108 protein-coding genes, 2 tRNA genes and 3 pseudogenes (1 of these 113 only partly in view) are annotated in these 115,343 nt (G+C 65.3%); 59 read left to right on the forward strand and 54 right to left on the reverse strand.

Annotated elements, in window-relative coordinates:
- Positions 1-14 precede the first annotated feature (14 nt).
- Positions 15-686, forward strand: a complete 672-nt coding sequence (locus BST47_RS16720; protein ID WP_083126653.1) for a response regulator transcription factor — start codon at positions 15-17, stop codon at positions 684-686.
- Between the two features lie 4 nt (positions 687-690).
- Here the strand turns inward: BST47_RS16720 and BST47_RS16725 are convergent, their stop codons facing one another.
- From BST47_RS16725 to BST47_RS16740, 4 genes are all read right to left on the reverse strand, one after another.
- Positions 691-885: a ferredoxin gene (locus tag BST47_RS16725; protein ID WP_083126654.1), complete on the reverse strand. Its 195-nt coding sequence runs from the start codon at positions 883-885 to the stop codon at positions 691-693.
- A gap of 106 nt (positions 886-991) precedes the next feature.
- Positions 992-1,570 carry an aminoacyl-tRNA hydrolase gene (gene pth / locus BST47_RS16730; protein WP_083126655.1) on the reverse strand — a complete coding sequence of 193 codons (579 nt, stop codon included), beginning with the start codon at positions 1,568-1,570 and terminating at the stop codon, positions 992-994.
- Positions 1,571-1,576: 6 nt separating this feature from the next.
- The gene (locus tag BST47_RS16735; protein WP_083126656.1) at positions 1,577-2,263 is read right to left on the reverse strand and encodes a 50S ribosomal protein L25/general stress protein Ctc; all 687 of its coding nucleotides are present in this window, start codon (positions 2,261-2,263) and stop codon (positions 1,577-1,579) included.
- A gap of 132 nt (positions 2,264-2,395) precedes the next feature.
- Positions 2,396-3,265, reverse strand: a complete 870-nt coding sequence (locus BST47_RS16740) for an oxidoreductase (protein ID WP_083126657.1) — start codon at positions 3,263-3,265, stop codon at positions 2,396-2,398.
- 117 nt (positions 3,266-3,382) lie between these two features.
- Here BST47_RS16740 and BST47_RS16745 point away from each other — a divergent pair, with 117 nt between their 5' ends.
- Positions 3,383-4,231: a type IV toxin-antitoxin system AbiEi family antitoxin gene (locus BST47_RS16745; RefSeq protein ID WP_083126658.1), complete on the forward strand. Its 849-nt coding sequence runs from the start codon at positions 3,383-3,385 to the stop codon at positions 4,229-4,231.
- A gap of 89 nt (positions 4,232-4,320) precedes the next feature.
- On the opposite strand, the gene BST47_RS16750 is transcribed toward BST47_RS16745, so the two are convergent.
- The 5 genes from BST47_RS16750 to BST47_RS16770 form a co-directional block, all read right to left on the reverse strand.
- Complete coding sequence (locus BST47_RS16750) at positions 4,321-4,989, reverse strand: LpqN/LpqT family lipoprotein (protein WP_083126659.1); 669 nt, start codon at positions 4,987-4,989, stop codon at positions 4,321-4,323.
- A complete protein-coding gene (gene arsC / locus BST47_RS16755) occupies positions 4,986-5,330 on the reverse strand; it encodes an arsenate reductase (glutaredoxin) (protein WP_083126660.1) in 345 nt (114 codons plus the stop codon). Before arsC ends, BST47_RS16750 begins: the two co-directional genes overlap by 4 nt.
- Positions 5,330-6,310 (reverse strand): ribose-phosphate diphosphokinase, encoded by a 981-nt coding sequence (locus BST47_RS16760; protein WP_083126661.1) that lies wholly within the window; start codon positions 6,308-6,310, stop codon positions 5,330-5,332. The genes arsC and BST47_RS16760 overlap by 1 nt, the downstream gene beginning before the upstream one ends.
- A gap of 74 nt (positions 6,311-6,384) precedes the next feature.
- Positions 6,385-7,890 carry a bifunctional UDP-N-acetylglucosamine diphosphorylase/glucosamine-1-phosphate N-acetyltransferase GlmU gene (gene glmU, locus BST47_RS16765; protein WP_083126662.1) on the reverse strand — a complete coding sequence of 502 codons (1,506 nt, stop codon included), beginning with the start codon at positions 7,888-7,890 and terminating at the stop codon, positions 6,385-6,387.
- Positions 7,891-7,997: 107 nt separating this feature from the next.
- Positions 7,998-8,069: transfer RNA gene (locus tag BST47_RS16770), tRNA-Gln, on the reverse strand.
- A gap of 104 nt (positions 8,070-8,173) precedes the next feature.
- Between BST47_RS16770 and BST47_RS16775 the strand changes: the two genes are divergently transcribed.
- The 9 genes from BST47_RS16775 to BST47_RS16815 all read left to right on the forward strand — a co-directional run bounded on the left by BST47_RS16775 (position 8,174) and on the right by BST47_RS16815 (position 18,724).
- Positions 8,174-8,779 (forward strand): TetR/AcrR family transcriptional regulator, encoded by a 606-nt coding sequence (locus BST47_RS16775; protein WP_083126663.1) that lies wholly within the window; start codon positions 8,174-8,176, stop codon positions 8,777-8,779.
- An 82-nt stretch (positions 8,780-8,861) separates the two neighbouring features.
- Entirely contained in the window at positions 8,862-12,497 is a 3,636-nt protein-coding gene (gene mfd, locus BST47_RS16780; RefSeq protein ID WP_083126664.1) for a transcription-repair coupling factor, read from the forward strand.
- Between the two features lie 242 nt (positions 12,498-12,739).
- Complete coding sequence (locus BST47_RS16785; RefSeq protein ID WP_083126665.1) at positions 12,740-13,225, forward strand: hypothetical protein; 486 nt, start codon at positions 12,740-12,742, stop codon at positions 13,223-13,225.
- A 167-nt stretch (positions 13,226-13,392) separates the two neighbouring features.
- Positions 13,393-14,421, forward strand: coding sequence for a nucleoside triphosphate pyrophosphohydrolase (locus tag BST47_RS16790; protein WP_083126666.1), 1,029 nt, complete (start codon positions 13,393-13,395; stop codon positions 14,419-14,421).
- Positions 14,422-14,500: 79 nt separating this feature from the next.
- Complete coding sequence (locus BST47_RS16795; RefSeq protein ID WP_083126667.1) at positions 14,501-15,244, forward strand: lytic transglycosylase domain-containing protein; 744 nt, start codon at positions 14,501-14,503, stop codon at positions 15,242-15,244.
- Between the two features lie 73 nt (positions 15,245-15,317).
- Positions 15,318-16,607 carry a phosphopyruvate hydratase gene (eno, locus tag BST47_RS16800; RefSeq protein WP_083126668.1) on the forward strand — a complete coding sequence of 430 codons (1,290 nt, stop codon included), beginning with the start codon at positions 15,318-15,320 and terminating at the stop codon, positions 16,605-16,607.
- A gap of 3 nt (positions 16,608-16,610) precedes the next feature.
- The gene (locus BST47_RS16805; RefSeq protein WP_083126669.1) at positions 16,611-17,294 is read left to right on the forward strand and encodes an FtsB family cell division protein; all 684 of its coding nucleotides are present in this window, start codon (positions 16,611-16,613) and stop codon (positions 17,292-17,294) included.
- Positions 17,287-17,781 carry a DUF501 domain-containing protein gene (locus BST47_RS16810; protein WP_083126803.1) on the forward strand — a complete coding sequence of 165 codons (495 nt, stop codon included), beginning with the start codon at positions 17,287-17,289 and terminating at the stop codon, positions 17,779-17,781. Before BST47_RS16805 ends, BST47_RS16810 begins: the two co-directional genes overlap by 8 nt.
- A gap of 4 nt (positions 17,782-17,785) precedes the next feature.
- Entirely contained in the window at positions 17,786-18,724 is a 939-nt protein-coding gene (locus BST47_RS16815; protein WP_083126670.1) for a Ppx/GppA phosphatase family protein, read from the forward strand.
- A gap of 23 nt (positions 18,725-18,747) precedes the next feature.
- Here the strand turns inward: BST47_RS16815 and BST47_RS16820 are convergent, their stop codons facing one another.
- The 4 genes from BST47_RS16820 to BST47_RS16835 all read right to left on the reverse strand — a co-directional run bounded on the left by BST47_RS16820 (position 18,748) and on the right by BST47_RS16835 (position 23,003).
- The gene (locus BST47_RS16820) at positions 18,748-20,610 is read right to left on the reverse strand and encodes a pyruvate kinase (protein ID WP_083126671.1); all 1,863 of its coding nucleotides are present in this window, start codon (positions 20,608-20,610) and stop codon (positions 18,748-18,750) included.
- 78 nt (positions 20,611-20,688) lie between these two features.
- Positions 20,689-20,970, reverse strand: a complete 282-nt coding sequence (locus tag BST47_RS16825; protein ID WP_083126672.1) for a hypothetical protein — start codon at positions 20,968-20,970, stop codon at positions 20,689-20,691.
- A gap of 87 nt (positions 20,971-21,057) precedes the next feature.
- Positions 21,058-21,843 carry an enoyl-CoA hydratase-related protein gene (locus BST47_RS16830; protein ID WP_083126673.1) on the reverse strand — a complete coding sequence of 262 codons (786 nt, stop codon included), beginning with the start codon at positions 21,841-21,843 and terminating at the stop codon, positions 21,058-21,060.
- Positions 21,840-23,003 carry an aromatic ring-hydroxylating oxygenase subunit alpha gene (locus BST47_RS16835; protein WP_083126674.1) on the reverse strand — a complete coding sequence of 388 codons (1,164 nt, stop codon included), beginning with the start codon at positions 23,001-23,003 and terminating at the stop codon, positions 21,840-21,842. Before BST47_RS16835 ends, BST47_RS16830 begins: the two co-directional genes overlap by 4 nt.
- A 109-nt stretch (positions 23,004-23,112) precedes the next feature.
- Here BST47_RS16835 and gnd point away from each other — a divergent pair, with 109 nt between their 5' ends.
- The 3 genes from gnd to BST47_RS16850 are packed head-to-tail and all read left to right on the forward strand — an operon-like array spanning position 23,113 to position 26,318.
- Positions 23,113-24,126: a phosphogluconate dehydrogenase (NAD(+)-dependent, decarboxylating) gene (gnd, locus tag BST47_RS16840; RefSeq protein WP_207568632.1), complete on the forward strand. Its 1,014-nt coding sequence runs from the start codon at positions 23,113-23,115 to the stop codon at positions 24,124-24,126.
- 5 nt (positions 24,127-24,131) lie between these two features.
- The gene (gene zwf, locus BST47_RS16845; RefSeq protein ID WP_083126676.1) at positions 24,132-25,523 is read left to right on the forward strand and encodes a glucose-6-phosphate dehydrogenase; all 1,392 of its coding nucleotides are present in this window, start codon (positions 24,132-24,134) and stop codon (positions 25,521-25,523) included.
- On the forward strand, positions 25,524-26,318 hold the full coding sequence (locus tag BST47_RS16850) for a PaaX family transcriptional regulator C-terminal domain-containing protein (protein ID WP_083126677.1): 795 nt from the start codon (positions 25,524-25,526) through the stop codon (positions 26,316-26,318).
- Between the two features lie 99 nt (positions 26,319-26,417).
- Here the strand turns inward: BST47_RS16850 and BST47_RS16855 are convergent, their stop codons facing one another.
- A complete protein-coding gene (locus BST47_RS16855; RefSeq protein WP_083126678.1) occupies positions 26,418-28,331 on the reverse strand; it encodes a propionyl-CoA synthetase in 1,914 nt (637 codons plus the stop codon).
- Between BST47_RS16855 and BST47_RS16860 the strand changes: the two genes are divergently transcribed.
- The 3 genes from BST47_RS16860 to BST47_RS16870 are packed head-to-tail and all read left to right on the forward strand — an operon-like array spanning position 28,330 to position 30,199.
- Positions 28,330-29,196, forward strand: coding sequence for an alpha/beta fold hydrolase (locus BST47_RS16860; protein WP_083126679.1), 867 nt, complete (start codon positions 28,330-28,332; stop codon positions 29,194-29,196). The two genes, BST47_RS16855 and BST47_RS16860, sit on opposite strands and share 2 nt — an antisense overlap.
- Positions 29,197-29,224: 28 nt before the next feature.
- Positions 29,225-29,695 (forward strand): SRPBCC family protein, encoded by a 471-nt coding sequence (locus BST47_RS16865; RefSeq protein WP_083126680.1) that lies wholly within the window; start codon positions 29,225-29,227, stop codon positions 29,693-29,695.
- A gap of 24 nt (positions 29,696-29,719) precedes the next feature.
- Positions 29,720-30,199 (forward strand): DUF309 domain-containing protein, encoded by a 480-nt coding sequence (locus BST47_RS16870; protein ID WP_083126681.1) that lies wholly within the window; start codon positions 29,720-29,722, stop codon positions 30,197-30,199.
- Between the two features lie 49 nt (positions 30,200-30,248).
- Here BST47_RS16870 and BST47_RS16875 read toward each other — a convergent pair.
- The 11 genes and pseudogenes from BST47_RS16875 to BST47_RS16915 all read right to left on the reverse strand — a co-directional run.
- A pseudogene (locus BST47_RS16875) lies at positions 30,249-32,051 on the reverse strand (sensor histidine kinase); the annotation flags it as partial.
- 18 nt (positions 32,052-32,069) lie between these two features.
- Positions 32,070-32,279, reverse strand: a pseudogene (locus BST47_RS31190) (potassium-transporting ATPase subunit C); the annotation flags it as partial.
- A 206-nt stretch (positions 32,280-32,485) separates the two neighbouring features.
- Entirely contained in the window at positions 32,486-32,647 is a 162-nt protein-coding gene (locus BST47_RS30735; RefSeq protein ID WP_165799807.1) for a hypothetical protein, read from the reverse strand.
- A 158-nt stretch (positions 32,648-32,805) separates the two neighbouring features.
- A complete protein-coding gene (locus BST47_RS16880; protein ID WP_083126682.1) occupies positions 32,806-33,495 on the reverse strand; it encodes a response regulator in 690 nt (229 codons plus the stop codon).
- Positions 33,492-36,014 (reverse strand): DUF4118 domain-containing protein, encoded by a 2,523-nt coding sequence (locus BST47_RS16885; RefSeq protein ID WP_420094041.1) that lies wholly within the window; start codon positions 36,012-36,014, stop codon positions 33,492-33,494. The genes BST47_RS16880 and BST47_RS16885 overlap by 4 nt, the downstream gene beginning before the upstream one ends.
- Before the next feature lie 23 nt (positions 36,015-36,037).
- Complete coding sequence (locus BST47_RS16890; protein ID WP_083126684.1) at positions 36,038-36,922, reverse strand: potassium-transporting ATPase subunit C; 885 nt, start codon at positions 36,920-36,922, stop codon at positions 36,038-36,040.
- A 1-nt stretch (position 36,923) separates the two neighbouring features.
- On the reverse strand, positions 36,924-39,068 hold the full coding sequence (gene kdpB / locus BST47_RS16895) for a potassium-transporting ATPase subunit KdpB (RefSeq protein ID WP_083126685.1): 2,145 nt from the start codon (positions 39,066-39,068) through the stop codon (positions 36,924-36,926).
- On the reverse strand, positions 39,068-40,738 hold the full coding sequence (gene kdpA, locus BST47_RS16900; protein ID WP_083126686.1) for a potassium-transporting ATPase subunit KdpA: 1,671 nt from the start codon (positions 40,736-40,738) through the stop codon (positions 39,068-39,070). The genes kdpB and kdpA overlap by 1 nt, the downstream gene beginning before the upstream one ends.
- Positions 40,739-40,840 carry a K(+)-transporting ATPase subunit F gene (kdpF, locus tag BST47_RS31195; protein WP_234809744.1) on the reverse strand — a complete coding sequence of 34 codons (102 nt, stop codon included), beginning with the start codon at positions 40,838-40,840 and terminating at the stop codon, positions 40,739-40,741.
- A 268-nt stretch (positions 40,841-41,108) separates the two neighbouring features.
- Positions 41,109-41,726 (reverse strand): hypothetical protein, encoded by a 618-nt coding sequence (locus tag BST47_RS16910; RefSeq protein WP_083126688.1) that lies wholly within the window; start codon positions 41,724-41,726, stop codon positions 41,109-41,111.
- 125 nt (positions 41,727-41,851) lie between these two features.
- Positions 41,852-42,088: a hypothetical protein gene (locus BST47_RS16915; protein ID WP_083126689.1), complete on the reverse strand. Its 237-nt coding sequence runs from the start codon at positions 42,086-42,088 to the stop codon at positions 41,852-41,854.
- 160 nt (positions 42,089-42,248) lie between these two features.
- Between BST47_RS16915 and BST47_RS16920 the strand changes: the two genes are divergently transcribed.
- A tRNA-Leu gene (locus tag BST47_RS16920) sits at positions 42,249-42,322 on the forward strand.
- A 741-nt stretch (positions 42,323-43,063) separates the two neighbouring features.
- On the forward strand, positions 43,064-44,923 hold the full coding sequence (locus BST47_RS16925) for a hypothetical protein (RefSeq protein ID WP_083126690.1): 1,860 nt from the start codon (positions 43,064-43,066) through the stop codon (positions 44,921-44,923).
- Between the two features lie 359 nt (positions 44,924-45,282).
- On the opposite strand, the gene BST47_RS16930 is transcribed toward BST47_RS16925, so the two are convergent.
- Entirely contained in the window at positions 45,283-49,395 is a 4,113-nt protein-coding gene (locus BST47_RS16930) for an NACHT domain-containing protein (protein ID WP_133056221.1), read from the reverse strand.
- An 863-nt stretch (positions 49,396-50,258) separates the two neighbouring features.
- On the opposite strand from BST47_RS16930, the gene BST47_RS16935 reads away from it, so the two are divergent.
- The 3 genes from BST47_RS16935 (at position 50,259) to BST47_RS16945 (ending at position 52,714) form a co-directional block, all read left to right on the forward strand.
- Entirely contained in the window at positions 50,259-50,651 is a 393-nt protein-coding gene (locus tag BST47_RS16935; RefSeq protein ID WP_083126692.1) for a hypothetical protein, read from the forward strand.
- A 169-nt stretch (positions 50,652-50,820) separates the two neighbouring features.
- Entirely contained in the window at positions 50,821-52,074 is a 1,254-nt protein-coding gene (locus BST47_RS16940) for a cytochrome P450 (protein WP_083126693.1), read from the forward strand.
- Complete coding sequence (locus BST47_RS16945; protein WP_083126694.1) at positions 52,067-52,714, forward strand: TetR/AcrR family transcriptional regulator; 648 nt, start codon at positions 52,067-52,069, stop codon at positions 52,712-52,714. Before BST47_RS16940 ends, BST47_RS16945 begins: the two co-directional genes overlap by 8 nt.
- Positions 52,715-52,727: 13 nt before the next feature.
- Here the strand turns inward: BST47_RS16945 and BST47_RS16950 are convergent, their stop codons facing one another.
- Positions 52,728-55,103: a putative bifunctional diguanylate cyclase/phosphodiesterase gene (locus tag BST47_RS16950; protein WP_165799808.1), complete on the reverse strand. Its 2,376-nt coding sequence runs from the start codon at positions 55,101-55,103 to the stop codon at positions 52,728-52,730.
- A gap of 249 nt (positions 55,104-55,352) precedes the next feature.
- Here BST47_RS16950 and BST47_RS16955 point away from each other — a divergent pair, with 249 nt between their 5' ends.
- The 5 genes from BST47_RS16955 (at position 55,353) to BST47_RS16975 (ending at position 59,950) form a co-directional block, all read left to right on the forward strand.
- Positions 55,353-55,583 carry a hypothetical protein gene (locus BST47_RS16955; RefSeq protein WP_083126696.1) on the forward strand — a complete coding sequence of 77 codons (231 nt, stop codon included), beginning with the start codon at positions 55,353-55,355 and terminating at the stop codon, positions 55,581-55,583.
- 90 nt (positions 55,584-55,673) lie between these two features.
- A complete protein-coding gene (locus BST47_RS16960; protein ID WP_083126697.1) occupies positions 55,674-57,326 on the forward strand; it encodes an acyl-CoA synthetase in 1,653 nt (550 codons plus the stop codon).
- 108 nt (positions 57,327-57,434) lie between these two features.
- On the forward strand, positions 57,435-58,118 hold the full coding sequence (locus BST47_RS16965) for a hypothetical protein (RefSeq protein ID WP_083126698.1): 684 nt from the start codon (positions 57,435-57,437) through the stop codon (positions 58,116-58,118).
- A 54-nt stretch (positions 58,119-58,172) separates the two neighbouring features.
- Positions 58,173-59,672, forward strand: a complete 1,500-nt coding sequence (locus BST47_RS16970; protein ID WP_083126699.1) for a M28 family peptidase — start codon at positions 58,173-58,175, stop codon at positions 59,670-59,672.
- An 86-nt stretch (positions 59,673-59,758) separates the two neighbouring features.
- Positions 59,759-59,950, forward strand: a complete 192-nt coding sequence (locus tag BST47_RS16975) for a hypothetical protein (RefSeq protein WP_083126700.1) — start codon at positions 59,759-59,761, stop codon at positions 59,948-59,950.
- Here the strand turns inward: BST47_RS16975 and BST47_RS16980 are convergent.
- Entirely contained in the window at positions 59,935-60,765 is an 831-nt protein-coding gene (locus BST47_RS16980) for a lysophospholipid acyltransferase family protein (RefSeq protein ID WP_083126701.1), read from the reverse strand. The genes BST47_RS16975 and BST47_RS16980 overlap by 16 nt on opposite strands.
- A 116-nt stretch (positions 60,766-60,881) precedes the next feature.
- On the reverse strand, positions 60,882-62,903 hold the full coding sequence (locus tag BST47_RS16985) for a hypothetical protein (protein WP_133056223.1): 2,022 nt from the start codon (positions 62,901-62,903) through the stop codon (positions 60,882-60,884).
- A 486-nt stretch (positions 62,904-63,389) separates the two neighbouring features.
- On the opposite strand from BST47_RS16985, the gene BST47_RS16990 reads away from it, so the two are divergent.
- On the forward strand, positions 63,390-64,268 hold the full coding sequence (locus BST47_RS16990; RefSeq protein WP_083126703.1) for a cutinase family protein: 879 nt from the start codon (positions 63,390-63,392) through the stop codon (positions 64,266-64,268).
- A gap of 84 nt (positions 64,269-64,352) precedes the next feature.
- Here the strand turns inward: BST47_RS16990 and BST47_RS16995 are convergent, their stop codons facing one another.
- Positions 64,353-64,727 carry a hypothetical protein gene (locus BST47_RS16995; protein WP_083126704.1) on the reverse strand — a complete coding sequence of 125 codons (375 nt, stop codon included), beginning with the start codon at positions 64,725-64,727 and terminating at the stop codon, positions 64,353-64,355.
- Positions 64,728-64,868: 141 nt separating this feature from the next.
- Between BST47_RS16995 and BST47_RS17000 the strand changes: the two genes are divergently transcribed.
- Positions 64,869-65,291 carry a nitroreductase family deazaflavin-dependent oxidoreductase gene (locus BST47_RS17000; protein WP_083126705.1) on the forward strand — a complete coding sequence of 141 codons (423 nt, stop codon included), beginning with the start codon at positions 64,869-64,871 and terminating at the stop codon, positions 65,289-65,291.
- On the opposite strand, the gene BST47_RS17005 is transcribed toward BST47_RS17000, so the two are convergent.
- On the reverse strand, positions 65,292-66,425 hold the full coding sequence (locus tag BST47_RS17005; protein ID WP_083126706.1) for a 3-ketosteroid-9-alpha-monooxygenase, oxygenase component: 1,134 nt from the start codon (positions 66,423-66,425) through the stop codon (positions 65,292-65,294).
- An 82-nt stretch (positions 66,426-66,507) separates the two neighbouring features.
- Here BST47_RS17005 and BST47_RS17010 point away from each other — a divergent pair, with 82 nt between their 5' ends.
- Positions 66,508-67,119, forward strand: a complete 612-nt coding sequence (locus BST47_RS17010) for a TetR/AcrR family transcriptional regulator (RefSeq protein ID WP_083126707.1) — start codon at positions 66,508-66,510, stop codon at positions 67,117-67,119.
- 64 nt (positions 67,120-67,183) lie between these two features.
- Here BST47_RS17010 and BST47_RS17015 read toward each other — a convergent pair whose 3' ends face one another.
- Positions 67,184-68,446, reverse strand: coding sequence for a serine hydrolase domain-containing protein (locus tag BST47_RS17015; protein ID WP_083126708.1), 1,263 nt, complete (start codon positions 68,444-68,446; stop codon positions 67,184-67,186).
- A gap of 148 nt (positions 68,447-68,594) precedes the next feature.
- Here BST47_RS17015 and BST47_RS17020 point away from each other — a divergent pair, with 148 nt between their 5' ends.
- From BST47_RS17020 to BST47_RS17040, 5 genes are all read left to right on the forward strand, one after another.
- Positions 68,595-69,878 carry a H(+)/Cl(-) exchange transporter ClcA gene (locus tag BST47_RS17020; RefSeq protein WP_107528996.1) on the forward strand — a complete coding sequence of 428 codons (1,284 nt, stop codon included), beginning with the start codon at positions 68,595-68,597 and terminating at the stop codon, positions 69,876-69,878.
- A 32-nt stretch (positions 69,879-69,910) separates the two neighbouring features.
- On the forward strand, positions 69,911-70,417 hold the full coding sequence (locus BST47_RS17025; protein ID WP_083126710.1) for a nucleoside deaminase: 507 nt from the start codon (positions 69,911-69,913) through the stop codon (positions 70,415-70,417).
- 252 nt (positions 70,418-70,669) lie between these two features.
- Positions 70,670-71,017, forward strand: coding sequence for an STAS domain-containing protein (locus BST47_RS17030; RefSeq protein WP_083126711.1), 348 nt, complete (start codon positions 70,670-70,672; stop codon positions 71,015-71,017).
- Entirely contained in the window at positions 71,014-71,511 is a 498-nt protein-coding gene (locus tag BST47_RS17035; RefSeq protein WP_234809745.1) for an ATP-binding protein, read from the forward strand. The genes BST47_RS17030 and BST47_RS17035 overlap by 4 nt, the downstream gene beginning before the upstream one ends.
- 441 nt (positions 71,512-71,952) lie before the next feature.
- On the forward strand, positions 71,953-73,011 hold the full coding sequence (locus BST47_RS17040; RefSeq protein WP_083126805.1) for an MmpL3/TtfA transport complex stabilizer: 1,059 nt from the start codon (positions 71,953-71,955) through the stop codon (positions 73,009-73,011).
- Between the two features lie 29 nt (positions 73,012-73,040).
- Here BST47_RS17040 and BST47_RS17045 read toward each other — a convergent pair whose 3' ends face one another.
- The 3 genes from BST47_RS17045 to BST47_RS17055 are packed head-to-tail and all read right to left on the reverse strand — an operon-like array spanning position 73,041 to position 76,152.
- Positions 73,041-73,727 (reverse strand): response regulator, encoded by a 687-nt coding sequence (locus BST47_RS17045; RefSeq protein ID WP_083126713.1) that lies wholly within the window; start codon positions 73,725-73,727, stop codon positions 73,041-73,043.
- Positions 73,724-75,265, reverse strand: a complete 1,542-nt coding sequence (locus BST47_RS17050) for a sensor histidine kinase (RefSeq protein WP_083126714.1) — start codon at positions 75,263-75,265, stop codon at positions 73,724-73,726. Before BST47_RS17050 ends, BST47_RS17045 begins: the two co-directional genes overlap by 4 nt.
- A complete protein-coding gene (locus tag BST47_RS17055; RefSeq protein WP_234809747.1) occupies positions 75,262-76,152 on the reverse strand; it encodes an alpha/beta fold hydrolase in 891 nt (296 codons plus the stop codon). The genes BST47_RS17050 and BST47_RS17055 overlap by 4 nt, the downstream gene beginning before the upstream one ends.
- 98 nt (positions 76,153-76,250) lie before the next feature.
- Here BST47_RS17055 and BST47_RS17060 point away from each other — a divergent pair, with 98 nt between their 5' ends.
- Complete coding sequence (locus tag BST47_RS17060; protein WP_207568624.1) at positions 76,251-77,624, forward strand: cation:dicarboxylate symporter family transporter; 1,374 nt, start codon at positions 76,251-76,253, stop codon at positions 77,622-77,624.
- A gap of 152 nt (positions 77,625-77,776) precedes the next feature.
- Positions 77,777-78,073 carry a hypothetical protein gene (locus BST47_RS17065; protein ID WP_083126716.1) on the forward strand — a complete coding sequence of 99 codons (297 nt, stop codon included), beginning with the start codon at positions 77,777-77,779 and terminating at the stop codon, positions 78,071-78,073.
- Positions 78,074-78,140: 67 nt separating this feature from the next.
- Here BST47_RS17065 and BST47_RS17070 read toward each other — a convergent pair whose 3' ends face one another.
- The 5 genes from BST47_RS17070 to BST47_RS17090 form a co-directional block, all read right to left on the reverse strand.
- Positions 78,141-78,446, reverse strand: coding sequence for a hypothetical protein (locus BST47_RS17070; protein WP_107529006.1), 306 nt, complete (start codon positions 78,444-78,446; stop codon positions 78,141-78,143).
- A 19-nt stretch (positions 78,447-78,465) separates the two neighbouring features.
- A complete protein-coding gene (locus tag BST47_RS17075; protein ID WP_083126718.1) occupies positions 78,466-79,656 on the reverse strand; it encodes a lipid-transfer protein in 1,191 nt (396 codons plus the stop codon).
- Between the two features lie 58 nt (positions 79,657-79,714).
- Complete coding sequence (locus tag BST47_RS17080) at positions 79,715-80,056, reverse strand: DUF732 domain-containing protein (RefSeq protein WP_083126719.1); 342 nt, start codon at positions 80,054-80,056, stop codon at positions 79,715-79,717.
- A gap of 120 nt (positions 80,057-80,176) precedes the next feature.
- Positions 80,177-81,931, reverse strand: coding sequence for a serine/threonine-protein kinase (locus BST47_RS17085; protein ID WP_083126720.1), 1,755 nt, complete (start codon positions 81,929-81,931; stop codon positions 80,177-80,179).
- A 49-nt stretch (positions 81,932-81,980) separates the two neighbouring features.
- Positions 81,981-83,120 (reverse strand): BTAD domain-containing putative transcriptional regulator, encoded by a 1,140-nt coding sequence (locus BST47_RS17090; RefSeq protein ID WP_083126721.1) that lies wholly within the window; start codon positions 83,118-83,120, stop codon positions 81,981-81,983.
- A gap of 155 nt (positions 83,121-83,275) precedes the next feature.
- Between BST47_RS17090 and BST47_RS17095 the strand changes: the two genes are divergently transcribed.
- Positions 83,276-84,325 (forward strand): NAD(P)H-dependent amine dehydrogenase family protein, encoded by a 1,050-nt coding sequence (locus BST47_RS17095; RefSeq protein WP_083126722.1) that lies wholly within the window; start codon positions 83,276-83,278, stop codon positions 84,323-84,325.
- On the opposite strand, the gene BST47_RS17100 is transcribed toward BST47_RS17095, so the two are convergent.
- Together BST47_RS17100 and BST47_RS17105 are read right to left on the reverse strand one after the other, a co-directional pair.
- Positions 84,322-85,068, reverse strand: a complete 747-nt coding sequence (locus tag BST47_RS17100; RefSeq protein WP_083126723.1) for an SDR family NAD(P)-dependent oxidoreductase — start codon at positions 85,066-85,068, stop codon at positions 84,322-84,324. The two genes, BST47_RS17095 and BST47_RS17100, sit on opposite strands and share 4 nt — an antisense overlap.
- Complete coding sequence (locus tag BST47_RS17105) at positions 85,065-86,108, reverse strand: zinc-binding dehydrogenase (RefSeq protein WP_083126724.1); 1,044 nt, start codon at positions 86,106-86,108, stop codon at positions 85,065-85,067. Before BST47_RS17105 ends, BST47_RS17100 begins: the two co-directional genes overlap by 4 nt.
- 82 nt (positions 86,109-86,190) lie before the next feature.
- On the opposite strand from BST47_RS17105, the gene BST47_RS17110 reads away from it, so the two are divergent.
- Positions 86,191-87,042, forward strand: a complete 852-nt coding sequence (locus BST47_RS17110) for a patatin-like phospholipase family protein (RefSeq protein ID WP_234809748.1) — start codon at positions 86,191-86,193, stop codon at positions 87,040-87,042.
- A 1-nt stretch (position 87,043) separates the two neighbouring features.
- On the opposite strand, the gene BST47_RS17115 is transcribed toward BST47_RS17110, so the two are convergent.
- A complete protein-coding gene (locus BST47_RS17115) occupies positions 87,044-87,994 on the reverse strand; it encodes a patatin-like phospholipase family protein (RefSeq protein WP_207568625.1) in 951 nt (316 codons plus the stop codon).
- Between the two features lie 15 nt (positions 87,995-88,009).
- The gene (gene lpqV, locus BST47_RS17120) at positions 88,010-88,456 is read right to left on the reverse strand and encodes a lipoprotein LpqV (RefSeq protein WP_107528997.1); all 447 of its coding nucleotides are present in this window, start codon (positions 88,454-88,456) and stop codon (positions 88,010-88,012) included.
- Between the two features lie 270 nt (positions 88,457-88,726).
- Between lpqV and BST47_RS17125 the strand changes: the two genes are divergently transcribed.
- Entirely contained in the window at positions 88,727-89,263 is a 537-nt protein-coding gene (locus BST47_RS17125; protein WP_083126725.1) for a cysteine dioxygenase, read from the forward strand.
- The gene (locus tag BST47_RS17130) at positions 89,260-89,646 is read left to right on the forward strand and encodes a rhodanese-like domain-containing protein (protein WP_207568626.1); all 387 of its coding nucleotides are present in this window, start codon (positions 89,260-89,262) and stop codon (positions 89,644-89,646) included. Before BST47_RS17125 ends, BST47_RS17130 begins: the two co-directional genes overlap by 4 nt.
- Here the strand turns inward: BST47_RS17130 and BST47_RS17135 are convergent.
- Genes BST47_RS17135 through BST47_RS17145 form a run of 3 tightly spaced genes read right to left on the reverse strand, consistent with a single transcriptional unit; the run spans position 89,643 to position 93,163 of the window.
- Positions 89,643-91,343, reverse strand: a complete 1,701-nt coding sequence (locus BST47_RS17135; RefSeq protein WP_083126726.1) for an alpha/beta hydrolase — start codon at positions 91,341-91,343, stop codon at positions 89,643-89,645. The genes BST47_RS17130 and BST47_RS17135 overlap by 4 nt on opposite strands.
- Positions 91,344-91,352: 9 nt before the next feature.
- Positions 91,353-92,129 (reverse strand): enoyl-CoA hydratase, encoded by a 777-nt coding sequence (locus BST47_RS17140; RefSeq protein ID WP_083126727.1) that lies wholly within the window; start codon positions 92,127-92,129, stop codon positions 91,353-91,355.
- Positions 92,126-93,163, reverse strand: coding sequence for an enoyl-CoA hydratase/isomerase family protein (locus BST47_RS17145; RefSeq protein ID WP_083126728.1), 1,038 nt, complete (start codon positions 93,161-93,163; stop codon positions 92,126-92,128). The genes BST47_RS17140 and BST47_RS17145 overlap by 4 nt, the downstream gene beginning before the upstream one ends.
- Before the next feature lie 165 nt (positions 93,164-93,328).
- Between BST47_RS17145 and BST47_RS17150 the strand changes: the two genes are divergently transcribed.
- On the forward strand, positions 93,329-94,177 hold the full coding sequence (locus BST47_RS17150; protein WP_083126729.1) for a Bax inhibitor-1/YccA family protein: 849 nt from the start codon (positions 93,329-93,331) through the stop codon (positions 94,175-94,177).
- 155 nt (positions 94,178-94,332) lie between these two features.
- Positions 94,333-95,174: pseudogene (locus BST47_RS17155) on the forward strand (endonuclease domain-containing protein).
- A gap of 65 nt (positions 95,175-95,239) precedes the next feature.
- On the opposite strand, the gene BST47_RS17160 reads toward BST47_RS17155, so the two are convergent.
- Positions 95,240-96,457 (reverse strand): acetyl-CoA C-acetyltransferase, encoded by a 1,218-nt coding sequence (locus BST47_RS17160; protein ID WP_083126730.1) that lies wholly within the window; start codon positions 96,455-96,457, stop codon positions 95,240-95,242.
- Between the two features lie 33 nt (positions 96,458-96,490).
- Entirely contained in the window at positions 96,491-97,459 is a 969-nt protein-coding gene (locus tag BST47_RS17165; protein ID WP_083126731.1) for an SGNH/GDSL hydrolase family protein, read from the reverse strand.
- Between the two features lie 195 nt (positions 97,460-97,654).
- Here BST47_RS17165 and BST47_RS17170 point away from each other — a divergent pair, with 195 nt between their 5' ends.
- From BST47_RS17170 to BST47_RS17200, 7 genes are all read left to right on the forward strand, one after another.
- Positions 97,655-98,716 carry an alpha/beta hydrolase gene (locus BST47_RS17170; protein ID WP_083126811.1) on the forward strand — a complete coding sequence of 354 codons (1,062 nt, stop codon included), beginning with the start codon at positions 97,655-97,657 and terminating at the stop codon, positions 98,714-98,716.
- A gap of 44 nt (positions 98,717-98,760) precedes the next feature.
- A complete protein-coding gene (locus BST47_RS17175) occupies positions 98,761-100,173 on the forward strand; it encodes a cystathionine beta-synthase (RefSeq protein WP_083126732.1) in 1,413 nt (470 codons plus the stop codon).
- A gap of 177 nt (positions 100,174-100,350) precedes the next feature.
- Positions 100,351-100,692: a CD225/dispanin family protein gene (locus BST47_RS17180; protein ID WP_083126733.1), complete on the forward strand. Its 342-nt coding sequence runs from the start codon at positions 100,351-100,353 to the stop codon at positions 100,690-100,692.
- A gap of 143 nt (positions 100,693-100,835) precedes the next feature.
- On the forward strand, positions 100,836-101,816 hold the full coding sequence (locus BST47_RS17185; RefSeq protein ID WP_083126734.1) for a DUF2189 domain-containing protein: 981 nt from the start codon (positions 100,836-100,838) through the stop codon (positions 101,814-101,816).
- Positions 101,817-101,934: 118 nt separating this feature from the next.
- Complete coding sequence (locus tag BST47_RS17190) at positions 101,935-102,474, forward strand: Rv1078 family RDD domain-containing protein (RefSeq protein WP_083126735.1); 540 nt, start codon at positions 101,935-101,937, stop codon at positions 102,472-102,474.
- A gap of 10 nt (positions 102,475-102,484) precedes the next feature.
- Positions 102,485-103,069, forward strand: a complete 585-nt coding sequence (locus BST47_RS17195) for an Rv1078 family RDD domain-containing protein (protein ID WP_234809749.1) — start codon at positions 102,485-102,487, stop codon at positions 103,067-103,069.
- A gap of 6 nt (positions 103,070-103,075) precedes the next feature.
- Positions 103,076-104,230: a cystathionine gamma-synthase gene (locus BST47_RS17200; RefSeq protein WP_083126737.1), complete on the forward strand. Its 1,155-nt coding sequence runs from the start codon at positions 103,076-103,078 to the stop codon at positions 104,228-104,230.
- On the opposite strand, the gene BST47_RS17205 is transcribed toward BST47_RS17200, so the two are convergent.
- The 3 genes from BST47_RS17205 to BST47_RS17215 all read right to left on the reverse strand — a co-directional run bounded on the left by BST47_RS17205 (position 104,222) and on the right by BST47_RS17215 (position 106,072).
- Positions 104,222-104,884 carry a GOLPH3/VPS74 family protein gene (locus tag BST47_RS17205; protein ID WP_083126738.1) on the reverse strand — a complete coding sequence of 221 codons (663 nt, stop codon included), beginning with the start codon at positions 104,882-104,884 and terminating at the stop codon, positions 104,222-104,224. The two genes, BST47_RS17200 and BST47_RS17205, sit on opposite strands and share 9 nt — an antisense overlap.
- 37 nt (positions 104,885-104,921) lie before the next feature.
- Positions 104,922-105,416, reverse strand: a complete 495-nt coding sequence (gene greA, locus BST47_RS17210; protein ID WP_083126812.1) for a transcription elongation factor GreA — start codon at positions 105,414-105,416, stop codon at positions 104,922-104,924.
- A gap of 236 nt (positions 105,417-105,652) precedes the next feature.
- On the reverse strand, positions 105,653-106,072 hold the full coding sequence (locus BST47_RS17215) for a DUF4307 domain-containing protein (RefSeq protein WP_083126739.1): 420 nt from the start codon (positions 106,070-106,072) through the stop codon (positions 105,653-105,655).
- Between the two features lie 136 nt (positions 106,073-106,208).
- On the opposite strand from BST47_RS17215, the gene mca reads away from it, so the two are divergent.
- Genes mca through BST47_RS17235 form a run of 4 tightly spaced genes read left to right on the forward strand, consistent with a single transcriptional unit; the run spans position 106,209 to position 109,728 of the window.
- Complete coding sequence (gene mca / locus BST47_RS17220) at positions 106,209-107,081, forward strand: mycothiol conjugate amidase Mca (RefSeq protein WP_083126813.1); 873 nt, start codon at positions 106,209-106,211, stop codon at positions 107,079-107,081.
- A complete protein-coding gene (locus tag BST47_RS17225; protein WP_083126740.1) occupies positions 107,078-107,335 on the forward strand; it encodes a hypothetical protein in 258 nt (85 codons plus the stop codon). The genes mca and BST47_RS17225 overlap by 4 nt, the downstream gene beginning before the upstream one ends.
- The gene (locus tag BST47_RS17230; protein ID WP_083126741.1) at positions 107,322-109,346 is read left to right on the forward strand and encodes a thioredoxin domain-containing protein; all 2,025 of its coding nucleotides are present in this window, start codon (positions 107,322-107,324) and stop codon (positions 109,344-109,346) included. Before BST47_RS17225 ends, BST47_RS17230 begins: the two co-directional genes overlap by 14 nt.
- Before the next feature lie 10 nt (positions 109,347-109,356).
- On the forward strand, positions 109,357-109,728 hold the full coding sequence (locus tag BST47_RS17235) for a nuclear transport factor 2 family protein (protein WP_083126742.1): 372 nt from the start codon (positions 109,357-109,359) through the stop codon (positions 109,726-109,728).
- A 7-nt stretch (positions 109,729-109,735) separates the two neighbouring features.
- Here BST47_RS17235 and trhA read toward each other — a convergent pair whose 3' ends face one another.
- Positions 109,736-110,470: a PAQR family membrane homeostasis protein TrhA gene (gene trhA, locus BST47_RS17240; RefSeq protein WP_083126814.1), complete on the reverse strand. Its 735-nt coding sequence runs from the start codon at positions 110,468-110,470 to the stop codon at positions 109,736-109,738.
- A gap of 53 nt (positions 110,471-110,523) precedes the next feature.
- Between trhA and BST47_RS17245 the strand changes: the two genes are divergently transcribed.
- From BST47_RS17245 to BST47_RS17260, 4 genes are all read left to right on the forward strand, one after another.
- A complete protein-coding gene (locus BST47_RS17245) occupies positions 110,524-111,321 on the forward strand; it encodes a (2Z,6E)-farnesyl diphosphate synthase (protein ID WP_083126743.1) in 798 nt (265 codons plus the stop codon).
- Positions 111,322-111,369: 48 nt separating this feature from the next.
- On the forward strand, positions 111,370-112,725 hold the full coding sequence (locus tag BST47_RS17250) for a hypothetical protein (protein ID WP_083126744.1): 1,356 nt from the start codon (positions 111,370-111,372) through the stop codon (positions 112,723-112,725).
- Between the two features lie 69 nt (positions 112,726-112,794).
- Positions 112,795-113,208, forward strand: a complete 414-nt coding sequence (locus BST47_RS17255; RefSeq protein ID WP_083126745.1) for a hypothetical protein — start codon at positions 112,795-112,797, stop codon at positions 113,206-113,208.
- Between the two features lie 91 nt (positions 113,209-113,299).
- Positions 113,300-113,710 (forward strand): hypothetical protein, encoded by a 411-nt coding sequence (locus tag BST47_RS17260; RefSeq protein ID WP_083126746.1) that lies wholly within the window; start codon positions 113,300-113,302, stop codon positions 113,708-113,710.
- An 82-nt stretch (positions 113,711-113,792) separates the two neighbouring features.
- Here the strand turns inward: BST47_RS17260 and coaA are convergent, their stop codons facing one another.
- Entirely contained in the window at positions 113,793-114,731 is a 939-nt protein-coding gene (coaA, locus tag BST47_RS17265) for a type I pantothenate kinase (RefSeq protein WP_083126747.1), read from the reverse strand.
- Positions 114,732-114,762: 31 nt separating this feature from the next.
- On the opposite strand from coaA, the gene BST47_RS17270 reads away from it, so the two are divergent.
- A protein-coding gene (locus BST47_RS17270) for a DUF885 domain-containing protein (RefSeq protein WP_207568627.1) crosses the window boundary here: on the forward strand, positions 114,763-115,343 show its 5' end (the start). It continues 634 nt past the right edge of the window; 581 of the gene's 1,215 nt are visible here — the first part of the coding sequence; it begins with the start codon at positions 114,763-114,765; its stop codon lies off the right edge, out of view.

A 115,343-nucleotide genomic window follows, 5' to 3' on the forward strand; every position in this document is an offset into this window, starting at 1 on the left:
CTAGCATCCGGCCCATGAGCCAGCGGCCTTACGTGGTGGTCATCGTCGACGACCACGAACTCTTCGCCGAGGGGCTCGAGCTGTTGCTGACCCGCGACTGGGGCGATCAGTTCGTCATCGGCGGGCGGACGACCTTCGTCGAAGAGGCCGCCGACCTGGTCGCATCGTGCGATGCAGACGTCGCGATCGTCGACCTGACGATGCCACCCCTTGGCGGCGTCGCCGCCATCCGGCACATCAAGAAACGCCATCCGCGGACCCGCGTCCTGGCCTTATCGGGCACCGACGACCCGCAGCTGGCCGAGGAGGCACTGCGGTCGGGGGCCGACGGATTCCTCTCCAAAGCGGTTCGGCCAGAAGCGCTGGCCGGACCGCTGTACACGATCGCGGCGGGCATGCGCGTCGTCGACACCAAGGTGCTCGAAGGCCTGCTCAGCAACATCCGCAAGCCGCCAGAGGCTCTGCTCGCCGCGTTGAGCCCGGCCGACCTCAAGCTGTGGGTGCTGTTGTCGACGGGCATGGAGACCGTCGACATCGCCAACCGGATGCTGGTGTCGGAGCGCACCGCCAAGCGCATGGTGGCCTCCTTGCTCAACAAGCTCGGAGTGACCAGCCGGATCGCCGCGGCGGGGCTGGCCGGGCGGTGCGGACTGCTCGACGACACGGCCGACGGCCAGCCGCCCTGAGGCGTCAGTCCTCGATGCGGAGCGCCTGGGCGGGGCACATCGCCGCGGCCTGAATGACGGCGGCATGTGCGACCGGCGATGGATCGGGGTCGAGGAGCACCACCTGCTCGCTGTCGTCGGGTAGGTCGAAAACCTCGGGCGCGGCCAGGATGCATTGACCGTGGCCTTCGCACAGTTCGTAATCGACGGTGATGTGCATCGCTCCTCCGCAAGTCGGTTGTGCGCCAGTGTCGTCGCCGATTCGGAGCCGAGACGCGGGCCGCGCGCGCCAAACCTGGCCTGCCGGTGCCACGTTCGCGTCAGCGCTAGCCCCAGGCGTGCACGGTGTTCTGAGCCGGCTCCAACCCCTGGGAGATCAGCAGTTCGGTGGCGTCGGCGGCCTGCTCGCAGATCGTCGGCACCTCTTTCCACTCCGCCGAGGTGAACGTGCCGAGCACGAACGCCGCGCCCTCCATCCGGCCGGGCGGGCGACCGATTCCGATGCGAACCCGCTGAAAGTCGTTGGAGCCCAGGGACGATCCCACCGATCGCAGGCCATTGTGCCCGGCGACCCCGCCACCGAACTTCAGCCGGATGCGGCCGAAGTCGATGTCGAGCTCGTCGTGGATGACGATGATGTCGGCGGGCGCCACCGAGTAGAACTTGGCCAGCGGCGCCACCTGACGCCCGGACTCGTTCATGTAGCAGCGCGGTTTGGCGAGCACCACCGGACGGCCGGCAAGCTGACCGGTGACCACCTCGGCCCCCGACTTCTTATGCACCTTGAAACCCGAGCCGATGCGATCGGCCAGGATGTCGGCGACGAGGAAGCCGACGTTATGCCGCGTGGTGGCGTACTGCGGACCGGGGTTGCCGAGGCCGACCACGAGTTGGGGTTCGGCCATCGCGTACTACTCGGAGTCCGCGGCGGGTGTCTCGCCGGCTTCGCCCTCGCCCTCGCCCTCGGCTGCTTCGCCCTCGGTGGCTTCGCCTTCGGCCTCTTCGCCGCCGGCCTCGCCGGCACCCTCGGCCTCGAGGTCTTGTTCGGTCGGGGCGGCGACGACGTTGACGACGAGCAGCTCGGGATCGGAGATCAGCGAAACACCGTCGGGCAACGGAATCGCGCTCGCGGTGAACTGGGTGCCGATCTCGGCGCCCTCGACCGAGACGGTGAGGTTTTCCGGGATCGACTGCACGTCGGCCTCGATCTCGATGCTGTTGCTGTCCTGGGTGACCAGCGTGCCGGGAGTCGCTTCGCCCTCGACAATGACGTTGACCTCGACGGTGACCTTCTCGCCGCGACGCACGACCAGCAGGTCGGCGTGGGTGATGTTGCGGCGGATCGGATGGATGACGAGTGACTTGGTGAGCGCCAGCTGCTCCTTACCCTCGATGTCGAGGGTAAGCACCGCGTTGGTGCCGGCGTGACGCAGCACGGCCGAGAAGTCATGAGCATCCAGCTCGAGGTGCTGCGGATCGCTGCCGTGGCCGTAGAGGACGGTGGGTACCTTGCCGTTGCGGCGGGCGCGCCGCGAGGCGCCTTTGCCGGTCTCGGTGCGGACCGCTGCTGCGATGTTGTTCGGCGCGTTCTTGGCCATTCGGGTTCAACTCCTGTGTCGTGTCGAGCACGGCCAGGGAACCTCTGAAGATGGTTCGCGTCGATAACGGTGGCTGCCCACCCTCGCCGTGATTAGCAGCCAGGGTAGCCGCAGCCGCAGCTCAACCCCAAATCAGAGCCCGAACTTGGTGTCCGTGAGTTGCTCGGACAGCTCCCACAAGCCGGCGGCCTTCTCGGCGTCGCGGGCCAGCGGGCTGCGCAGCGGGGTGGGACCGGTCGGACCCCACATCGCGAACTGCGGCCCGACGAACGTATTGCCCGGCAGGTCTTCGGCCACCGCGTACAGCGTCTGACGGGCGCCGAAGTCGGCGTCGGTGGCCAACTTGTTGCCTAACGTCATCAACGCGTCGCCCAACTTGCGGCCGGTGTGGCCCTGCAGGTTGGTCGCCGAATAGCCGGGGTGGGCGGCGTGCGCTTTCAGCGTCGCCCCCGCGGTGTCGAGTCGCTTTTGCAACTCGCTGGTGAACAGGAGGTTGGCCAGCTTGGACTGCCCGTAGGCCCGCCACGGCGAGTAGGGCCGCGCCTTCCAGTTCAGATCCTTGAGGTTGATCTGGCCGATCAGATGCATGCCGGAGGACACGGTCACCACGCGGTCGGTGATCTTGGGCAGCAACAGGTTCGTCAGGGCGAAGTGGCCGAGGTGGTTGGTGCCGATCTGGCTCTCGAACCCGTCGACGGTCAGCGCGTAGGGGACCGCCATGATGCCCGCGTTGTTCACGAGAACGTCGACCTTGTCGACCCCTTCGGCGAAGGCGCGCACCGACGCGAGATCCTGCAGGTCGAGCTTGCGCACCTCGACGTCGCCGGTGATGGATTTCGCGGCATCGTCGCCCTTGGCCGTATTGCGCACGGCGAGGATCGTCTTGGCCCCGACGCGGGCCAGTTCACGCGCGGTGATCAGGCCCAGGCCACTGTTGGCTCCGGTCACGATGACGGTCCGTCCGGCGAAGGACGGCAGGTCGGCGGCGGTCCATTGACTCATGGCGCCCACCCTAGTGACGATTCGCCGAAATGGAATTCCAGCAGGGAAAGTTCGAGTAGACGCCTGCTGGAACGCAATTTCGCGGGTGATGTCGGTGCGGGTCTGCAATATCTCGTCATGGGGGACGTATTGATCGGCACCGAAGCGGTTGCGCGCGGCACGGTGACGCGACATGAGCTCGCGCGGTGGTATCGGCGGTTGTATCCGAACGTGCACGCGCCCAGGTGGCACGACGTATCGCTCGCCGATCGCGCGAAGGGCGCGTGGCTGTGGTCGAAGCGCAATGGCATCGTCACCGGTGTCGCGGCATCGGCGTTGCACGGTGCTGATTGGGTCGACGCCGATGTTCCGATCGAACTGGTGCACAACTCCGCCCGCCCGCCGAAGGGCATCGTCACGCGCAACGAGCGGATCCTGCACGATGAAATCACCTGCGTCGGCGGATTGCCCGTCGCTACTCCGGCCCGCACCGCGTTCGATTTGGGGCGCTATCACGAACGCCGAAAGGCCATGGCGCGCATGGATTCACTTATGCATGCGCGGCCGTTTTCGACGGAGGACGTGCTATTCCTGGCCAAGCGGTACCGCGGCGCGCGCGGCGTCCAACTCCTCAAGGACGCACTCCCATTTGTCGACGGCGGCGCCGCCTCGCCGAGAGAAACCTGGCTGCGACTCGTCTATATCGATGCGGGCCTTCCGCTTCCGACCACGCAGATACCAATTTTCGATGAGAGCGGGAAACTGCTCCGCACCGTCGACATGGGGTGGGAGGAGTTCAAGGTCCTATCCGAATACGACGGGGATCAGCACCGAACCGACCGGCAGCAGTATGTGAAGGACATGCGCGTGATCCCGAAGATCGAAAGTCTCGGCTGGATCGTCCTGCGCGTCATCAAAGAAGATCGTCGCCGCGACGTGGTTCGCGCGGCGCGGGCAGCGCTGGTATCGCGCGGTTGGCGACCGTGATCAGTCGAAATGGAATTCCAGCAGGCGTCTACTCGAACTTCCGCTGCTGGAATGTCCCCTACTTCGTGTGGGCCCAATTTCGCGCACAGTCACCTGGGCGGGGGCGCCTTCGGCACTGCGACGTTGAAACCCCGGATGATCGCCTCGATATCGGGTGCCTCTTCGACGGCCTTGTCCGCGTAGCCCGTCACCGTGAACTGGATGAGGTACCGATTGTTGGCCGGCGGTGCCCCGGTCGCGATGACGATCCGGTTGTAGGTGTGCATCCGCGCGCCGTTGAGGTCGTAGCTGCCCTCGATCATGGCCGACGGGAAACCCTTGAAGTTGTCCATGGACGCGTTGAGGCGCTTGAAGTTCTCCGACATCTCGGCGTCGACGTAGCCGTGCCCGATGGCCTCGTTGACATCGAAGTCACCGTTGAGTTTGAACACGATCACCATCGCCGTCGGATAGGTGGTGCCTTTGGCGATCACCCGCGTGCCCGGCGACAGGTTCGAGTTGAAGAACGGCTTCCACCCCGGCGGCGTCGGATACGTCACCGTGAGGTCGGTGAGTTTGTCCGCCGGAATGGGCTCGCCGACGACGCCCTTCTGCTCCAGGTAGGTCGCGATGGGCACCTGCGCTTCGTCGCCCGACGACGTGGTCGCGGTCGTCGGCGTCGTCGACAAAAGCGACTGGTAGTCAGGCGGTTTGGGGGCGCAACCCGACGCGGCGAGCACCGCCAGCGCGGCGGCGACCACGCGGTGGCGAACCCTCACAGAATCTCGCGCACCGCGTCGATCGGCCGGGCGAGCCGAGTGCCCTTCGTGGTGACGACGAACGGCCGCTCGATGAGGATCGGGTGCTCGGCCATGGCGTCGAGCAGTTCGTCGTCGCTGGCGTCGGCGAGATTCAGCTCGCCGTAGAGTGATTCACGCTTACGCACCGCGGTGCGCACGTCGATGCCGGCATCCTTGATCATCTTCGCGAGCTCGGCGCGCGTCGGCGGGGTCTTGAGGTACTGCACCACCGTCGGCTCGATGCCGTTGTCCCGCAACAACTCCAGCGTCTTACGCGACGTGCTGCACTTCGGGTTGTGATAGATGGTTCCCTCTGGCACTACGCGGACCCGTCGAAAAGGCTGGTGACGGAACCGTTGTCGAACACCGCGCGAATGGTGTTGGCCAGCAGCGGTGCGATCGACAGCACGGTCAGCTGCGGGAAGCGCTTCTGCTCCTCGATCGGCAGCGTGTTGGTGACGATGACCTCGCGTGCACCGCAGTCCGCGAGCCGTTGCGCGGCGGGATCGCTCAGCACACCGTGCGTCGCGGCGATGATGACGTCGCTGGCACCGTCGGCACGCAGCAGGTTCACCGCGCCGGCGATGGTGCCACCGGTGTCGATCATGTCGTCGGTGAGGATGCAGGTCTTGCCCTTCACATCGCCGACGACGCGGTTGGACTTCACCTGGTTGGGCACCAGCGGGTCGCGGGTCTTGTGAATAAAGGCGAGGGGAACGCCGCCCAGTGAGTCGGCCCACTTCTCGGCGACGCGCACGCGGCCTGAGTCGGGGGAGACCACGACCATGTCGTGATCGGAGTAGTTCTCGGCGATGTAGCCGGTCAGCAGCTTCTGCGCCCGCATGTGGTCGACCGGGCCGTCGAAGAAGCCCTGGATCTGATCGGTGTGCAGGTCGACCGTGAGGATCCGGTTCGCACCCGCGGTCTTGAGCAGGTCGGCGACCAACCTTGCGGAGATCGGCTCGCGGCCGCGATGCTTCTTGTCCTGGCGGGCGTAGGGGTAGAACGGCAGGATCGCGGTGATGCGCTTGGCGCTGCCCCGCTTGAGCGCGTCGATCATCAGCAGCTGTTCCATCAGCCATTGGTTCAGCGGCGCTGGGTGCGACTGCAGTACGAAGGCGTCGCAGCCGCGAACCGACTCGTCGAAGCGGACGAAGATCTCGCCGTTCGCGAAATCGCGGGCGGTCTGCGCCGTCACGTGGACGTCGAGCTCTTTAGCGACCTGTTCAGCCAGTTCGGGGTGCGCGCGACCCGAGAACAGCATCAGATTTTTGCGGTTGTCGGTCCACTCGGTGCCCACAGTGCCCTCATTGCTCGGGGACGATATCGGCTCAATCGTACGGGTTGCCAAATCTCGAACACCTGGCAACCGGCTCACGGCTTTGTGGCGTCGTCCTGGCTGGGCTGTTCGCCAGATGGACTGGACGCGGCCTTGTCTGAGCCCAATGCCGCCGCCGCTGCGGCGGCCGAAGCCGATCCGGGTCGCTTACGTGCCACCCAGCCCTCCACGTTTCGCTGCGGCCCCGCCGACACCGCAAGTGCGCCCGGCGGCACGTCCTCGCGCACCACGGTGCCCGCGCCGGTGTAGGCGCCGTCGCCGATGGTGACCGGCGCGACGAACATCGTGTCGGATCCGGTGCGCACGTAGGAGCCGATCGTCGTGCGGCTCTTGGTCTCGCCGTCGTAGTTGACAAACACACTCGATGCGCCGATATTGCTGTGCTCGCCGATGTCGGCGTCTCCGACGTAGGTCAGGTGCGGCACCTTGGTACCCGCCCCGATGGTGGAGTTCTTCGTCTCGACGAACGCGCCGAGCTTGCCGTCGGCGCCCAACACGGTGCCGGGCCGCAGGTACGCGAACGGGCCGACGGCTGCCCCGCCGCCGATCGCCGATTGACTGCCGTGGGTGCGGACCACCATCGCCTCGTCGCCGACGGTGACGTCGGTCAGCGTGGTGTCCGGGCCGATCTGGCAGTTCGCGCCGATGTGGGTTGACCCGAGCAGTTGACTGCCGGGGTAGACGACGGTGTCGGGCCCGATGGTCACGTCGACGTCGATCCAGGTGGTGGCCGGATCGGTGATCGTCACCCCGGCGCGCTGGTGCGCGGTCACGATGCGCCGGTTCAGTTCGGCGCCCAGTGTGGCCAGCTGCACCCGGTCGTTTACACCGGCGACCAGCATTGCGTCCTCGACGTGCTTGGCCCGCACCACGTGGCCGTCGGACCGCAGGATCGAGATGACGTCGGTCAGGTACTGCTCATGCTGCGCGTTGTCCGACCGCAGACGCCCGAGCGCCGACCTCAACGCGGTGGTGTCGAAGGCGTAGACGCCGGCGTTGACCTCGGTGATGGCCAGCTGCGACGGGGTGGCATCGGCCTGTTCGACGATGCCGATGACCTCTCCGTCCTGGGTGCGCAGGATGCGGCCGTAACCCTTCGGGTCGGGCAGCGTCGTCGTCACCACCGTCGCGGCGGCGGATTCGGCACTGTGCACGTCGATCAGGTCGGCGAGCGTGCCGGCGTCCAGCAGCGGTACGTCGCTCAAGGTGACGACGACAGTGCCGGTGAAGCCGGCGGGCAGCGCGGTCAGGCCGCACGCGACGGCGTGCCCGGTGCCCAGCTGCTCCTCCTGCACCGCGATGTCGATGCCGCGGCCGAGTTCGGCTGCGAGCTCGTCGACCGCGGGCACCACCTGGTCGCGGTCCTTGCCGACGACGACGACGAGGTGCTGCGGCGTCGCGTCGGCCACGGCGTGCAGAGCGTGCGACAGCATGCTGCGGCCGGCGATCTCATGCAGCATCTTCGGGGTTGCGGAGCGCATCCGGGTGCCTGCGCCTGCCGCCAAGACGACGACGGCCGAATTAGTGGGCCCCTGGGTCATAGGGTTTCCCTTCCCCGCGAACGTGCGTGTCTGCGGGTGACACGCCGTCTTCCTTGGCCAGTTTGCGCATTTCCCCTACTTCGTGTGGGCCCACGCCGCGCAAAGTGCTCCGTCGCCAGGACTCGAACCTGAACTATCTGAACCAAAATCAGAGGTGCTGCCGATTACACCACGACGGATCGATCAACCCGTGATGTTAGTCGAAGGGCATACCCTGAAAGCCGTGGCAGTGCCAGCTAAACCCGACGGCCCCGATAGCAACATGCGCACGCCCCGCGCCAGGATGACCGGTGCGGAGCGGCGGCATCAGCTCATCGACATCGCGAGATCGTTGTTCGCCGAGCGCGGGTACGAGGGCACCTCGATCGAAGAGATCGCGCAGCGCGCCAACGTCTCCAAACCGGTCGTCTACGAGCACTTCGGCGGCAAGGAGGGGCTGTACGCGGTGGTGGTCGACCGCGAGATGTCCGCGCTGCTGGACCGCATCACGTCGTCGCTCACGAAGATGACCAATAACCGGTCCCGGCTGCGCATCGAGCGGGTGGCGCTGGCACTGCTGACCTACGTGGACGAGCGCACCGACGGCTTCCGCATCCTCATTCGCGACTCCCCGGCGTCGATCACGTCGGGCAGCACCTACTCGACGCTGCTGAACGAGGCCGTCAACCAGGTGTCCTCCATCCTGGCGGGTGACTTCTCCCGCCGCGGCCTGGACGCCGAGATGGCGCCGCTGTACGCGCAGGCCCTGGTCGGCTCCGTTTCGATGACGGCGCAGTGGTGGCTGGATGTAAGGGAGCCCAAGAAAGAGGTCGTGGCCGCACATCTGGTCAACCTCTGCTGGAACGGGTTGATGCATCTCGAGAAGGACCCGCCACTGCTCGACGAGTAGCGATTTCGGTGTATCGAGTCGCGGCGAGCGTGACCAGCGACACCGAAATCAGACGCCTTCGTCGACCTACGATGGAGGCATCATGACCGCATCGGGGATCAACCATGTCCAGACCCCGATCGCCGGAGTTGTCTACCTGGCGCTACGGGATCCTTCGCTTCAGAAGGTCGCCGACCGCGCCGCCGACAAACCCGCCGATCTCACCATGGTCGGACCCGCCAGCGCGCGGGTGTATGTCGCGAGCGCACTTGCCTCGGCGGGCCCGCTGCTGGTCGTCACCGCGACCGGGCGCGAAGCCGACGACCTGACCGCCGAACTGCAGGGCGTATTCGGCGACGCCGTCGCACTCTTCCCGTCCTGGGAAACGCTGCCGCACGAGCGGCTGTCCCCGGGCGTCGACACCATCGGTGCGCGCCTGATGCTGCTGCGCCGGCTGGCCCACCCGGACGACGAACGCCTCGGCCCACCGCTGCGCGTCGTCGTCACGACCACCCGGTCGCTGCTGCAGCCGATGGCCCCGGACCTGGCCGAGATCGAGCCGGTGACGCTGACGGTCGGCGCCGAGGCGACATTCGACCAAGTGATCGCCCGGCTGGTCGATCTGGCGTACACCCGCGTCGACATGGTCGGCAAGCGCGGTGAGTTCGCGGTGCGCGGCGGCATCCTCGACGTGTTCCCGCCGACCGCCGAGCACCCGGTGCGCATCGAGTTCTGGGGCGACGAGGTCTCGGAGATGCGGATGTTCGCCGTCGCCGACCAGCGGTCCATCCCCGAAATCGACGTCGACGTGCTCATCGCCGTGCCCTGCCGTGAAGTGCTGTTGACCGACGACGTCCGCGACCGTGCCGCCAAGCTGGCCGCCGAGCACCCGCCACTGGAGAACAGCGTCACCGGCAGCATCCCCGACATGCTCGCCAAGCTGGCCGAGGGCATCCCCGTCGACGGGATGGAGGCGCTGCTGCCGCTGCTGCGGCCCGCCGACCTCACGACACTGACCGCGCACCTACCGGACAACACCCCTGTGCTGATCTGCGACCCGGAGAAGGTCCGCACCCGCGCGGCCGACTTGATCAAGACGGGCCGCGAATTCCTGGAGGCCTCGTGGTCGACGGCGGCGGTCGGCGGTGATGCACCGATCGACCTCGAGGCGATGGGCGCGTCGGGCTTCATCGAGTTGGATGACGCGCGCTCCGCGGCCCGCGACAGCGGCCACCCGTGGTGGACGCTGAGCCAGCTGTCCGACGAGTCCGCACTCGAGATCGACATCCGCCCGGCGCCGTCGGCGCGAGGACAGCAGAGCAATGTCATCGAGATCTTCGCGATGCTGCGCGCCCACGTCCTCACCGGCGGGCATGCCGCCGTCGTCGCGCCCGGCACCGGCACCGCGCACCGCATCGTCGAGCAATTGCGCGAATCCGACACGGCGGCAGTCTGTTTGGAGCCGGGCGAGGACCTGAAGGACGGGATCGTCAACGTGCTCAAGGGGCCGTTGCACGACGGTGTCGTGATCCCGGGCGCCAATCTGGTGGTGATCACCGAGACCGATCTGACGGGCAACCGGGTCGCTGCCACCGAGGGCAAGCGGTTGGCCGCCAAGCGACGCAACGTCGTCGATCCGCTGGCGCTGACCGCGGGCGATCTGGTGGTGCACGACCAGCACGGCATCGGCCGGTTCGTCGAGATGACCGAGCGGGTGGTCGGCGGCGCCCGACGCGAGTATCTGGTGCTCGAATACGCGTCGTCGAAGCGGGGCGGTGGGTCGGATCGGCTGTACGTGCCGATGGACTCGCTGGATCAGCTGTCGCGCTACGTCGGCGGTGAATCACCGACCCTGAGCAAGCTCGGCGGCAGCGACTGGACGAACACCAAGACGAAAGCCCGCCGCGCGGTCCGCGAGATCGCGGCCGAGCTGGTCTCGCTGTACGCCAAGCGCCAAGCGTCGGCCGGACACGCGTTCGGACCCGACACCCCGTGGCAGGCCGAGATGGAGGACGCGTTCGGGTTCACCGAGACCGTCGACCAGCTCACGGCCATCACCGAGGTCAAGGGCGATATGGAGAAGCCCGTTCCGATGGACCGGGTGATCTGCGGTGACGTCGGCTACGGCAAGACCGAGATCGCGGTGCGGGCGGCGTTCAAGGCGGTCCAGGACGGCAAGCAGGTCGCGGTGCTGGTGCCGACGACGCTGCTGGCCGACCAGCATCTGCAGACGTTCACCCAGCGCATGGCCGGCTTCCCGGTCACCGTGAAGGGTCTGTCCCGGTTCACCCACCCCGCCGAGTCCCGTGCGGTGCTCGACGGCATGAAGGACGGCTCGGTCGACATCGTGATCGGCACCCACCGACTGTTACAGACGGGCGTGATGTGGAAGGACCTGGGCCTGGTCGTGGTCGACGAGGAGCAGCGGTTCGGCGTCGAGCACAAGGAGCACATCAAGTCGATGCGCACTCATGTCGACGTGCTGACCATGAGCGCCACCCCGATTCCGCGCACGCTGGAGATGAGCCTGGCCGGCATCAGGGAGATGTCGACGATCCTCACCCCGCCCGAGGAGCGCTATCCGGTGCTGACATACGTCGGCCCGCAGGACGACAAGCAGGTCGCCGCGGCGCTGCGCCGCGAGATGCTGCGCGACGGGCAGGCTTTTTACATCCACAACCGGGTGCGCTCGATCGACCAGGCCGCCGCGAAGGTGAGCGCGCTGGTGCCCGAGGCCCGGGTCGCCGTCGCGCACGGGCAGATGCCCGAGGAGCAGCTGGAGAGGACCGTCGAGGGCTTCTGGAACCGCGAGTTCGACATCCTCGTGTGCACCACGATCGTCGAGACCGGCCTGGACATCTCCAACGCCAACACACTGATCGTCGAGCGGGCCGACACATTCGGCCTGTCGCAATTGCATCAGCTGCGAGGACGGGTGGGCCGCAGCCGCGAACGCGGTTACGCGTATTTCCTTTATCCGCCGGAGGTTCCGCTCACCGAAACCGCGTATGACCGGCTGGCCACGATCGCGCAGAACAATGAACTGGGCGCCGGGATGGCGGTGGCGCTGAAGGACCTCGAAATCCGCGGTGCCGGAAACGTTCTCGGTGCCGAGCAGTCCGGTCACGTCGCCGGCGTCGGTTTCGACCTGTACGTGCGGCTGGTCGGTGAGGCCGTCGAGGCCTACCGCGCCGCGGCGGACGGGAAAACGGTTCTGGCGCCTGAAGAACCGAAGGATGTGCGCATCGATCTGCCGGTCGACGCGCATCTGCCGCCGGACTACATCGGCAGCGACCGATTGCGGTTGGAGGCCTACCGCAGGCTGGCGGCGGCGGCGGATGAGGGCGCGGTGAGCTCCGTCATTGAAGAGCTCGTCGACCGGTACGGCCCGCTGCCCGAACCCGCGCGTCGGTTGGTCGCGGTGGCGCGCCTGCGATTGCTGTGTAAGCACTATGGCGTGACCGAGATGAGCACAGTGTCGGAAGCCACACTGAAGCTGTCGCCGTTGCAGTTGGTGGATTCGCAGCAGCTGCGGCTCAAGCGGCTCTACCCGAGTGCGGCGTACCGCGCGACGACGTCGACGGTGCAGGTACCCATACCCCGTGCGGGTGGCGGTGTCGCCGCGCCGCGGATCCGCGACCTCGAACTGCTACAGATGGCCGCCGACCTGCTCCTGGCCTTGGACGGAAAGCCCCAGGGGAGCGTCGACATTATTTCTGGCTTGGTTTCGACGGTCTAAACCCCTGGTCGCCGCGGCGTTTCGTTGCTGCACAGCGGCTTTGGATCGGCAGTCCCTGTTAACGCACGGGGGTGCCGATCCGACATACGAGTCGGGGGGTCAAGGTGTTGCATTGTCGTCTATACCGAGGGCGGCGAGATCGCTGGACAGAGGCGGTCGCGCAATTTCCTAAACCGATACATCACGCGATTACCACCGAGCTGGTTGGTGCGGTCGTGTGATCGCAAGGCGAAGGAGTCGATATGAACTTCAAGAAGATGGCAATAACCACCACGATGACCGGTGCACTCGGACTCGGCGCGCTCGGCCTTGGCGCAGGGCTCGCGCAGGCTGTGCCGCAGCCGCCGATTCCCGTCCCGGGTATTCCGCACATTCCTGATGTGAACGTGCCTGCGGTCAACGTTCCTGATGTGAACGTGCCTGCGGTCAACGTTCCCGATGTGAACGTGCCTGCGGTCAACGTGCCCGCGGTCAACGTTCCCGATGTGAATGTGCCGAGCGTGCAGTTCCCTGAGGTGGACAACTACTTCCGGCTGCCGGTCGGACACATTCCGCCAGGACAGCTGAAGAACTCGCCGTTCATCAACGGGGTGGCGAATCCCTTCTTCAACATCCCGCCGGGGCAGCTGAAGAAGATGTCGACGGTGAACGGGATCGTCAACCCGTTCTTCGATGAGGCCCCGGGCCACTGGACGCTGCCGGATGACGTGTTCCCGCCGGAGTCCTGAGTCGCCCGACGTGACTCGATGGCCGCTCCGCCTCCGGGCGGGGCGGCCATCCCCGCATCAGGACCGCGGAGTGCAGCGCTACCGGTTCTCACCAGGCGGGTCCAGTCTGGCAGTGTTGGTATAACCGAGATCAACGGTCTCACAGAACGCGTGAGGGGGTCGAGCCGATGACCGTCGTTTTGGTCGATCCGCGCCGCCCCTCATTGGTGCCGGTCGAGGCGATCGATCTGCTTGCCGGAGACGTCCAGTACACCGAAGAGATGCCGGTTCGGGTGCCGTGGTCGCTGCCCGCGGCCAGGCCCGCGTACGGCGGCGAGGATGCGCCGGTGCTGCTGTCGTCAGACCCGGAGCACCCCGCGGTCAAGGCGCGACTGGCGGCCGGTGACCGACTCATCGAGGCGCCCGGCGCCTCGGCTGGTGAGCGGTTGGTGGATGCCGTGGCAATGATGGACAAGTTGCGCACGTCGGGACCCTGGGAATCGCAGCAGACCCACGATTCGCTGCGCCGCTATCTACTCGAGGAGACCTACGAGGTCTTCGACGCGGTGCGCAGCGGCAATGCCGACGAGTTGCGCGACGAACTCGGAGATGTGTTGCTGCAGGTGCTTTTTCACGCCCGCATTGCGGAGGACGCGCCTGAGCGCCCGTTCTCGATCGACGACGTGGCGGACTCGCTGATCCGCAAGCTCGTCAATCGCGTGCCCGCGGTGCTCGCCGGTGAAGAGATCTCACTGGAAGATCAGCTCGCGCAGTGGGAAGAGCGCAAAGCCTTGGAGCGGTCGAAAAAGGGCGTCCGCTCCGCGATGGACAACGTGCCGACCGGCCAACCCGCACTGGCCTTGGCGCAGAAGGTGCTCGAGCGGGCGACCGCGGCCGGTGTACCCGCCGACCTGATTCCGAAATCCATGACATCGGTCAGCGTGGCCCCACACGTCGACACCGAGAGCGCATTGCGTTCGTCGGTGCTGGAGTTCATGGACACCGTCCGCACGACCGAATTCGCGGTCGCCGCGGACCGGCGCGGGGCGGACGTGCCCGAAGAACTCGACGTCGCGTCGCTCGGCGACGTCACCGAGCAGGAGTGGCGAGCACACTGGCCCGGTCCCGCCCACGCCCCGGCCGAGGTCCCTAGTAACGAGAATGACGGTGAACTGGAAGATCAAGTAATGATCCCGCTGAACCGGGATTCGGCGTAGGAGGCGTCGGCCGCGCCTTCCCACCATGCCTTGAGCGCGTGGGACGATGGCATGACCGAGGTTGGTTTGAGGGAGTTTGGTGTCGCGCGTGCGTTGGCTGCGAGCGGTCGCGGTATTGGGAGCGACAGCGCTGATCATGGCTTCGAGCTGTTCATGGCAGGTGGGCACCCCGATTCCGGAGGGGGTGCCACCGCCAGCGGGCGACGCTGTGCCAAAAATCGACACCCACGCCGACGGGCGTCCCGCCGATCAGCTGCGCCAGTGGGCGGCCGAACGTGCCCCTGCGCTGGGGATGCCCATTGCGGCGCTGGAGGCCTACGCCTATGCGGCCCGGGTTGCCGAGGTGGAGAACCCCGACTGCCACCTGGAGTGGACAACGCTGGCAGGTATCGGGGAGGTGGAAAGCCACCACGGCACGTTCCGCGGCGCGACGATCGCCGAGAACGGTGACGTCACCCCGCCGATCCGTGGTGTCCGCCTGGACGGCACCAACGGCAACCTCGAGATCTTCGACAGCGAGGGCGTCAGCCACGACGAGCAACAGGACGCGGAGTCCGTCCACGCCCGCGCGATGGGCCCGATGCAGTTCATTCCTGACACCTGGAAGCTCTACGGCGTCGACGCCAACAACGACGGGGTCATCAGCCCGGACAACTTCGACGATGCCGCGCTGTCGGCGGCCGGTTACCTGTGCTGGCGGGGCAAGGACTTGGCCACACCCCGGGGCTGGATGGATGCCCTGCGGGCCTACAACCATTCCGACCAGTACGCGCGCACCGTGCGCGACTGGGCGACGGCCTACGCCGACGGACACCCCCTCTAAACACGCCGGTTCTCGGCGCAACCTCTAGGCTCATCCACGTCAGGAACCCATTCTCAAGACCACGGAGGCGCAAGTGCCCATCATCGAGCAGGTCGGAGCCCGCGAGATCCTCGACTCCCGCGGCAACCCGACGGTCGAGGTCGAGGTGGCCCTGCTGGACGGCACCTTCGCGAGGGCGGCGGTGCCGTCGGGTGCCTCCACCGGTGAACACGAGGCGGTCGAGCTGCGCGACGGCGGCTCCCGCTACGGCGGCAAGGGCGTCGAAAAGGCCGTCGAGGCGGTGCTGGACGAGATCGCTCCCGCCGTCATCGGGCTCAGCGCCGACGATCAGCGGCTCGTCGACCAGGCCCTGCTGGATCTGGACGGCACCCCCGACAAGTCCCGTCTCGGTGCCAACGCGATCCTCGGCGTGTCGCTGGCCGTGTCGAAGGCCGCGGCAGACAGTGCCGCTCTACCCCTTTTTCGGTACCTGGGGGGGCCGAACGCCCACATCCTGCCGGTGCCGATGATGAACATCCTCAACGGCGGCGCGCATGCCGACACCGGCGTCGACGTCCAGGAGTTCATGGTGGCCCCGATCGGCGCAGCCAGCTTCAAGGAAGCGCTGCGGTGGGGCACCGAGGTGTACCACTCGCTCAAGTCGGTGCTCAAGAAGCAGGGTCTGTCCACCGGACTCGGCGACGAGGGCGGATTCGCTCCCGACGTCGCGGGGACCAAGGCCGCGCTGGACCTGATCTTGACGGCCATCGAGGGTGCCGGCTACAAGGCCGGATCCGACGTGGCGCTGGCGCTCGACGTCGCCGCAACCGAATTCTTCACCGAGGGAACGGGTTACCAGTTCGAGAAAGAAACCCGGACCGACATGCAGATGATCGAGTTCTATGCGGGGCTGCTCGATTCGTATCCGCTGGTGTCGATCGAGGACCCGCTGTCGGAGGACGACTGGGACGGCTGGGTGGCGCTGACCGCCGCGATCGGTGACCGCATCCAGCTCGTCGGCGACGATCTGTTCGTCACCAACCCCGAGCGTCTGGAGGACGGCATCGAACGGGGTGCGGCCAACGCACTTCTGGTGAAGGTCAACCAGATCGGCACGCTCACCGAGACGCTGGACGCCGTCGCGCTCGCACACAACAGCGGCTACCGCACGATGATGAGCCACCGCAGCGGCGAAACCGAGGACACCACGATCGCCGACCTCGCGGTCGCGGTGGGCAGTGGTCAGATCAAGACCGGCGCACCGGCGCGCAGCGAGCGCGTCGCCAAGTACAACCAGCTGCTGCGCATCGAGGAGACCCTCGGCGACGCCGCCCGGTATGCGGGCGATCTGGCGTTCCCGCGCTATTCGGTGGAGACCAAATAGCCCGTGCCAGAAGCGAAGCGGCCCGACCCCAAGCGGCGATCCCCGACTTCTCGACCTGGGAAGTCGGGTAAGTCCGAGGCAACGCGGGGCCGTCCGCGGAGCACGTCGCCCGTACGTCGCGAGCAGCGAATCACCGAGCCGCGGCCGGCGCCGGAGGCGCAAGCCGCCGAACCGAAAGACGCCGCCGACTCGATCCGTAAATCCATCGTGGTGGCCGCCGAGCAGCAGTCCGAGCAACGGTTCGGGTCCGCGGCGCGGCGTGCCGCCATCCTGGCGGCGGTGATCTGCGTGCTGACGCTGACCATCGCGGGGCCGGTGCGCACCTATTTCGGGCAGCGCACCGAGATGAAACAACTGAAAGCGACCGAGGAACAACTGCGCGCACAGATCGCCGACCTGGAACAGCAGAAGGTCAAGCTGGCCGACCCGGTGTTCGTCGCCGCGCAGGCGCGTGAACGCCTCGGATTCGTGATGCCCGGCGAGATTCCGTACCAGGTGCAGCTTCCGCCAGGCAGCGCGGTGCCGACGATGCCCGGCGTGGAACCGGCCACCGTCGACCCCGACCAGCCCTGGTACACCGCGCTGTGGAGCACCATCGCCGAGAAGCCCTACGGTGTCGCGCCGGCACCGACGCCCGCGCCTCCTGCGCCCGCACCGCCGAACAATGCGCCCCCTCCCGGTGGTTGACCCGGCGGATCTGGAGGCGGTCGCGGCGCAGCTGGGTCGGGAACCCCGCGGTGTCCTCGAGATCGTCTACCGGTGTCCCAATGGCGAGCCCGGCGTCGTCAAGACGGCGCCGAAGCTGCCCGACGGCACACCTTTTCCGACGCTCTACTACCTGACCCACCCGGCGCTGACCGCCGCGGCCAGCCGGCTCGAATCGTCGGGTCTGATGCGGGAGATGACGGAGCGTATGCAGGAGGACCCGGAACTCGCCGCCGCGTATCGCAGGGCGCACGAGTCGTACCTCGCCGAGCGGGATGCGATAGAACCTTTGGGCACAACGTTTTCCGGCGGCGGCATGCCCGATCGGGTGAAGTGCCTACACGTGGTGATCGCCCACGCGCTGGCCAAGGGGCCGGGTGTCAACCCGTTCGGTGACGAGGCGTTGGCGGTGCTGGCCGGCGAACCGGCGATGGCGGGAATTCTGGAACGGGAGACGTGGAGCGTATGAGCGCATGAGCAGGGTCGGCGCCATCGACTGCGGCACGAATTCGATTCGGCTACTGATCGCCGACACCGACGGGGGCAAGCTGGTAGATGTGCATCGAGAGATGCGGATCGTCAGGCTGGGTCAAGGCGTCGACGCCACAGGGCAATTCGCTTCCGAGGCACTGGACCGCACCAGGGTAGCGCTCACGGACTACGCCGAGCTGCTGCGTACGTATGACGTGCCGACGGTGCGGATGGTCGCCACCTCCGCGACGCGCGATGCGTCGAACCGCGACGTGTTCTTCGCGATGACCGCGGAGGTTCTCGGCGCTGTGGTGCCGGGTGCTGTCGCCGAGGTGATCACCGGGACCGAGGAGGCCGAGCTGTCGTTCCGCGGTGCGGTCAACGAATTGGACACGGCCGACGGACCTTTCGTCGTCGTCGACCTCGGCGGCGGATCCACCGAAGTGGTGCTCGGAGTGCGCGATGTGGAGGCCGGCTTCTCCGCCGACATCGGCTGTGTGCGGCTCACCGAGCGGTGCCTGCATTCCGACCCGCCGGCCCCTGCGGAGGTCGCCGCGGCACGGGAGGTCGTCCGTGATGGGTTGGGGCAGGCGTTCGGCGTGGTGCCCGTCGAACGCGCGCGCACATGGGTCGGGGTGGCCGGCACCATGACGACCGTGTCGGCGCTGGCGCACAAGATGGCGACCTACGATTCCGAGGCGATTCACTTGTCCCGCGTCGGTTTCAACGATTTGTTGCCTGTGTGCGATGAGCTGATCGCGATGACGCGGGCCCAACGCGCCGCGTTGGGTCCGATGCACGAGGGCAGGGTGGATGTCATCGGCGGTGGCGCGATCATCGTCGAGGAGCTGGCGTATGCGCTGGGTCAGCGGGCCGGCATCGACGAACTGGTGGTCAGCGAGCACGACATTCTCGACGGCATCGCGCTGTCGATCGCCTAGCTTCGTGCGACGTTTTGCGTCGGTTACGGCGCCCGTTGGGGGCGCCAGGAGTGCAGCTGCGGCAGCAACGCGTTTTTCTTGTAATGGTGCTCGGCCATCCTGCGCAGGATGTCGTCGAGCACAACAACCGCGTCATCGATGTGTGTGCCCTTGTTGAGCATCACGCACTCGGCGCGCTCACCCATCGCGGCATCGCTGATTTCGGCGCGGGATGGCAGTCCGTTCTTCGCGAGTTGTTCAAGCACCTGGGTGGCCCAGATCACCGGCAGGTGCGCCGCTTCGCATAGCCACAGAATCTCTTCCTGCAATTCGGCCAGCCGTTCGTAGCCCACCTCGACCGCGAGGTCACCGCGCGCGATCATCACCCCGATGCGCGGCCGGCGCATCGCGGTCAGCAGCAATCGCGGTAGGCGCTCGAACGCTTGCCGTGTCTCGATCTTCAGCACGATGCCGAGGTGGTCGCCGCCAAGCCGGCGCAGCGCGTCGTTCAGCTGAACAACATCGGACGTATCTCGCAGGAACGACACGTCGACGACATCGGCGATATCCACCACCGTGGCCAGGTCAGCGATGTCCTTCTCGGTCAACGCCGGTACCGGCAGCCGGGTGTCCGGCAAATTTATGCCCTTGGCCGCGCGGAGCCGGGAACCGTCCGGCGCGGCGTGATCGATGCGTACCCCGAGCACGTCGCGGTTGACCGACACGATCTCACCGCCGATGCGGCCGTCGTCGAAATGGATCTTCTCGCCGACTAGAGCGTTGTCGAATACCTCGGGAAGCGTGCAGCCGATTCTCGGTACGCCCTCGGTGTCGACGGCCGTCGGCGAGCAGTCACGGGTCAGTTGCAGAATGTCGCCCCGGCGCAGCTGCAGATATTGCTCCCGGGCAGGCAAGAGCCCCAGCTCGACCGCATCGTCAGAGTGCTCGACGTGCAGGAGGGTGTGGGCGGCCAGATACGTGGTCTTGCGCGTGGTCGCGATGAGTCCCGCAGCATTGTCATCGGATCTCGTCAGCACAAGGTGCCGCTTCGCGCCTCGGGTGTCGTAAAGGGCGACGACGTCACCGTCTCCTCTGCGGCTAAGCCACTGTGCAGGTACAGGCAGTATCTGCATGCCGGGCTCGGGTGGGTCGGTCGGGCCGTCGGCGGCGGTCAGCCAGGCTCGCGCCGGTGCGATGACGTGGCCGAGGGCGTCGCGGTGAGGCCGGAGCTTGACGACGCGGGGCCCGGACTGGATCGGTCCGGTGCGCAGCTTCGGGCCGGCGAGGTCCATCGCGACGAGGCAGCATCGGCCGGTCATTGTGCTGGCGTGTCGCACATGGCGGGCCATGGCCCGCCACGCGTCGGCGTCGTCATGCGCGCAGTTGATGCGGGCGACGTTCATGCCGCACTCGACCAGTCCGCGGACGAGGTCAGGGTCCGTCGCTGCCTCCGACGGCAGCGTGACCATGATGCGGGTCTCACGACCGGGTGGGGCCGGCCCGAGAAGCTTGACAACTCGTTGCCGCAATAGTTCGCGACCCTCTTCTGCGCTGACCGCGGCAGGTTCGGGGGGACGCCAGGTGTCTCCCATCATGGCGATGACCGCAGATCGGACAAGCCGCAGCGTGGCCTCGACATGTGGTTCGCTGCGGCCTAACGACGACAAGCCGAAGGCGCCCAGCCGCGCCTGCAAGTCGCGCAGGTCGTGTTGCCGAATCGCCCAGTAGTGCACGATGTTTCGCGCACTGGCGCGAAACTCTGGTGCCACGGCGGGCAGCCAGTCCGACCACTCTTGTTCCGCCGTCTCGAGTCTCGCTAGCAGGTCGTCAAGCCGTGCAAGCAAACGGACCAGTTCGCGGTCGGTCGGGTCGTCACGGGCCAGCAGACCGGGCTCATGTAACGACATGAACGCACGCTATCGGCCACGGGTTACCGGCCGATGAACACCGACGCGGACCTTAGGCACTCGTCAATCGGATCGGCGCTACCGGGCAGACCAGATCGCGGCGAAGCGGTGGTCGAGCGCGGCGATCATGCGGTCCAGGTCGCGGAGTTCGGTCTCGTTGGCGCGGATGTCTCGACGCAGCTGGCTGATGGCCAACGCATCTGACCGGATGGACATGCCATTCAGTTTCCGGGTCTGTCGCACGAGTTCGGCGGCGATCAGCGCCCGCTGATCGACCAGCGCGCCGCGGAAGTACCTCGCCTGTAGCGAATCGGACGCCTGCTTCGCGGCGTAGTCGAAAGGCACAGTCGGAGTTGCCACGTCAAAACCGTAACCGAGCTTAGGTTCGCTGGCCTACTTCCCGGGCAAATAAGTGACCGACGTCGCCGCGGTCGGCTGCAAATATCGTCACCGGGACGGCGCGAGGTCGGGATGGTCGCGCTCGTTGAACCGTCGCAACCCTTCGAGGGTTTCGGCGGCGTAGATGGACCGGCCGAAGCACTCTGCTTCGATCCGCAAGCCCTCATCCAGCGGCCGGCCCTGTCCGGTGCGCGCGGCCTCGAGGTCGGTACGCAGCGCGGGTTGGGGGAGCGCCGCGATCGTGTCGGCGAGTTCGAGAGCGTGCTGCACGCAGGTGCCGCTCGGCACGACCCGGTTGACGAGGCCGATGCGTTCGGCCTCGATGGCGTCGACGACGCGGCCGGTGATGATGAGGTCGATCGCGCGTCGGTAGCCCAGGATGCGGGTAAGGCGCTGGGTGCCGCCGTCGGCCAGCCCGATGTTCCAGCGGCGGCAGGTGACTCCGAAGGTGGCGTGTTCGTCGGCGATCGCGAGGTCCGTCCAGCACGCCCATTCCAGACCGCCGGCATAGGCGACGCCGTTGACCGCGGCGATCGTGGGTTTGTAGATGTGGGTCCAGCGCGACGGGCCGAGGACCCCGTCGTCGGGGCTCGCGTCGACCGGCAGCTCACCGGCCTGCGCGGCCTTGAGGTCACCGCCCGCGCAGAACGCGGTGTCGCCCGCGCCGGTGAGGACGCCGACGAGGGCGTCGTCGTCTGTGCGAAAGCGCTCCCACGCGTCGACGAGCTCGCGATGAGTCTGGGGACCAATGGCATTCATGCGCTCGGGCCGGTTGATGGTGATGACGGTGACCGGTCCGCGTTGTTCGTAGAGCAGGTGCTCGTAGGTGGTCATCGCATTCTCGCCAACCGGTCGTCGAGCGTGGCGTGGAAGAGGCCGATCGCGCTTTCGTGGGTGCCGAACTCGACGAAGGTGTTGGCCCCGGCGTGCAGGCCCCGTTGTACGCCTTCCGACATGTCGTTGTCCTCGATGCCGCCGTCGTTCAGCAGGTTTCGCGCGTCCTGGGAGGCCACGGGGTCTTTCGAGGCCCGCTGCATCACTTCCGGGGTGACCATGGCGTAGATCGTGACCGTGGTGTGGTCGATGTCGATCGGGTCGACCGTGATCACCAGCACCTGGTTCGGGAACGTCGCCACCATGACGTTGGGGAACAGGTGGTATACGTACGTCACACGATGCCCGACTTCCCACGCCGACTCGGGACGGTCACGCAGGCGTTCGATGTTCTTGTAGGGGAACGTGACTCGGGTGTTCGGCCCGAACGATTCGACGACGTTGAGGTCGTCGTACTGGATCGGGTAGAAGGTGTTCTTGTGGGTGGTGCGAATGTGGTAGCCCTCGAGGAACTGCTCGACGAGGACCTTCCAGTTCATCGCGCGCAACGCCGGCCGCACCGCGACGAGCCGCGTCGAGTGCACCAACTTGTCCCGCCACGGGCTGCCGTCGGCCAAGGCCGCCATCGCGGCGTCCGCCTGCGGGTGCGGGGTCCCCAGCGGGCCGATCACGATCAATCCGTCGACCTCTCGGCTCTCGACCTCGACCAGCCCCCGGGCGGACATGTCCAGGCCGGGAAAGGCATCGGCGTGGGGCACGTGCGACAGCGCGCCGTCGAGACGGTAGGTCCAGCCGTGATAGCGGCACATCAGTGCCTGCGCACAGCCAGGCCCTTCGACGAGCGCCATGCCCCGGTGCCGGCACGAGTTGCGGAACACCCGCGCCGTGCCGTCACGGCCGCGCACCGCGAACAGCGGTACGCCGAAGCTGACCCGCTCGACGTGGTCGCCCGGTTTGGGTAGCGCTGCCGACGGCAGATAGACGCTCGGGTAGGAGCGCAGCATCTCGAGCTCTTCGGCGAATCGGGTTGGGTTCACATAATTTTCGACGGGCTCGCGCCACGCGTCACCCTCGTCGGTCGTGCCTGCGTCGATGTGCGCCAGGATGCGGCGGACGACGGTGACATCGTCGGCGACCGACGCCCGTGTCGGGGTGGCCATACCACGGGAGTATCACACTCATACTGCTACGTGTCAATCAGATCGTGAGATAGCGTTAACATCGTCGGAGACCACGATCACTAGGAGAAACATGGCCACGGATTCGCCAATGCAGCTGGGAATGATCGGGCTCGGCCGGATGGGTGCCAATTTGGTACGACGGCTCATGCGCGACGGGCACCGGTGCGTGGTCTACGACATGAACGCCGATGCGGTGTCCCAGCTTGCCGGTGAGGGCGCCACGGGGACGGACTCGCTGAGCGATTTCGTACAGAAGCTCCAGACCCCGCGCGCGGTGTGGCTGATGTTGCCCGCCGCGGTGGTGGACTCCACCCTGGAGCAGCTGGTGGATCTCCTGGAAGCCGGCGACGCGGTGATCGACGGCGGCAACTCCTACTACCGAGACGACATCACCCGCGCCAAGAGCCTGCTGACCAAGAACATCCACTACGTCGACTGCGGAACCAGCGGGGGGGTGTGGGGTCTCGAGCGTGGCTACAGCCTGATGATCGGCGGCGAAAAGGAAGTGGTGTCGCGGCTCGATCCGATCTTCAAGACCATCGCGCCGGGGGAGGGCTGTGCCGAGCCGACTCCCAGCCGTACCCGCACCGACGGCACCGCTCAAGACGGCTATCTGCATTGCGGGCCAAGCGGCGCAGGGCATTTCGTGAAGATGGTGCACAACGGGGTGGAGTACGGGATGATGGCCGCCATCGCCGAGGGCCTGAGCATCATCAAGCACGCCGATGCGGGCAAGGTCGACCGCACGGTCGACGCGGAAACCACCCCACTGCGCGATCCGTGGGCCTACCAGTACTCGATCGACGTCGGTGAGGTCGCCGAAGTCTGGCGCCGCGGGTCGGTGGTCGGATCGTGGCTGGTCGATCTCACCGCCGATGCGCTCGCTCGTTCACCCGAACTCGACGACTTCACCGGCCGCGTCTCGGATTCCGGCGAGGGCCGCTGGACGGTGCTGGCCGCGGTGGACGAGGGGGTCCCCGCCCCCGTGATCACCACGTCGTTGTTCGAACGGTTCTCCTCGCGTGACCTCGGCGAGTTCACCGACAAGCTTTTGTCGGCCATGCGCAGTGAATTCGGCGGCCACGCCGAGAAGAAGAACTAGACATCATGACGTCACCGGCGACCACCCCCGCGGACGTACTGGTGATCTTCGGCATCACCGGAGACCTCGCCAGAAAGATGACCTTCCGGTCGCTGTACCGGCTCGAACGGCGCAAGTTGTTGAACTGCCCGATCGTCGGTGTCGCGCTTGACGAATGGTCCGAGGCGACGCTGCGTGATCATGCGCGAAGTTCGATCGAGACCGCGGGCGAGACCATCGACGAGGAGGTGTTCGCCCGTTTCGCACAACGCCTTTCGATGGTGTCGGGTGACTTCGCCGACGCGAACACCTATGAAAAGGTGGCTCGGGCCATCAAGGGCAAGCACACGCCGGTGTTCTATCTCGAGATCCCGCCGTCGCTGTTCGGCATGGTCGTCGAAGGCCTGGCACACGCCAACCTCACCGATCGGGCCCGGGTGGTGGTGGAGAAGCCGTTCGGCCACGACCTGGAGTCGGCCCGTGCCCTGAACGCCCAACTGCGCAGCGTGCTCGAGGAGTGGCAGATCTTTCGCATCGATCACTTCCTCGGCAAGGAACCGGCGATGGACATCATGTTCCTGCGGTTCGCCAATTCGGTGTTCGAGCCGCTGTGGAATCGCGACCGCATCCAATGCGTGCAGATCACCATGGCCGAGAACTTCGGCGTGGAGGATCGTGGCAGCTTCTACGATCCGGTCGGCGCCCTGCGTGACGTGGTGCAGAACCACCTGCTTCAGCTGATCGGCCTGTTCGCCTCCGAGCCGCCGAGTTGCGCGGGTGCCGACGGTCTTCGCGACAAGCGGGCGGAGGTGTTTCGTGCGATCCCGTCGATCGATCCGGCGCACTACATCCGGGGCCAGTACGACGGATACCGGTCCATCAAAGGGGTGCGGCCGGACTCCCAAACCGAGACGTTCGCCGCGCTGAAGCTCGAGATCGACAACTGGCGATGGGCCGGAGTGCCGTTCTTCATCCGCGCCGGCAAGGCACTTCCGGTGCGGGCCACCGAGATTCGGGTGTTCTTCAAGCGTCCGCCCAAGCTCGCAGTCATGCCGGAGCGGCCCGACCCCAACCAGCTGGTGCTGCGGATCGATCCGAACCCGGGTACCGACCTGATCATCCAGGCCAAGGAGCCCGGTGCGAACACCACCCGATGCGTCGATCTGTCGTTGACGTTCGCCAAGGAACTGGGCGAGGCGCCCGAACCCTACGAGCGGCTGCTGTCCGATGCCATGCGCGGGGACTCCGCCCAATTCGCCCGTGAAGACGGCGTCGAGGAGACCTGGCGCATCGTTCAGCCGCTGATCGAGTCGCCCCCCGAACTGCAGACCTATGTAGTCGGATCGTGGGGTCCGCCGTCGGTGTCCAAACTCGTTGCGGGATACCCCAGTTGGCGCGAGCCCTGGCTGGAGTCCTAGGTGCCGTCAGCCTCTCGCGCTCAAGTCGCCGACCTGATCGGTGACCGCAGCCTGAGCGCCCGGTCCGTCCTGGCGACGGCGCTCCTCGGCGCCGACGAACCGCACCTGACGGTGGGCGAGCTGGTCGGGATCGCTTCGCTGTTCGGTATCAGCGACGGCGCCACCCGCACCTGTCTGTGGCGCATGGTGTCCAACGGTGAGCTCACCGGTGACGACGGGATCTACGCGCTGGCCGGGCCGTTGCTCGAGCGTCGGCAACGGGTCGACGAAGCCGCCCGCTACGACAACACCGCGTTGCTGTGGGACGGCACCTGGGAATTGGCGGTGGTATCGCTGGACCGCCGTTCGGCGGCTGACCGTCTCGCGCTGCGCAAATCCGCGACCGGGCTGCACCTCGCCGAGTTGCGCGAAGGTGTCTGGATCCGCCCGGACAACCTGGATCCAAAGCGGTTGCCGACGTTGCGTGATGTGCTGGACCGCCAGTGTGTGCACTTTCACGGTGCTGCCACCGATATCCCGGCTGAGACCGTGAGATCCCTCTTCAACCTTGATGATTGGGCAGCCGACGCGCGACGGCTGACGGTGGCCTTGCACGACGAGCTCGACGTCGACGCGGTCCAAACCGAGGACTTCATCCATCAGTTCGCGCTGTCCATCACCGTCGTCCGGCATCTGCAACTCGACCCGCTGCTGCCCGCCGAGCTGGAAGCCGAGGACTGGCCGGGCCACGAATTGCGCAGCACGTACCGCCAGTTCGACGAGATGTTCAAGCGTCACCTCGCGGGCCGGCGCTAGGCGCACCATCCGCTCGGCGGTGAGATTGTTGCCGAGCAGACGTCCAAACCCCCCAAATTGTTGCAAAAGAGGGGGTTTGACGTCTTCTCGCGAGAAGTGTCAGTCCTTCAGAACGGGTTTCAACGCCTCGAGCACCGCCGGATCCTCGATGGTCGACGGCACCGGCTCGTCGCGGCCGTCGGCGATGCCGCGCATCGTCTTGCGAAGAATCTTGCCGGAGCGGGTCTTGGGCAGCGCCGTGACGACATCGACGAGCTTGAAACAGGCTACCGCGCCGATGTTTTCACGCACCGCATCGATGAGCTCCTCGGCCAGCCGGTCGGCCGACGCACCGGCCTTGAGAACGACGAATCCGCGAGGCACCTGCCCCTTGATCTCGTCGGCAACGCCGATCACCGCGCACTCCGCGACCGCAGGGTGCGTGGCCAGCACGGCTTCGATCGAACCCGTCGACAAACGGTGTCCGGCAACGTTGATCACATCGTCGATTCGCCCCATGACAAACAGGTAGCCATCCTCGTCGAGATAGCCGCCGTCGCCGGTGAGGTAGTAGCCGGGGTGCTCACAGAGATAGGACGCTTCGTAGCGGTCGTCATCGCCCCACAGTGTCGGCAGGGTGCCCGGCGGCAGCGGCAATCCGATGCAGATCGCACCCTCCTCGCCGGGGTCGCAAGGGGAGCCGTCGACGTGAAGGATGCGCACGTTGTAGCCCGGCATCGGAACCGTCGGCGAGCCTGGCTTGATCGGCATGGATTCCAGGCCCATCGGGTTGGCGGCGATCGCCCACCCGGTCTCGGTCTGCCACCAATGGTCGACGACGGGCATGCCCAGCTTCTCCGATGCCCATGCATACGTATCAGGATCGAGACGCTCGCCGGCCTGGAACAGATATTTCATAGCGGACAGGTCGTAGCGGTCGATGTGTGCGCCGTCGGGATCCTCTTTGCGGATGGCCCGGAGCGCGGTCGGCGCCGAAAACAGCGCCTTCACACCGTGTTCCGACGCGACCCGCCAGAACGCGCCCGGGTCGGGCGTGCCGATCGGCTTACCCTCGTAGAGCACGGTCGTCGCGCCGAGCATGAGCGGCCCGTACACGATGTAGGAGTGGCCCACCACCCAGCCGACGTCGGACGCCGCCCAGAAGACCTCCCCCGGCGCGATGTCGTAGATATTGCGCATGCTCCACAACAGGGCCACCGCGTGACCGCCGTTGTCACGGACGATGCCCTTGGGCTTGCCCGTCGTACCCGACGTATAAAGCACGTACAGCGGATCGGTGGCGGCGACCGGCACCGGATCGACGGGATCTGCGCCGGTGAGGTCCTGCCAGTCGATGTCGCGGTCCGGTGTCAGCTCGCAGCGGTGACCGTCGCGCTGCACGATCACGCAGTTGCGGGGTGGGTGCTCCGACATTTCCAGTGCGGCATCGAGCATGGGTTTGTACTCGACTGTCCGGGTCGGTTCGATGCCGCAGGAAGCGGATACTACGACGGTCGGTCGCGCGTCGTCGATGCGGGTGGCCAGCTCATGGGAAGCGAACCCGCCGAACACCACCGAGTGCACCGCGCCGAGGCGAGCGCACGCCAGCATCGCGACCACCGCTTCAGGGATCATCGGCATGTAGATCACCACGCGGTCGCCCTTGCCCACCCCGAGTGCACGCAGCGCACCGGCGAACCGCGCCGTCTTGTCGAGTAGCTCGCCGTAGGTATAGACGCGCTTCGCCCCTGTCACCGGGGAGTCGTAGATCAGCGCCGGCTGGTCGGCGCGGCCGCCCTCGACGTGACGGTCCAACGCATTGGCGCATGTATTCATCTCGGCATCGGGAAACCACCGGTAGAACGGCGGATTGGAGTCGTCGAGGATCTGCTGGGGCTCGCGGGTCCAGGTGACGGCTTTGGCAGCGTCCGCCCAAAAGGTCGCAGGATCAGAGATGCTGGCTTCGAAGAGTTCGCGATACCCGGCCATATCCCGCACCGTAGCGCGCGACGGGTTCTCTAGAGTCGGATTCATGACTGCCGAACCGCCGAGGATCGAAGGTGTGCGCAGGTCGTTCGTCGACGCAAACGGAGTGAACTTTCACGTCACCGAGGCTGGTCCGCCGGACGGCCGTCCCGTCGTCGCGTTGCACGGATGGCCGCAGCACCACTACGAATGGCGCGACCTGCTGGCCGATCCGCCGCCCGGCCTGCGGATCATCGCGCCCGACCTGCCCGGATACGGCTGGTCCGGTCCGCCGCCGCACCGCTGGGCCAAGGAGGACGTCGCCACCGACGTGCTTGCCCTGCTCGATGCGCTGGGTTTGCCCCGCGTCCTGCTGGTCGCCCACGACTGGGGGGCCTATGTCGGTTACCGCATGATCCTGCGGGAACCGGATCGCTTCGACGGGTTCTTCGCGATGAATATGGCCCATCCCTGGCAATCGCCGAAGACGGTGTTGCCGCACATCTGGCGGTTCGACTACCAGATACCGCTGGCGGCCTTCGGCGTCTTCGTGCAACAACGCACGAAATACGTGGAGAAGGTGATCCTCGGGATCGGGTCCGATATGGATCCCGAGACGAAGCGGCTGTTCGCCGATCGGTTCCGCGACCCGGTGTGCGCGCGGGCGGCCAGAGACACCTACCGCACGTTTCTGACCCGTGAAATACCGCACAATGCAAGGAATCCCGAGACTCGACGGGCGAGCGTGCCGATCCGCGTGCTGTTCGGAACCCGCGACCGTGCGGTCGCCTCGTCCATGGTGTCGCCGGACACCGCGAATGCCGACGACTACACGCTGGAAACGGTCGATGCCACCCACTTCGTCGCCGACGAGCGTCCCGACCTGGTCCGCAAGAAGCTGATCGCCCTGGCGGAGGAGACGGCTGGCGTTTGACGTCGCCGTGGCCGGGTAGCCCGTCACCATGACCGGACCCGCCGCAGTCGACAGCTCGCTGACAGTCAAACGCGACACCACCGCCACCCGCCAGCAGGTATGGGATGTGGTGGCCGACGGCTGGACCTACTCGCAATGGGTGGTCGGCAACAGCCGCATGCGTGCTGTCGAGCCGAACTGGCCGGCGGTCGGCAGCAAGATCCACCACACCATCGGGATATGGCCGGTCGTCATCAACGACGAGACCGAGGTCGAATCCTGCACGCCGCTGGAGGAACTCGTGCTGCTGGCCCGCACCCGCCCGTTCGGGATGGCGCGGATCACGCTGCGCCTCCACGACACCTCCGACGGATGCCGCATCGAGATGGCCGAGGTGCCGGTCGGTGGCCCCCTCAACCTGATTCCGCGTCGGCTGGCGTTGGCCGCGGCGTTTCCCCGTAATCGCGAATGCACGTGGCGGTTGGCATCGCTCGCCGAACGTCGGACACAACCTGCCTGAGCCTCGGGCTGTCAGGATGGGTGTGTGGTGGACCGCGACCGCGACGAGGACGGCAAGGCCCGCAACCGCCGACCGCGTGACGCGCTCGGCCGTCCGTTACCGCACGGCAGCCAGGGCGTCGCGCGGATACCCGACGATCTGGATCTCTCCCCGGGCGATTCGTTGACCTACGCCCAGGAACTGCTGGATCAGGGAATGGCGTTTCACGCGCACGAGGTGCTCGAGGCGGCATGGAAGAACGGACCCGACGACGAGCGGGGGATGTGGCAGGGGCTGGCTCAGCTCGCCGTGGGCATCACGCACATACAGCGAGGCAACACGGCCGGTGCGGCGGGCGTCTTGAGCCGGGCCGCGGGCCACCTCGACGAGGTAGACCGCCCCGCGCGTCACGATATCGATGTCGACGGGCTGAGCACGTATGCCCGGGCCGTAATCGGTGATCTCGAGCGTGACATCGGCATCGACGCCGACCGATTGCGGCCACGACTGACAAGAACTACGTAGTCGACGGCAACGAAGACGCGGACCAACATCGCGCGGTGAAAGGTCAGCGTCGCTGTTTGACCATGTTGACCGCTTGTTCGGCGACTGAGCCCAAGACGCGCCGCTCGCGGGCGGTCAATGTCCTGCCTGCCAACAACATCCAGAACCCGTCGTCACCGACATCGATCGCGGTGTCGGCACAGTCGACGCTGGTGCAGGGATCCTTACCGACCGACGCGACGACTTCACCGGTCCGCTCGTCGCTGCGCACCGCCAACATGCTCACGGCGCGCTGGGAATATGCTTCCCGAATCCGCTCGAGCAGCGTGTCGAGATCGGCGTCGCGCAGCACTGAATCGGCGAATAAGGCGAGCAGCTCGGCTTCCTGAGATGACCGTCGCGCCTCGGCGGCGCGGTAGGCCACACGGTCGACCAGTACCGCCACCGCCACCGCGACCAGAAGCAGGACAACGATCGTGACCGCGCTGTCCGGATCCTCGATCGTCAATGTGAACGGCGGTGTCACCAGGAAGTAGTTGAGCAGCAGGCCGGAGAGCACCGCGGACAACACGGCCGGCGCAACGCCACCGAGGAGTGCGACGACCAGTACGCCGGTGAAGAACAGGGTGCTCTGACCGCCGATGCCCAACGTCTCTAAAGGTAGGGACATCGTTACCGCGAGAATCGCGATCGGAATCGCCAGTGCGGCCAGCCAGGACACCACGCGACGCCGTCCACGTGACAGCGTCGGCAGGCGAATGCCCCTGCGCGCCTCGGGATGCGTCACCATGTGCACGTCGATCGAGCCCGACTGTTGGACGACATTGGCGCCGATTCCTTCGTCGAAGATTCGCGCCCACTTGGAGCGTCGTGACGTGCCGAGCACCAGCTGCGTGGCGTTGGCGGCACGGGCGAAATCGAGCAACGTTGTGGCCACGTCGTCACCGACGACGGTGTGCATCGTCGCGCCCAGACTGGTGGCGACGGCGCGGACCGCGCTCTTCTGTTGCGACGAGATGCTGGTTAGCCCGTCGCCCTGGATGACGTGGACGACCTTGAGTTCGGCACCGGACCTCGACGCGATCCGCGACGCCCTGCGCACCAGCGTCTCCGACTCATCGCCACCGGTGACGCCTACGACCACCCTCTCACGGGTCTCCCAGGTGTCGGTGATGTTCTTGTCGGCGCGGTATTTGGCCAGCGCGGCGTCCACCTGGTCGGCAAGCCACAGCAGCGCCAATTGCCGCAGTGCGGTGAGGTTTCCGGGTCGGAAATAGTTGGACAGTGCGGCATCGACACGCTCGGGCGGATACACGTTGCCGTGAGCGAGCCTGCGCCGCAGGGCCTCCGGCGTGATGTCGACCAGCTCGATCTGGTCGGCGGCGCGGACGATCTCGTCGGGGATCCGCTCCTTCTGTTCGACTCCCGTGATCTGGGTGACGACGTCATTGAGGCTCTCCAGGTGCTGCACGTTCACGGTGGTGATGACCGTGATACCCGCGTTGAGAAACTCATCGACGTCCTGCCATCGAGTGGCGTTCCTGCTGCCGGGTGTGTTGGTGTGGGCGAAGTCGTCGACGAGTATCACCTGGGGCCGGCGGGCCAGTACCGCCTCGACGTCGAGCTCTGGATAGCGGTCGCCCTGGTACTCGACGAATTGAGGCGGAATCACCTCGATGCCGGCCAGCTGCTGGGTCGTCCTGCGGCGTCCGTGGGTTTCGATCACCGCGGCCACCACGTCGGTTCCGCGTTCCATCCGCCGGTGTGCCTCGGCCAGCATCGAGTAGGTCTTGCCGACCCCGGGGGCGGCACCCAGGTAGACGCGCAGGTCACCTCGTTTGCGACCGAGGATGCTCACCCCTCCATCATCCACGGTGAGGCCAGCGAACCTGTAGGCAATCGAGATGTGCGCGTCGAGACCGCTCCCACTCGCGGTCACCGCGTCGGCGGTCACCGCGGGATTGGCGCGCGCTGCCGCGATCGGCACGATCTACCGATGCTGCAGTCCCTCACCGGCTGCCGCGCACTCGACCCGCACGTCTTCGTAGGTCTCCAGGAACGGCGTCTGGGTCGTCTCGCATGGAGCGTTGACGCTGATCAGGGTGAGCAGGCTCGGCTTATCTTCGGCCGGATTGTCGGCACAGCCGACGGGCGTATCGGCTACGCCCGGACCCTCATAGTGACCTTCGGGCGAACATGGACATCGATGCCGAACACCTGGGAGAGCGACTGCGCACACGTACCAAATCCATAGGTCCTTGGTAACGCAGGGCCCGCGAAAGGCGGTCCCTCGCGCATGTCGGTCGGTTATTCGCCGATTCGAGCCGCGGGGCGGCGCGACCCGCGATCCTTCTCGGCCGGATCCATGGAGGACGGTGACCGCATGTCGCGAATATTGAGGTATCGGATCGTCGCGAAGAAAGCCGCCACCGTGCCCATCATCGAGATCACTTGCATCATGTCACTCACAGTGTCCCACCTCGGCGATCCGACCAGCCAGTACAAATTTGCATACCTCCAGCTGTACTCCGTCAGTGGCGGCGAATCATCAAGGCATGCGCCATTTTTACGCCCATATTCGACATCTTGACGGCAACCTAACGCCCGACGGGGTCCGCGGTCGGCAGCTATTGCTGGAAGCGGTAGCCCATCCCGGCTTCGGTCAGCAGGTGCACGGGATGCGACGGATCGTCCTCGAGCTTGCGCCGTAGCGCCGCCAAATACACACGCAGATAATGCGTTTCCTTCGCGTAGGCCGGACCCCACACTTCCTTGAGCAGTTCTTCGCGGCCGACGAGTTTGCCGCGATTGCGCACCAGCATCTCGAGCATGCCCCACTCGGTCGGGGTGAGATGCACCTCGGTGCCGTTCTTGGTCACCTTCTTGGCGGCCAGGTCGACCGTGAACGACGACGTCTCGATCACGGGTTCGTCGATTTCCGACGACGCCGTGGCTCGCCGCACTGCCGCGCGCAGCCGGGCCAGGAACTCGTCCATCCCAAAGGGTTTGGTGACGTAGTCGTCGGCGCCCGCGTCCAGCGCCTCGACTTTGTCCGACGAGTCGGTCCTGGCCGACAGCACGATCACCGGCGCGGTCAGCCAGCCGCGCAGCCCGGCGAGCACGTCGATGCCCGACATGTCGGGCAGTCCGAGGTCCAGCACGATGACGTCGGGTTTGTGATCGGCGGCCTGCTTCAGCGCCTCTGAGCCGCTGGCGGCGGTGAACACCTCATAACCGCGCACCGACAGGTTGATCCGTAGTGCCCGCAGGATCTGCGGTTCATCGTCGATGACAAGCACGCGGGTTTTGGTCGTCATACCGCCGCCAAATCGATTTCGACCGTGAGTCCACCGCCGGGGGTGTCGGTTGCCGAGATCGTGCCACCCATGGCCTTTACGAACCCCCGGGCGACCGAAAGGCCAAGGCCGACACCGATGCTGGTGTCGTGGTCACCGAGGCGCTGGAACGGGGCGAACAGCTGTTCCTCGGTGCCGCGCGGGATGCCGGGACCTTCGTCGACTACGGCGATCAGCACCCGGTTGCCGACCTGCCCCGCGGTCACGCGCACTGGGCTGTCCGGGGCGTACCGTAGCGCGTTGTCGATCAAGTTGGCCAGCACCCGTTCCAGCAGGCCGGCGTCGGCCATGGCGACGGCACCCGCCCCGCTGCTGGCGACGTCGACCTTGACTCGGTCCAGGCCGCGACGCCGGAAACCAGTATTTCCCTTGCGGATTCCGAGAATCGCCCGCTGCACGGTCTCTTCCAGATACACCGGTCCCAGTTCGGGCTTCAGCACACCGGCGGCCAGCCGCGACGAGTCCAACAGGTTGCCGACCAGCGCGGTCAGCTGATCGATCGACTCCTCGATGGTTGCCAGCAGTTCGGCGGTGTCCTCGGCGGAAAAGTCAACGTCGTCGCTGCGCAGGCTCGAGACGGCGGCCTTGGCTGCGGCCAGGGGAGTGCGAAGGTCGTGACTGACGGCGGACAACAGTGAGCGCCGCAGTTCGTCGGCCCTGGCGATGGCTTCGGCTTTGCCCGCTTCCGCACTGAGTTCGCGCTGTCGCACCAGCCCCGCCGCTTGCATCGCAACGGCGGTGAGCACTCGGCGATCGTGGGCGGCCAGCTTGCGTCCGGCCATCAACAACCAGAATTCGTCGTCGCCGACTTCGATTGCGGTGTCTGCCGATTCGACATCCACACACGGGTTGTCGCCGACACACGCGACGATTCCCGCGTTAGCGCGCAGCAAGCTCACGGCCCGTTGCGAATACGTCTCACGGACTCGCTCCAGCAGCGTGTCGAGATCGGCGCCACGCAGCACCGACCCCGAGAACAACGCCAGCAGTTCGGCGTCCTGGGACGCTCGGCGAGCCTCACGAGCGCGTTTGGCGGCATTGTCGACCAGTGCAGCGACAGCGACGGCGACGAACAGCAGGACCACCATGGTGATCGCGTTGTCAGGTTCAGCGATCGTGAATGTGTGGCGGGGTTCGATCAGGAAGAAGTTGAGCAGCACGCCGGACAGCACGGCCGACAGCGCTGCGGGTGCGACGCCGCCGAGGAGGGCTACGACGAGAACACCGATGAAGAACAGCGCACTCTCGCCGCCCACGCCCAGGAATGGGTCGAGCAGGAAGACCAGGAGCGCGCAGACCGCGGACGGCACCACGACAGCTGCGAGCCACGACGTGAGGTGGCGCTGGCGCGGCGCGATCCGCGACCACAACGACTCCTTACGTGCTTCGGGGTGGGTGACCATGTGGACATCGATGGGGCCTGACTGCTGCACCACGCTCGCGCCGATACCCTCGTCGAACATCCGGGCCCAGCGCGACCGCCTCGACGTGCCGAGGACCAGCTGTGTCGCGTTCTCGTCACGGGCGAAATCCAGTAGCGCACTCGGCACGTCGTCGCCGACGACGGTGTGCAGGGTCGCACCGAGGCTGGCCGCCAGTTCCCGCACGGTGCCCATCTGGGGTGCCGACACACCGGACAGTCCATCACCGCGGGCCACGTGCACGATCATCAGCTCGGCGCTGGACTTCGAGGCGATGCGAGATGCCCTGCGCACCAGCGTTTCCGACTCCGCACCTCCGGTGACTGCGACGACGACGCGTTCGCGGGCCTCCCAGGTCGCGGTGATCTGGTTCTCTTCGCGGTACTTCTCCAGCGCGGCGTCGACCTGGTCGGCCAGCCAGAGCAGGGCGAGTTCGCGCAACGCTGTCAGGTTGCCTCTGCGGAAGTAATTGGACAGCGCCGCGTCCACCCGTTCGGGGGCATACACGTTGCCGTGAGCGAGCCTGCGCCGCAGGGCTTCCGGTGTGATGTCGACGAGCTCGATCTGGTCTGCGGCGCGCACGATCTCGTCGGGCACCTTCTCCTGTTGCTCGATGCCGGTGATCTGGGTGACGACGTCGTTGAGGCTCTCGAGGTGCTGAACGTTGACCGTGGAGATGACGGTGATGCCGGCCTCGAGCAGCTCCTCCACGTCCTGCCACCGCTTGGCATTCTTACTGCCCGGGGTGTTGGTGTGCGCCAGCTCGTCGACGAGGACGACCTGCGGCGCGCGCCGCAGCACCGCCTCGACGTCGAGTTCGGCGAACTGCTTGCCGCGGTAGTCGATGAGCTTCGGCGCGACGGTCTCGATGCCCTCGATCAGGTCGGCGGTCTTCTTGCGGCCGTGCGTCTCCACCACCGCGGCGACCACATCGGTGCCGCGCTCCAGCCGTCGATGCGCCTCGCCGAGCATCGCGAAGGTCTTCCCGACACCGGGCGCGGCACCCAGATAAATGCGCAGCTCACCACGCTTTTTCTGGGAGCCCGGCCGGTCGGTCACCACCCCATCATCCACCGGTCACGTCAGCTTTTTGCCGGATACTTCTGGTCAAGGGCCAGGTTGAGCTGCAGCACGTTGACCGTCGGCTCGCCGAAGAACCCGAGGAACCTGCCGTCGGTGTGGGCGGCCACGAGATCGCGGACTTGTTCGGCGCTGACGTCACGTGCGGCCGCCACTCGCTTTACCTGAAGGTCGGCGTACGGGATCGAGATGTGTGGGTCCAGGCCGCTTCCGCTTGCGGTCACCGCGTCGGCGGGCACGACGAAATCGGCCGGCGCGCTGCCGCGGATCGGCACGAGCTGGCCGATGCTGTAGGCATCTCCTTCCGGGCCGGGCTGCCTACATTCGACGCGCACACCTTCGTACGTGTCGAGGAACGGCTTCTGCGTAGTGGCGCACGGCTCGTTGACGCTGATTACCCGGGTCGGCTTCACGACCTTGCCCCGCGCATCGCGCGGGCCGACCACCGACAGCACGGCCCCGACACCGTCACCGGTGCAGAACGGCCGCGCGCCGTCGACACCTTCGGTCTCACCGACGGTGGCGCTGCGCTCGCAGACCTGCGTGAGCAGGCTCGGCTTGTCGGGTGCATCCACGATGCTCTCGGGGCCGAGGTTGCTTGCGCTGGTGGCCAGCGGGTCATACCCGTCGCCGGCCGCCGACGGTCGGCCCTGGAAGTACTGCACCAGCACGTTGCCGTCGGCGTCGGTGAAGGACTGTCCGATCAGGCTGCTGCCCAACAGTTTTCCGTCGATCTCGATCAGCGATCCGTTGGCCTTGTCGTTCAGGCCGGGCAGCTGCGCCACCAGCCAGATGAACACCGGGTAGGCGATGCCGAGGATGACGGTGAGCACCAGCAGCGCACGCAACGCCGCCCAGTGTTGACGAACGAGATTGGAAAAATTCATGTCACATCCCGGGGAAGAGTTGTACGACGAGGTCGATCAGTTTGATGCCGATGAACGGGGCGATGATGCCGCCGAGCCCGTAGATGTAGAGGTTGCGGCTCAACAGTTTTGACGCGCTGGCCGGTGTGTACCGCACGCCGCGCAGTGACAACGGGATCAGCGCGATGATGACCAAGGCGTTGAAGATCACCGCCGACAGGATCGCCGACTGCGGGCTGTGCAGCCGCATGATGTTCAGCAGGTCCAGGCCTGGGAACAGCGCCACGAAGAGCGCGGGGATGATCGCGAAGTACTTGGCGATGTCGTTGGAGATCGAGAACGTCGTCAGTGCACCGCGCGTGATGAGCAACTGCTTGCCGATCTCGACGATCTCGATGAGCTTGGTCGGATCGGAATCCAGGTCGACCATGTTGCCGGCCTCCTTGGCCGCCGACGTGCCGGTGTTCATCGCGACGCCGACGTCGGCCTGTGCAAGCGCGGGTGCGTCGTTGGTGCCGTCACCGGTCATCGCGACGAGCTTGCCGCCGGCCTGCTCCTTCTTGATCAGCGCCATCTTGTCTTCCGGCGTGGCCTCGGCGAGGAAGTCGTCGACACCGGCCTCGTCGGCAATAGCCTTGGCGGTCAACGGGTTGTCGCCGGTGATCATCACGGTGCGGATGCCCATGCGGCGCATCTCGTCGAAGCGTTCCCGCATGCCGTGCTTGACGACGTCCTTGAGGTGGATGACCCCGAGTACCTCGGCTCGGCCACCCTGCACTTGTCCGACGACCAGAGGAGTGCCGCCGTCGGCGGAGATGCCGTCGACGATGTCGCCGAGCTGGTTCGGCACCGCGCCCCCTTCGGAGCGCACCCATTCAGCGACCGTGCTCGCCGCGCCCTTGCGCAACTTGTGGCCGTCCAGGTCGACACCCGACATCCGTGTCGTCGCGCTGAACTCGATCCAGGTCGCGTGCGCCAATTCGCCATGTGTGCGGGCCCGCAGACCGTACTCCCGCTTCGCGAACACGACGATCGACCGTCCTTCCGGCGTTTCGTCGGCGAGGCTGGACAACTGCGCGGCGTCGGCAAGTGCTTCGGCTGTCACCCCGTCGAGAGGGACGAAGGCCGCGGCCTGCCGGTTGCCGAGCGTGATGGTTCCGGTCTTGTCGAGCAGCAGGGTGTTCACGTCACCGGCCGCCTCCACGGCGCGTCCGGACATGGCGAGCACATTTCGCTGCACCAGGCGGTCCATTCCGGCGATGCCGATCGCCGACAGCAAGGCGCCGATCGTGGTCGGGATGAGACACACCAGCAGCGCCACCATCACGATGCCGCTGACGCCGTTACCGTTGAGTGCCAACGAGTCCGCGACACCCGGATTGTTGGCCTTGGAGTAGATCGCCAGCGGTTGCAGCGTCGCGACGGCGAATACGAAGATCATCGTCAGCGAGGCCAGCAGGATGTTCAGCGCGATCTCGTTGGGCGTCTTCTGCCGGTTGGCGCCTTCGACGAGCGCGATCATGCGGTCGATGAAGCTCTCACCCTGCTTCTGCGTGATCTTCACGACGATGCGGTCCGACAGCACGGTGGTGCCGCCGGTTACCGCCGAGCGGTCGCCGCCCGACTCGCGGATGACGGGTGCGGATTCACCGGTGATCGCCGATTCGTCCACCGAGGCAATGCCTTCGACGACGTCGCCGTCGCCCGGGATGGGCTGGCCCGCCTCGACCACCACGATGTCGCCCTGCTGCAACAGCGGTGCGGCGACCTCTTCTTCACGGCCCGGTGTACCCGGCGCCCAGCCGACGAGGCGACGCGCCATCGTGGCCGTCTTGGTCTTACGCAGTGACTCGGCCTGCGCCTTGCCGCGTCCTTCGGCGACGGCCTCGGCGAGGTTGGCGAAAAGCACCGTGAGCCAGAGCCACACCACGATCAGCCACGCGAACCAGGACGGCTCCATCACGGCGAGCACCGTGCTCCAGACGGCACCGATCTCGACGATGAACATGACGGGATTGCGCCACAGGGTGCGCGGGTCGAGCTTGCGCAGCGCGTCGGGCATCGACTTCCACAGCATCCTCGGGTCGAGCAACCCGCCCTGAACCCGGTTGGGCGCGTGCTGTTTCGACGGTGCGGGCACAGCGGAATCGATGGTGGGCACGGACATCAGTGGATTCCTTCAGCAAGGGGTCCCAGCGCGAGCATGGGAAGGAAGGTCAAGGCGACCAGGATCAACGTCACGCCGGCGACCATGCCGACGAACTGCGGACGATGGGTGGGCAGCGTGCCGACGGAGTCTGGCGTCTTGCCCTGCCTGGCCAGCGATCCGGCCAGCGCCAGCACGAAGATGATCGGCAGGAACCGGCCGAACAGCATGGCCAGTCCGAGTGCGGTGTTGTACCACTCGGTGTTGACCGAGATGCCGGCGAACGCCGATCCGTTGTTGTTGCCCGCCGAGGTGAAGGCGTACAGCACTTCCGAGAGGCCATGCGGGCCGGTATTGAGCATGCCCGCGCGTTGACCGGGCATCGCCATCGCCACCGCCGTGCCGGTCAGCACGATCAGCGGGGTGATGAGGAAATACGTTGCCGCGAGCTTGATCTCCCGCGGTGTGATCTTTTTGCCCAGATACTCCGGCGTGCGGCCGACCATGAGGCCCGCGACGAACACCGTGATGATCGCCAATACGAGCATGCCGTACAGACCCGAGCCCACGCCGCCGGGTGCGACTTCGCCGAGCTGCATGTTGAACAACAACATCATGCCGCCGAGGCTGGTGTAGGAGTCGTGGAACGAGTCGACGGCACCGGTGGACGTCAACGTGGTCGAAGCCGCAAATATGGCCGAATTCGCAACGCCGAAGCGCTGTTCCACGCCTTCCATCGCGGCGCCGACCGCGGTGGGAACCGTGCCGTGGGCCTGCAGCTGGAACAGCAACGTCGAGGTCCAGCTGATGGTCGCGATGATGCCCATCACGGCGACGATGGCATAGCCCTGCTTCTTGCTGTCGACCATCCTGCCGAATGTTCTGGGCAACGAGAATGGGATGATCAGCAACAAGAATATTTCGAACCAGTTCGTCCACGTGGTGGGGTTTTTGAACGGATGCGCGGAGTTGACGTTGAAGAACCCGCCCCCGTTGGTGCCGAGCTCCTTGATGACCTCCTGGCTGGCGACCGGGCCACCGGGAATGGTCTGCTGACCGCCGGCGAGCGTCGAGGCGATCTGGGTGTGCAGGTCGAAGTTCTGCACCACACCGCCGACGATGAGGATGATCGCGCCGATGATGGAGAGCGGCAACAGGATCCGAATGACTCCGCGGATGAGGTCGACCCAGAAGTTGCCCAGCTCGGTGGTGTCGCGACGGGCCAGTGCGCGCACGAACGCCATCGCCACGGCCACACCGACCGCTGCGGAGACGAAGTTCTGCACGGCGAGACCGGCCATCTGAACCAGGTGGCCCTGGGTCGACTCTCCCGAATAGGCCTGCCAATTGGTGTTGGTGACGAAGCTGACCGCGGTGTTCCACGCCAGCGCCGGGGTCATCTCGGTGCCCGGGTCGTTGAGATGCAAGGGCAGCTTGCCCTGCACCAACTGGAGAATGAACAGGAACAGCACGCTGATCGCCGAGAACGCGAGCACGCTGCGGGCATAGGAACCCCAGGTCTGTTCGGCCTTGGGGTCGGCGCCGATCAATCGGTAGACGACGCGCTCGCCGCGCAGGTGGCGTTCCGAGGAGTAGACCCGGTACATGTAGTCGCCCAGCGGCACGTGGACGACCGCGAGGCCGATGATGAGCGAGACGAGGAAGAGTATCCCCGCGGTGGTGGTGCTCACTTAGAACCGCTCGGGGAAGAGCAGGGCGGCGAAGAGGAACACCGCGATGAGAACCGCCAGCACGAGTCCGATGACGTTTTCGATCACAGTCCCTCGGCCCACTTCTGAATCAGGCCGAAGACGGCGAAAACCGCCACCGTCAACGCGATGTACACCAGGACGGACATGACACTCTCCGACGTTTACAGGCCGCCGGATTTCGGCGACCCATAGAAGGATCGCGCCAGGTCAGGAGGTCAATACCGGCCTTAACGGTTTCTTGACGGGCCCGTCGCGGTCCTTAACGGTTTCCCTCGCCGAACGTGGGTTACCCGCACGCTTCGATGGCCTCGGGCGTGCATCAACCCCACACTCGGCGAGCGCGCGACGTCTAGCGGGCGCGTCCGAAGCGCCGCTTCGACTTCTTCGGCGACTGGTAGGAATCCTGAACCCAGGCGTCCCAGTTCGCTCCGGAGTCCCCTTGGACGGGGCTGTTGCTGACATGCCAGCCGAGGGTCTCGACTTCCATTGTCGACCAACGTATTAGCGTGCCGTCGCCGCCGATTTCTTGCGCCAGGAGAACCCGCTGGTCGCTTTCCAACCCGTCGCTGAATGCTTGCATCGCATTCTTCAGGCGGAAGTAGGGGACGGCGTCGTCGAACTCCCGGCAGAGTTTCGTGAGTTCTCGTCGCGCGTGGTCCAGGAGGGTCGTCGGCTCCGTCTCCTCCGGTTCGGCGGTCGTGGCGTCACTTTCCACCGCCTCGCCGTACTTCGCGCGCAGTGCCTCGACCTCGGCCGTGGCCGCCAGCGCCGTCTCCCGCCACCATGCGAGGTGGTACTGGATCAGCTTTTGTTCGCATTCCGGACAGACCGTGTCGGGGTCGGTCAGCGTGGTCACATCGTCGATCGCCGCTCCGCAGAGCGCGTGGGTGTCGCGCCGGTCGAGGTAGTCCGCGTGGTGTGCCACCGAAGCGGATGCCTCCCGTATGTAGGTGTGGGGTGGCTCCACATAGCGAACATAGTTGACAACGCGATGAGATGGTCCCGATCCGGCGTCCTTCGAGGTGGACCGTCAGGATCGACCGCCGGAGCGCCCGCTGCCGGGGGACAGCGGGCGCAGCCTGGTCGCGGTGGTCAGTCGAAGACCTCGAACCGGCGCTCGACGCGATCGCCGAAGTTCTCGAAGTTGCGTTCCGCGTTTTCGAACGGCTGCTCGATGACGTCGTCGAAGTCGACGAAGGGGAAGACCGCGGGCGCAGGCGCGGCGTGGACCTGGGGCGCGTCGGCGAGTGCGGTGCCGGCACCGGCGACGGCCATCGCGCCGAAGGCGGCGCTGATGAGCGTGAGCTTGAAGATGTTGGGACGGTTCATGGTTGTACTCCCTATCGGTGGTGGTGTTGATAGGGAGACTGGGCGGGGGGACTTGGAGAGTTCTTAACGAGGACGCCCGCTGCCGGGAGACAGCGGGCGTCCGTCGATGGGACGTCGTGATGCCCGGCCGTAAACTCAGGCGCGGCCTGTGACGGGCCGGGCCCCCATAGCCCAATTGGCAGAGGCAGCGGACTTAAAATCCGCACAGTGTCGGTTCGAGTCCGACTGGGGGCACAAGAGCATCGGCGACATATGTGCTGGTAGAAGTAATTTCGATGCCGAATGTTCGTGTGATTAGGCGTACTGGCCGCTCCGAAGCCAGGGCTACAGGCTCGATCGAAGCTCCTGACGCGGGTGTGCGCCGACCCATGGGAAATCGTCGCCAGCGTTGTACGTAGTTCGGTGGCCTTCAGGCAATAGTGCGGATAGAGCCGTGAAGGCCCGGCAGCATTGCGAACTGCAAGGTGCACGTTCGCCCGGGCATGCCAGAGGCGCCAGGTTCTGACAGAAACTTGATACGTCTCTGAGCCCTGCCGGTCTGATACAGAGCTTTGGCTTGGGGTTCAACTCCGCTAGCCAGGTGTGCAGAATGAGATCGCCTTCCTGCTGCAAGCAGAGTCGCTGTGTCGACGTCGTCCCGATCGCCGCGTCCAGCACGGGCCAAGCGCTGTAAAAGGGCAGCAGTTCACCGACCGGTCCTTCGCACCTCCGGCGGGTTTCTCGATCACCTGACCGAGTATCCGCGTCGGCATCGGAGCTATTCCGCTGGCTCCAAGCCTCTTCGAGGATGGTGTCGTAACCGACGCCGGTCAAGTCATCGAGCAACTTGATCAATTTTGTTGCGATGGTCAGCATTCCGGACAGCAGCACTGATCTGCGCCACCGCTATTCCGGGCAGGCACACACCATAATGCCTTTCCCTCACCCGCAGCTCGCGACATCGGGGCGGCCACCGCATTCGGATTCGCAGGGGTCTTGCGCGACGACAAGTCGATGCTCCGCAGAATCGTTAAACTGCGTTTTATGCGGACCCGGGCCGGGGACGACGAATGGGCGATGCTGACAGCCTCTCAGCGGTCGTCTATCAAGAGGGGCATTCGAGACGCCAGCGAACGCTCGGACGGCGCACTTCGCGAGGCTTGCAAGAACTACCAAGAGATGTACGGCATACGTCAGGAGACGCTTCAGCCCCTGGTAGACGAGTGCCGCAATAAGGCTCGAACTCCAGGCCAGCGAGGGACCGAAGAACCAGCGCCTAGTCCCCCCACGTCTCCGCGCACTAGCACCACACACCAGGGCTCCACGGCGCTATCCGGAGAGCAGATCGCCGCCTTCTCTGCGGAGTATCGGAATGCGTACATCGCACCAGGCGACGCGCTGACTGACCTCTACAACAAGTACGAAGAGGCCTACGGTGTCTCTCGCGATGTACTGAGGGCGGCCATCCAGGAGGACCGACGCAATCATCCGGTGGTCTACAAGACGATGAAAGAAGCCCGCCGCCGCATGCAAAAGGATCGAACGCGCAAGCGCCGCAAGGACGCTGCGGTCGAATATGGGCGAGTACCGCCGCCACCCCCTAGCGACCGCGCACCACCGGCCGTCAAGAAGTCGATGCTGACCGAGATAGCCGAGAGATGCGCGCCCCGGAATGCGACCGATGCAGAGATAGACAGGATCCGAGAACGATTAAGGACATTCACCGAATCCCCGGATGACCACTACGGCTATCTTGCGTGGCGGTTTCGTGAGATATCCACGCGCCCAGGTTCTAGTGAACACTCAGCAGACGACCTTCGCGCAAGGATGTCGCTGATCGTAAGCGAAGACAAGGCACTCATCGCGCGCTTGCGGCAGGATCATGGGAACGTTCTTGGAGACCGCCCAGAGCGTCCGAGGCGGGCCTTGGATGCAGAGTTTCGAAAGACCCAGCTCGGCTTAACTTGGAGTTCCGGACCAAGTGCGCTGCGCCGCGCCCGCGGCACCCTAGCATTCCTGCGACGGGCCGTCCCGCTCACCTTCGCCAGCCAGGATTACAGCAGCCACTTATCTCCCATGCTGGCGCGTCTGCTTCCGCCGCCAGTTACTGAGTACAGCAATCTGCGTCTGCCGACACACGTCTATGCCTCAATCAACAACCTGAGGCGGATGGTGACCCACGTGGATCAGTTCTTGTCCACTATCGATGCTCAAGGGGGCAATTCCTATGAGAATGGGCTTGATCAACTGCGTGACTTAAGCAGTGGTGCATTCGACTTCGTCCTCAAGCCCGAGCCTGAGAAAGCCGCAGTGCCACCGGCCAGTCGCCTGCCCTTGGTCATCCTCCCGCCTGGCGAGCGAATTCACCCCTTCGTCGCGGGCATTAGGCGATCTGGGCGATTTCGCGGTGGGGAGATCGATGAGGGGCGACTAGGAGTGCTCATGCAGCTTTGGACCCACCTGAGTGAATCTGGAACCTGCACCCTGTATGAAGGCGCATTTCCCACTAGCGGCAAAGACAACGGGTACTTGATCCTCGTCATCTTTTACGAGGGGTACGGCGAGGATGCCGTGGCGATTAGTCCGTGGAAGGGCGAGCACGCGACATTTGTTGTCCGGGCCGACGCAGCGAAGACACGCACCTGGAAGACGGTGCTGACCAGAACTAAAGAAGAGGCAAAAGAACTAGGTGCTCGCCGACTAGTGTTCAAAGCCAATCCAGACCACGGGATTGATGAATACGAAGCTATGTTCCAGAAAGTCGTAGCGTTCTTCGTCTGCGAACCGGACGATTTCGAGGACGGTGCCCTGTATTTCGATGAACATGAGGGCCGTTACGAAGTGCGCCCGGCTTAGTCCTCGTAGCGCCTCGAGCCGCGACCTTAACCCAGTAGAGCCTCAGCTTCGAGGCCAGTGGGATAACCATTAGGGTTACGCCGATCTTGCGGGAAAGTGTTACCAGGCTGAGCTGGGCGAGGCTTCCGCGGGAGTGGCTAGGGGCGACGAGTGCACCGCGCCGACTGCACCTTGACGCGGAAGGTGACGCGATGAACGATCCGCTTATCCCGAGATCATCAGCCGCTGGGGGTTTACGCGCCGTCTACGCCACCCACGAACTGCTTGCCACGGCAGAGTTTATGCTTACGAACTCGCGCCGAAAGTCATCGGCCGCGAGATGTAATAATGCGCAACGGTTTTGAAGCGATTCGCCGCCTTCACGAACCCTTCGGGCGTCCGTACTCGATACCAAGATGCACAACCTCCACAAAGAATCCTTGGTCCCGCAGCCGTTGGGCTTGGGCGGCCAAGGTTTCGATCACCTCATCACGGTCGAGCGATGCGACAACACGACGCCTCGAGTCACTGCCGTCCCAGGATTCTACGTCGGGCCACAACACGACGTAACAGCCGTGCGCTACGTGCAGATCCTCCATGTACATTGCCACAAGCTGTGATTCCATCGCGGTTAAAAGGTCACGGTGCCAGGCGCCCTTGACCTCGATCGGCAACGATATGGTGGCGAATGGTCCGGGTTTGTCGGTCGCGGCGTCGACCTGCACGTCGGCTCGCTCAGCGGCGCCGCTTGGCCGGTTACGGCGCACCTGAACCTCGCGATTAACCACAAGTCTGTTGCCCCCTGTTAACTCCACAAGCCGGTTGCGGATGTGATCGGAGATTTCATCCTCGGACTTGGGCCGACGTGAGTGGGTGTCCCAAAGCAAATGCGATTGTGGATTCGCCCCTGTCAGCTCCCTTTGGACCTCCGCGAACGCGTCAACGACCACTGTCTGCAGATCGGCCTCGGTGTTGACCAGGGCGGACCATCCCTGTTGAGCAAGCAGCACGAGATCACGAATGCTGTAGCTTTCCCAAGCTTTTTGAGAGAAGACCGTCATTGCCGTCGCTTGAATCTGCAGTAGCGACGCGTCCGTTGGCAGAGCGTTGGCGACGCTAGCAAGTGCATCTATCGCAGCGGCCGTTCCCCTGTCGCGCAACGTTGCGAGCAAGTGATCGCGCCAAAGCCCAATCTCTTCACGCGGCGAAACAACGTGGACACCTGCGGGCTGCGGCGGGTCGTCGTCTGGATCAAATGCCTGCCGCATCCATAGATAGATGTCAGCTATCACGTTCTCTGGCAACAAGTTATCGGATTGCCGGTATCGCACGGTCGTCGCATTGCCGAGCACTTCGAGAGCCAAAGGGTGATCTTGATCAAACTCGGACTGTAGCAAGTCCCATGAGCCCACTAGATCGTGATCAACCAGCAAGGTTCCGGCTGCGATCCGGTCAGCTCGACGGCTCGGATCTCGTGCGGCGAACTGTGATCGGAGTAATGGAAATGCTGCCTCGGGACGTTTGCGGGTCAAGACTGCCAGCAGCCCGCTAGCGAGTGGGCCCGGAGTGCTATTGATGACGTCGAGCGCCAGGTCCAGAAGATCGTCATCAAACAAGAAGTCGACCTCATCCATCCAAAACAAATGAAGGCCGGCAGCCGCGGCTGCGCGAATACTACGCGTTAACGCCTCCACAAGCACTGGGTGTGCATGCGCATCAGCACGCTTGAGCAGCTCAGCCTTGTCCTCCCACAGCGGCCCGTCGATTGTGCGTTTTATGGCTGCAATGATAGGCGCCCATTCTGTCCAGTTCTCGGGCGATAACTCGTCCAAAGCCGTTGGCCTGGTGCGAAGTAGCAGCGTGAGCGCTCTGTATCCAGCGTAAGCTGCGAAGTGCAAGATCGAAGTATCATCCAACCAGGCGTCGGGCTCACAAAGTCTGGTGCTCAAGTAAGTTTGAGCTGCAGAAGTGACGCGCTCTCTGTCGGCCGGATCCAGCACGAGCCATCCAGGCATTGTGGTGAGGTCGACCTTCGGCTCCTGCGTCGGTTCCCGCATCGCGAGAGTTCGACCCAACTCGATGAATGCCTGATGATCGCCGTTCTCAATCCTCTCAAGAAGTTCGGCAACGCTTTCATCGTCGTCTTCAGGCTGAGGCGCGTGTTGTCGCCGGTGCGCATTAATGAGCTCGTGCATGCGCCTCATCTGTGCGGCTGTGTCGGATTCAAGTTCGACCTGCACCCAATCTTGACGGGATAGGCGGATCGGGTGCTCGTCGTCGAGGTCCAGAAACAGATCCACGTGATCGCGGCGGTCTGCAGCAAAGGTCAGGTCGAATACTCGGTTAAGTGCATCCAGTCGGCGCCCGGACGCGGTGGCTGCTTCCGCAATGATCCAATTCAAGTCATCCGCTGTCAGCAACCCAGACCCACTAGCAGGTCTATCCGAGAGATAAAGCACGACAGTGTCATCGGTGGTGCGATCGATGATGGCGTTCACAAGTTTATGGCGTGACTCCGGCATCAAGAGCTCGCTGGCACGCTGCCTGGAACGGCGATGGAACATGAGTCCCTCGTAATTCTCGGCCCGCGCGGTGGCTATACGGACCAGCACCGCGCCTATGTCGTCATCAATGTCCGCGGCGGCTACGAGCCCGATTATGGCGTTAGCCAACTCCTCGAAATCACCCGAATCGATCTCCTCAAGATGCGCTTCCAACCAGTAGATCGCCACTGGAAGATCTTGGTGCTGTAGTCCTTTGGCAAATTCTCCTACAAATCGGAGATACCCGCCATAGAAGTTTCTCTGCTTCGGCGTCCCGAGCATTGAGAAGACCTCAGCAGTCTCAATCGCGTGCGGCCAGGAGGCTGCAAGGCCCACCGCGAGGAGCTCATCCGTTACATCTGCACCGCGCACAGAGTCGTCCCGCACCAACGGTACAAGGTCGGTGAACGGCGCGCCGGAACCGATTGAGATCGCAGCGTAACCGGCTCTCGTTCGCAGTCCATCGTCTTGTGCTGGATCTAGAGCGAGACCGGTAAGTTCCGGAAGAAGTTCGACGATCTTGCAATCGCGTGCGAGTTTCACGGCGAGACGTCGCTGATCGGGAGAACCGCCGGCGAGTTTCGGCCTGATCTGATCAGCGATTGCTGAATGGTTTAGTCCGTCCAATCGCTCGCTAAAGCCCCACTGTCTGCGGTCTGCGTCCATGAACAGGCCGTCGATCACCGCAGCACGAAGCTCATCCGTTGGCAGATCCACTTGGCCTAAGAAGCATTCAGGATCTACGGCGGTGAGCCAGCCGAATCGGCCGGGGGCGATTGCGACAAGCCATGCTGCGGTTACGCGTAGCTGCGGCCGCGCTCGGCCATCCGGGCCGACTAGCAGGGCCCGAACTTTATTGTCGCTCAAGCCGTTGGCGACAATCCATGCGGCGGTTAGATATTCGGCGAAGGATGCATGGGCGAAGCCGAGCCGACGGGGTCCCATCGAGGCAAATAGCCCAGTCGAGAGAATATCTCTAACGGCATCTTCGGTAACAGCGACGGAACCGCTAAGCGTCGGCTCTGTTCCTTCGGCGATTTCGGTAATCAGCAAATCACCTGACCCAACCTGGTCTTGTCGGCCAGTCCAAACAGCAGCCGACCGGCCGAATGTGAGCCCTGCGGCAATTCTGCGCGCTACAGCAATCCGCTCGTCGATGGTGAGCGAACCAGCAAGTCCAGACTCGAGGCGGCCTTCGTTGGTCTCTTCCGCAAGCGACCGCATACCTCGGTCATATAACTCCGCCGCACGTTCCGGCAACGTACCGTCTCTCTGGAATGACCTTGCCAGCATGCGAAGCGTTTGTGGACGCGATGCGAAGGCGGAGGCCCTTGCGCCGTCCACCTCCTGCAAGAAGGAGTCGGGATCATCGCACAGCTCCGCCGCAATCGCACGCGCATCCTCGCGCCGAAGGGGCAGCAACCCCACCACTCTCAAATCGTCAAAAGAAGCTTCGAGCATGCCTTCGAGTACATGCGACCAGACCAAACTCCGGCAGGCGATCCGTATGATCATGCGGTTGGTTGGCCAACTGCGGATTGCATTAGCGACAATTTGACCTAACTGCGGGATCCGTTCTTGAGCCTCATCGAAGCCGTCTAGCACGAGCGCCAGCTCAGTGGAGTTTGCTTTCCACCTCTCGATGGACGGATGCCGTAGAACTTCGTTGACAAGACGATCTTCGGAGCCATACGGCGCTAGATCGATCGCGAGTACTTCGACACCGGGCGGGACCAGACGATCCGGCAATTCAAGGACTTTCGACTTGCCAGTACCCATCTCTCCGAGCATCACGAGAGCGCGTGAGTCCCGTAACTCTGACGTCGGGATAGCGTCGGGATTACCGCTGATCCGTCCTAGGATTAGGTCATCCGGATCTGCGAGGAAGCCGTCACTATCAAGGTAGAACTGGTTACCTCGCAAGTACCAGAACCGCTCAATGTCAGCCATATAGTGCAACACTCCATCTGAACGAGCCAGCCAGCTACCCAACCCACGCGACGAAGGTGAGCCGGGCTTTCGCGCGTCGAAATGCTCTCGACGAGTCCCGCGCTGTGAAGCGAACCGGCCCTGGCGCGAGGTCCCTCCGCGATCCTTTAGTATCCGCGGCAGTGGCATGTAATTTGTTGTTATGGGCGCGCTATCCCCTCGAGCCCCGCGGATCGGCCCTGCACAAGCGCCGCGAGAACGGTGTAAACGAAATTGGCGTTCCGAGCCTACGGAGAGCGCCGCGTTCATCCGCGCCAGCGCCGAAGACGCCATGGGGGCATCCCCCCAGGGGACTGGCGGATGTCACGTCGTGGGCTGATGTCCTGTTAGCGGGCCTAGGCGACGGAGAAGATAACGAGAAGCGCTAGTCGTGGCCCTGTCGTGGCCACAACTTGGCCACAGTTTCCGATATGTGCCGTGATGGCCCGTGTAGTCGTCGCGCAGGTCACGCTCGATTTCAACCTCCGACCAGGACTGGTGAGACGGTTCGAGTCCGACTGGGGGCACTGGATAAGCATCGTTAACGGGAAGTGTGCGCTAGCCTGCCGGTCCGAATGTTGCCCTTCGACGGTGGCCCGGCGTGTGGCGCGGACCCGCGCTCTCTGTTGCGCGCACATGCGTTCGCGTCCAACCGGTGCACGCCCTCCGCGCCTTGGCGGACGTAAGCATCGCCATCTGCCGCATTGCTTACCCGACGAATAGGAAAGCCTTCCTGTTCGGGAGCGGAACCTGGCCTTCCGGCGATTACGCGCGCGCTGCGTGATCAGAAGAATTCCTCTTGTGAAGCGGCACCTAGCCGCCAAAGGAAGCAAGAGGAGCAGAGAATGAAGAACGAGAATCGCACTGCAACCCAACGGCTCGGACGCACCGCCCGAGCCATCGCCGCCGCCGGCATCGGTCTCGGTATCGCGCTCGCGTCAGCCGGCATGGCCAGCGCCGAGCCGCAGACTGAGGCGGAAATCAAGGCAGGGTGCAAGGAAGCGGGTGGTAGGTACACAACTACTTCAAGTCCAAAGGGCCGAGTCTCGGAATGTGTAATTAAGTATTCCCACGGGACAGAAATCGACGTCTACGTCGACGGCGAGTGGATCAACACGCTCCACGAGTCCAAACCGGTGATACCGACGCCGCCGCAAGTGTCGAATCCGGACCTTGCGCCGTCGTCTGCTCCGCCACCGCCGCCGGTGCAGAATCCTGTCCTGGTGCCGAAGGTGTGAATTCGGCTTCGTCGCAGACGCTAGCGCACAAGGCGTATGACCAAAGCGACCGACGCGTCGCCTGAAATGGGAATATGTGTCGACGCGTTGACCAGCTTGGGGCTTTGGTCATACACTTTGGACATCAATGTCCATCGTCTGTCCAGCCACCAGCGGAAGTTGAAAATCGATGAACGCGCATAGCGCCACTCCCAACGTCTTTGAGGCTGGTCTCCCCACGTTCGAGTACGGCCTCAACGCCACTCCGCACGACATCCTCGACGATGTCCGAGTTGCGCAATCGCGGGCGCCTATCGCCATCGGCCCCCTCGGCCCGGAGATCCTTTCCTACGAACTTGCCCGCGAGATATTGCGCGACAACAGATTCCGCTTGCCGCCCGGCATCACCCTGGCGGCGCAGGGCATCACGTCCGGTCCGCTGTACGACAAGATGGCGACCAGTCTGCTGGGCCTCGACGGTGCGCCGCATGTGCGATTGCGCAAACTGGTTTCGAGGGCCTTCACGCCCCGCGCGACGTCGCGTCTCCAAGACACGATCCACGAGGTGGTCAACGGTCTGATCGACCAGGTAGCCGACGCCGGGCGGTGCGACGTCGTGACCGACATCGCGCGTCCTTACCCCACACCGATCATGTGTGCACTGCTCGGTGCGCCTCGCGAGGATTGGCAGTTGTTCGCGGACTGGACTGAGGAGGTCTTCAAAGCCCTCAACTTTCAGCCGGATGCCAACTTCGATGAGGCCGCGATCATGCGCGCATGGAGCGAGCTCGACGCCTATGTCGACGGCATGGTCGCAGACCGTCGAGACCACCTGACCGACGATCTGCTTTCGGAGCTCATTCGCGCCGAAAGCGACGGCGACCGACTGAATCTCGACGAACTCCGCATGCTGGTGGCCGGCTTCCTGATGGCGGGAACGGATACGACGCGAAACCAATTGGCGGCGTCGATCCAGGTGCTCTGCGAGCATCCGGACCAATGGGTGAAGCTGCGCGAACGCCCCGAACTTGCGATGCAGGCGGTCGAGGAGAGCATGCGCCACTCACCGGCCGCCTGCATCGTGCCGCGTGCCGCCGTCGATGATGTCGAGTTCGGTGGTTACCTGTTCCCGGCAGGAACCTTCGTCTTCGCGAACACCTTTGCAGCCAACCGAGATCCAGCGATCTACCACGATGCTGACCGCTTCGACATCGCACGCAAGGACGTTCCGCCGATTCTGACCTTCGGCGGTGGAGCGCACTACTGCCTGGGGGCGAACCTCGCACGCCGGGAACTGGCGGAAGCACTCGTAGTCCTCACCCGCCGCCTCCCTGCACCCCATCGCGCGGGCCCTGCCCCGTGGAAATCCCTTCTCGGCATGACCGGTCCGACAACTCTTCCGATCGAATTCGAGGCCGAAAGGCTGGTGACGACGGATGCGTAGTCGTGGCTGGGCGGGTTCGACGCCCTCCTCGGACGAGGAAGCGATTTCGCGCATTCTGAGTGCGGTAGACGAAGAGGTCGCCGAACACGGAGCGGCGATACGCCTTGCCGACGTCGCCCGGAGGCTGGGAGTCACTCGCCAGACGGTGTACCGCTATTTTCCCAACGCCGACGCACTTCTCATCGCTAGCGCGATGCGTGCCGTCAACGGATTCATCGACCAAGTCGCAGACCATGTCAGCGGCGTCAACGACCCGGTCACTGCAGTGGTCGAGGCCATTTCATTCGGAGTCGAGAACCTCTCCGGTGATCCGCAGCTGGAAAGGCTGCTGACCCGGCGAGATGAGGGTGAAGCCGTCACCTCGCTGACCTCCGACACCGCAATCGCGTTCTGCTTGTCCGTGTTTCAGCGCCTGGACGTTGACTGGACGCTGCACGGTTTCGACACCGCCGCGCTCCGTGATCTTGCCGAGATGACCTTGCGTACCGTGCAGTCCCTGTTGACCGATCCCGGGCAGCGGCAGCGCGACGGAGACGCACTACGCCGCTTTGTTGCACGGTGGCTCGGCCCAGCGATCCTCTATCCACGGATGACGTCGCTGGAAATCTCCGATAGCTCCCACGCACCCGTGGCCAACTAGGCAACCCGAGCAGTCACGGCGATGCCAAAGGCTCGTCCAATTGTGCGTGCGCGGCCAGAGTTGCCGTCCGCTCGGCTATCGGCGTGCGCTGCGCCGACAACATGCGTTGCAACGCGTCGGCCGTCACGGGCGGGCTGTAGTAGTAGCCCTGTGCGACCTCGCAGCCGTAGCTGATGAGCAGGTCCGCGGTTGCCGAGTTCTCGACGCCCTCGGCCACGCACACCATGCCCAGTTCCCTTGTCAACTCGATGACTTTGCGCACGATGATCGCCGCGGGCGGATCCTCCGCGATCGGTGCGACCAGGTTCTTGTCGAGTTTGAGCTCGTCGATGGGCAACTGGATCAGGTAGTTCAAAGCTGAATAGCCACTTCCGAAGTCATCGAGGGCGACTCGAATGCCGAATTCATGCAACCGGATCAGGACCTCACGCGCGCGCTCGGGATCGCTCAGCACAAGGTCCTCGGTGATCTCCACGATTACGTGATCGAAGGGAAGATGGTGGTCGACCATCACCCCAGCGACCGTCGACGCCAGGCTGAGGTCGTTCAGCGACGGCGGAAAAAGGTTGATGGCGAACGGAATTGGGAATCCCATGGCGTGCCATGCGACGGCGTCGTCGGCCGCTCGGTGCAGTACCAGCTCGGTCAGTGCTCCCATCAACCCGTTCTGTCGTGCGATAGGGAGGAACTGGTCCGGCAGCAGCGTGCCCAACCGTGGATGTGGCCAGCGCACCAAAGCCTCCACTCCGATGATCCGCCCGGTGGCCATGTGGTACTTCGGCTGGTACTCGGTGGACAGCGCACCCTCGCTTATGGCAGTGCGCAATTCGCTCAACAGCCGCATGCCGCCCACCCGTGCGTCGTGAGCGCCGGAGCTGCACAGCGGCTCAACCTCGTCGGTGTCGACCAGCTTCATGTCCTCGTTGAACGTCGCGATTCCACCGGTGCGGGTGCGCTTGGCCGAATACAGCGCCACGTTGGCCCGCTTGAGCAGCTCCTCTGACGTCAAGCCTGTCGTGACGGTCCGGTTCAGCTCCGCCAGTCCTGCGCTCGGCCGCACGTCGATCGACTGTTCTTCGACCGAGAATTCGGTGTCGAATGCCTCCAGGATGCGTTCGGCCGCAGTCACGGCCGGCTCGACGCCACCTTCGAGCAGTACCGCGAACTGGTCGCCGCCGAGTCGCGCCACCGTGTCGCCGGTACGCACGCTGCGCTGCAGACGCTCCGCGGCCTCGATCAACACTGCGTCGCCTACGGGATGACCCAGGCTGTCGTTGATGAGTTTGAAGTCGTCCAGATCCAGTGACAGCACGGCAACGTCGCGACCGTCGCGGGCGTGCATGGCCACCGCGTGCGCCAGTCGATCTCCGAACAGCACTCGGTTCGCCAACGACGTCAGTGGGTCGCGCAGTGCCTGATCGGTGACTGTGTCCAAGAGCCGCCGATTTTCGGCCACGAACAGCACCTGCCGCACCAAGACTGTCGCCGTCAACAGCAGCAGCGCGGCCAATACCGGGCCGGTGTCCTTGCCGCCGAACACGTACCACACGCTGGGGATGACCGCGACCAGCAGCGGCACGTACGGCACCCACACCGCCACCCGCGTTGTGTCGTGTGAATCCACGACATGCCACCGCGCCCGAGCCGCCACCAGCGCGGCCACGGCCATCAGCATCACCCCGGCCGTCCACAGGATGTCGATGTAGTTCCCGCTCAGGTACGTGCCGTCGATGCTGAGGTACACGTACACGCTGTCGGCGATGGCCACCACCGCGATGCCGGCAGCCAGCAGACTGATCGTGACCCGCTGGTCCGGCCCGGCCCGCGACACCATGAGCGCCGCCATCGTGAACAACGCGGCGTCAGCCAGCGGGTAGAACAGCGACAGCGCGAACGACAACGGATCGGTTCCGCCCGCCGCCACGACGTCGTCCAGACCCGACACCCACGCCAGCGCGAAGAACGACACCGCCAATAGGAGCCCGTCGAGGAACAAGCGGGCTACCGTGACGCCGGTGTTGCCGGTCGGCAACACCACCAGCACAAAGAGCGTGCAGACGTAAAACGACAGATAGCCCAGGTCAGCCAGCGACGGGAACGGCACCTCCGCGTCGAGGCCCAACTCATAGACCGTCCAGATCGCGTCACCGAAAAACCAGCTGGCCAACGCAGCTGCCAGCGCTATCCATGCGATGCGCTGCCGGCCCGAGGTGGACGCGATGGCCAGCATGACGCAGGCGACGGCCAGGGCCTCGGCCACCAGAGAGCCCACATCGCTGACAACGGTGACCACGCCTGGGCCACCCCACCCGAACATTAGCCACGACGCGTAACCGAGAAGGTAGATCGCGCCAATCCACGCGATCAGCCGAACTCTCGGTCGCTCCACGTGAACCCCCAGGTTGCGGGACTGGCCAACCATAGCAACGGCCAGCCAATCACACTGCTGAACCGTATTTGCCAGAATTGCGCTGATGGGTTGGTTTCGTGCGGCCGCAGTTAGCTCAATTCGCGCGGCGGTGTCGGTCGCGGTGTCGTCGGCGTCGAGGGCGGCACGGGCGGCCAACCTGGAAAGTTTCAGAGCATTTCCCTACAAAACGCTTCGGATTTACTCAGGTGGCGAACGCACAGTGGTCCTATGACCAACTCGATGGCAGTGCGGCGCACGGCACTCGCCGTAGCTTTCGGCGCCATATTGACCGGCGTCCTCCTCATCAGTAACGAGATGGTGCATTCGGTGGCTTCAATAGCCGCCGTCGCGACCGCGGTCGCTGTCATCGGCGCCGCCGTCATCGGTTGGGAGCGTGTCATCGCCAACGCGGAGTCGATGGGCCTGGTCGCCGGACGTGAGAGCGTGCCGCACCTCTGACTCGGCGCCGGCGGTTTGCGGTCCAGGTACAGATTCGACATTAACTTGTGACTGCTACTGTGCTCGCAAAACACGTGATGAGGAGGCCCGATGGCTGATGTGCTGACCGGCATTCGGCAGAAGTTGCAGCACGCGTCCGAAGCGGGAAGGGCGGCCAAACGGCTCATCGACACCGGAATCATCGACCTCAAGGACCTTCGTGGCGGCGCCACGACCGCCAAGCTCGCGCGCGTCTACGGCCCGCAGGCCACGATGGCGATCCAGGGTGGACGCAAGTACGCGGATCTGCCGGCGGTCGTCGACGAGCGCGGGACGCTGACCTATAAGCAGGTCGACGACCAGTCCTGGGCCCTGGCGCATGGCTTGCAGAAACTCGGCGTCTCCGCGGGCTCTGTCGTCGGCGTGCTGTGCCGCGACCACCGAGGACTCGTCATCACCATGGCCGCGTGCGGCAAGGTCGGCGCCCGGATGGTGTTGATGAACACCGGTTTCGCCAAGCCCCAATTCGCCGAGGTGTGCGAACGCGAACATGTGACGGTCGTGCTGCACGACAGTGAGTTCCTCGGTCTGCTCGACGCGCTTCCCCCCGATCTGCCGCGCGTGCTGACGTGGGTGGACGACGGTGCAGACGTGCCTGCCGGGGCGCAGATCCTCGACGACATCATCGCGACGAACTCCACGGCCCCGCTGCCCCCGCCGAGTAAGGCGGGCGGGTCGGTGATCCTCACCAGCGGGACGACCGGCCTTCCCAAGGGTGCGCCCCGAGAGGCGGTCTCCCCGCTCGCCACCGCGCAGATCGTCGACCGAATCCCGTTTCCGCGCAAGGGAACCATGGTCATCGTGTCGCCCATCTTCCACAGCACCGGGTGGGCCACCTACACCGTCGGCGCAGCCTTGGGCAACAAAGTCGTGACAGCCCGACGCTTCAAGGCGGAGCACACGTTGAAGCTCATCGCCGACCACCAGGCCGACATGCTCGTCGCGGTCCCGACGATGCTGCACCGGATGGTCGAGCTCCCACCCGACGTCATCGCCAAGTACGACACGTCGTCGTTGAAGGTGATCCTGATCGCCGGGTCGGCGTTGAGCCCCGACCTGTCCAACCGTGTCCAGGACACCTTCGGCGACGTGCTGTACAACATGTACGGCTCCACCGAATGTGCCATCGCCACCGTCGCGACCCCCGCCGAGCTGCGCGCGGCGCCCGGCACCGCGGGCCGCGCTCCGGTGACCTGCGAGGTGGTGCTGTACGACGAGCGCGACCAACGGGTCGAGGGTGCGAATCGCCGCGGCCGGATCTTCATCCGCAACGGTGCACCGTTCTCCGGATACACCGACGGTCGCAACAAGCAGATCCTCGACGGTTACATGTCGAGCGGCGACATGGGCCATTTCACCGAGAGCGGACTGCTGTTCGTCGACGGCCGCGACGACGACATGATCGTGTCCGGTGGTGAGAACGTCTTCCCGCAGGAAGTCGAGAATCTGCTGGAAGGGCGCGACGACATCGCTGAGGTGGCCGTGGTCGGGGTCGATGACGTCGAGTTCGGAAAGCGGTTGCGCGCCTTCGTTGTTTCCGAGCCCGGCGCCGAGCTGGACGGCACGGAGGTCAAGCAGTACGTGAAGGACAACCTCGCGCGGCACAAGGTTCCCCGCGATGTGGTCTTCATCGACGAGCTTCCCCGAAACGCCACCGGAAAGCTGCTGCGCAGGGTGTTGGTCGAGATGGATATCGAGGCCTGACCTCGCCCGTGCAGAAGGCCAGCTGCTGCCTTTCTGCGAATACTGCGCCACGGCGCCAAGATTGCGTCGTAGTGTGCGGGAATCGATTCATTACCGTGGGGGTAATCGATGACGACTGGCCGGTGGTATCAGCTCGGCGGTATCGCCGGCATCGGGTATGTCGTGGCCGCAGCTATCGCCATGGTTCTCACCGGATTCCACCCGCCGCCTGCAGCCAGTTCCGAGGAAGTTCGGGAGTTTTTCGTCGAGAAGCACGCCTCGCTGACAGCACAGGGGTGGTTGATTGCCCTTGGCGCTGCCCTCCTGCTGTGGTTCGCGGTCACGTTGCGCGGCGTTCTGCGCGCTGTGCCAGGCGGCAGGAAGCTCGGCGATGTGTTCTTCGTAGGTACCGCGGTGGCGGCGGGACTGTCACTGGTGGCGATGGCAATACAGATCGTCATGGCGAAGGCCGCATCGCGGTTGACACCCGAGGCGGTGCGCGTTGTCGGATTCGACTTCGTCCTCGCCCAATATTTGTTGTGCGGGTTCATCGTTGCGTCCGCGGCGTTGGCATACGGGCTTTGCGTGTTCCGCGGTGCCGGCCTCCCGCGGTGGACGGCCTGGCTGGCGATCGTGGCGGCGGTGATGAATTTCGCTGGGACACTTTGTGTCTTCGTGCCCTACGGTGCGCTCTCGGTCGTGGGCAACGTTGTCGTTTGGTTGCCCGGGTTCGCCACGACGGTGTGGTATTTCGGTGCCGCTGTCGCGTTGCTCGGGGTGGGCCGGATCCAACCCCCGACAAACGAGGACTGACCCCAGCTGTCGAAGCGACTGCGGTGGGTCACCTCTCGCCCCTACTGTTCGATCATGGTCAACACTGGACGGCGCGCGATCGTAGCGGGGGCGGCAATCGTGGCACTGGTTGGCGCCGGTGGCTGCGGACGCGGTCAAGGGGAAGTGGCGCCGGCGAGTAACGCGGCCGAGTACGCCCAAGATCTCCAGTCGAAGGTCACCCTGGATGCCACGATGGCGCATCTGCAAGAACTCCAGAGCATCGCCGATGCCAACGGCGGAACCCGCGTCGCCGGATCTCCCGGTTATGATGCCAGCGTCGAGTACGTGGCTAAGACGCTGCGCGACAAGGGGTTCGATGTCGAGACGCCCGAATTCACGATGGGACTCTTCTCCGTAGACGAGGAATCGTTGAGCGTCAACGGCAAACCTTTCGAGGCGCACGCCATCGAATACAGCGGCGCCAGTCCTGCAGGGGGCGCTACGGGACGATTTGTGGTGGTCTCTGGGGACGGACGCCTGGGATGTGAAGCCAGGGACTACAACGACCTGGACGTCACGGGTGCGGTCGTGATGGTGGACAGGGGCGACTGCGATCTGGTCGACAAGGTCGGCGTAGCGACCGAGCGTGGGGCCGTCGCACTCGTCGTCGCGAACGACGTCGAAGAGAAGGAGTTCAGCGGCGGCATGGACGAGAGCGACGAGATCATGATTCCGGTGCTGAGCGTGAACAAAGCCGACGGCGACATACTCCGATCCCAGACCGGCACGGCGACCGCCGTCGCCGACGCCAAAGTCGAGCAGATCAAGACACGCAACGTAATCGCCCAGACCAAGACCGGAGCCACGGACAACGTCGTCATGGTCGGCGCACACCTGGACAGCGTCAAAACGGGCCCGGGCATCAACGACAACGGAACAGGTGTGGCCACGGTGCTGGAGACGGCGCTGCAGATGGGCCCGTCGCCGGAAGTGGCGAACGGGGTGCGATTCGGGTTCTGGGGAGGCGAGGAACAAGGGCTGTTCGGGTCGTACGACTATGTCGGATCACTAGACGTTGAAGCGCTGAAAGACATTGCGCTGTACCTGAACTTCGACATGATGGCCTCACCCAACACGTGCTACTTCACCTCCGATGCCGACCAGTCCCTACCGCCGGACCTCGAGCTCGGCTACGACCAGCTGATCCCCGAAGGCTCAGCCGGGATAGAACGCACGCTGGACGACATCATCGAGCGCGCAGGTAAGACGCCGCAGGATCTGCCGTTCGACGGCCGCAGCGATTACGACGGCTTCACGCTGGCGGGGATTCCGGCGGGGAACTTCGACACCGGCTCCGACACGATCAAGACGCCGGAGCAGGTCGAACTGTGGGGCGGCACCGCCGATCAGCAGTGCGACCCGAATTATCACACCGCCGAGGACACGATCGAGAACATCGACCGTGACGTGCTGGCGCTCAGCGGCGGGGTGATCGCCCATGCCGTTGGTCTGTACGCCCAAGACGAAGGCGGGCGCAACGGAGTGCCGACGCGCGACGACCGCACCCGCCACCCCTTGCCCGAGGAGGAGTAGACCACCTCCGCGAGCACAGTCGCCGGAAACAGCTTGCGCGGAGAAAGGACTCGCGGCGGTCGTTTGTTAATTGCATATGCTGGTGGGTGTCGACCAAGTTGTTGCGGATCGCTGCCGTGCTCTTCGCGGCGATCGCCGTCATCGCAGGTGTACTTCAGTTGGTCGCGTTCGTCGTCTCTGACTACGGAGTGCGCCATCTGGTACTTGCGATCTTCGCGCTGTCTGTTGGAGTCAGTGTGTTGATCGCCGTGCTTCGCGCTGGTCAAGCCGGGCGATAGACCGCTCGACCGTGTGTGCGCTGGTACTCGCCCAGCGCCGCGACCATGTCTGCGCACCGGTTCGCAATCGCGAGGTGTGCCTCGGGATCGTCTGACTCCCAGCGTAGGTCGGCAGCATCCACGGGATCGCCGAACACGACATCGACGGGGTACTCGTCGCGGCGGAACCAATTCCGGTACGTCTCTCGCAGCAGATCGTTGTCGATGCCGAGGACGAAGATCGGCAACACCTTCACTCCCGGCCCCGCGCGTTGGATGACCTCGCCGACGCCGGGGCGCACGGGCAGGAACTGGTACGGATCGCCGCCACGTTGCCTCGTGCCCTCGGGATGAAAGCCGACCAGCCGGCCGGGCACCTGGAGTTCTGAGACGATGCGCGCGACGGCGTACTGGTTGAACGTGCGCTTCGCGGGATCGCGCAGGACAGGCGGAAACATCGCCATGCCACTCATCAGGAAGTTGACGGCGACGCCGGCGGGATTGTCGTAGAAGAACGCCGACCGGACCGGGAACAGGATGCGACTGGACAGCTGAGTCGACTGGAAGATGATGTGCATGACGGTGAAGTAGTCGAAGAAAGACCGGTGGTTCGCCACCATCACCAGTCGATCGGCACCATTGAGGCCCGCGATGCGCTCGAGGCCATACGCGCGGATACGACGCGCCGCCGTAATTTGCAGCACCACCACCATGAACGTTCGGTTCCAGAAACGCGCGAGCAGTGCGAATCGACGGTTGAAGATGTCCGCGAAGCGGAAGGCGAAGCGCTCCATGCGGGACAGCGGAGCCAGTTGCTCGGACGTGGCTTGGAGCACGGTTTCTCCACTGAGTTGAGGTGGCGTTGCCCGCCAGTCGTTAGCTATCCGGCGAGTATCGCACGCTTTGGATGGCGGTGCGCAACTTCGCGCGCTCCTCAGTGGGGCTCGTGCATCTACTCCGTGTCCCCAGTGTTGTCCGCGGCGCCGCCGGGCCTGCCGCCCGTCGCCACCTTGGCGATATCCCTCGTGACATCTCTGACGTCGCCGGCGAAGGACCGAACGGAGCTGCGGATCTGCTGCCGGGTGTCGCTGATCGCGTCTCGTATCGAGCTCGTGCGTGACGATCCGTCGCTTGTGGTGGATCCGCCACTGCCGGTCGACGGGTTCATGGTGCCCCGCCAGATGTTGAAGCGTGGGCGCTGCGTCCGCGGGATGTCCGCGGTCGCCGGTGGGGTGGCCGATGCATCATCCCCGGAGGTGACAGCCGGTGGGGGCGTGGTCGGCGCTGTCCCCTCGGCAGCGTCGACAGCCGACTTTTCCGCGTTCTGATCGGGCAGCGCGTTCGCGGCGAGCGGGGTAGCCAGATTGCGTAGGCCGACGCTCCCTCCGACCGCGTCGATCGCGACAAGCACATCGCCCGCGTCGTTCAACGAACTCACATCGGTGAGACTGCTCAGGCTGATCGGCCCTATGAGTTGTTCGAGGAGATCGACAAGCAGAGCCGCGGGATTTGCGCGCTGCGACGATGGCGGATTGTTGAGACCTGGGATCCCACCGTAGAAGAACGCGTCCTGGACTCCGCCGCCCAGGGCGCGTGCGACGTCCGCAGGCACTGATTCCCACCGGATGTTCTCCGGGAAGCTGAAGAACGGCATCGCTTCGCCGCCGTTGCCACCGAAGTTGTCACTGAAGTCGCGCTGGTAGTCGTCGCGGAAGTCGGTTGGATCGTCGCCGTACTGAACGACGTTGGTGTACCCCAGATTTCCCAGCATGGTGATCGCGGGCTCGACGGCGTCCGCGAACGGGTTGGTGATGGTCAGGCCGGTGAGGACGCTCAAAAGGTCAGTCGGGTAACGGAATGGCTCGAGCATGGGCTGCGCGCCGTTCTCGATTGTGTAGTACTGGTTGAGCGACTCGTACTGATCGCCGAGCTCGGGGCCGTTGGGGATTTCGATATCGATGCCCGGGAATGTGTCACCCAGCAAGCTGGTGAGAACGGGGTCGAGCGTGAGGATGGATTCCTCCCTCGACAGGTCGATGTTCGGCAGTGCGCCGGGAAGATCGACGGTCAGACCTTCGCCGATGATCGCGGACCCGAAGTTCCCGACCAGATTGGCTACCAACGGATTCAGAGTTTGCAGCCCGACGCCTTCGAGATCGGAGCCGCGCAGGATATAGGTCGGGAAGGCGAACGCCGCCGCGTTGTTGAGCAGGGTGACTGGATTCGGCCACGCCGCGAAGTCGGACAGCGGGTCGTTCTGCAAACCGACGTCGACCTTGACGGGCACCAACACTGCGTCACCGTCTGTTTGAACATCGAAATCGTTTGTTGCGGTGTCGATTCCGAACCTCTCGAATAGAAACGCGAACCGTGCGGCAACGCCACCATCGTTGCGACCCGGGTTCAGCACGAGCAGCATGGGCACGATCGTGACGCTCGATCCCGGCTCGGCGTTGGGGCCCGTCCCGCCCGGTTGATTCGGTAGGTCTGCCTCGACGTGCGGATAGGCCATTCCGGTGGCGAGCGCACCGAGGCCGAACGCGAGGACCACGGGAATGCGGAGGCTGACCAGATCGAGGTCAAGGCTGCCCGTGATCGTCTCCGGCGGACAGATTCTGGTGTCTGTGCATTTCGGGTCGTACGCGGGGTTGGGGACCGTGACGGGGATGTCCAAATCGCCACCAGCGAGATAGGACGTGCCGTTGATCGCGTCGGCGATTCGCGACGGCAGTGCCGGGACCCAGAACGGGTCGTCGCCGAAGATGCTCAACAGACCGAATGGCGATCCGGTCGTAATGACGTTGATCCCCGGGATCTCCGGGATCGAGTCAGTTGGCGAAGGCGTGTCGAGCAATGCTGCGGACGCTGGCGTCGCGACGCCCAGTGTCATCGCGGTCGCAGTAACGGCGGCGCCACCCACCATCGACGCTTTTTTGCCAAACGGATAGGCCCGCTTCGATCTGTGCTTAGCCATGGCCAGTGTTCCTCGCGTCAGATGCTTCGCTGCAAAGTGCTCGGAACGTAACAGCCAGAAGTGCTGTTGGCGAACTTTTGCGGCCTATCGTAAGACTCTGAACCCACGCGTCGATAAGACGGCTTACATAGATAGCTGTCATCTATAGGAGTAGTGTCCCATTTGCGGGACTAGCATGCTGTACTGCATCGACATGCGGATGACGCGTGGACGGCGCGTTCGGCGAAAATTGCTGTTCGTCTCCACAATGGGTCGACATAAAGCGGTGACGTAGACCGCAGAACATGGCTCCGCTAATTCCAGGTCAGCTCTGATCGGGTGCGTTCGCCGCGCTGGAGCTCTTCGCTGCCGAAGGCGGACTTGCTTGACGGTGACGCGCTCAGCGATGCTTTGTGCATTTCTTAGCAGCCCATTAAATATTGGCGATTATCTGTGTATTTGTTTGCTCGAGGTGTCAATTGCTTTGCCCCGTGTCAGCATTAGCCTATGGGGGCAGTTGAGACTGTTGGGGTAGTTGGTGCGGTGGCGGCTGCGGCAGCATTGCTGCACAGCGCTCCGATACCGTTCGCGCAGGCGGCGGCATGTCCCGACGCGAAGGTGATATTCGCCCGCGGCACCACGGAGCAGCCCGGCGTCGGCCCGACCGGGGATGCATTCGTCAACTCCTTGCAATCCCAAGTCGCGGGAAAGTCGGTCGAGGTGTATCCGGTGAATTACCCGGCCACGACTGACTTTCGAACTGCTATCGACGGTATCAGCGATGCCCGCGCAAACATCCTCGCCACGGCCGCGACGTGTCCGGACACCAAGATGGTGCTCGGCGGCTTTTCCCAAGGGGCGGCCGTGATGGGTTTTGTCACCGCGAACGTTGTGCCCGACGGGGTTTCGGCTGAGACGGTGCCTACGCCGATGCCGCTCGACGTAGCCGACCACGTCGCGGCGGTCGCGCTGTTCGGAAAGCCCTCGGCGCGCTTCATGCGGGCGATCAACGACCCGCAGATCGTCATCGGTCCCAACTACGTCGACAAGACCATCGACCTGTGCGTCGAGGACGACCTCGTGTGCGACCCCGACGGCAGGAGCTTTGGCATCCACAGCCGCTACGCCGACGTGGGTATGGCCACCGAGGGAGCGACATTGGTCGCCAACAAGCTCCAGGCGCATTGGGCGGCCGATGCCGCGACAGAAGCGGCGGCTACCGCTGATCCGGCTGAACCCGAATCGCCCGAGCAGTTGTCGGCGCCCATCGCAGATGAAATGCCGCCGGCTCATGCCGCAGTCTCGACGCCCGGGTCTATCGGACCGCTGCCCGGACCCGCTCCGGCGGTATCGGTATCACCGGACCAGTCCCATCTGGCGCCTTAGAAGTATCTCCACGCGGCGTTGAAACTCACTCCGCCGCAACAGTTGTAGTCCGACGACGTAGCGGGCGCTGTCCGGATCGGAAGGTCAGTAGCCAGGTGTGACCACGTCAGCGAGCTCCTGCTCAGGCTGTTGTGGCGGAGGGTTCGCGGGCATGTTGGGTCCTGAATTCGCCGGGGGCTGGATCGCGCACTCCGAGCCGCTCACTCCGGCCGGGCAGGCGCTCGAAGCTGCGTTGCCGGCAGGGGCGGCGGCGGGATTGCCGCCTGGGGAGTTGGGGACGAGATAAGGAACGCACTGCCCGGTGTAGGCGTCTCCCTCTTCGCCGCTCGAACATTGGCCGAGGTACGTGGATTGGCTGGCGGGTGCGACGAGGACCGCCGCGACCAGCGGTGCCGCCGCGACTGCCGCGAGGCCGCCTGAAATGGTCAGTCGTCGCGTGAATCGGTGGGTGGCGCCCATGGTTCTCCCCGCTTTCAGTGGTTATGTGAATTCATCCCTGATCACGACATTACCGCGCATCAACACGACAATTTCGATTACGGGGCAGGTCCGTTGCGTGTCGGGAGGGAATATCGAAGCCGCCATGACGTTGAACGCCTCGTGACCGAGGAAGCGAAGCTGAGCCCCACCGATTGGGTGCGCGAACAGACCGAACGCATTTTGGAGCAGGGCACCACCGATGGCGTCGAAATCCTCGACCGCCCGGTCGTTCTGTTCACCACGACTGGAGCGAAGACCGGCGCTAAGCGCTATGTGCCGCTGATGCGGGTCGAAGAGGGTGGCAAGTACGCCATGGTCGCGTCGAAGGGTGGCGATCCGAAACACCCGTTCTGGTACTTCAACGTCAAGGCGCACCCGGAGGTGACGGTCCAAGACGGCGACAAGGTTTCCACCATGACCGCCCGCGAGGTCGAGGGCACCGAACGCGAGCATTGGTGGAAGCTGGCGGTGGAGGCCTACCCGCCGTACGCCGAATACCAGACCAAGACGTCGCGGCAGATCCCGGTTTTCATCGTCGAGTGATCAGCTCGGCGTCAAAGCGGTGAGGTTCTGAGCTACCTCGCTTTGCCAAATTTCGTTGGCGTGCGTGGTGTCCACCTCGATCTCGAAGCGGTCGGTCATGTCGGGCGTCACATCGGCCGTGTCGACATAGAACTGCTCGTACCACCGCCGGTGCTGGTACACCGCGCCGTCCTCTTCGGTCAGCAGCGGGTTCTCGATGCGCGTCTTGTGCTTCCAGATTTCGACATCATCGAGAAACCCCTCACCGAACGAACGGCTCATCGCCGCAGCCAGTTTGGTCGCTTTGTCGGCGGGAAGTCCCGGCACCGCCTGCACGGCGACACCCCACTGCAGCACGAACGAGTTGTGCGTCACCGGATAGTGGCAATTGATCAACGCCACTTCGATGGTGAAGTCCGGCGCAACGTCGTTGTGCAGCCAGTTGATCATGTACGCCGGGCCGAAGTACGTCGCCTCGGAACGGAGTTTGGTTCCCTCCCAGAGATTCTCGTAGTTCTTGGTGTAGTCCGGGCGAGCTTTGGATTCCATGAACTGCGACGCCGTGTGTCCCTCGATGACGTTCTTGAAGTACGTGGGGTAGGCGTGGTGAATGTAGAAGAAGTGGGCCATGTCGACGTTGTTGTCGACGATCTCGCGGCAGTGCGACCCTTCGATGTGAATCGAATTCCACGACCACGGCGACCACAATCCGTCGTCGTAGCCGTCGATCGTGGGCGGAAAGAGCTCCGACGGCGGCGTCGAACCCTCGGGGTCATGCCAGACCAGGAGCTGGCCGTTGACCTCGCCCGTCAGCCAGCGCCTGGTCCGGGCCAGCCGTGGCGTGCGTTTCGCGTACGGCACCAGCTTGCATTTTCCGTCGCCGCCCCAGCGCCAGTCGTGGAACGGGCACGCCACCTCATCGCCCTTGACGGTTCCCTGCGAGAGGTCGCCGCCCATGTGCCTGCAGTAGCCATCAAGAACTTTGAGGTCACCTTGCGAGTCGGCGAAGACGACGAGCCGAGTGCCGAATGCGTTGATGCCGTGAGGTTTTCCGTCGCGGAAGTCCTCGGCCAACCCGACGCAGTGCCAGCCGCGGGCGAACCGCTGCATGGGCGTGCCCGCGTCGATCTCACGAATCTCATGCGTCGGGGTCATGGAGTCACCTCTCCGGAACTGTCGGCCGACACCAATTTAAGCATATTCGCTTAATCGCGGTCCAGTTCTTATCATTCTTCGTATGAACCGTGGTGAACGCGCCAGGGCCGACATTCTGGACGCGGCCGAACGGCTGATCGCCGAGCGTGGCATCCAGGTGCCGTTGCGAGACATCGCGGTGGCGGCAGGTCAGCGAAACAACTCCGCGGTCAACTATCACTTCCGAAATCGCCAGGACCTCATCGATGCGATCGTTCGGCGCCGGCTCGAGCCGATGGAGCGGGAACGCGCGCAGATGGTCGATGACTTGGAGGGTGACGCCCGCGATGACGTCCGGGCGTGGTTGCGGATCATGGTGCTTCCGTTCGCCGGCGTCGGCAGCCCGTACTACGCCAGGTTTCTGCAGGCGGCATCGATGCACCTGCGCGCCGACGTCGACGAGTCGCAGGGGCCGGTGTGGCCGAAGGTCCTCGAACGGCTGGCGCTTGCCATTCCGACGGACGATCGGTACGCCCGCAGCCGCCGGGTCTCGGCGATCGCGACCACGATGTTCGCGCTGCTGGCGGAGCGTGAGAGGTTGGCTGAGGCGGGAGCCGATGCGGGCAGTCCTGAGGAGATCATCGCCATGCTGGCTGCGGCGCTCACCGCGCCGATGCCGGCGGATGTGGCAAGTGCGGGGGCCTCGTCGGGTTAGGTCCCCGCACTTGCTGATGAAAGATTGCGGGCCGGTTCTTGGAAGTTTCTTGGAAGCTCCAGGACTACCGCGGTTTGCTGGTCGTCGGGGCAGGCGGTGCCGTCGGTGCCGGCGGTGAGGTGATGTCGGGAGGCTGCACCGCGTCGCCCATCGTGTAGACGTTCTCCGGGCTGATGATCTCGGTGATGGCTTTGGCCACCAGCGTGCTCGGCTCCTGGCCGTTCGACGCGATATCGGTGTTGGTGAAGATCACCAACGACGTCTGCTTTTCCGGCAGGTAGACCGAGACGGTCTGATAGCCGGGCAGGCTGCCGTTGTGGCCGATCCAGCCGCCCAGCTTGAAAAGCCCGACGCCGTATCCGTCTTGCGCGGGCATCCCAGGCGTGGTGACGGTCTGCAACCGCTGCGCCTGCATGTCCGGCGTCAACAGCTTTCCGGTCGCCAGTGCGGGCGCCCAGATGTGCATGTCCTCGAGGGTCGAGATCATCGCGCCCGCGGCCCACGCCCAGGACGGGTTCCAGTCGGTGGCCACCATTTCCGAATTGTCGGCGTCCTGAGTGGTGTAACCCTGTGCGTGCGGATCAGGAAACGCGTTGGTCGTCGGAAAGCTGGTGTGGCTCATGCCCAATGGGGTCGTGATGTGGTCGCGGATGTAGTCCGGCAGAGTCTGTCCGCTGACCTTCTCCACGACCAGACCCAAAAGGACGGTGTTGGTGTTGCAGTACAGAAAGCCCTCGCCGGGTGCGAATTTCACGGGTTCGGCGAACGCGTAGTCGAGAAGTTCCTGCGGCGTGAAGTTCCGGTACGGGTCGGCGAACAGCGCCTGCTGGAAGTCGACTGAATCGGAGAAGTTCGCCAAGCCGCTCTGCATCCGCGCCAGTTGCCGCAGCGTGATCTTGTCGCCCTCGGGCACTCCGTCGACGAACTCGGCGATGGGATCGTCGAGCCCGAGCTTGCCTTGATCGGCCAGCTGTAGGACGCCGGTGACGGTGAATGTCTTTGTCTGGCTACCGATTCGGTGATAGAAGTCCGTCTGCATCGGTGCGCCGCCGGCCTGGTCGGCGACGCCGAACGCGCGGATGTACTCCCCGTCAGGGCCCCAAATTCCGACGAGCGAACCCGGCACGCCGGTCTGGTCCATTGCCTTGGTGATGGCCTCATCGAGCCGCTGTGCCACAGCGGCGTCCACCTCCTTGGCGTCGGGTGCACCCGGCGTCTCGGTGGTCGTCCCGTCCTGCGACGCCGAGTCGTTGCCACATCCGGAGATGAACATCAGCGCGGCAGTCAACACGAGAACACCGCACCGTCGAAACACCATTGCCGCCATTCCTTGGTCCCATCCGTCGAAATTCGCGTCGGCCGAGCATCACCATAGGTCGCACTCGACCTCCGCGGCGCCGCAACGATGCGCGTCCCGATCTGCGAAACTGACCTTCCATCGACGGGTTTTGTTCGCAGAAGGAGGATGTGCGGGCGTGCAACGGCGCGGATCGATCCTCGTCTGTCTGACCGCTGTCGTGGCGGGTGTGGCCATCGGCTTCATCGGCGGAGCCTTCCGCTGGTGCTTGGAGACCGCGGACCGGTCACGCGTCGAACTCGTCGATTGGGCACATGGGCTGCCGGGTCCGGGATGGCTGGTGCCCATCGCGTTCGCGGCGCTCGGTGCGACGCTCGCCGCGCTGATCGTGCGGTGGGTGCCTCTGGCCGCCGGCAGCGGGATTCAGCACGTGGAAGCGGTCTATCGGGGTGAGGCCGAGCCGCCGCTGATTCTGCTTCTTCCCGCGAAGTTCATCGGCGGCGTGCTGTCGATGGGGGCCGGCCTGGTGCTTGGCCGCGAAGGTCCGACGGTCCATATGGGGGCGGCGATTGGCGCGGAATCGGCGCGGCGGGCACGGCTTTCGGACGCCGACGTCCGGATGATGCAGACCGCCGTGGGCGGTGCCGGCCTCGCCGTCGCGTTCAACGCGCCGATCGGAGGCACGATGTTCGCGCTCGAAGAGGTCACGAAATCGTTCCGGCTGCAGACGGTGCTGGCCACTTTGTTCGCGGCCGCCTCAGCAGTCGGATGCATGCGCTTGATGCTGGGGAACGAGCCGGACTTCCATGTCGAGGCGCTCGCGGCACCGGCCCTGGCGTGGCTGCCGCTGTTCGTGGTTTTCGGTCTGCTCACGGGATGTCTGGGCGCCGTGTACAACCGGCTTTTGCTGTGGTTCCTCGACCGCGTCGGGGGCGTCCGGCGCATTCCGGCGGTCGCCAAGGCTGCCCTGATCGGTGCCGTCATCGGGCTGGCGATGTTCATCTATCCGGAGTCGGTGGGTGGCGGTGACAGCCTGACGCAGTTGATTCTGAGCGGGCAGAGCATTGTCTTCCCGGTCGTACTCGGACTGCTGCTGGTGCGTTTCGTCGCCGGCCCGCTGTCGTATTCGGCAGCCGTGCCGGGCGGCCTGTTCGCGCCGCTGCTGGCGGTCGGTGCGCTGTGGGGACTGCTGTTCGTCGGCGTCTTCGGCGCCGTGTGGCCCGGGGACGCGAGCGTCCTGGCCGTCCCGATGGCGCTGGTCGGCATGGCAGCGTTTTTCGGCGCGACGGTGCGTGCCCCGGTCACGGCTGTCGTGCTCGTCATGGAAATGACGGCGACGACGGCCGTGGGCATCCCGATGCTGGCGGCTACCGCCGCTGCGGTACTCGTCGCGGAGCTGACGAATTCGCCACCGATATACGACTCGCTGCGAGAGCGGATGTCGCCCGATTTGCGCCGCTGATCCGGCCAATCAGAGGGCTATATTCGGAGACCGTGGCCGACTACGTTCAGCGCACGATCGACATCGCTCGAAACAACGTCACCGCCGGCGGCAGACCGTTTGCCACCGTGATCGTCAGGGATGGCGAGATCCTGGCCGAGAGCCCGAATCTCGTCGCGCAGAGCCATGACCCCACCGCCCATGCCGAGATCCTGGCCATCCGTGAGGCATGTGTCCGTCTCGGTACTGAGCACTTGGTCGGAGCCACCATCTACGTCTTGGCGCATCCGTGCCCGATGTGCCTCGGCGCGCTGTATTACTGCTCGCCCGACGAAGTCGTCTTTCTGACCACCCGCGACGCCTACGAACCGCACTACGTCGACGACCGCAAATACTTCGAGCTCGACACGTTCTATCCGGAGTTCGCCAAGTCGTGGGAGCAGCGTCGTCTTCCGATGCGCTACGAGCCGCGGGAGGATGCCGTCGACGTCTACCGGCTCTGGCAACACCGCAACGGTGGCGACCGCCGCGTGTCCGGCGCGCCGCGCTCGCAACCGTGAATCGACGAGCCAGTCAATTTTCCGCGTCCCCCAGGGTGTGGTGACGCCGTCGTCGCGTCGCTACAAGCACGCCGAGAGCAGGCAAGTTGCAGGTCCCGACCCCACGTCCTATATCCTGTGCCCTGACCAGGACAAGCAATGTCCGCCGATGCTTCGGTGTGATTTACTCGCTACCTGCGGCGCGGGTTCAGACTGCAGCCTCGCGAGATAAGCTCCGACCGCATCTGCCGGTCGCGTAACAAGAGGTGAGGCTTGGAAGAGCAGCTTTGCACTGAGAAGTGGGTCGACCGGGTGGCGATTGTCGCCGCCTCGGGAGAACTCGACATGCTCACGGCACCCCAGCTGAGGGACGCTGTCCAATCCGCGCTGGCGCAGAACCCCGCCGGATTGATCGTCGACCTCACCAACGTCGACTTCCTCGGCTCGGCGGGCATGCAGGTGCTGATGGAGGCACATAACCAGACGGGCGGAACGGAGATGCGATTCGCCGTGGTCGCCGACGGATCAGCGACGAGCCGGCCGCTGAAGATCACCGGCATCGCCGACCTGATCGATCTGTTTTCCTCGCTGGACGATGCTGTGGAGAACTTCACTGAATGACTGAGCGTCCAGCGGGGTATTCGTTGGACACCATGACCGATCAGACTTTTGCTACGAGCGCTGCGGACGCTGAGTTCGTCCGAGTCGACAACGCCGATGCGCTCACCGTGGCCAGGATGCGGCGCGAGTTGTCGCAGTGGCTGCGGATTCATCTCACGCTGGACCCAGACCGGCTCAACGATGTCTTGCTTGCGGTGAACGAGGCGTTGACCAACGCGGCCGAATTCGCCTACCGAGGGCAGCAGGGCTCGATGACGCTGCGGGTCCGCTTCGACGGCGCCCGGGGCACATTGCTTGTTGACATCTCGGATCGGGGGACCTGGCGGCACGTGGATCCCGAAAGCCAGCCGAACACCAGGGGTCGCGGCATCCCGTTGATGCGCGCCCTGTCCGACCAAACCACGATTTCCCCGCTGCCGGAAGGCACCCACGTGCATATGCAGTTCGGCGATTGCGCCGCGGGCGTCGCTCCGCAGGTCTACGCGCAGGCTTGAAGGCGCTGGTCCAGCGAACACTGTTCTCGGGCTTTCCGCCCCGCGACAGAGTGCCATTTCGGAGCCAATGGGGTTGCCGCCGCGATCTCGGCCGAGTTTGCTGTCGTGTCCCGCTGTGATTTACCGCTCAATTTCGGTCTGAAAACTAAGAAGTCGTTACCGCTGCAAACTATCCAGATTGGCTGATGAAAGTTGCCAAACAGGCATTTTTGCAGTTTAAAGCCATAAATCAGATTGCTGAGGAGATATAACGAGTGGATAACAAATAGTTTTCTAAGCAGTGTCTGAGAGGTTGCCGTGCATTGTCATCGACCGCCATTTGCACCGCTCCGAAGCACTGATTTTGGTCGCTAGACTCAACACAGATCGCGCCCCAATGGGACGCATGACGACGTGAAACGACAGCCGGTGCTCGTCAAACCGGTGGAGGTACCGATATTTATGGCTAACTTTTTGATGCCCAAGAGTGCTCCTGTGGCAGATGTGACTGACGGGACGCACCTGAGCGCGGACGTCACCCGGGTGAGTGCGGTCGACGTCCAGCGTGGCGCCATCGCTGACATCGCCGCGACGGACGACGGCACCATCGTGGTCACCCACCACGCCGACGACACGGTGTCGCTGCTGCGGGCGGGCACCCTGGCCGTGGCCGGCGTCGTCGAGGTCCCCGGTGAGCCATTCGCGGTCGTCGTCGCCGACGGTCGGGCCTACGTCAGCACCTCGTCGTCGAGCTGCGACGCCATCACGGTGGTCGACACCGTCACGCGAACCGTGGTCGCCACGTACGCCATGGCCTTCAGTGTCACGGCTCTCGCCGCCAGCCCGGACGGCAAGCGCGTGTACGCGGCCCGTACCGGTGACGGCGCCGCGGACGTTGTGGTCGTCGACACGACAGCCGAGCGAGTGAGCACCATCGACATCGCGGCCGGCGCCGGTATCGGCATCGACGCTCTTCAGGTCGACCCGGACGGTAAGCGCCTGTACGTCGCCACCACCGATGATCGCGGCAGCGCGGTCGTCGTCGTGGACACCGAAACCGCGCGGGTTCGGGGCACGGTGTCGATCGGTTCGCCGATCCGCGACATCGCCATCGCCGACCGTGTCGCCTATGTCCTGACCTCCGACCGCCTCAGCGGCGGGACGGTCAAGGTGGTCGACCTGACCAACGGTCGCATCACCGGCACTGCCGAACTGGGTATCGGTGCTCCGACGCAGATGACCGTCAGCGCGGACAAGACCCGTGCCTACATCGTCGACTACGACAACGTCACGGTGCTGTGCACCCTTACGCTCAAGATCGTCAACAAGGTGAAGCTCGATGCTCGGCCATCTTGTGTCGCAGTGGATTCCGACGCGGGCCGGCTGTACGTGGCCGACTATGCGGGCGCAGTGACCGGGTTGTCCGTCGAGGCGGCCAAGCCGCTGCTGTACTCACAGTTCGTGGCGACCGATCCCATCTACGTGCCTCAGGCTGTCGAGCTGGAGCCTGTCACCGCCTGATCGGCGCTGGGCCCACGCGAAGCCGGGGATCAGCGCCACTGGTAGCGGGTCTTGGGGCGACCGGCCTTGCCATAATCGGTCTGCCGGGTGACGGTGCCCTCGTCCGCCAACCTCTCGAGGTAGCGCCAGGCGGTCACCCGCGAAACACCGACCTGCTTGGCCACTGCGTCCGCCGTGATGCCGTCGGCGGAATCCCTTACGGCACGGGCGATGTCGTCATTGGTCCCCGGGGCGGCGCCCTTCGGCGACACTGCTCGATCGCTCACCCGTAGCTCGGCGAGTGCGCGGTCGACCTCGGCCTGGCTGGCGGCATCGGTGCCGGCGGGCAGGGCCTCGCGGTAGCGGCGGTAGCGATCCAGCCGGTCGCGAAACGCTGCGAACGTGAACGGCTTCAACAGGTACGCCAGAGCGCCCTGGCCGACCGCCGCGCGAACCATCTCCAGGTCGCGCTCCGAGGTGATCGCGATGATGTCGGGGATCGGTCGCAGCCCGGACAATCCCGATGCCAGGGCGATCCCGCTGGCGTCGGGCAGGCCGAGGTCCAACAACACCAGGTCGATCGGTGAGTCGGTGGCCGACGCCTCCGACGCCATGCGCATCGCATCGCGGGCGGTGTGCGCGATACCGGCCACCGCGAACCCCTCGAGTCGGCCGAGGTACGCCTGGTGGGCCTCGGCGATCAGCGGTTCGTCCTCGACGATCAGCACGCTGATCATGAGACCGTCACCGTCACGACCGACCCATAGGTGATGTCGGTACTCAGCGTGCCGTTGTGGCGCTTGACGATCTGCCTGACCAAAGCCAGGCCAAGGCCTTGATGGTCTGAGTCCCCCTTCGTGGAATATCCGCGCTGCATGGCCTTTTCGAAGGTGTCCGGATCCATCCCCGGTCCGCTGTCGGCGACGCGCAGCGTGAGCGCGTCATCCGCCATGAGCACGGTGACTTCGACCCACGGATCGTCGCGGTCGCAGGCGTCCATCGCGTTGTCGATGAGGTTGCCGACGACGGTGACCATCTCCTGGCCAGTCAACGGCACTTCGTCCGTATTCGACGGCAAGTGAGTGTCTTCGGTGATCGTCAGCTCGATACCGCGCTCGTCAGCCTGTGCGGCCTTGCCCAGGAGCAGGGCCACCAGCGCGGGTTCGCCGACGGCACTGGACAATCTGTCGACGAGCTGTTGGGAGAGCGCGAGCTCCTCGGTGGCGAACTGCACCGCGTCTTCGGGCCGGCCCATCTCGACCATCGTGACGATGGTGTGCAGCTTGTTGGCGGCTTCGTGCGCTTGGGACCGGAGGCTGTCGGTGAGTATCTTCAGCGAGCCGAGTTCGCCCAGTGCGCCCTGCAATTCGGTGCGGTCGCGGATCGTGACCACCTCCGAGGTGTGCGCGTCGTCGACGGGGGAGCGGTTCACGACGAGGACGCGGTCGTCGGTGACTTGCACCTCGTCGCGGGCTCCCGGGTTGTAGGTCCGCAGAAACTCCGGCAGCTCGGTGCGGTCGACCGGTCCGGGTGGAAGCGCGAGGAGGCGGCGCGCCTCGTCGTTGACCAGCAAGACGCCGCTGCGATCCATCACGATCAACCCCTCCGAGACCGAATGCAGGATCGCGTCATGGTGCTCGTACATCAACCGCAGTTCGTCAGGTCGCAGGCCGTGGGTCTGCCGCAACAACCGTTGCCGGATGAACCAGACGCCCGCCATTGAAATAGCCAGTGCGGCAATGCTCACCGCCGCGATGGTCGGCCACGTCGAGCGCCATCGATCGGCCAGACTTGTCTGTAGGATCCCCGCTGACACCAGGCCGACGATCTCGCCCGATTGGTTGCGCACCGGTGCGACGGCGCGAATCGAAGGACCCAATGTGCCGGTGTACACCTCGCTGAGCGTTTCGCCGCGCAGCGCGGGTTCGATCGTGCCGATGTACTCGCCACCGATCTGGGTCGGGTCGGTGTGGGTGAACCTGATCCGCTCCGGCGACATGATCGTGATGAATGCGATGTCGGTGTGCCTGCGGACGGCTTCGGTGACCGGCTGGAGAATCTCAGTGGCCCTGCCGGATTCGATGGCAGCCGCCGTCGACGGGGAGTCGGCGAGGGAGGTGGCGATACCGAGGACCTGCTGGCGGGCGGCTTCGTCCGCGTCATTGCGGGCGTCGAGCACCGCCAGCGCGCTCCCTGCGAGTACCACCACCGCGACCACGATGATCTGCAATGCGATCGCCTGACCGGCCAGCGAGCGGGGCCACGGGCGGGTCAAGCGCCGAGTTCCTCTGCCGCAACCGCGAGTATGTCGTCGCCCTCACCGACGGCGATGAAGTGTCCGGCGCCGTCGACGGGATGCCACACCGAACCCGGCATCGCATCGGCGACAGCCCTGTTGATGGGATCGGGAACCAGCGTGTCGTCGAGCCCCTGCCACATGTGAACGGGCCGTTCGATTGCGGCGACATCGAAAGCCCAATGGCGGTAGAGCAGTTCGGCATCGCGGACAAGTCCGTCGGAGCCGTGCGCGAAGCATTCCGCGCAGGTTTCGCCGAAGGCCTTGCCGACATCGGGACGGAGGAGGAGCTGTTGGTCGTAGTCGTTGAGCGTGCCGCGGACCTGTTTGACGAATGAGGACGGGAAGCGTTTGGCGGTGAAACCGAGTGCGGCGTACATCAACCGGAAGCCGGGCGTGAAGCGCAGGGCCAGTGTTCCGCCGAGCGCATCGATCTTCGAAAGGTATTGCGCCGCTGAGTTGTCGCCGAATGCACCGTAGCTCCCGGGCGCGATACTGCTGACGTGCAGTAGCCGGTCGGGGTCGATGTAGGCGGCCGCGGCGAGTGCCCACGGTCCGCCCTCCGACCAACCGGTCACGCCGAATTCCCGGTATCCCAACGCGTCGGCAACGGTGACCAAGTCGTCGGCCCAACCGGAGTAGGTGCGGGTCTTCTGGCGGCTGGACTGACCCTGGCCGGGCCGATCGACACCCACCAACCGGATCCGGTTCTTGGTTGCCGACTCCGCGAGCATCAGGACCTCAAGCCGGCTGCTGGGTCCGCCGTGGTTATGAATGACGAGTGGCCCTGCGGGCTCGCCGACTTCGAGATACGTGAGCCGCCGACCGTCCGCGGTCGTGACGTGAGCAGCGGTTTCGTCGGCCACGTTCGTGAACATACCGAACTAAATGAACTAAAGCGTGACCCGGCTCACGTCCTCCTCGAGTCTGACTGCAGATCACATTCATCGACTTGGAGGTAGCAGTGGCCATCCTTGACCGTCCGTCATCGGCAGCCGAACCGCCGGACAAACCACGCCGCGACCGGACCCACTGGTTGTACATCGCCGTCATCGTCGCGGTATTCGCCGGTGTCGCCGTCGGCATCCTGGCGCCAGGCGTAGGCAAGAGCGTCGGCGTCTTGGGGACCATGTTCGTCGACCTCATCAAAATGATGATCGCGCCGGTCATCTTCTGCACGATCGTTTTGGGTATCGGCTCGGTGCGCAAGGCCGCGACCGTCGGCAAGGTCGGCGGTCTGGCGTTCATCTACTTCCTCGTCATGTCCACCTGCGCACTCGCCATCGGCCTGGTGGTCGGCAATCTCCTGCATCCCGGCACCGGCATGAACCTCACCGAAAGTGCCTCGGGCAAGGGCGCCGAGCTCGCCGAAACCGCCCACGAGGCAGGCGGTCTCATGGACTTCGTCAAGGGCATCATCCCGGAGACGCTGTTCTCGTCGCTGACCGCGGGCAGCGTCCTGCAGGCGCTGTTCGTCGCATTGCTCGTCGGGTTCGCGCTGCAGGCCATGGGTACGACCGGTGAGCCGATCCTGCGCGGCATCGAATCGCTGCAGAAGCTGGTGTTCAAGGTCCTCGTGATGATCCTGTGGCTCGCGCCGATCGGCGCGTTCGGCGCGATCGCCAACGTCGTCGGCCAGACCGGGTGGACTGCGGTGACCCAACTGCTCGGCCTGATGCTCGGCTTCTACGTGACCTGCCTGGTGTTCGTCTTCGGTGTGCTGGGCACCATCCTGCGGGTCGTCTCCGGGGTGTCGATCTTCAAGCTGGTGCGCTACCTGGCACGGGAATACCTGCTGATCGTGTCGACCTCGTCGTCGGAATCCGCATTGCCGCGCCTCATCGCCAAGATGGAGCACCTGGGTGTCGACCGCAGCACCGTCGGCGTCGTCGTACCCACCGGCTACTCGTTCAATTTGGACGGCACCGCGATCTACCTGACGATGGCGTCGCTGTTCATCGCGGGTGCGCTCGGCGACCCGCTGTCGCTGCCCGAACAGATCGGCCTGCTGGTGTTCATGATCGTCGCGTCCAAGGGGGCCGCCGGTGTCACCGGTGCCGGCCTGGCCACCCTCGCCGGCGGCCTGCAGAGCCACCGCCCCGACCTACTCGACGGCGTCGGTCTGATCGTCGGCATCGACCGGTTCATGTCCGAGGCCCGCGCGGTGACCAACTTCTCCGGCAACGCCGTCGCGACGGTTCTCGTCGGCTCGTGGACCAAGACCATCGACAAGGACCGGGTGAATTCGGTCCTGCGTGGCGAGGATCCGTTCGACGAGTTGACGATGGTCGACGACGACCATTCCACCCGCGAGGAGCGCGTTCCCGCCCCCGCCTGAGTAACTGACTGAAAGACCCGGCCGAATCCCGCGGCCGGGTCTTTCGCTGTCGCCGAAACTTTTTCGAGATTGCGTTGAACCTCATTCGCGGGTGTCCCGTCGTACCGCGTGAAGGCCACCGGGCCTACACAACGACGAAGGGAGGCGCAGACATGCGCTCAACACTATTGATAATGACCGGAATCGCCGCGGCGGCGTGCGGAATCATCCTCGCGCCTGCAGCCATCTCGTCGGCTCAGGAGTCGGCTCAGCTCACGATCGCGAATCTCGAAGCGCAGGGATTCGACGTGAAGATCAACCGGATCGGCAGCGCGCCGCTCAACCAGTGCGTCGTGACCGACATCCGAAATGCAAGGAATCGAACCGAATTGGTGCGCCGGGGCGATGACCTGATCGAGGTGGTCGCCGAACGCAACATCACCGTCACCGCCGATTGCTCGCGTCGCTGACTAGTGATTTCGGTGCGCGAACGTTCGCTGAGCGAATGTTCGCGCACCGAAATCGCCCCGTTCGTCGTCAGCGTGAGCAGTCCAGCGACACCGAGATCGGCTGGCTGATCACCTGCGGGAACAGCACGCCGTCGGTGTTGCCGCCGAGGAGCGGCACCAACTGGGTGAACTGTTGGGGATTGCGGACGCTCGTGACCACACAATCCGACAGGGGGGCCGTCCCGATCTTGTCGATCGTCACGTTGTAGCCCTTGTCCTGCAGGTCCTGGATCGTCTCCTGCGCTGATTTGCCCTCATCGGCCGACGCGATGCCGGCTGAGGCCAGCGCGCACACACCAAGGGCACCCGCGGCGAGGATCAATGTTGTCCGCACCCGCCAAGTATCCGTCATCTCAGCGCTCGGCGCGCTGGTATGCGGTCACAACGGCTGCGCCGCCCAGGCCGATGTTGTGTTGCAGAGCGGCGGTGACGTTGTCCACCTGCCGCTTGTCGGCGGTACCGCGCAGCTGCCACGTGAGCTCGGCGCACTGCGCCAGACCCGTCGCACCGAGCGGATGCCCCTTGGAGATCAGGCCGCCCGACGGGTTGACGACCCAGCGCCCGCCGTAGGTGGTGTCGTTGTTGTCGATCAGCTTGGGCGCCTCGCCCTCACCGCACAGTCCCAGCGCCTCATACAGCAGCAGCTCGTTGGCCGAGAAGCAGTCGTGCAGCTCGATCACCTGGAAGTCTTCGGCGCCGAGGCCGGACTGGTCGTAAACCTGCCGTGCGGCTTGCACATTCATGTCGTAGCCGATGACGTTGCGGGCGCTGCCATCGAACGTGGAGTCGAAGTCGGTGGTCATGGCCTGGCCGACGATCTCCACGGCTTGCGCAGCCAGCCCGTGCTTGTCGACGAACGCCTCGCTGGCGAGGATCGCCGCACCCGAGCCGTCGGAGGTGGGCGAGCACTGCAGCTTGGTCACCGGATCGGAGATCATCTTCGAGGCCAGGATGTCGTCGAGGGTGTATTCCTCCTGGAACTGCGCATACGGATTGTTGACCGAGTGCTTGTGGTTCTTGTACCCGATCTTCGCGAAATGCTCTGCGGTGGTGCCGTATTGGCGCATGTGCTCACGGCCCGCGGCGGCGAACATCCACGGCGCGACCGGGAACGCGAACTCGTCGATCTCGGCCAGCGCCTTGATGTGACGGCCGAGCGGTGACTCGCGATCCTCGGCGCCGCCCTGCAACGACCCGGGCTGCATCTTCTCGAACCCCAGCGCGATGGTGCAGTCGGCGAGACCACCGCGAATCGTCTGCGCGGCAAGGAACAGCGCGGTTGAACCCGTCGAGCAGTTGTTGTTCACGTTGACGATCGGGATGCCCGTCATGCCGAGTTCGTAGAGCGCCCGGTTGCCCGACGTCGAGTCGCCCGAGCAGTAGCCGACGAAGCCTTGCTGCACCTCGGCGAAGTCGATGCCGGCGTCTTCGAGCGCCTTGGTGCCGGACTCGCGGGCCATGTCCGGATAGTCCCAGCCTTCGCGACGACCTGGCTTTTCGAACTTCGTCATTCCGACGCCGACGACGAAAACTTTGTTTGGCATGCGACGACAGAAACATACGGCGGGGAAACTGTCTAGCCCGCCTATCGGAAGCGGGGGTCTAGGCGAAGAGGTCGCCGTACTCGGGGCAGAAGTTGTCAACGGCGGAGACGACGAAGGTCGCGACCTGATCGGTGGTCAGGTCGGTCGCGCCCATGATCTCCATGCCGAGGTCGACGGGGTCGGCGCCGTCGTCGAGGGCGACGCAGACATCGTGTCCGGCAGCGATCGCGCCCCGCGCGCTGTCATAGGCGATGCCCTCGGCGGTGATATCGGCCAGGAAGTTGTCGTCGGCCGAACTCAACGCGGCGGCGGTGCCCGCGGAGGCGAATGCGGCCAGCCCCAACGCGCCCGCGACGATCGCGGTGCCTGCGAACTTGGTGACTCCGTTGCGAGTGAACATGGGGACTCCTGATGTCGATTCGTTCCGGTTGTCTCCGGGTCGACATCAGAGTCGGACAGCCGCCTTGACGGATTCTTGCCGGATTCTTGGAGCGCGAAGAATCGCTCGCGAATCAGCGGGTCAGGCGAACTTCAGCCACCAGTCGTGCAAATCGGGCATGTTGGGGCCCTGCGCATCGCCGATCAGAAGGTTCGTGTTGAAGGTCCAGGTGATGTCCTGATTGCCGTTGAAGACGCCGCAGGCGATCCGGCCTTCGACCTTGTCCGGCGTCTCGGTGAAATGCCACGTCGTCGGCGAATCGGCATTGCTGTTCGGGCATGGCATCAGCTCAGAATTCGCCGCGACCGAGTCGTCGAACGCCCTGTCGAGCCCCGCCTGGTCGGCGAACAACGAATACCGGGCGTTCTCGGGGCCACCCTGCGGGGAGGCCTTCCCGCAGTCCACCGTGGCCAGCGCGCCCGTCGCAGGCGGGCTCACCGCTTCGCACGCACCGGCGTCGTAACCCCGCGGCAATACCGCCATCAGCTTCGATTCGAACGAGTCGGGATCCTGCGTCGGCGTCGGTGTCCGCGACGTCCTGGTCCGCTCGGAGGTTTCGGCCGTGGTCGTCGTCGTGTCGTCGGTGGCGATCGGCTTGTCGTCGTCGGGCCGTGTGCCCAGATAGATGCCCACTGCTCCGAGGACCAGCACCAACACCGCGCCAGCGGCCGCAATCGGAATCCACGGAATCTTCGAGCCACCCGACGGTGGCGGCTGCGGGCCCGGCGTCTGCTGAAGCGGACCGGACGGTGGTGGCGGTGGGGACGTCGCCCACATCGGCCCGCTTGGCGGCCCGCCCGTCGGCGGGGGACCGGAGTGGAACGCCGCGGGCTGCGGGCCGGACTGCGGCGGCGGGGGCTGCGTCGAGTAGGGCGGCGGTGGCGGCTGATGTGGTGGTTGCGACGAGTACATCCGCGGTTGGGACGGCGGCGGTGGCGGCACCGGCCGGGTCGCGGCCTCGCTGCGCTGCAGAATCGTGGCGGCCTGATCCTGCTCCCGGTGGGTGAGCGCATCGGTCGCCGCCGTCGCCAGGTCACCGGCGCTGGCGTAGCGATCCTCGGGTTTCTTCGCCATCCCGCGGCCGATCACCTCGTCGAACTTCGGCGGAATCCCTGGGCGCTGCACGCTTGGGCGCGGCGTCGGGTTCATCAGGTGCGCGGTGATGATGGTGCCCACGCTGTCGCCGGAATAAGGTTGCGCCCCGGTCAGGCATTCGTGCAAGACGCACGCGAGCGCGTACACGTCGGCGCGGTAGGTGACGTCGTCGCTGGTGAACCGCTCGGGTGCCATGTACGCGTAGGTGCCGACCGCGGTGCCCAACTGGGTCAGCTTCTCGTCGGTGACGGCGTTGGCGATGCCGAAATCGACCAGGTACGCGAAGTCCTCACGGTTGAGGATGATGTTCTCGGGCTTCACGTCGCGGTGGGTGATCCCCGCTTCGTGGGCGGCATCGAGCGCCGAGGCGATCTGGCGCACGATCGCCACCGACCGTGCCGGCGTCATGGGCCCGTAGCCCTTCAACACCTTGCGCAGATCTGTGCCGTCGATCATGCGCATGTCGACGAACAGGAAGCCGTCGACCTCACCGTAATCGTGAATCGGCACGACGTGCGGCTCCTGCAGCCGGCCCGCGGCGTGTGCCTCGCGCTGCAGCCGCTTGCGGAACACGGGGTCGGTCGACGCCGATTCCGGCAACAGCTTCAGCGCGACAATGCGGTCCTTGACGGTGTCCTCGGCCTCGTAGACCTCGCCCATGCCGCCCTTGCCGAGCAGACGGCGCAGCTTGTAGGGGCCGATCTGGGAACCAACGCGAGACCCCTGCTCGGAATCGCTCATCGGTTTCTCCTCAGATATGAATTGCTGGCAAAGACACCCTAATTCCTCGCTAGGCCGGGCGCGGCTCGATCTCGAACGTGAACTCGTGATCGCAGATGCGGATCGTGTCGCCGTCGCCCAATGTCGCGGTGCCCCGGATTCGCTCTCCCCGCACGTCGATGCCGTTTGCCGAGCGCATATCGGTGATCACGAAGCTGGTTCCGGTGTCGATGATCACCGCATGGTGGCGGCTGACATTGGTGTCGTCGAGCACTATGTCGTTGTCCGATAGCCGCCCGATCCTGGTCGCCGTCGCCGTCAGGCGATACGCGCGCCCGGCCGCGGAACGCAAGGTCGCCAGCGCCGCCGTCGCACTGACCGCCGTCCGCATGTCGATGTCGTTGACCTGGTGCACGGCGGTCGTCTTCGCGGCCTGCTTCACGTCCAGCGGCTCCTGCCGGAGGATCTTCTCGTGCAGCGCACGCACCGTCGGCCCGGGGTCGATACCCAGGTCTTCGGCCAGGGTGGTTTTCAGCCGCTGGTAGGCGTCCAGCGCCTCGGACTGGCGTTCGGCCGCGTAGAAGGCGGTGATCAGCTGCGCCCACAGCGGTTCGCGGTACGGATACTCGACCGTGAGGCTCTCCAGCTCGGAGATGACGGCATAGGCACGCCCGCAAGCGATTTCGGCTCCAGCCCGCGCGGTGTGCGCCTCGACCTTGTCCTCGGTGAGCGCGGTCGCGAACACGTCGACGAACTGGAAGGTGCGCAGGTCGTCGAGCACGGGTCCGCGCCATTCGGCCAGGGCATCGGTCAGGTGCCTGCTGGCTTCCTCGAAACGGCCGGCCGCCGCGGCGTGCACCCCGGCCGCCTTCTCGACCACGAATCGGCCGATGTCACAGTCTGAGTCGGCAGCGTTCAGCCGATATCCCGGCGGTGCGTTGACCAACACCTGCTTCGGGTCCGCGCCCGCCGTGCCGACGAGCTTGCGCAAATTCGAGATGTAGGAGTGCAGGCTGGCCCTGGCCTCCGCTGGCGGTCCCTCTTCCCATGCGGCGGTGATCAGGGAATCGGTGGACACCGGGCGGTTCCGATTCATGACCAGCATCGCGAGCACGGCACGCAACTTCGGCGTGCCCAGCGTCACCGGCGCAGCGTTGGCCGTCATCTGGAGTGGCCCCAGTACGCCAAAGCCGATCTTGATCGCACCCATTACCGAAGTTCTATCGCGAACCGGCGCGACACGCACTCATGACGCGAAATCGGGAGGGCCCCAGACCGCTCGCGCCTTCCTCGAGCAGATCGCCGCGCACGAAGTCTCCGTCGTGTAGACCTAAGTAGAACGTGTTCTAGTTACGAGGAGGCGGTATGGCGCTCAAGGTCGTGCAGTGGGCGACGGGCGGCGTCGGAGTCGCCGCCATCAAGGGCGTGCTGGAGCATCCCGAGCTCGAGCTCGCCGGCTGCTGGGTGCACTCGGCCGACAAAGCGGGCAAGGACGTCGGCGAACTCATCGGCGAAGAGCCACTTGGCATCACCGCGACCGACAACGTCGACGAGATCCTGGCGCTCGACGCCGACGCCGTCATCTATTCGCCGCTGCTGCCCAATCCCGATGAGGTCGCCGCGTTGCTGCGGTCGGGGAAAAACGTGGTGACTCCGGTCGGCTGGGTGTATCCGAGCGAGCGGCAGTCGGCGGCCCTTCGTGAGGCCGCGGTCGAGGGCAACTCGACGCTGCACGGCACCGGCATGGCACCAGGCGGCATCAGCGAGAAGTTCCCGTTGCTGTTCTCGGCCTTCTCCACGGGTGTGACTTTTGTTCGCGCCGAGGAGTTTTCCGACTTGCGCACCTACGAGGCACCCGACGTCGTCCGCCATGTGATGGGGTTTGGAGAGGTGCCCGACAAGGCCCTGAGCGGACCGATGCAGAAGCTGCTCGACGGCGGCTTCATCCAGGCGGTGCGGATGATCGTCGACAAGGCGGGCTTCAACGCCGACCCGAAGGTGCGTTCGTCGCAGGAGATCGCCGTCGCCACAGCACCCATCGAGTCGCCGATCGGCGTGATCGAGCCCGGCCAGGTCGCCGGCCGAAAGTTCCATTGGGAGGCGCTGGTCGGCGACGAGGTCGTCGTGCGCGTCACCGTGAACTGGCTCATGGGCGAGGAAAAGCTCGATCCCCCATGGACATTCGGCCCCGAAGGACAGCGGTACGAGATGGAGGTTCGCGGCAATCCCGACATCTCGATCTCGGTGAAGGGGTTCCAGTCGGCGGTGGGCGGCGAGGGTCCGGAGTACGGGATCGTCGGCACCGCCGCGCACTGCGTGAACTCGGTGCCCGCGGTGTGCGCCGCCGAACCGGGCGTCGCCACCTATCTCGATCTGCCACTGATCAGCGGCAAGGCGGCGCCCCGGCTGAGCTAGTCGCGCGGCAGAATGCCGCCGTCGAGCGTGACGACCTTGTTGGTCAGATAACCGTTGCGCAGCATGGCGATTGCCATGTCGGCCACCTCGTCGGGCCGGCCGATGCGTCCGACGGGGATCGGGATCGGGGGAGTGCCGGTCTCCAGGTCTGCCGGAAACATCTTCGTCTCGCCCACCAGCGCGGGCGCCAGACTGTTGACCGTCACTCCGTCGGCAGCGACGCGCGATGCGAGGTGGTGCATGAGGCCGTGCAGTCCCGCCTTGCTGGCCGCGTAGTGGGCCCCGACCACGCCGCCGGTGAGGGCGGCGACCGACGAGATGAACAGGATGCGCCCGTACTTCCGCTCGATCATCGCGGGCAGAACCTGCTGCGCCAACAACCACGGAGCGGTCAGGTTGACCGCAATCGTCGCGTTCCACGACGCCAGATCGATCTTCTGCCACCCCTTGATGTCGGCCGTGCCCGCATTGGGGACGAGCAGGTCGACCGGGCCGAGTTCGTGGACCGCATGCGCGACGAGAGCGGCCGGTGCCTCGGGATCGGACAGATCGGCGGCGGCGACGGTGACCCGCCGCCCCTGGTCTCGCGCGTAGGCCGCGGCCTCTTCGGCATCGTCGGCGTGTCTGCCGTAGGACAGGCACAGGTCAGCGCCCTCGTCGGCGAGCCGTCGCGCGATCGCCTTGCCGATACCGCCCGACGCGCCGGTCAGCAGCGCGACCCGGCCCCGCAGGTCACCCGTCACGGCTGGACCAGAATGCGGATCGGGTTGCCTTCCTGGCGATCCAGCCTTTCGATGCCGACCGCGATGTCCTCGAGAGAGACCACCTCGCTGATCGAACGCGAGATGTCCAGCCGGCCCCGGGAAACCAGCGTGGCCAGCGTTTCGATGTCGACGTTCTGGTAGCCCAGGTGGCCAAGGACCTGCTTCTGCGTGAGTGCGAACATGCTGGTGGGACCGACGCACGCGGGCTCGGCGCTCATTCCGACCGCGACGAGGCGGCCGCCGACCGTCAGGTTGTCGAGCGCCTGCTCGAACGTCGACGCGAGGCCCACCGCGTCGAACGCGACGTCGAGCTTGCGCCCGCCGGTGAGCTCGGCGATCTTCTCCGAGAGTCGTTCGTCGCGGGCGTCGAACGCATGGTCCGCACCGAGTTCGACGGCGCGCTCGAGCACCGCTGCCTTGACGTCGACGGCGATCACCGGGGCGGCACCGACCAGTCGGGCCAGCTGCACAATGTGGGTTCCGACCCCGCCGACACCCCAGACGCCGACCGATTCGCCGATGCCGACCTTGCCGGTGCGCACGACGGCGCCGAACGGCGTCGACACCGCGTCGGCCAGGATCGCGGCCTGCTCCAGCGGGACGTTGTCGGGCACCCGCGTCAGGCCGGCGGCCTGCGCGACGGTGTACTCGGCCCACGCCCCGTCGTAGGCGAACGCCATCAGCTGGATGGCCAGACAGTTCGTGACGTCGCCGCGGCGGCAGTTCGCGCATTGGGTGCACGGCCTGCCCGCGGCCACGACCACCCGGTCGCCTTCGGCCCACCCGGTGACGTCCGGGCCCAGCTTGGCGATCGTTCCCGCCGCCTCGTGGCCCTGGGTGACCACCGGGCGCATGGCCGGGAACGTGCCGTTGATCAGGCTGAGGTCGGAATGGCAGATGCCGCAGAACGCGACCTTGACCAACACCTCTCCCGGTCCGGGCTCGGATATCGGAACATCCTCTACCGCAAACTTTTTGGTGTCAGCGTAGAAGCGTTGCGCCCTCATCGTGTCGGCCATGTCACTCCTAGGGGGTGCGTAAAAAGGCTTGGTCAGACCTTAGCCGCCGCATCTTTTCGGCAGCCTGGCAGACTCAGTTCCCGTGACGAAACGGGCACTGGTGCTGGCAGGTGGCGGTCTGGCGGGAATCGCGTGGGAGACGGGCATCCTGCGCGGCATCGCCGACGAAGCGCCGGAGACGGCCGAGGCCCTGCTCAACAGCGACGTGTTGGTCGGCACGTCCGCGGGGTCGACGGTGGCCGCCCAGCTGATCAGTGGCCTCGGTCTCGACGCGCTGTTCGAGCGGCAACTGGAGACATCGACGACAGAGCGCAATCCTGACGTCGGCATCGAGGAGATCACCGAACTGTTCCTCGCGGCAGTGACACAGCCCGGCTCCAAAGAGGAGAAGCTGCAGAGGATCGGTGGCGTCGCCCTGTCGACGAAGACCGTGCCGGAGATCGTCCGGCGTCAGGTGATCGAACACCGGTTACCCGAGCACGAGTGGCCGGAACAAGTACTGCGAATCAGCGCAATCGACACCGCCACAGGTGAATTGGTGACCCTCGATCGCGACTCCGGGGTGAATCTCGTTGACGCTGTGGCCGCCAGCTGTGCGGTGCCCGGCGTCTGGCCGCCCGTCACGATCGGCGGTAGACGATTCATGGACGGCGGTGTCGGCAGCACCGTCAACCTCGAACTCGCCGCCGACTGCGATGTCGTGGTGGCGCTACTGCCACAAGGCCGGACGTCCCCATCACCGTTCGGCAGCGGAGCGGTTGAGGAGATCGACAACTTCTCCGGCTCGGTGTTCGCGGTGTTCGCCGACGACGAGTCGCTGACAGCCTTCGGTCCCAATCCGCTGGATCCGGCCTGTCGCGCACCGTCCGCCGAGGCGGGACGTGAGCAGGGCAGGCGGGTGGCGGCCGAGGTCGCAGCCTTCCTGGACCGCTGAATCAGGCTTCGGCGGAAACGGTTTCGGGTTTCTCCAGCCCATCAAGCACAGCGGCGGTGAGTTCGCGGCCGATGGCGATGACCTCTGCGGCACGGTGGAATTCGAGGCTGCGGCACGCGGTTCGCGGCACCTCGATCAACACGTCGGGGGGATAGGCCGCCAACGTGTGGCGCGCCAGTGCGGCCTGCGCGATGTCGATCGTCCGGTTCATCACCTCGAAGCTGCCGAGCCGGGGAACCGATATGTCTTTGGCGGTTACCTCTTTGGAGGCGTCGACGAGTTTGTCGTCGCTCTCTTCGGCTTGGCCGGTGTCGAACAGCGCCGTCGTGCTCCGCCACATCCGGCCCAGCCACTCCGTCGTCGCCCTTGGCCCTTCGCCCTGGGGCTCGTCGCCGCCCGCCTCGCTGCCGGCCAGGCTCACCGCGATCGTCAGGTCGGCGTTGACGGCCGATATCGGCGCCATGGGCAGCGGATCGAGGATGCCGCCGTCGGCCAGCAGCCGGCCGTCGAGCACGTGCGGCACGATCACTCCCGGAATGGCGATCGACGCCCGTATCGCGGCATCGACGGGCCCGCGTTGCAGCCACACCGATTTTCCCGACAGCAGATCGGTGCTGACCGCCGTGTACGGCATCGGCAGCTCTTCGATTGTCACTTCACCGAGGATGTCGCGGACCGCGTCGAGGATCTTCTCGGCGCGCAGGACCCCGGCGGCGGTGATCTTCGGGTCGAGTAGGCGCAGGATCGCCCGCTGGGTGAGCGCCCTGGCCCATTCGGCGAAATCGTCGAGCTTGCCGGCGGCCTGCAGCCCACCCACGAGTGCGCCCATCGACGACCCCGCGATGCCCACGATCTCGAAGCCACGTTCTTGCAGCTCGTCGATCACCCCGATGTGGGCGTAACCGCGCGCTCCTCCGCTGCCGAGGGCGAGGGCCACTCGCTTGCCGGCCATGAGGTCATTCTGCGCTCATCCGCACAGGGCATCTGCGGCGGCCTGGGCAGCCACGATCACCGCGGCCTGCCGCTCCGGTGGGAGCGCAGACCACGGCGTGCCGAACGTTCCCGGGCCGGGAGCGGCGTCGGCACTTTGCACGCTCTTCAGATAGGGCTCGATTTGGGACTTGGGGTCTCCGCCCTGCCTGCCCATCCAGTCGCGCGCCGCCTGGCACGCCTTGAAGTACTCGTCTTCGGTGGAGTCCGCAGGTGCCCCGATGGCGGTCGTGACGCCGCCGGGGGAGACCGCGACGTCGCCGGGTGCTGGGGTGGGGGTGTCGGAGGGTTCCGCGGCAGACGTCGTCTCCGGCGTCGAGGTGGCCGGTTCACTGTCGCCTCCGGATGAGCACCCGGTGGCTATTGCGGTGCCGACGATCACGAGTGCCACCGCATGGGCGGCCCGACGGAAATGCCTGCGCATACAGCCAATCTATGCAATGGCCGCGTTGCCGCGATCGGCACCCGTCTACTTCGGATCACCGTGAATCTTGCGGGCCGCCGTGCACGTGGCCGCCTGACCAGGTTGTTGACCGCGATGTTGACGCGACAGGAATCAGCGGAGCCGTTCTGGCCGGTTCGACATGCCAGACTTGCCCCTGTGACGACCGGATACCTGCTGATGTGCGACCGGGACTGTCGCGCCTGACGCGCGTGCCCCGATCCCTTTCCGCTCGTCATTGCTGGAGTCTTGATGGTTTCCACCCTGTCGCTGCCCACTCGGCTGCGCCCACCCGATCTGCTGTACACCACTGACCGGTACGCCGACGACGTGCTGTCCGGCCGCTACGACAATCTCGTGCCTGCCGGCGGCCTGCCGGCGAACAACCGCTGGTTCGCCCGTCTGCACGGCGACGAAGAACTCGACGTCTGGTTGATCAGCTGGGTCCCGGACCGCTCGACCGAGCTGCACGACCACGGCGGTTCGCTCGGAGCGCTGACCGTGGTGTCCGGCGCGCTGAAGGAAACCCGCTGGGACGGTCGGGCATTCAAGCGCCGGCGGCTGACGGCGGGTGATCAGGCTGCGTTTCCGCTGGGCTGGGTGCACGACGTGGTGTGGGCGCCCGATCACCACACCGCCGCACCTATCGCGCCCACCGCTCAGGTTGTGCCGACGCTGAGTGTTCACGCATACTCGCCACCGTTGACCGCGATGTCGTACTACGAGGTCACGCACCGGAATACGCTGCGCCGCAAGCGCACCGAACTCACGGATGAGCCGGAAGGATGACAGCGATCTTGGGTAGCCGCATCGACCGCATCCTCGACGACGCCCGCAGCAGGCTGACCAGGATGAGCGCGCAGGACGTGCCCGCGGCGCTGGCCCGTGGCGCGGTGCTGGTCGACATCCGTCCTCAGGCCCAGCGCGACCGTGAGGGCGACGTTCCGGCGGCGCTGGTCGTCGAACGCAACGTGCTCGAATGGCGTTGCGACCCCACCAGTGATGCCCGTCTTCCGCAGGCCACCGACGACGACGTCGAATGGGTGGTGCTGTGCTCGGAGGGTTACACGTCGAGCCTGGCCGCTGCGGCCCTGCTCGACCTCGGGCTGCACCGTTCCACCGACGTCATCGGCGGCTTCCACGCGCTGAAGGCCGAAGGTGTTCTCGTCTAAGCGTTTTCATCGTTGGACAGTAGCGGGCGCAGCTTCTCCGTCTTTTGCGACGTCCAGCCCGGCGGCTCCAGAATCGCTGCCCAGGCGTTGGCGACGTCTTTGACGTAGACGTGGCCGTGACCGTCGGGCACGTCGACTGCCACCGCCATGTCCGCGGATACCTGTAGGAAGGTGACGATCGGTATCCACTGCATGCGCCCCGACACGTCGTAGCCGCGCGGCTCTCTGAGCCAATCCGGTTCGGCGAACAACAGATCCGGGTTCCACCAGGCGATCGGGTCCGACGCGTGCTGTAGGTACACCACTCGGGGTTTGCCCCACTCGGCCCCTTCCGGCCGGTTCAGATTGTCCGAGCGCGCGGCGAAGCGGACGTTCTCGCCCCTGTCGAAGATGGGCAACCACTCCGGCGAACCCGCGTCGCGATCACGGGTGAGTTGAGTCCAGATGGTGTTGTTGAACGTCGGGCCGGAGAACAGTGCACCGTCGGTGCGGGCGATGAGATTGTTCAGCGCCAGGAACGGTGCCTCACCGCCGAACGAGCCAAGGCTCTCACCGAACACCACCAGCCGTGGCCGCTGAGCCTCCGGCATCTCGCGAACCAGCGCGTCGACGGCCTCGAACAGCGCCTGCCCGGCCTGTCGCGCGTTCTCCTTGTCGACCAGAAACGACAGCCAGCTCGGCAGGAACGAGTACTGCATGGACACGATGGCCGTGTCGCCGTTGTACATGTACTCGAGCGCCGAGGCCTCGGCCTCGTTGATCCAGCCGGTACCGGTCGTCGTCGCGACGGCGACCACCGCACGATCGAGCCCGCCCTTGCGCTGCAACTCCTCGGCGGCCAGCGCCGCCGTCGCCTTGATGCCGTCCGCCGAATGCAGTCCGGCATAGGCGCGGATGGGTTCGATGGCGGGCCGGCCGTTGAACTCGGTCAGGTCGTCGACGGTGGGTCCTGCCGAGACGAAGACGCGTCCCTGGTGACCCAACGATTCCCAGGACATCTCCGAGCCTGGGCCGCCTGAACGCAACGGAGACGTCGGCGCCGCGAACTCGGGATCGGTCTCGTCATTGGCCGCCGCGAACGTCTTGTTCAAGGCGCTCATACCGAAACGCACGACGATGCCATTGAGCAGCGCGATACTCAGCGCGAGCAGCAGAACCACCACCACCACGGCCGAAACACGCGGCGGCGCAACGCGTTCCAGCTGGCGGACCAAGAAGCGCACCAACCTGCCGATGAGCTGGCCGATCTCGACGAAGATGAACAACACCACGATGGACAGGAATGCGCACCAGGGGTAATCCCAGAATTCCAGGCGTGGTACACCGTTGAGGTCGCGGACCTCGTCCTGCCACCGGTGGAAGTAGAAGATCATCAGGATCTGGCCGACGACCCCGATGCCCACGAGTGTGAGCCAGGCCCACCGCGGCGCCGGTGGGCTGGAGTCCCTCGATGCCATGTAGCGCACCAGCCAAACCCCGAACACCCCGAGGCCGTATCCGATCGCACCCGCGGCGCCGCTGACGATGCCTTGGAAAAGGGGCCCGCGCGGCAGCAGCGACGGCGTCAAGGAGAACCAGATGAAGACAAGCCCGAGGGCCGTTCCGAAGAACGTGTAACGGCGGACCCACCAATCCGGCTTGGGGGGCGACTCCTCCTGCGGCGGTGCGTCGTCAACAGCCTCAGCGGTGTCTGTCACCCACGCAGATTAACGGTGGCGGAAGTTCGGTGGGCGCTTCTCCGTGAACGCTTTCATGCCCTCGGTCTGGTCGTCGGTGGCGAACGCGGAGTGGAAGAGCCTGCGCTCGTAGAGCAGACCCTCGGCCAGCGTCGACTCGAAGGCGCGGTTGACGGCCTCTTTGGCCATCCGCGACGCCGAAAGCGACATCCCGGCGATGGTCTTGGCGACCTTGTTGGCCTCGTCGAGCAGCGTGTCCGCGGGCACGACGCGGGACACCAGGCCGGCGCGCTCGGCTTCCTCGGCGTCCATGTTGCGCCCGGTGAGGATCAGGTCCATCGCCTTGGCCTTGCCGATGGCGCGGGTCAAACGCTGCGAGCCGCCCATACCGGGGAGCACGCCGAGCTTGATCTCGGGCTGACCGAATTTCGCGGTGTCGGCGGCGATCAGCAGATCGCACATCATCGCGAGCTCACAACCGCCGCCGAGCGCGTAGCCGTTGACCGCGGCGATGGTCGGCGTCCGCGTCGCGGCGAACTTGCCCCACGCCGCGAAGAAGTCGGAGGAGAACACGTCGGCGAACGACAGTTCGGCCATCTCCTTGATGTCGGCGCCGGCGGCGAAGGCCTTCTCGCCGCTGCCGGTGACGATGATCGCGCCGATGCCCGGATCGCTGTCGAATTCCGCTGCGGCCGCGACGACTTCGTTCATCACCTGACTGTTGAGCGCGTTGAGCGCCTTCGGGCGGTTCAGCGTGATGGTGCCGACGCGGTCGTCGCGCGTGACCAAAATGGTCTCGTAGCTCATGAGAACTCCAGTTCGCGGTCGGCCGGCGCGAAGTAGGCCTCGACGTCGGCGGTGGTGACGGCCGCCAGTGAGGCGGGCGACCATTTGGGATTGCGGTCCTTGTCGATGACCTGAGCGCGGATGCCCTCTTCGAAATCGTGACTGCGTAGCGCCCCGCACGTGGTCCGGTATTCCTGGCGCAGCACGTCTTCCAGTGTGTCGAGCTTGGCGGCTCGTCGCACGGCTTCCAGCGCAACGGACACCGAGCTGGGGGACTTGGCTTCGATCAGGTCGGCGGCTTCGGTGGCGGGGCCGGCGTCTTCGGCGCGCAGTGCGGCGACGATATCGAGCGGGGTCGCCCCGGCATAGCACCGGTCGATCCATTCCCGTTGCGCCAGAAACTGACTGGCGGGCGCCTCGGCCGCGTAGGCGGCAAGGGCGGCGTCGACGCCGTCGGCGATCACCGCCTCCTTGAACGCGGCGATCGAGGCGTGCGGCACGAAATGATCGGCGAAGCCCATGGCGATAGCGTCACCGGCGCCGAACGTCGCACCGGTGAGGGCGGCGTGCAGACCGAGCAGGCCCGGGGCGCGCGACAGGATGAGCGTGCCGCCGACGTCGGGGATGAAGCCGATACCGACCTCGGGCATCGCCATCTTGGTGGTATCGGTGACGACGCGGACGCTGCCGTGCACGGCGATGCCGACTCCACCGCCCATCACGATGCCGTCCATCAGCGCTACGTAAGGCTTGGGGAAGCGGCCGATCTGGGCGTTGAGGCGGTACTCGTCGTACCAGAAGCTTCTGGCGACGGATCCATCGGCGCGGGCACTGTGATAGAGCGCGACGAGGTCGCCGCCCGCGCACAGCCCACGTTCGCCTGCACCATCGATGACGACGGTCTGAACATCGTCGTCGGCTGCCCAATCGGTCAGCACGGGTGAGATCGCGTTGACCATCGGGTGGGTGAGCGAATTGATGGCCTTGGGCCGATTGAGGGTGATGAGGCCGACGCCCTGAACCACGTTTACTAGGACATCCTCGTTTTCGTCCACGGAATGCAACTTTAGCTGTCGGAGTTCGTCAACCTGCGTGGAGCATCGCCGGGTAGGGTTTCCTGTGAAGACCCTGGGAGGTTCTTTCGGGAACCGTCCGGGATCGTCAGTCGTTGATCGAGTGTTCGTCAACGAGTCGAACCAAGCATCAGAGAGGAACCGACGGTGCGGGAGTCCAGCAACCCGGTATTTCGTTCCCTGCCCAAGGGCCAGGGTGGCTATGCGCAGTTTGGTACCGGAGCCGCCGGCTACGGTGCGCAGGCGGTACAGGCCGAGCCATATGTCACGCAGTACCCCGACCAGCAGCAGACGGGTGTCTCCCGGCCGCTGACCATCGACGATGTCGTCACCAAGACGGGCATCACCCTTGCGGTGGTGACCGCGGTCGGCGTCGCGTCCTACTTCCTGGTGTCGCAGAACCTCGCGCTGATGATGCCGTTCGTGCTCATCGGCGCGCTCGGCGGCCTGGTGATGGTCCTGATCGCGACCTTTGGGCGCAAGCAGGACAACCCCGGCATTGTGCTGAGCTACGCCGCACTCGAGGGCCTGTTCCTGGGTGCCGCGTCGTTCTTGTTCGCGAACCTCGTCTCCACCGGTGGCCCCGGAATGATCGCGCAGGCGATCTTCGGAACCGTTGGTGTGTTCGTCGGCATGCTCGTCGTCTACAAGACGGGCGCCATTCGGGTGACGCCGAAGTTCACGCGGATGATGGTCGCGGCCCTGTTCGGCGTGGTGGCCATCGCGCTGCTCAACTTCGTGCTCGCGATCTTCGGTGTCGGCGGCGGCGAGGGCTTCGGCCTGCGTAGCGGTGGTCCACTGGCGATCATCTTCTCGCTGGTCTGCATCGGTCTGGCGGCCTTCATGTTCCTGATCGACTTCGACCAGGCCGACCAGTTGATTCGCGCCGGTGCGCCGGAGAAGGCCGCGTGGGGCGTCGCCCTCGGCCTGACCGTCACGCTGGTGTGGCTGTACCTCGAGATCCTGCGGCTGCTGTCGTATTTCAACAGCGACTAGCAGTCACCGCGAAAGGCCCGGCACGAAATGTGCCGGGCTTTTTTCGTGCGTCTTTTCGTTGACCCTGCGCACAAGCATCAATTCATCCACAGGATCGCGCCGTGGACGCAGGATGACTGGCGAAAGCGTCGGCTGGTGCCGGGATTGTCCGCCGTATGGATGGGCCGTTTCTCGGAAGTGACGCACTCGAGTCGGGTGCGCTGACGCGATTCCAATTGCGTCGCTACTACCGGGCGATCATGCCGAACGTGTACCTGGACAACCGTGTCGACCCGTCGCTTCACCAACGGGCAGCTGCCGCGTATCTCTGGTCTGGACGCCAAGCCGTCGTTGCAGGCCTTGCCGCCGCGGCGGCGCACGGCTCGAAGTGGGTCGATGACGATACGACTATCGAGCTTGTCTGGAAGAACGCGCGAGCGCCGAAAGGCGTATTGACCCGCGACGACCTGCTGCTCGCCGACGAATTCGAACATCGAGGCGGCCTACCGGTCACCACCGTAGTCCGGACGGTGTTCGATCTCGGTAGGCGCGGTCGGATCGGGATGGCGGTGGCCAGGCTGGACGCGTTGGCGGCGGCGACCCGTTTCACACCGTGCGACGTCCTCGATCTCGCCGCCAGGCACCGTCATAGCCGCGGCCTTCGTCAGCTGGAACAGGCTCTGGATCTAATGGACGCCGGTGCCGAATCGCCGAAGGAAACGTGGTTCGGCTGTTGGCAATTGGCGCGCGATACCCACGGCCGCGAACGCAGATACCAGTGCCCAGGCCCGACGGATTGGGTTTCTACTACCTCGACATGGGTTGGGAGGAAATCATGTTGGCGCTCGAGTATGACGGCGGACAGCACTGGGACAACCCGAAGCGCATCGCGTACGACATCAGGCGTTCCGAACATCTACACGACATCGGTTGGAAGACAGTACGCGTCATGAAAGAGCACCGAACAACCGACGTCTTGAGCCGACTAGGACGTGCTTGGGAAAGTGCGATGCGTTGACTCTGCGCTGAGGGCGCCGATTGATCGATTTTTTGCGCCCTGGACGCAGAGTCAACGAACCTTAGCTAGCTGAGGCGCTCCACCACCATCGCCATGCCCTGGCCGCCACCCACACACATCGACTCGATGCCGAACGTCTTGTCGTGCGTTGCCAGGTTGTTCAGCAGCGTGGCCGTGATACGCGCACCGGTCATACCGAACGGATGACCCAGCGCGATCGCGCCGCCCGACACGTTCAGCTTGTCCTCGTCGATGCCGAGTTCGCGCGCCGACCCGAGCACCTGCACCGCGAACGCCTCGTTGATCTCGACCAGGTCGATGTCCGAGATCGTCTTGCCCGCCTTGGCAAGCGCCTTCTTGATCGCCTCGATCGGGCCAAGGCCCATGATCTCCGGCGACAGCCCCGACACACCCGTGGACACGATGCGCGCCAGCGGCGTCAGACCCAATTCCTTGGCCTTGGTGTCGCTCATGATGACAACCGCGGCCGCACCGTCGTTGAGCGGACACGCATTGCCCGCGGTGATGGTGCCGTTGGGACGGAACACCGGCTTCAGCTGGCTGATCTTCTCGTATGTGGTGCCCGCACGCGGGCCGTCGTCGGTCGTGACCGTCGTACCGTCGGGCAGCTTCACCGGCACGATCTCGCGCTCGAAGAAGCCGCTCTTGATCGCATCCTCGGCGCGGTTCTGCGACCGCACGCCCCAGTGATCCTGGTCCTCGCGGCTGATGCCGGTGTGCAGCGATACGTTCTCCGCGGTCTGGCCCATCGCGATGTACACATCGGGCACCAGGCCGTCCGCGCGCGGGTCGTGCCATTCGTCGGCCCCCTCGGCCTGCTTCGCCGTCCGCGCCTGGGCCTCCTCGAACATCGCGTTCTTCGAGTTCGGCGCGCCATCGGCCGCACCCACGCCGAACCGCGACACCGTCTCGACACCCGCGGAGATGAACACGTCGCCTTCACCGGCCTTGATGGCGTGGAAAGCCATCCGCGTGGTCTGCAGCGACGACGAGCAGTACCGGTTGACCGTGGTGCCCGGCAGGAAGTCGTAGCCGAGTTCGACGGCCACCGCCCTGGCGATGTTGTAGCCGGCCTCACCGGCGGGCTGCGCGCAGCCCATCATCAGGTCGTCGATGTCCTTCGGGTCCAGCGACGGGACCTTGTCCAACACCCCCCGAACCATCTGCGCCGCGAGGTCATCGGGGCGCATCGTGGCGAGCGACCCCTTGACGGCGCGGCCGATCGGCGAGCGTGCGGTGGCGACGATGACGGCTTCAGCCATGAGAATTCTCCTCTATCTACGGATAGAGAAAACCTAACTTGCGGGCACCACGATGGGCGCGGGGACCCCAGTTGAGCGGCGCCACAGCCGGCTGATGTTGCCGACCCGCGCCAGCAGCGAGCTGCCCTCGGCGTTTCGTGGCTCCAGCGCATCTTCGGGCTGTTCACCATCGATGTACTCGCCCAACGCATTACACAGAGCGGGGAGCAACTGCTGTGCCGCCAGCGCGTAACCGGCGCCCGACGGGTGGAACATGTCCTGGCTGAAGAACTCTTCGGGCGCCTTTCTGAACTCGGGTGTGAGCAGATCGGAGAACGGCACGGGCACACCACCCGAGGCGCGCACGGCCGACGCCTGGGCGCGCGCCAGGCGCAACCCGCGGCTGCGTGCCACCCACCGCAGCGGCTGGGGGATCGCGGTGATCACGCCGAAATCCGGGCAGGTTCCCACCACGACGACGGCGCCGCTGGCCCGTAACCGCCGGACCGCCCTGCCCAGCCGTCGCGCCGACGGACCGATGCCGTTGGGCCGGGTGATGTCGTTCGCGCCGATCATGATCACCGCGGCGTCTGGGGGCGGGCCGGCGACGAACATCGCGTCGATCTGCCCGGACAGCCCCTTCGACGTAGCGCCCATGATGGCTTTTGTGCTCAGCCTGATTCGTTCGCCCGACACTTCGGCGAGCCCGCGTGCAATGAGCACACCAGGCACCTCCTCGGCGTCATCACAGCCGTAACCGGTGGCCGTGGAGTCGCCGAAGACCATCAGATGCAGGTCGAATGGGACGCCGCGGTGCCACTTCTCCACGGGTCCACCACCGGGCGCATAGACGCCGTCGGCGCGTGGGGGCACGCTCCACGCCTTGGGTATGACGCGGCGAGCCTTGTCTGCCTGGCCGCTCAGCAGATTGCGGGCTCCCACGTATGCGGAGCCCGTCGATGCGAGCGTGGCCGCGGCCGCAACGGCGACGGTCGTTGTCCTACGCGGAACATGTATGCCCACGCGACAAGTTTAATTGGGATTTTCTGGGATATCCGCGTGGCGACCAACGACAACGGATCACAGTGCGGTATCAAGTCCGGTATCGAAATCGACTCGTTGATTGTTGAAATGAACAAAGCCTGTCAAGCTAAGGTATCGGTAGCGCTGAAGCAAACGGCGGCCCGTGGCTCTACAAAGTCGTAGGGAGTGGTGGCGATGACGGCACCAAGTAAAGTGGCCAGGGCGTCTCGTGTTGGCGAAATGCCTGCTAGGGCACGTAAACCGCGCAAGTTCCCGGTCAGTGACGGCGCACCCTTAGAGGTCGTCGAGGACGGCCCGAGCCTCGCGGGACGGCTGACTTCTCTTGCGGCTCTGCTAACAATTCGACCGACACTAGCTATCGGAAGCTACGCTCCGCGCCTGCCCTGGCCCTGGGGTTTGGTGGATTTTGCGTCGCGGGTGATGCGTCCGCCGCCTGGGACGGTGCGCGCGACGATTTCTTTGCCGAAGTGCACCGCCCAGCTCGTGCGGGCGGGCGGCGTGCTGCCAGCGGACGGCAAGCGCGGAGTGATTCTGTACATGCACGGCGGGGCGTTCCTGACGTGCGGTGTGAATTCCCACGGCCGGCTGGTGACCGCGCTGTCGGGGTACGCCGACTGCCCGGTGCTGGTCGTCAACTACCGGATGATCCCCAAGCACTCCGTCGGTCAGGCGCTCGACGACTGTTACGACGCCTATAAGTGGTTGCGACTCAAGGGTTATGAGCCGAATCAGATTGTGCTGGCGGGCGACTCCGCCGGCGGGTACCTGGCCCTGGCGCTCGCCGAGAAACTGCAACGCGAGGGCTTGGAAGGCGAAATCCCCGCGGCGATGGTGACGATGTCGCCGCTCTTCGAGATCGACAACGAAGGCCGCGCCAACCACCCGAACATCCACAGCGACGCGATGTTCCCGCCGCGCGCCTTCTACGCGTTGGTGGACTTGGTCAAGGAGGCGGCGGGTCGGCACATGGTCGACGGAAAGCCAGAAGAGGTCTACGAGCCGCTCGACCACATCGAGCCGGGGCTGCCGCGCACGCTGATCCATGTGTCGGGGTCCGAAGTTCTGGTGAGCGACGCGCGCAAGGCGGCCCGACGGCTGGCGGCCGCAGGTATACCCGTCGAGGTCCGCGTCTGGCCGGGGCAAATGCACGTGTTCCAGCTGGCATCGCCCGCAGTTCCCGAGGCGAAGCGGTCGCTGCGCCAGATCGGCGACTACATCCGCGAAGCCACCTGGTAAACCCTGAGCTGGTACCCCGCTGCCCCGCCTGACACGATGGAGTCATGCGGATCGCACGGCACATCAGTGAGCTCATCGGCAATACCCCTCTGGTACAGCTGAACTCCGTCGTACCCGACGGCGCGGGCACCGTCGCCGCCAAGATCGAGTACCTGAATCCCGGCGGCAGCTCCAAGGACCGCATCGCGATCAAGATGATCGACGCGGCCGAAGCCAGCGGCGAACTCAAGCCCGGCGGCACCATCGTCGAGCCGACCTCCGGCAATACCGGTGTGGGGCTGGCGCTCGTGGCGCAGCAGCGCGGCTACAAATGCATCTTCGTCTGCCCCGATAAGGTCAGCGAGGACAAACAGAACGTGTTGCGCGCGTACGGCGCTGATGTCGTGGTCTGCCCGACGGCCGTGGCGCCCGACAATCCGGACAGCTATTACAGCGTCTCGAATCGGCTCGTCGAGGAGATCGACGGCGCGTGGAAGCCCGACCAGTACTCCAACCCCATGGGGCCCGCCAGCCACTACGAGACCACTGGCCCCGAGGTGTGGGCGGACACCGACGGCAAGGTCACCCATTTCGTCGCAGGCGTCGGCACCGGCGGCACGATCACGGGGGCCGGGCGGTATCTCAAGGAGGTTTCTGGACGGCGTCCAGAAGGCCAGGTCAGGATCATCGGCGTCGACCCCGAGGGGTCGGTGTACTCCGGCGGCACCGGCAGGCCGTACTTGGTCGAAGGCGTGGGCGAGGACTTCTGGCCGTCAGCCTACGACCCGACCGTGCCGGACGAGATCATCGCCGTGTCCGACGCGGACTCATTCGAGATGACGCGCAGGCTGGCCCGCGAAGAGGCCCTCCTCGTCGGTGGGTCGTGCGGCATGGCTGTCGTCGCCGCCATCAAGGTCGCCGAGAAAGCGGGTCCGGATTCGGTTGTGGTCGTCCTCCTGCCGGATGGCGGAAGAGGTTATCTGTCAAAGGTTTTCAATGACGGATGGATGTCGTCCTACGGCTTCCTCCGGAGCCGGCTCGACGGTTCTGTCGAGGAGACGACCGTCGGAGAGGTGCTGCGCGGCAAGTCGGGTGCGCTGCCCGACCTGGTGCACACCCACCCGTCGGAGACCGTGCGCGACGCGATCGGCATCCTGCGCGAGTACGGCGTCTCCCAGATGCCTGTGGTGGGCGCCGAGCCGCCGGTGATGGCGGGTGAGGTGGCGGGGAGCGTCGCGGAGCGCGAACTGCTGTCCGCGGTGTTCGAGGGCCGGGCCAATCTGGCAGATGCGGTGTCGCAGCACATGAGTCCGCCACTGCCGCTGATCGGTGCGGGAGAGCTCGTCAGCACCGCGGCGAAGACATTGCGCGAGTGCGACGCCGTGATGGTCGTGGAAGAGGGCAAGCCGGTGGGCGTCCTCACCCGCCATGACCTATTGGGCTTCCTGTCCGACGGAAGCAGCCGTCGGGTCCGGTAGTCGGATTTACAGAGACTGGCAAACGATTGGGGTCGCGGGCTCCCGATCCGGCGGTTACCAGCGGGTTTCGCTTCTCCGCCACATGATCAACTTCCGCGCAGAAACCTCTGCGGCAACCCACTTCTCAGGTAGGGTAAGCACGCTTGTTACCAGCTAAGACAATGACTGGAAGGTCCCATGACCGAACAACCCCCACCGCCCCCCGGGAACTACCCTCCGCCGCCACCACCGAGCGGCGGCATGCCGCCTCCTGCTCCCGCGGCACAGCCGAACAACAATCTGATCTGGGGCATCTTGGTGACGGTGTTGTGCTGTCTACCACTCGGAATCGTGTCGATCGTGAAGTCCACTCAGGTCTCCGGTCTGTGGGCGCAGGGGCGCGCAGCAGAAGCGCAGCAGGCGGCTGACGACGCGAAGAAGTACGCGGTGTGGGGTGCGATCGCCGGCGTCATCGTCTTCGTGATCGTCATCATCATCAACGTCGTCGTCGGCATCGGCGCGACAACTAGTTACTCCTAGCGTGCACGGAGCTCTTGCTCCGCGTCGTCGCTCTGGGCCGCGGTTGCCACTTCGACGGTGCCAGTGGGGATTTGGATTGAAACCGGATCGTGAAGTCCGGCAGTCGTGGCAGTCATGGAAGTCATTGAAAGGAACGGCAAACCATGAGTGATCAACCGCCTCCTCCGCAACCGCCGGGTGGTAACTATCCACCGCCCCCGCCGGGGGGCAACTACCCGCCGCCCCCGCCGGGGGGCAACTACCCACCACCACCGCCGGGTGGTAACTACCCGCCGCCAGGTGGTGGTTACGCACCACCCCCGCCTCCCGGTGGTGGCTACGCACCGCCGCCGCCACCCGGACAGGGCGGCTACGGCCCGCAGGGGGGCTTCCCGCAACCGGGCGCGCCCGGCGGTTATCCCCCGGCTGCGGACCCGGGTTTCCCTGGCGCACAAGAGCTTAACGTAGGCGAGGCGTTCTCTTGGGCGTGGAACAAGTTCAGCAAGAACGCTGCCGCGCTGATCGTCCCGGCGCTCGTGTACTCGGTTATCGTCGGCATTCTCCTCGGTGCCGTCTACGGGCTGGCGTTCGCTCTTGCGCCGACGCAGACCTACGAGTCCTACGGCAGCAGTTACAGCTACGAAGCGAGCTTCGGCTTCGCGAGCTTCCTGGCGCTGATCGTCGGATACCTCATCCTGATGGTGGTCGCCGCGGCGATGCAATCGGCTTATCTGGGTGGCCTATTGGATATCGCGAACGGACAGCCGGTGACGATCGGGTCGTTCTTCAAGCCGAGAAACGTCGGCAGTGTGATCGTCGCGACCCTGATCATCGGGATAGCGGCGGGAATCCTGTCCTTCTGCTTCATCGGTGGGATCGCGGTGTCACTGTTCACGCTCTTTGCGACTGTGATCATCGTCGAACGCAATGCCTCTCCCATTGACGCGATCAAACAGAGTTTCGAGATCACCAAGAACAACTTTGTTCCGGTGATCCTCGCACTACTCGTCATCTACGCCATCACGATCGTCGGGACGTTGGCCTGCTTGATCGGGCTGATCGTTGCCATCCCGGTCGCCGCGCTTTTCCTGGTGTACACCTACCGCAAGCTCACCAACGGCCAGATTGCTCCGCTGACGCCGTAATCGTGAACGACCCGGTCTGCGCGTATCTGCACAGACCGGGTCTTCGCGTCTCTCTGCGCCATCGCGGTCAGATTTGTAAGCTGCCACCAGTCGCGATGGATTGACAGTGAGGGCGAACGTGACCACTCAGCCGCCACCGTCACCCGCGGGTGACTTCGCCCAGGGTGTTCCTTCGGTTGCGCCCGTCGTCAGTGGAATCGACTACACGCCGTGGTTCACCCGCGTGCTCGCCTACGTGATCGACAGCATTCCGGTGTACCTGCTCACCGCCATCGGTGGCGTCGTCCTCTACACCTTCCAGCCGACCGAAACATTGTGTGTGGCCGAGGCGTTCTGCGCCACCGGAAGAAACGGACCGTCGACGACGGCGTGGATCATCTTCTCGCTCTGTGTGTTGGTCGCCGTGGCGTTCACGTTGTGGAATTTCGTTGTACGGCAGGGTAATACCGGCTCTAGCATCGGTAAGCAGATAATGGACTTCAAGGTCGTCGGCGAGCAGACGCAGCAGCCGATCGGAGTCGGCAAGTCGCTTCTGCGCCAGATCGCCCACGGCGTCGACGCTCTCATCTGCTACATCGGATTCCTGTTCCCACTATGGGATGCCAAACGGCAGACGATCGCCGACAAGCTCCTCAAGACCGTATGCGTACCGCTGTAGATCGGCGTGCGTGACGGCTTCCTCACCATCTCCGCAGCCGTACCACGCGCGGCCGGCCGCGGCGCTGCCGAAGCAGGCGTACACGCGTTGGAGAACCCGGGTGGTCGCGGCCCTCATCGACTGGACCCCCATTTGGGTGATCTTCCTGATTCCCCTCGTCGGTCTGGTGGTCGCGGGGGATGCGGAGTGCCTCGACAGCATCTATGGCAGCGGCCAGAGTTACTGCTCCACGGCGGTGTCTGACTTCTGGACGTCGGTCCAGTTCATCGCGGTGCTGCCGGGCGTGGTTTATTTCATCTGGAACTTCTGCTATCGGCAGGGCGCAACGGGCCAGAGCATCGGCAAGTCGGTGATGAAGTTCTACGTCGTCAGCGCGGAGACCCGGCAGCCCATCGGCTTCTGGATGTCGCTCATCCGGCAGATCGCCCACTATGTGGACCAAATCCTCTGCTGCGTCGGATATCTGTGGCCGTTGTGGGACAAGAAGCGGCAGACGCTGGCCGACAAGATCGTGGGTACCGTCTGCCTCCCGCTGGGTGCTGGGCCGACGCCACCCCCGCAGTGGATCGAGCCGCCGGGCCCGTCGCTACCCTGATCGGTGATGACTGAACAGCACAGGTCGAGGGGGCTTGCCACCAAGGCCATCCACGCAGGGTTTCGGCCCGACCCGGCGACCGGCGCCGTCAACGCCCCGATCTATGCGAGCTCCACCTTCGCCCAGGACGGTGTCGGCGGCCTGCGCGGCGGATACGAGTACGCCCGCACCGGCAATCCGACCCGTACCGCACTGGAAGCATCGCTTGCCGCCGTCGAGGAGGCCCAGTACGGGCGGGCGTTCGCGTCGGGGATGGCGGCCACCGATTGCGCGCTGCGCGCGGTATTGCGGCCCGGCGACCACGTCGTCATGCCTGACGACGCCTACGGCGGCACCTTCCGTTTGATCGACAAGGTGTTCACGCAGTGGGGCATCGACTACACCGCGGTGTCACTGTCCGACCTCGACGCCATCGGTGCCGCGGTCACACCGCAGACCAAGTTGATCTGGGTGGAGACGCCGACCAATCCGCTGCTGTCGATTGCCGATATCGCAGGCATCGCCGGTATCGCGTCGTCGTCGAAGGTGAAAGTGTTGGTGGACAACACGTTTGCTTCGCCTGCGCTGCAGCAGCCCCTGACGCTGGGGGCGGACATCGTCCTACATTCGACGACAAAGTACATCGGTGGGCACTCGGACGTGGTCGGGGGTGCGCTGCTGACCAGCGATGAAGAACTCGACACCGCATTCGCGTTCCTCCAGAACGGCGCGGGCGCGGTCGCGGGCCCGTTCGACGCCTACCTCACGATGCGCGGACTCAAGACCCTGGTGCTGCGCATGCGCCAGCACAGTGAAAATGCGACGCTGGTCGCCGAGTTCCTGGCGGACCACCCGGAGATCGAGACGGTGCTGTATCCGGGATTGCCGAGTCACCCGGGCCACGAGGTCGCCGCGAAGCAGATGAGCGGCTTCGGCGGCATGGTCTCGGTGCGTATGCGGGGCGGGGCGGACGCCGCCCGCAAGCTGTGCGCGAGTACGGAGATCTTCATCCTCGCCGAGTCGCTGGGCGGAGTGGAATCGCTGATCGAGCACCCCGGCGCGATGACACATGCCTCGACGGCGGGATCCCAACTGGAGGTGCCCGACGATCTCGTGCGTCTGTCGGTCGGCATCGAGGACTCGGCGGACCTGATCGCCGATCTGGAGCAGGCGCTAGGTTAGCGCGGGCCGCAACGCCGACGCGGTGACTGCGAGATTCACTTCGCGTATCGACGTCGGGTACTCGTCGATCCAACTGCCGCTTGCGATTTCGCCAGCCCGGGCGTGCACCCACCGCCATCCGCGATCATTGAGCGACAGAATTGCGCCCAGCCCGTCGACAGCGTGAAGCAGCGTGATGATCGCCGCTGTCGCCGGTGCCGGTGGCCGTCGGTCGAACAGCGCGGCCAACAGCGCCGAACGCGCCTGATCCACCCGCTGCCGGTTCGTCAGCGGCCACGCGTAGGGATGGGTCAATCGGTTGGACTGCAACCGAATACGCCGAATCTGGCCGGTCTGCTCCAGATGGTGGGTGAGATCGGCCGCGGTGTGCTTGGATAGCTTTTTCACGGCAGCCGCCGGCCGCAGCGGCCGCTGCTGTAGTAACTGGAACGCCGACTCGCCAATCGGATCCATCACGCCCGGCGCGGACAGCGCGATCAGCCGACCGGGTTCGACTGCGTCTTCGGCCATCGCAGGCCGGATCCTGCAGGCGTACGCGAGATCCAGCAGTACTGCGGCCGCCAGAACCCGCTCACGCCGGTGACGCTCGAGTGCCGGCTGCGCCGACGCGTTGTCGAGCAGAAGCAGAAGGAGATCCTCGGCAATCTGCGCCATGGTGCGGACTGTAGCGCGGGGCGCCGAGGCGGCTGCCTCAGGAGTGATAGGGCTCAGCGCTGAGGAGCGTCACCTTGACGGTGTTGCCGTTGGGGATCGTGTAGGTCTTGACGTCGCCGACCTTCGCGTCGATGAGCGCCTCGCCGAGCGGTGACTTCGGCGAATAGACCTCGAGCTTCCCGTCGCTGACACCCTCCTGGCGGGTGGCGATCAAGAACGTCTCGGTATCGCTCTTGTCGTCGCCGTATTGCACTTTCACCACCGAGCCGGGCAGCGCCACGCCGGACTGTTTGGGAGCCTCGCCGACCTTGGCGTTGTTCAGCAGCTCCTGCAACTGGCGAATGCGGGCCTCTTCCTGGCCCTGCTGCTCGCGTGCGGCGTGGTAGCCACCGTTCTCGCGCAGGTCGCCCTCTTCGCGTCGATCGTTGATCTCGGCGGCGATGACCGGTCGGTTGGCGATCAGCTGATCGAGCTCGGCCTTCAGCCGATCGTGTGCTTCCTCAGTCAGCCACGTGACCTGCGTGTCGGTCATGATGTCGCGCTCCTGTCGTTCGTTGCTCTCGCGCTGTTCGCGTAAGTAGGTTTCTTGTCGCGCCGCCGGGAGCTCTTCGTGTATTGCCACCGTCGTCGACGCCTAATCAGCGCACTAAATGCAGCAATACACGGTCCCAACGGGGAACCGTGTATCGATCCATCTTAGCACCGCGGGGACAGCGGATTTTCACGTATTCGCAGTTCGGCGTTTGTTGCGTCGTCTCGTGCGGGGATCTAAGGGGCCACCAGGTAGGACGGCACGTCGGCTCCGCATCCGTAGACGTCGCCGACGACCGGCGGCTTGCTGGACTTGACGACGGCCGTCACCTGCACGGTCTGCTGGGTGGCCGGCGGGACCAGGACCTCGCGGCGACCGGTTTCGCTGCCGTCGATCGCACGGGCCCGGATGATGCACACCACCGGCTGGGACGGATCCTCCCGCGTCACGCTGATCGTGACGTCGACGGTTTCGTCGTCGACCAGGCGGTAACCGCCCAGTTCACCCTTGACCGCATTGCTGAACCGCCCCGACGCGATGACCGCGATCGTCACCCCGACCACCAGGACCAGCGCGGTCAGCCCACCGGCGATCAACCGCCGCTGGCGCCGGGTCAGACGCTGGCGCCCATAACGCGCGGAGGGACGCTCGATCATCTAGTTTTCATGCCCGTCGGTCGGATGGATCTACAGAACTGGAACTATAGGGCTACTCGGAATGGTTGAAATCGATCGACGTGATCGGTAAGGGCCGAGTGGCGACATCTTCGGGACATAGATGAGGCAGAACAGGTTGAGTGAACTGCGGTTGATGGCGGTACACGCCCACCCGGACGACGAGTCCAGCAAGGGTGCGGCCGCCACGGCACGGTACGCGGACGAGGGCGTGCGCGTCATGGTGGTGACGCTGACCGGGGGCGAGCGCGGCGACATCCTCAACCCGGCCATGGACCTGCCCGAGGTGCACGGCCGGATGACCGAGATCCGGCGCGACGAGATGGCCAAGGCCGCCGAGATCCTGGGCGTCGAGCACCACTGGCTCGGTTTCGTCGACTCGGGCCTGCCCGAGGGCGACCCGCCGCCACCGCTGCCCGACGGTTGCTTCGCCCTGGTGCCCCTCGAGGAGCCCACCGAATCGCTGGTGCGCGTCATCCGCAAGTTCCGGCCCCACGTGATGACGACGTATGACGAGAACGGCGGCTATCCGCATCCCGATCACATCCGGTGCCACCAGGTGTCGGTCGCCGCGTATGAGGCCGCGGGCGATCATATGCTGTTCCCCGATGCTGGGGAGCCCTGGAACGTGCTGAAGCTGTACTACAACCACGGCTTCCTGCGAAAGCGCATGCAGCTGATTCAGGACGAGTTCGCCAAGCACGGCGAGGTGGGCCCCTTCGAGAAATGGCTCAAGCACTGGGAAGCCGATCACGACATCTTCGAGAGCCGGGTGACCACCAGGGTCGAGTGCGCGAAGTACTTCGCCCAGCGAGACGACGCGCTTCGTGCGCACGCCACCCAGATCGACCCCAACGGCGACTTCTTCCGCGCACCGATCGAATGGCAGCAACGGCTTTGGCCGACAGAGGAATTCGAGTTGGCACGGTCACGCGTCCGGGTGTCGCTGCCCGAGACGGACTTGTTCGCAGGGATCGAGATCGACGAATGAACGACATCGCACTGACCATCATCACCCTGCTGGCACAGGATCCACCCCGCCAGACCGGTCCGGACTTCGGTAAGGCCAGCCCCTTCGGCCTCCTGGTCCTCGTGCTGTTGTTGATCGGCACGTTCGGCTTGGTGTGGTCCATGAACCGTCATCTGCGTAAGCTGCCGAAGTCCTTCGACGAGCCCGACGAACAGGCCGGCGGGGGGTCCGACGAGCCGGGCGACGACGGCGAGAGCAAGCGTGAGTCCGGCTGAGTTCGCCGGCCGAAACACCTTGGGCGGCGCCACCAGTCCCTACCTGCGCCAGCACGCCGACAACCCGGTGCACTGGCTCGAGTGGTCACCGCAGGCACTGGCGGAGGCGGCGACACGGGACGTGCCGATCCTGCTGTCGGTCGGATACGCGGCCTGCCACTGGTGTCATGTGATGGCCCACGAGTCGTTCGAGGACGAGCAGGTCGCGGCCGCGATGAACGAGGGGTTCGTCTGCATCAAGGTCGATCGCGAGGAACGGCCTGACATCGACGCGGTGTACATGAACGCCACTGTCGCGCTGACCGGTCAGGGCGGCTGGCCGATGACGTGCTTCCTGACGCCCGATGGCCGCCCGTTCTTCTGCGGTACGTATTACCCCAAGGCCAACTTCCTGCAGTTGCTCGCCGCCGTCGCCGACACGTGGCGAACCCGCCGTGCCGACGTCGAGGAGACCTCCGACCACATCAGCGGCGAGTTGCGGTCGATGGTGTCGGATCTACCTCGGGGCGGACCGCCGATTCAGCCGTCGCTGTGTGATCACGCCGTCGCCGACGTGCTTGCGCACGAGGATCCCGTCAATGGTGGTTTCATCACCAATCAGTCTGGGGCACCGAAGTTTCCGCCGTCAGCGATGCTGGAGGCGCTGCTGCGCAGCCACGAACGCACCGGTGACCTGATGTCCCTCGAGGCGGTCGAGCGAACCTGTACGGCGATGGCGCGCGGCGGCATTTACGACCAGCTGGCCGGAGGGTTCGCGCGCTACAGCGTCGACGCCGCGTGGGTGGTGCCGCACTTCGAGAAGATGCTCTACGACAACGCTCTGCTCCTGCGGGCGTACGCGCACTGGGCTCGCCGCACCTCAGACCCGCTGGCGCGCAGAGTGGCCGGTGAAACGGCTCGGTTCCTCATCGACGATCTCGGCGCCGACGACATGTTCACCTCGTCGCTGGATGCCGACGCCGACGGACACGAGGGCTTGACGTACGTGTGGACGCCGGCCCAACTGACCGAGTCGTTGGGGCCGGATGATGGCCGTTGGGCCGCAGAGGTTTTCGGTGTCACCGAAGCCGGCACCTTTGAAGACGGCAGCTCGGTGCTGCAATTGCCGGGTGACCCCGACGATGCCGATCGGTTCGATCGGGTACGCACGGCGCTGCGGGCCGCCAGGTCGACGCGCCCCCAGCCCGACCGCGACGACAAGGTCGTCACCGGGTGGAACGGACTGGCGATCACCGCTCTCGCCGAGGCGTCGGTGGCGCTCGATGAACCTGAATTCCTGATCGCCGCAACGCAATGCGCGAGCGCGATCGTCGGCCTGCACATCGTGGACGGCAGACTGCGCCGGGCCAGCCTCGGCGGCCGTGTCGGCGACAGTGCCGCCATTCTGGAGGACCACGCCGCGCTGGCCACCGGCCTGCTGACGCTGTATCAGCTGACCGGCGCGACGTCATGGCTGAGTTCGGCGATGCTGTTGATCGACATCGCACTGCGGCATTTCGCCGATACGGAGACCGCGGGGCGCTGGTACGACACGGCGGATGACGCTGAGACCCTCATGGTTCGGCCCGCCGATCCGCTGGACGGTGCGACGCCGTCCGGTGCGTCCCTGATCGCCGAGGCGTTGCAGTTGGCGGCTCATCTGGCTCCTGCGCACAGCGCTGACAGATATGCATCGGCGGCCGAGTCGACGCTGACGGGTGCGGCGCCCATCCTGGCGCGCCTGCCACGCTCTGGCGGCCACTGGCTGGCCGTCGCCGAAGCCGCTGTGCGCGGGCCCATTCAGATCGCCGTCGCCTGCGATCCCGTCGGCTCGGAGCTGCTGGCCGCCGCGCGCATGCTGGCCCCCGGTGGGGCGATCGTCGTCGGCGGTGCAGTGAACTCTTCGGAACTGCTGGCCGACCGCGACCGGGTGGCCGGGGCCGACGCCGCGTATGTATGCCGTGGCAGGACCTGTGACCTGCCGGTCACCTCCGCCGGGGATCTCGTCGTCGCGCTCGGTGTGTCCGTGTAGCCTTCGGCGCATGGCATCGCCTGAGGACAACGCCGCGACCGTCAACCGCTACCTCGAATACGCCGCGGCGGGGAAGGTCGACGACATCGTCGACCTCTACGCTGACGATGCCACCGTCGAGGATCCCGTCGGCAGCGAGGTGCACATCGGGAGTCAGGCGATCCGGGGCTTCTACTCGGCCATTCCCCAGGGCGACAACGGGACCGACGTCATCACCCTCCGCGCCCTTGGCAACGAGGTGGCGTTCCATTGGGTGCTGACGATCAGCATGGGCGACGCCAAGATGAGTATCGACATCATCAGCGTCATGACGTTCAACTCCGATGGCAAGATCGCGTCGATGAAGGCCTACTGGACCCCGGAGAACATGACCCAGCTCTGATCGGGGATCAGAAGACGGCGAACCACATCGCGATGTAGTGGCAGATCGCGGCGACCGCTGTGCACGCGTGGAAGAACTCGTGGTGGCCGAACGTCGTCGGCCACGGGTTCGGCCACTTGAGGCCGTAGAGCACGCCGCCGATGCTGTAGAGCGCGCCGCCGACGATCAGCAGCACCACCGCGGCGACGCCCGCGCCGTCCATGATCGGCCCGATGAACCACACCGCCACCCAGCCCAACAACAGGTAGAGCGGCACTCCGACCCAGCGCGGGGCCGACGGCCAGAACATCTTGAGCAGCACGCCCGCGAGCGCGCCTGCCCAGACGATGCCCAACAGGACCAGGCCGTCGGACTCCGGCAGTGCCAGCACCGCGAACGGCGTGTAGCTGCCGGCGATGAAGATGAAGATCATCGAGTGATCGAGGCGCTTCATCCATTTCCGGGTCGTCGCCGACTTCCACTCGATCCGGTGGTACGCGCCGCTCACAGCGAACATCGCGACGATCGTCAGCGTGTAGACCAGGGTGGCGAGGCCGGCGCGGGTGGAGACCGCTGACCACGACACCGCCACCAACGCCGCCCCGGCGATGAACGCGACGACCGCGGCGTAGACGTGGATCCAGCCGCGCAACCGTGGTTTGTGGAAGAAGTTGGCGACACCGTCGACAACCGCTTCGGGCAAATCCTCCGCGTAGACGCGCACCGGCGGCTGCTGAGCCTCGTCGGCATCTACCTGCACCATGTTCACCTCCGCTTACGCCATGGGGGATTCGACTGCCACAGTAGTCTGACTCGGTGGCCATCATTCCTTCGCGACTCAAGGAACCGATGTACCGCCTCTACGAGATGCGGTTGCGCCAAGGCCTGGCTTCCTCGAAATCCGAGCTCCCACGCCACATCGCGGTGTTGTGTGACGGAAACCGGCGGTGGGCTCGTGACGCTGGTCACGACGACGTCAGTTACGGGTACCGGATGGGTGCCCACAAGATCGCCGAGATGCTGCGCTGGTGCCAGGAAGCGGGCGTCGAGATGGCCACGGTGTACCTGCTGTCCACCGAGAACCTGCAACGCGAACCCGCTGAGTTGGCGACGCTGATCGGAATCATCACCGACGTCGTCGAAGAGATCTGTGCGCCCGCCAACCGGTGGAGCGTGCGCACCGTCGGCGACCTGGAACTGATCGGGGAGGAGCCGGCTAAGCGGTTGCGCGACGCCGTGGAGTCGACGCGATCGCAAGCCGGCGCCGGGTCCTTCCACGTCAACGTCGCCGTCGGCTACGGGGGCCGCCAGGAGATCGTCGACGCGGTGCGGCAGCTGCTCGCCAAGGAACTCGCGAACGGACGTACCGGCGAGCAGCTGATCGAGGCCGTGACAGCGGAAAACATCTCGGAGAACCTCTACACGTCGGGGCAGCCAGATCCCGATCTGGTGATCCGCACCTCGGGGGAGCAGCGACTGTCAGGTTTTCTGCTGTGGCAGAGCGCCTACTCCGAGATGTGGTTCACCGAGGCGTACTGGCCCGAGTTCCGCCGGGTGGACTTCCTGCGTGCGCTCCGCGACTACACCGCGCGGCATCGCCGCTACGGCATCTAGGGCGATCTGGTCTTCGCGCAAGCGCTCATCCCTGCGACACTGGGACCTATGGCTGCGCTGTCGGCGCTCGTCTTCTCACTCAGCTGGTGGCTGGGGCTATATCTGTTGGCCCGTGACCCGCGTAAGCCCGTCCTGGTGTTGGCCGCCGTCGGCCTGACGAGCTTCGCGACGGTCGTGGCGCTGGACGCCGTTCGTACCCAAAGTGGCTCGACCGTGCTGAGCAGCGTCGAGGTCTACCTCGTCACCGTGCCGGGCATCGCCTGGTTCGCCGTACTTCTCGAACTGTCGCGGCCCCGCGACACGTGGCGAAGCAGGGCGACCGAACTGGTGGCGGTCACCGCGGTCGCGGTGGGCGCCTTCATGGGTGCGGCGATGGCAGGCAACGTCGACGGCCCGGTGCGTCTCGGTCACTGGGTGATGTTCGGCGTCATCTCGCTGTCATCGCTCGGCGCGATGCTGCGCGCGGTGTTCGGATCGTGGCAACCCAGGCCGGTGGTGCCCTACATCATCGTCGCGACGTTGTTCTTCGCACTCGGCAACGCGATCATCGTCATCCCGCTCGGGCTGGTCCCGAGCTGGTTGGCGTTGGCGTCGACGGGATTCGACGTCGTGCTGCTCGGTGTCGCGGTCGCGATGTGGGACGCCTTCGATGAAGGTCAGGCTCTGCGCGCCGACATGTTGCGTTCCTTCGTCGCAACGGGCGTCGTCGTCGTGCTGTTCGGCGGGCAGGCGCTGATCGGCCTGTCGGTCACCGGCCCGCAGACCGCGTTGACGGTGATGCTGTTCACCAGCCTGGCCATCGCGATCTCGATCAACGTGCTGGCCGATCCGCTGGCCGGCCTGCTGGACCGGTTGGCGTTTTTCCGCTCACCCGGGTTGCGCGCCGACCGTGCCGCGCTGCGCAGCACCGGTGCGGCGCTGCCGCTGCGAAAGGCCGGCCCGCTAGACCACATCGACGACGACACCTTCGTCCGGCTCACCCGCCGAGCCCTCGGCCACTACGGCGACCTGTCCAAGCTGGTCGCCAGCCCGCTCACCGCACTGCCGGTTATCGAGGAGCGGCTCGCCGCGCGTGGCGCCCCCGACCAGCCGCTGGAGCGGGCCAACGAGCTCAAGGCTCTGCTCGCCGATCGCATCGCCCGTCTCAAGCCGCGTGACGGCGGCGAGTTCGGCACGACCGAAGAATGGCGTTACTACAACTCGCTGTACTTCCCCTATGTCGTCGGTGTGCGGGCATACGCGCAGAACGCGACCGCCGCAGGGCTCGATCCCGTCGCGCGTCAGGCATGGCAGTGGTTCGTCACCGAGGTGCCGCAACGGTCGCTGCACAACTGGCAGAACTCGGCGGCCCGCGTGATCGCCGCCGATCTGCGCGGAAACCTGGTGGCGGCACAGGACCTCTGACCTGCGGCTGGCAGTAGCTGGCAGCGGCTGGCGTCGATCTGGCAGTGGCATCTGCGCAGCATCGAAGCCATGACCGCCATCACCACCCGGCCCGTCCGGGAAGCCCGATCCGATGACTCACTGCTGCGGTTCGCCCTCCGCGCCGACGCGACCCTGTGCGCCGGCCTCGGTCTGCTGATCGCCATGGCCGCCGATCCGCTGTCGCGGTTGTCGGGCCTGTCGTCCACTTCCGAGTGGATCGCGGGTGCGGCGCTCGTCGTCTACGGCGCGACGCTGTACCTGCTCGCCGGTCTGCCCGACGTCCGTCGCGTCGGTGCCGGTGTGCTGGCCGGAAACGTCGTTTTCGCGATCCTGGTGACCGTCGTTCTCGTGGCGGGTTGGCTGCCCCTGACCGAATTCGGTGTCGCCGCGACCATCGCCTTCACCGTCGTCACGTTGGCCTTCGCCTACGTGCAGTACCTCGGGGTGCGCCGATTGGCGTGACCCCCACATGACTGGTCCGGAGCCGCCGCCGTAAGAGGTTGCGTCGTCGGCTCCGGAACGGTCCACCACCCACCCCGAGAAAGGAAATCGCATGACCGCCACCACCACACCCAAACTGCGGGCCTCCAACGACTCGTTTCTGCGCTTCGCGCTGCGACTCGACGCGACCTGCAGCGCCGTCATGGGGATCGTCGGCATCGCCCTTGCCGGCTGGATCGCCGAGATGTCGGGTACGACAACCGCCTTCGAGTACGGGGTCGGTGCCTTCTTCATCGCCTTCGCGACCGGGGTTTTCGTTTTCGCCGCCCGGCCTTCGGTGAAACTGACCGGCATCGTGATCGCCGCAGGCAACGTCCTTTACACCGTTGCTTCCGTCGTCTTCGTCCTTGCCGACGTGTTCCCGCTGACCACCTTCGGTGTGGTGGCGACGCTGGCCACCGGCGTCTACACCCTCGTCATGGCCGAGCTGCAGTACCAGGGCGTACGTCGTCTCAATAGGTAGCGGAACACAATGTCGCGCCGAGAGCGTCTTCGCGGCTATATATACGCCGTGACGCTGTCAGGCCGACATTGTTGTCGGACTCCTAGAGCTTCCTGAGTCGCAGCCGGTTGATCGCGTGGTCGGCATCCTTGCGCAGCACCAGCGTGGCCCGCGGACGGGTCGGCAGAATGTTCTCGATCAGGTTGGGCCGGTTGATCGAATGCCAGATGTCGCGCGCGGCGAACACGGCCTGATCGTCGGTCAAGGTCGAGTAGTGGTGGAAGTGTGAGGCCGGGTCGGCGAACGCGCCGGCCCGCATCGACAGGAACCGCGAGATGTACCACTGCTCGATATCCTCGATGCGGGCGTCGACGTAGACCGAGAAGTCGAACAGGTCCGAAACCATCAGTGCCGGACCGGTTTGCAAGACGTTGAGGCCCTCGAGGATGAGGATGTCCGGATGCCGGATCATCTGCTTCTCGCCGGGCACGATGTCGTAGAGCAGGTGCGAATACACCGGCACGCAGGTCGCGTCGGAGCCCGACTTCACCGTCGTGACAAACCGCATCAGCGCCCTGCGGTCGTAGCTCTCCGGAAAGCCTTTGCGATGCATCAGGTTTCGCCGGGCCAACTCGGCGTTGGGGTACAGGAAGCCGTCGGTGGTGACCAGGTCGACGCGGGGGTGATGTTCCCAGCGCGCCAACAGCGCCTGCAGCACACGCGCGGTGGTGGACTTACCGACGGCGACGCTGCCCGCCACGCCGATGATGAACGGCACCGGGCGGTCCGGATTCTGCTGCGGCTCGCCGAGGAACTGCGCGGTCGTCGCAAACAGCGCCTGGCGGGCAGCGACCTGGAGGTGAATCAGCCGGGCCAGCGGCAGGTAGACCTCTTCGACCTCGAGCAGGTCGAGCTTCTCGCCGAGGCCGCGCAGCCGTTGCAGCTCGTCCTCGCTCAACTTCAACGGGGTCGACATGCGCAACGAACGCCACTCGGTCCGGTCGAACTCCACGTAGGGGCTCGGCTCGCTCAGCCGCGGCATACGCCCCAGTCTTGCAGTTAACGTTGGACGCATGAACTCGGGCTTGTCGAATACCACTTTGATCCGTGAATATCTGATGCTCGGACTGCGCTTCGACCGGGTCGAGGATGGTTACGTCGACTCCTTCACCGGAGATCCCGAACTGCGCCGCATCGTCGCCAACGAACCGCCCCCGGAGCCCGCCGATCTCACGCACCAGGCCGAACGCCTGCTGGTCGAACTGGACGCGGGCACCGACCTGGAGCAGAGCCGCGCCGAGTTCATCGCCGCCCACCTGCGGGCGCTGGCGTGCGCCGGCCGCAAGTTCTCGGGCCAGAACGTCGGTTTCGTCGACGAGGTCGACGCATATTTCGACGTGCGCATCGCGAAGGGCGACCCGGAGCAGTACCGGCAGGCGCACGCCAAGCTCGATGAGGCACTGAGCGGCACCGGGCCGCTCGCCGAGCGGATGACCGCCTACCGGGCCGGTGAGGAGGTGCCGCCCGACCGCCTGGAGGAGTGCATCCATGCGTTCTCCAGCGCACTTCGCGACAGGGTGCGCGCCGAATATCCGCTGCCGGACGCCGAGACCATCACCTACGAGGTGGTCACCGACAAGCCCTGGTCGGGCTT

This window comes from Mycolicibacterium tusciae, from assembly GCF_002086795.1.
Taxonomy (GTDB): Bacteria; Actinomycetota; Actinomycetes; order Mycobacteriales; family Mycobacteriaceae; genus Mycobacterium; species Mycobacterium tusciae.

Excerpts from the sequence above, each read along its gene's own strand:
- BST47_RS16720 (WP_083126653.1), top strand. The coding sequence starts at position 15 with ATGAGCCAGCGGCCTTACGTGGTGGTCATCGTCGACGACCACGAACTC.
- BST47_RS16725 (WP_083126654.1), bottom strand. The coding sequence starts at position 885 with ATGCACATCACCGTCGATTACGAACTGTGCGAAGGCCACGGTCAATGC.
- pth (WP_083126655.1), bottom strand. The coding sequence starts at position 1,570 with ATGGCCGAACCCCAACTCGTGGTCGGCCTCGGCAACCCCGGTCCGCAG.
- BST47_RS16735 (WP_083126656.1), bottom strand. The coding sequence starts at position 2,263 with ATGGCCAAGAACGCGCCGAACAACATCGCAGCAGCGGTCCGCACCGAG.
- BST47_RS16740 (WP_083126657.1), bottom strand. The coding sequence starts at position 3,265 with ATGAGTCAATGGACCGCCGCCGACCTGCCGTCCTTCGCCGGACGGACC.
- BST47_RS16745 (WP_083126658.1), top strand. The coding sequence starts at position 3,383 with ATGGGGGACGTATTGATCGGCACCGAAGCGGTTGCGCGCGGCACGGTG.
- glmU (WP_083126662.1), bottom strand. The coding sequence starts at position 7,890 with ATGACCCAGGGGCCCACTAATTCGGCCGTCGTCGTCTTGGCGGCAGGC.
- BST47_RS16775 (WP_083126663.1), top strand. The coding sequence starts at position 8,174 with ATGACCGGTGCGGAGCGGCGGCATCAGCTCATCGACATCGCGAGATCG.
- mfd (WP_083126664.1), top strand. The coding sequence starts at position 8,862 with ATGACCGCATCGGGGATCAACCATGTCCAGACCCCGATCGCCGGAGTT.
- BST47_RS16785 (WP_083126665.1), top strand. The coding sequence starts at position 12,740 with ATGAACTTCAAGAAGATGGCAATAACCACCACGATGACCGGTGCACTC.
- BST47_RS16790 (WP_083126666.1), top strand. The coding sequence starts at position 13,393 with ATGACCGTCGTTTTGGTCGATCCGCGCCGCCCCTCATTGGTGCCGGTC.
- BST47_RS16815 (WP_083126670.1), top strand. The coding sequence starts at position 17,786 with ATGAGCAGGGTCGGCGCCATCGACTGCGGCACGAATTCGATTCGGCTA.
- BST47_RS16820 (WP_083126671.1), bottom strand. The coding sequence starts at position 20,610 with ATGTCGTTACATGAGCCCGGTCTGCTGGCCCGTGACGACCCGACCGAC.
- BST47_RS16830 (WP_083126673.1), bottom strand. The coding sequence starts at position 21,843 with ATGACCACCTACGAGCACCTGCTCTACGAACAACGCGGACCGGTCACC.
- BST47_RS16835 (WP_083126674.1), bottom strand. The coding sequence starts at position 23,003 with ATGGCCACCCCGACACGGGCGTCGGTCGCCGACGATGTCACCGTCGTC.
- gnd (WP_207568632.1), top strand. The coding sequence starts at position 23,113 with ATGCAGCTGGGAATGATCGGGCTCGGCCGGATGGGTGCCAATTTGGTA.
- zwf (WP_083126676.1), top strand. The coding sequence starts at position 24,132 with ATGACGTCACCGGCGACCACCCCCGCGGACGTACTGGTGATCTTCGGC.
- BST47_RS16860 (WP_083126679.1), top strand. The coding sequence starts at position 28,330 with ATGACTGCCGAACCGCCGAGGATCGAAGGTGTGCGCAGGTCGTTCGTC.
- BST47_RS16855 (WP_083126678.1), bottom strand. The coding sequence starts at position 28,331 with ATGAATCCGACTCTAGAGAACCCGTCGCGCGCTACGGTGCGGGATATG.
- BST47_RS16865 (WP_083126680.1), top strand. The coding sequence starts at position 29,225 with ATGACCGGACCCGCCGCAGTCGACAGCTCGCTGACAGTCAAACGCGAC.
- BST47_RS16880 (WP_083126682.1), bottom strand. The coding sequence starts at position 33,495 with ATGACGACCAAAACCCGCGTGCTTGTCATCGACGATGAACCGCAGATC.
- BST47_RS16890 (WP_083126684.1), bottom strand. The coding sequence starts at position 36,922 with ATGAATTTTTCCAATCTCGTTCGTCAACACTGGGCGGCGTTGCGTGCG.
- kdpB (WP_083126685.1), bottom strand. The coding sequence starts at position 39,068 with ATGTCCGTGCCCACCATCGATTCCGCTGTGCCCGCACCGTCGAAACAG.
- BST47_RS16915 (WP_083126689.1), bottom strand. The coding sequence starts at position 42,088 with ATGAACCGTCCCAACATCTTCAAGCTCACGCTCATCAGCGCCGCCTTC.
- BST47_RS16930 (WP_133056221.1), bottom strand. The coding sequence starts at position 49,395 with ATGGCTGACATTGAGCGGTTCTGGTACTTGCGAGGTAACCAGTTCTAC.
- BST47_RS16935 (WP_083126692.1), top strand. The coding sequence starts at position 50,259 with ATGAAGAACGAGAATCGCACTGCAACCCAACGGCTCGGACGCACCGCC.
- BST47_RS16940 (WP_083126693.1), top strand. The coding sequence starts at position 50,821 with ATGAACGCGCATAGCGCCACTCCCAACGTCTTTGAGGCTGGTCTCCCC.
- BST47_RS16945 (WP_083126694.1), top strand. The coding sequence starts at position 52,067 with ATGCGTAGTCGTGGCTGGGCGGGTTCGACGCCCTCCTCGGACGAGGAA.
- BST47_RS16955 (WP_083126696.1), top strand. The coding sequence starts at position 55,353 with ATGACCAACTCGATGGCAGTGCGGCGCACGGCACTCGCCGTAGCTTTC.
- BST47_RS16960 (WP_083126697.1), top strand. The coding sequence starts at position 55,674 with ATGGCTGATGTGCTGACCGGCATTCGGCAGAAGTTGCAGCACGCGTCC.
- BST47_RS16965 (WP_083126698.1), top strand. The coding sequence starts at position 57,435 with ATGACGACTGGCCGGTGGTATCAGCTCGGCGGTATCGCCGGCATCGGG.
- BST47_RS16970 (WP_083126699.1), top strand. The coding sequence starts at position 58,173 with ATGGTCAACACTGGACGGCGCGCGATCGTAGCGGGGGCGGCAATCGTG.
- BST47_RS16985 (WP_133056223.1), bottom strand. The coding sequence starts at position 62,903 with ATGGCTAAGCACAGATCGAAGCGGGCCTATCCGTTTGGCAAAAAAGCG.
- BST47_RS16990 (WP_083126703.1), top strand. The coding sequence starts at position 63,390 with ATGGGGGCAGTTGAGACTGTTGGGGTAGTTGGTGCGGTGGCGGCTGCG.
- BST47_RS16995 (WP_083126704.1), bottom strand. The coding sequence starts at position 64,727 with ATGGGCGCCACCCACCGATTCACGCGACGACTGACCATTTCAGGCGGC.
- BST47_RS17005 (WP_083126706.1), bottom strand. The coding sequence starts at position 66,425 with ATGACCCCGACGCATGAGATTCGTGAGATCGACGCGGGCACGCCCATG.
- BST47_RS17010 (WP_083126707.1), top strand. The coding sequence starts at position 66,508 with ATGAACCGTGGTGAACGCGCCAGGGCCGACATTCTGGACGCGGCCGAA.
- BST47_RS17015 (WP_083126708.1), bottom strand. The coding sequence starts at position 68,446 with ATGGCGGCAATGGTGTTTCGACGGTGCGGTGTTCTCGTGTTGACTGCC.
- BST47_RS17035 (WP_234809745.1), top strand. The coding sequence starts at position 71,014 with ATGACTGAGCGTCCAGCGGGGTATTCGTTGGACACCATGACCGATCAG.
- BST47_RS17040 (WP_083126805.1), top strand. The coding sequence starts at position 71,953 with ATGGCTAACTTTTTGATGCCCAAGAGTGCTCCTGTGGCAGATGTGACT.
- BST47_RS17045 (WP_083126713.1), bottom strand. The coding sequence starts at position 73,727 with ATGATCAGCGTGCTGATCGTCGAGGACGAACCGCTGATCGCCGAGGCC.
- BST47_RS17065 (WP_083126716.1), top strand. The coding sequence starts at position 77,777 with ATGCGCTCAACACTATTGATAATGACCGGAATCGCCGCGGCGGCGTGC.
- BST47_RS17075 (WP_083126718.1), bottom strand. The coding sequence starts at position 79,656 with ATGCCAAACAAAGTTTTCGTCGTCGGCGTCGGAATGACGAAGTTCGAA.
- BST47_RS17080 (WP_083126719.1), bottom strand. The coding sequence starts at position 80,056 with ATGTTCACTCGCAACGGAGTCACCAAGTTCGCAGGCACCGCGATCGTC.
- BST47_RS17085 (WP_083126720.1), bottom strand. The coding sequence starts at position 81,931 with ATGAGCGATTCCGAGCAGGGGTCTCGCGTTGGTTCCCAGATCGGCCCC.
- BST47_RS17090 (WP_083126721.1), bottom strand. The coding sequence starts at position 83,120 with ATGGGTGCGATCAAGATCGGCTTTGGCGTACTGGGGCCACTCCAGATG.
- BST47_RS17095 (WP_083126722.1), top strand. The coding sequence starts at position 83,276 with ATGGCGCTCAAGGTCGTGCAGTGGGCGACGGGCGGCGTCGGAGTCGCC.
- BST47_RS17105 (WP_083126724.1), bottom strand. The coding sequence starts at position 86,108 with ATGGCCGACACGATGAGGGCGCAACGCTTCTACGCTGACACCAAAAAG.
- BST47_RS17115 (WP_207568625.1), bottom strand. The coding sequence starts at position 87,994 with ATGGCCGGCAAGCGAGTGGCCCTCGCCCTCGGCAGCGGAGGAGCGCGC.
- lpqV (WP_107528997.1), bottom strand. The coding sequence starts at position 88,456 with ATGCGCAGGCATTTCCGTCGGGCCGCCCATGCGGTGGCACTCGTGATC.
- BST47_RS17125 (WP_083126725.1), top strand. The coding sequence starts at position 88,727 with ATGGTTTCCACCCTGTCGCTGCCCACTCGGCTGCGCCCACCCGATCTG.
- BST47_RS17130 (WP_207568626.1), top strand. The coding sequence starts at position 89,260 with ATGACAGCGATCTTGGGTAGCCGCATCGACCGCATCCTCGACGACGCC.
- BST47_RS17140 (WP_083126727.1), bottom strand. The coding sequence starts at position 92,129 with ATGAGCTACGAGACCATTTTGGTCACGCGCGACGACCGCGTCGGCACC.
- BST47_RS17160 (WP_083126730.1), bottom strand. The coding sequence starts at position 96,457 with ATGGCTGAAGCCGTCATCGTCGCCACCGCACGCTCGCCGATCGGCCGC.
- BST47_RS17170 (WP_083126811.1), top strand. The coding sequence starts at position 97,655 with ATGACGGCACCAAGTAAAGTGGCCAGGGCGTCTCGTGTTGGCGAAATG.
- BST47_RS17175 (WP_083126732.1), top strand. The coding sequence starts at position 98,761 with ATGCGGATCGCACGGCACATCAGTGAGCTCATCGGCAATACCCCTCTG.
- BST47_RS17180 (WP_083126733.1), top strand. The coding sequence starts at position 100,351 with ATGACCGAACAACCCCCACCGCCCCCCGGGAACTACCCTCCGCCGCCA.
- BST47_RS17185 (WP_083126734.1), top strand. The coding sequence starts at position 100,836 with ATGAGTGATCAACCGCCTCCTCCGCAACCGCCGGGTGGTAACTATCCA.
- BST47_RS17200 (WP_083126737.1), top strand. The coding sequence starts at position 103,076 with ATGACTGAACAGCACAGGTCGAGGGGGCTTGCCACCAAGGCCATCCAC.
- BST47_RS17205 (WP_083126738.1), bottom strand. The coding sequence starts at position 104,884 with ATGGCGCAGATTGCCGAGGATCTCCTTCTGCTTCTGCTCGACAACGCG.
- greA (WP_083126812.1), bottom strand. The coding sequence starts at position 105,416 with ATGACCGACACGCAGGTCACGTGGCTGACTGAGGAAGCACACGATCGG.
- BST47_RS17215 (WP_083126739.1), bottom strand. The coding sequence starts at position 106,072 with ATGATCGAGCGTCCCTCCGCGCGTTATGGGCGCCAGCGTCTGACCCGG.
- BST47_RS17225 (WP_083126740.1), top strand. The coding sequence starts at position 107,078 with ATGAACGACATCGCACTGACCATCATCACCCTGCTGGCACAGGATCCA.
- BST47_RS17235 (WP_083126742.1), top strand. The coding sequence starts at position 109,357 with ATGGCATCGCCTGAGGACAACGCCGCGACCGTCAACCGCTACCTCGAA.
- trhA (WP_083126814.1), bottom strand. The coding sequence starts at position 110,470 with ATGGTGCAGGTAGATGCCGACGAGGCTCAGCAGCCGCCGGTGCGCGTC.
- BST47_RS17250 (WP_083126744.1), top strand. The coding sequence starts at position 111,370 with ATGGCTGCGCTGTCGGCGCTCGTCTTCTCACTCAGCTGGTGGCTGGGG.
- BST47_RS17255 (WP_083126745.1), top strand. The coding sequence starts at position 112,795 with ATGACCGCCATCACCACCCGGCCCGTCCGGGAAGCCCGATCCGATGAC.
- BST47_RS17260 (WP_083126746.1), top strand. The coding sequence starts at position 113,300 with ATGACCGCCACCACCACACCCAAACTGCGGGCCTCCAACGACTCGTTT.
- coaA (WP_083126747.1), bottom strand. The coding sequence starts at position 114,731 with ATGCCGCGGCTGAGCGAGCCGAGCCCCTACGTGGAGTTCGACCGGACC.